Source organism: Spongiibacter sp. IMCC21906 (assembly GCF_001010805.1).
In the GTDB taxonomy this organism is placed as follows: Bacteria; Pseudomonadota; Gammaproteobacteria; order Pseudomonadales; family Spongiibacteraceae; genus Spongiibacter.
Window position 1 is genome coordinate 2,953,185 of the sequence record NZ_CP011477.1, and the last position, 115,343, is coordinate 3,068,527.

At 50.9% G+C, this 115,343-nt stretch carries 107 protein-coding genes (2 of these 107 cut by a window edge); 40 read left to right on the forward strand and 67 right to left on the reverse strand.

What is annotated here, in order from left to right:
* The 9 genes from ruvB to IMCC21906_RS13620 all read right to left on the reverse strand — a co-directional run.
* On the reverse strand, positions 1–72 hold the 5' end (the start) of the coding sequence (ruvB, locus tag IMCC21906_RS13580; protein ID WP_047012614.1) for a Holliday junction branch migration DNA helicase RuvB. 993 nt of this gene lie to the left of the window's left edge; the window shows 72 of its 1,065 coding nt (coding positions 1–72); it begins with the start codon at positions 70–72; its stop codon lies off the left edge, out of view.
* Positions 73–88: 16 nt separating this feature from the next.
* Positions 89–685: a Holliday junction branch migration protein RuvA gene (gene ruvA / locus IMCC21906_RS13585; protein WP_047012615.1), complete on the reverse strand. Its 597-nt coding sequence runs from the start codon at positions 683–685 to the stop codon at positions 89–91.
* Positions 686–703: 18 nt separating this feature from the next.
* The gene (ruvC, locus tag IMCC21906_RS13590) at positions 704–1,231 is read right to left on the reverse strand and encodes a crossover junction endodeoxyribonuclease RuvC (RefSeq protein WP_047012616.1); all 528 of its coding nucleotides are present in this window, start codon (positions 1,229–1,231) and stop codon (positions 704–706) included.
* 275 nt (positions 1,232–1,506) lie between these two features.
* Positions 1,507–2,259 (reverse strand): YebC/PmpR family DNA-binding transcriptional regulator, encoded by a 753-nt coding sequence (locus IMCC21906_RS13595; protein ID WP_047012617.1) that lies wholly within the window; start codon positions 2,257–2,259, stop codon positions 1,507–1,509.
* Positions 2,260–2,313: 54 nt separating this feature from the next.
* A complete protein-coding gene (aspS, locus tag IMCC21906_RS13600) occupies positions 2,314–4,083 on the reverse strand; it encodes an aspartate--tRNA ligase (protein ID WP_047012618.1) in 1,770 nt (589 codons plus the stop codon).
* Positions 4,084–4,117: 34 nt separating this feature from the next.
* Positions 4,118–4,402: an FmdB family zinc ribbon protein gene (locus IMCC21906_RS13605; protein WP_047012619.1), complete on the reverse strand. Its 285-nt coding sequence runs from the start codon at positions 4,400–4,402 to the stop codon at positions 4,118–4,120.
* 181 nt (positions 4,403–4,583) lie between these two features.
* Positions 4,584–5,012 (reverse strand): HU family DNA-binding protein, encoded by a 429-nt coding sequence (locus tag IMCC21906_RS13610; RefSeq protein ID WP_047012620.1) that lies wholly within the window; start codon positions 5,010–5,012, stop codon positions 4,584–4,586.
* A gap of 205 nt (positions 5,013–5,217) precedes the next feature.
* Entirely contained in the window at positions 5,218–6,414 is a 1,197-nt protein-coding gene (lhgO, locus tag IMCC21906_RS13615) for an L-2-hydroxyglutarate oxidase (RefSeq protein WP_047012621.1), read from the reverse strand.
* A 27-nt stretch (positions 6,415–6,441) separates the two neighbouring features.
* Entirely contained in the window at positions 6,442–6,876 is a 435-nt protein-coding gene (locus tag IMCC21906_RS13620) for an HIT domain-containing protein (protein ID WP_047012622.1), read from the reverse strand.
* A 101-nt stretch (positions 6,877–6,977) separates the two neighbouring features.
* Here IMCC21906_RS13620 and IMCC21906_RS13625 point away from each other — a divergent pair, with 101 nt between their 5' ends.
* Positions 6,978–8,702: a proline--tRNA ligase gene (locus IMCC21906_RS13625; protein WP_047012623.1), complete on the forward strand. Its 1,725-nt coding sequence runs from the start codon at positions 6,978–6,980 to the stop codon at positions 8,700–8,702.
* A complete protein-coding gene (locus tag IMCC21906_RS13630; protein ID WP_047013440.1) occupies positions 8,683–9,294 on the forward strand; it encodes a lytic transglycosylase domain-containing protein in 612 nt (203 codons plus the stop codon). The genes IMCC21906_RS13625 and IMCC21906_RS13630 overlap by 20 nt, the downstream gene beginning before the upstream one ends.
* 78 nt (positions 9,295–9,372) lie before the next feature.
* On the opposite strand, the gene IMCC21906_RS13635 is transcribed toward IMCC21906_RS13630, so the two are convergent.
* From IMCC21906_RS13635 to IMCC21906_RS13660, 6 genes are all read right to left on the reverse strand, one after another.
* Positions 9,373–9,663 carry a hypothetical protein gene (locus IMCC21906_RS13635; RefSeq protein ID WP_047012624.1) on the reverse strand — a complete coding sequence of 97 codons (291 nt, stop codon included), beginning with the start codon at positions 9,661–9,663 and terminating at the stop codon, positions 9,373–9,375.
* Between the two features lie 77 nt (positions 9,664–9,740).
* Complete coding sequence (locus IMCC21906_RS13640) at positions 9,741–10,214, reverse strand: periplasmic heavy metal sensor (RefSeq protein WP_047012625.1); 474 nt, start codon at positions 10,212–10,214, stop codon at positions 9,741–9,743.
* Positions 10,211–10,645, reverse strand: coding sequence for a hypothetical protein (locus IMCC21906_RS13645; RefSeq protein ID WP_047012626.1), 435 nt, complete (start codon positions 10,643–10,645; stop codon positions 10,211–10,213). Before IMCC21906_RS13645 ends, IMCC21906_RS13640 begins: the two co-directional genes overlap by 4 nt.
* Positions 10,635–11,201, reverse strand: coding sequence for an RNA polymerase sigma factor (locus IMCC21906_RS13650; protein WP_047012627.1), 567 nt, complete (start codon positions 11,199–11,201; stop codon positions 10,635–10,637). The genes IMCC21906_RS13645 and IMCC21906_RS13650 overlap by 11 nt, the downstream gene beginning before the upstream one ends.
* An 18-nt stretch (positions 11,202–11,219) precedes the next feature.
* Positions 11,220–11,672, reverse strand: a complete 453-nt coding sequence (locus tag IMCC21906_RS13655; protein ID WP_047012628.1) for an EF-hand domain-containing protein — start codon at positions 11,670–11,672, stop codon at positions 11,220–11,222.
* 94 nt (positions 11,673–11,766) lie between these two features.
* Complete coding sequence (locus IMCC21906_RS13660) at positions 11,767–12,435, reverse strand: NUDIX domain-containing protein (RefSeq protein WP_047012629.1); 669 nt, start codon at positions 12,433–12,435, stop codon at positions 11,767–11,769.
* Positions 12,436–12,725: 290 nt separating this feature from the next.
* Between IMCC21906_RS13660 and IMCC21906_RS13665 the strand changes: the two genes are divergently transcribed.
* The 4 genes from IMCC21906_RS13665 (at position 12,726) to IMCC21906_RS13680 (ending at position 18,543) form a co-directional block, all read left to right on the forward strand.
* Positions 12,726–14,138 carry a wax ester/triacylglycerol synthase family O-acyltransferase gene (locus tag IMCC21906_RS13665; RefSeq protein WP_047013441.1) on the forward strand — a complete coding sequence of 471 codons (1,413 nt, stop codon included), beginning with the start codon at positions 12,726–12,728 and terminating at the stop codon, positions 14,136–14,138.
* Positions 14,139–14,191: 53 nt separating this feature from the next.
* Positions 14,192–16,183 carry an SDR family oxidoreductase gene (locus IMCC21906_RS13670; protein ID WP_047012630.1) on the forward strand — a complete coding sequence of 664 codons (1,992 nt, stop codon included), beginning with the start codon at positions 14,192–14,194 and terminating at the stop codon, positions 16,181–16,183.
* 210 nt (positions 16,184–16,393) lie between these two features.
* Positions 16,394–17,695 carry a GntP family permease gene (locus tag IMCC21906_RS13675; protein WP_047012631.1) on the forward strand — a complete coding sequence of 434 codons (1,302 nt, stop codon included), beginning with the start codon at positions 16,394–16,396 and terminating at the stop codon, positions 17,693–17,695.
* Positions 17,696–17,748: 53 nt separating this feature from the next.
* Positions 17,749–18,543 carry a DUF2889 domain-containing protein gene (locus IMCC21906_RS13680; RefSeq protein ID WP_047012632.1) on the forward strand — a complete coding sequence of 265 codons (795 nt, stop codon included), beginning with the start codon at positions 17,749–17,751 and terminating at the stop codon, positions 18,541–18,543.
* 4 nt (positions 18,544–18,547) lie between these two features.
* Here IMCC21906_RS13680 and IMCC21906_RS13685 read toward each other — a convergent pair whose 3' ends face one another.
* Positions 18,548–18,799, reverse strand: a complete 252-nt coding sequence (locus IMCC21906_RS13685; RefSeq protein WP_047012633.1) for a hypothetical protein — start codon at positions 18,797–18,799, stop codon at positions 18,548–18,550.
* Between the two features lie 206 nt (positions 18,800–19,005).
* Here IMCC21906_RS13685 and IMCC21906_RS13690 point away from each other — a divergent pair, with 206 nt between their 5' ends.
* Entirely contained in the window at positions 19,006–20,073 is a 1,068-nt protein-coding gene (locus IMCC21906_RS13690) for a PA0069 family radical SAM protein (protein ID WP_047013442.1), read from the forward strand.
* A gap of 4 nt (positions 20,074–20,077) precedes the next feature.
* On the opposite strand, the gene IMCC21906_RS13695 is transcribed toward IMCC21906_RS13690, so the two are convergent.
* The 6 genes from IMCC21906_RS13695 to IMCC21906_RS13720 all read right to left on the reverse strand — a co-directional run bounded on the left by IMCC21906_RS13695 (position 20,078) and on the right by IMCC21906_RS13720 (position 25,875).
* A complete protein-coding gene (locus tag IMCC21906_RS13695) occupies positions 20,078–21,193 on the reverse strand; it encodes an alkaline phosphatase D family protein (protein WP_052763545.1) in 1,116 nt (371 codons plus the stop codon).
* A gap of 60 nt (positions 21,194–21,253) precedes the next feature.
* The gene (chrA, locus tag IMCC21906_RS13700; RefSeq protein ID WP_047012634.1) at positions 21,254–22,372 is read right to left on the reverse strand and encodes a chromate efflux transporter; all 1,119 of its coding nucleotides are present in this window, start codon (positions 22,370–22,372) and stop codon (positions 21,254–21,256) included.
* 71 nt (positions 22,373–22,443) lie between these two features.
* The gene (locus tag IMCC21906_RS13705; RefSeq protein WP_047012635.1) at positions 22,444–24,210 is read right to left on the reverse strand and encodes a DEAD/DEAH box helicase; all 1,767 of its coding nucleotides are present in this window, start codon (positions 24,208–24,210) and stop codon (positions 22,444–22,446) included.
* A gap of 269 nt (positions 24,211–24,479) precedes the next feature.
* Complete coding sequence (locus tag IMCC21906_RS13710) at positions 24,480–24,761, reverse strand: hypothetical protein (protein ID WP_047012636.1); 282 nt, start codon at positions 24,759–24,761, stop codon at positions 24,480–24,482.
* Positions 24,762–24,848: 87 nt separating this feature from the next.
* On the reverse strand, positions 24,849–25,466 hold the full coding sequence (locus tag IMCC21906_RS13715; RefSeq protein ID WP_047012637.1) for a hemolysin III family protein: 618 nt from the start codon (positions 25,464–25,466) through the stop codon (positions 24,849–24,851).
* A gap of 94 nt (positions 25,467–25,560) precedes the next feature.
* Positions 25,561–25,875, reverse strand: a complete 315-nt coding sequence (locus IMCC21906_RS13720) for a hypothetical protein (RefSeq protein WP_047012638.1) — start codon at positions 25,873–25,875, stop codon at positions 25,561–25,563.
* Between the two features lie 534 nt (positions 25,876–26,409).
* On the opposite strand from IMCC21906_RS13720, the gene cls reads away from it, so the two are divergent.
* The 6 genes from cls to IMCC21906_RS13750 all read left to right on the forward strand — a co-directional run bounded on the left by cls (position 26,410) and on the right by IMCC21906_RS13750 (position 35,964).
* Positions 26,410–27,864 carry a cardiolipin synthase gene (gene cls, locus IMCC21906_RS13725; RefSeq protein WP_047012639.1) on the forward strand — a complete coding sequence of 485 codons (1,455 nt, stop codon included), beginning with the start codon at positions 26,410–26,412 and terminating at the stop codon, positions 27,862–27,864.
* Positions 27,861–28,481, forward strand: coding sequence for a paraquat-inducible protein A (locus IMCC21906_RS13730; RefSeq protein WP_047012640.1), 621 nt, complete (start codon positions 27,861–27,863; stop codon positions 28,479–28,481). The genes cls and IMCC21906_RS13730 overlap by 4 nt, the downstream gene beginning before the upstream one ends.
* The gene (locus IMCC21906_RS13735) at positions 28,478–29,095 is read left to right on the forward strand and encodes a paraquat-inducible protein A (protein WP_047012641.1); all 618 of its coding nucleotides are present in this window, start codon (positions 28,478–28,480) and stop codon (positions 29,093–29,095) included. Before IMCC21906_RS13730 ends, IMCC21906_RS13735 begins: the two co-directional genes overlap by 4 nt.
* Positions 29,088–31,397 carry a PqiB family protein gene (locus IMCC21906_RS13740; protein ID WP_047012642.1) on the forward strand — a complete coding sequence of 770 codons (2,310 nt, stop codon included), beginning with the start codon at positions 29,088–29,090 and terminating at the stop codon, positions 31,395–31,397. The genes IMCC21906_RS13735 and IMCC21906_RS13740 overlap by 8 nt, the downstream gene beginning before the upstream one ends.
* Before the next feature lie 119 nt (positions 31,398–31,516).
* On the forward strand, positions 31,517–32,818 hold the full coding sequence (locus tag IMCC21906_RS13745; protein WP_047012643.1) for an efflux RND transporter periplasmic adaptor subunit: 1,302 nt from the start codon (positions 31,517–31,519) through the stop codon (positions 32,816–32,818).
* Entirely contained in the window at positions 32,815–35,964 is a 3,150-nt protein-coding gene (locus tag IMCC21906_RS13750) for an efflux RND transporter permease subunit (RefSeq protein WP_047012644.1), read from the forward strand. Before IMCC21906_RS13745 ends, IMCC21906_RS13750 begins: the two co-directional genes overlap by 4 nt.
* A 29-nt stretch (positions 35,965–35,993) precedes the next feature.
* On the opposite strand, the gene IMCC21906_RS13755 is transcribed toward IMCC21906_RS13750, so the two are convergent.
* Positions 35,994–36,314, reverse strand: coding sequence for a diacylglycerol kinase (locus IMCC21906_RS13755; RefSeq protein ID WP_197085904.1), 321 nt, complete (start codon positions 36,312–36,314; stop codon positions 35,994–35,996).
* Positions 36,315–36,407: 93 nt separating this feature from the next.
* Between IMCC21906_RS13755 and glpE the strand changes: the two genes are divergently transcribed.
* On the forward strand, positions 36,408–36,728 hold the full coding sequence (glpE, locus tag IMCC21906_RS13760; protein WP_047012646.1) for a thiosulfate sulfurtransferase GlpE: 321 nt from the start codon (positions 36,408–36,410) through the stop codon (positions 36,726–36,728).
* 185 nt (positions 36,729–36,913) lie between these two features.
* Here glpE and IMCC21906_RS13765 read toward each other — a convergent pair whose 3' ends face one another.
* Positions 36,914–37,240: a DUF6482 family protein gene (locus tag IMCC21906_RS13765; protein ID WP_047012647.1), complete on the reverse strand. Its 327-nt coding sequence runs from the start codon at positions 37,238–37,240 to the stop codon at positions 36,914–36,916.
* A gap of 250 nt (positions 37,241–37,490) precedes the next feature.
* On the opposite strand from IMCC21906_RS13765, the gene IMCC21906_RS13770 reads away from it, so the two are divergent.
* Positions 37,491–38,306, forward strand: coding sequence for an enoyl-CoA hydratase-related protein (locus tag IMCC21906_RS13770; RefSeq protein ID WP_047012648.1), 816 nt, complete (start codon positions 37,491–37,493; stop codon positions 38,304–38,306).
* Here the strand turns inward: IMCC21906_RS13770 and IMCC21906_RS13775 are convergent.
* The 12 genes from IMCC21906_RS13775 to IMCC21906_RS13830 form a co-directional block, all read right to left on the reverse strand.
* Complete coding sequence (locus tag IMCC21906_RS13775; protein WP_082117486.1) at positions 38,303–39,820, reverse strand: SpoVR family protein; 1,518 nt, start codon at positions 39,818–39,820, stop codon at positions 38,303–38,305. The genes IMCC21906_RS13770 and IMCC21906_RS13775 overlap by 4 nt on opposite strands.
* Entirely contained in the window at positions 39,817–41,040 is a 1,224-nt protein-coding gene (locus IMCC21906_RS13780) for a YeaH/YhbH family protein (RefSeq protein WP_047012650.1), read from the reverse strand. The genes IMCC21906_RS13775 and IMCC21906_RS13780 overlap by 4 nt, the downstream gene beginning before the upstream one ends.
* 27 nt (positions 41,041–41,067) lie before the next feature.
* Entirely contained in the window at positions 41,068–42,990 is a 1,923-nt protein-coding gene (locus IMCC21906_RS13785) for a PrkA family serine protein kinase (protein ID WP_047012651.1), read from the reverse strand.
* A 438-nt stretch (positions 42,991–43,428) separates the two neighbouring features.
* Positions 43,429–44,043, reverse strand: a complete 615-nt coding sequence (locus tag IMCC21906_RS13790; RefSeq protein ID WP_047012652.1) for an NADPH-dependent FMN reductase — start codon at positions 44,041–44,043, stop codon at positions 43,429–43,431.
* Entirely contained in the window at positions 44,043–44,747 is a 705-nt protein-coding gene (locus IMCC21906_RS13795) for an SDR family NAD(P)-dependent oxidoreductase (RefSeq protein ID WP_047012653.1), read from the reverse strand. The genes IMCC21906_RS13790 and IMCC21906_RS13795 overlap by 1 nt, the downstream gene beginning before the upstream one ends.
* Positions 44,744–45,256 carry a 6-carboxytetrahydropterin synthase gene (locus IMCC21906_RS13800; RefSeq protein WP_047012654.1) on the reverse strand — a complete coding sequence of 171 codons (513 nt, stop codon included), beginning with the start codon at positions 45,254–45,256 and terminating at the stop codon, positions 44,744–44,746. The genes IMCC21906_RS13795 and IMCC21906_RS13800 overlap by 4 nt, the downstream gene beginning before the upstream one ends.
* Before the next feature lie 105 nt (positions 45,257–45,361).
* Positions 45,362–45,895: a shikimate kinase gene (locus tag IMCC21906_RS13805; RefSeq protein WP_047012655.1), complete on the reverse strand. Its 534-nt coding sequence runs from the start codon at positions 45,893–45,895 to the stop codon at positions 45,362–45,364.
* Between the two features lie 114 nt (positions 45,896–46,009).
* Positions 46,010–46,897 carry a 3-hydroxyisobutyrate dehydrogenase gene (gene mmsB / locus IMCC21906_RS13810; protein ID WP_047012656.1) on the reverse strand — a complete coding sequence of 296 codons (888 nt, stop codon included), beginning with the start codon at positions 46,895–46,897 and terminating at the stop codon, positions 46,010–46,012.
* Positions 46,898–46,984: 87 nt separating this feature from the next.
* Entirely contained in the window at positions 46,985–48,109 is a 1,125-nt protein-coding gene (locus IMCC21906_RS13815; protein ID WP_047012657.1) for an enoyl-CoA hydratase/isomerase family protein, read from the reverse strand.
* Entirely contained in the window at positions 48,109–48,900 is a 792-nt protein-coding gene (locus IMCC21906_RS13820) for an enoyl-CoA hydratase (protein ID WP_047012658.1), read from the reverse strand. Before IMCC21906_RS13820 ends, IMCC21906_RS13815 begins: the two co-directional genes overlap by 1 nt.
* On the reverse strand, positions 48,897–50,063 hold the full coding sequence (locus IMCC21906_RS13825) for an acyl-CoA dehydrogenase family protein (RefSeq protein WP_047012659.1): 1,167 nt from the start codon (positions 50,061–50,063) through the stop codon (positions 48,897–48,899). Before IMCC21906_RS13825 ends, IMCC21906_RS13820 begins: the two co-directional genes overlap by 4 nt.
* 91 nt (positions 50,064–50,154) lie before the next feature.
* Complete coding sequence (locus tag IMCC21906_RS13830; RefSeq protein ID WP_047012660.1) at positions 50,155–51,573, reverse strand: aldehyde dehydrogenase family protein; 1,419 nt, start codon at positions 51,571–51,573, stop codon at positions 50,155–50,157.
* A gap of 207 nt (positions 51,574–51,780) precedes the next feature.
* Between IMCC21906_RS13830 and IMCC21906_RS13835 the strand changes: the two genes are divergently transcribed.
* Positions 51,781–52,656 (forward strand): AraC family transcriptional regulator, encoded by an 876-nt coding sequence (locus IMCC21906_RS13835; RefSeq protein ID WP_047012661.1) that lies wholly within the window; start codon positions 51,781–51,783, stop codon positions 52,654–52,656.
* Positions 52,657–52,765: 109 nt separating this feature from the next.
* Positions 52,766–53,392 carry a YbhB/YbcL family Raf kinase inhibitor-like protein gene (locus tag IMCC21906_RS13840; protein ID WP_047012662.1) on the forward strand — a complete coding sequence of 209 codons (627 nt, stop codon included), beginning with the start codon at positions 52,766–52,768 and terminating at the stop codon, positions 53,390–53,392.
* Between the two features lie 115 nt (positions 53,393–53,507).
* Here the strand turns inward: IMCC21906_RS13840 and IMCC21906_RS13845 are convergent, their stop codons facing one another.
* From IMCC21906_RS13845 to IMCC21906_RS13860, 4 genes are all read right to left on the reverse strand, one after another.
* Positions 53,508–54,353, reverse strand: a complete 846-nt coding sequence (locus IMCC21906_RS13845; protein ID WP_047012663.1) for a MaoC/PaaZ C-terminal domain-containing protein — start codon at positions 54,351–54,353, stop codon at positions 53,508–53,510.
* Positions 54,354–54,520: 167 nt separating this feature from the next.
* On the reverse strand, positions 54,521–55,240 hold the full coding sequence (gene cobB, locus IMCC21906_RS13850) for a Sir2 family NAD+-dependent deacetylase (protein ID WP_047012664.1): 720 nt from the start codon (positions 55,238–55,240) through the stop codon (positions 54,521–54,523).
* 20 nt (positions 55,241–55,260) lie between these two features.
* Positions 55,261–55,704, reverse strand: coding sequence for a TM2 domain-containing protein (locus tag IMCC21906_RS13855; RefSeq protein WP_047012665.1), 444 nt, complete (start codon positions 55,702–55,704; stop codon positions 55,261–55,263).
* A gap of 70 nt (positions 55,705–55,774) precedes the next feature.
* The gene (locus IMCC21906_RS13860) at positions 55,775–56,272 is read right to left on the reverse strand and encodes an N-acetyltransferase (protein ID WP_231580274.1); all 498 of its coding nucleotides are present in this window, start codon (positions 56,270–56,272) and stop codon (positions 55,775–55,777) included.
* Between the two features lie 217 nt (positions 56,273–56,489).
* Between IMCC21906_RS13860 and IMCC21906_RS13865 the strand changes: the two genes are divergently transcribed.
* On the forward strand, positions 56,490–58,292 hold the full coding sequence (locus IMCC21906_RS13865) for an alpha/beta hydrolase (protein ID WP_047012666.1): 1,803 nt from the start codon (positions 56,490–56,492) through the stop codon (positions 58,290–58,292).
* A gap of 43 nt (positions 58,293–58,335) precedes the next feature.
* Here the strand turns inward: IMCC21906_RS13865 and IMCC21906_RS13870 are convergent, their stop codons facing one another.
* The 3 genes from IMCC21906_RS13870 to IMCC21906_RS13880 all read right to left on the reverse strand — a co-directional run bounded on the left by IMCC21906_RS13870 (position 58,336) and on the right by IMCC21906_RS13880 (position 62,355).
* The gene (locus IMCC21906_RS13870; protein WP_047012667.1) at positions 58,336–58,524 is read right to left on the reverse strand and encodes a DUF3094 family protein; all 189 of its coding nucleotides are present in this window, start codon (positions 58,522–58,524) and stop codon (positions 58,336–58,338) included.
* A gap of 166 nt (positions 58,525–58,690) precedes the next feature.
* Complete coding sequence (locus IMCC21906_RS13875) at positions 58,691–60,487, reverse strand: acyl-CoA dehydrogenase C-terminal domain-containing protein (RefSeq protein ID WP_047012668.1); 1,797 nt, start codon at positions 60,485–60,487, stop codon at positions 58,691–58,693.
* An 80-nt stretch (positions 60,488–60,567) separates the two neighbouring features.
* Positions 60,568–62,355: an acyl-CoA dehydrogenase C-terminal domain-containing protein gene (locus IMCC21906_RS13880; protein WP_047012669.1), complete on the reverse strand. Its 1,788-nt coding sequence runs from the start codon at positions 62,353–62,355 to the stop codon at positions 60,568–60,570.
* Between the two features lie 223 nt (positions 62,356–62,578).
* On the opposite strand from IMCC21906_RS13880, the gene IMCC21906_RS13885 reads away from it, so the two are divergent.
* Positions 62,579–63,613 carry a DUF748 domain-containing protein gene (locus IMCC21906_RS13885; RefSeq protein WP_047012670.1) on the forward strand — a complete coding sequence of 345 codons (1,035 nt, stop codon included), beginning with the start codon at positions 62,579–62,581 and terminating at the stop codon, positions 63,611–63,613.
* Positions 63,614–63,617: 4 nt separating this feature from the next.
* Here the strand turns inward: IMCC21906_RS13885 and bioD are convergent, their stop codons facing one another.
* From bioD to bioB, 4 genes are read right to left on the reverse strand one after another with little or no spacing between them, the layout of a single operon-like run.
* Entirely contained in the window at positions 63,618–64,310 is a 693-nt protein-coding gene (gene bioD / locus IMCC21906_RS13890) for a dethiobiotin synthase (RefSeq protein WP_047012671.1), read from the reverse strand.
* Positions 64,311–64,333: 23 nt separating this feature from the next.
* Positions 64,334–65,950 (reverse strand): malonyl-ACP O-methyltransferase BioC, encoded by a 1,617-nt coding sequence (gene bioC / locus IMCC21906_RS16995; protein ID WP_197085905.1) that lies wholly within the window; start codon positions 65,948–65,950, stop codon positions 64,334–64,336.
* The gene (gene bioF / locus IMCC21906_RS13900; RefSeq protein ID WP_047012672.1) at positions 65,950–67,125 is read right to left on the reverse strand and encodes an 8-amino-7-oxononanoate synthase; all 1,176 of its coding nucleotides are present in this window, start codon (positions 67,123–67,125) and stop codon (positions 65,950–65,952) included. The genes bioC and bioF overlap by 1 nt, the downstream gene beginning before the upstream one ends.
* A gap of 6 nt (positions 67,126–67,131) precedes the next feature.
* Positions 67,132–68,190 (reverse strand): biotin synthase BioB, encoded by a 1,059-nt coding sequence (bioB, locus tag IMCC21906_RS13905; protein ID WP_047012673.1) that lies wholly within the window; start codon positions 68,188–68,190, stop codon positions 67,132–67,134.
* A gap of 93 nt (positions 68,191–68,283) precedes the next feature.
* Between bioB and IMCC21906_RS13910 the strand changes: the two genes are divergently transcribed.
* The 8 genes from IMCC21906_RS13910 to IMCC21906_RS13945 all read left to right on the forward strand — a co-directional run bounded on the left by IMCC21906_RS13910 (position 68,284) and on the right by IMCC21906_RS13945 (position 76,219).
* The gene (locus tag IMCC21906_RS13910; protein ID WP_047012674.1) at positions 68,284–69,000 is read left to right on the forward strand and encodes a ComF family protein; all 717 of its coding nucleotides are present in this window, start codon (positions 68,284–68,286) and stop codon (positions 68,998–69,000) included.
* 19 nt (positions 69,001–69,019) lie between these two features.
* Positions 69,020–70,057 carry an alpha/beta fold hydrolase gene (locus IMCC21906_RS13915; protein ID WP_052763546.1) on the forward strand — a complete coding sequence of 346 codons (1,038 nt, stop codon included), beginning with the start codon at positions 69,020–69,022 and terminating at the stop codon, positions 70,055–70,057.
* The gene (gene modB / locus IMCC21906_RS13920; RefSeq protein WP_047012675.1) at positions 70,054–70,734 is read left to right on the forward strand and encodes a molybdate ABC transporter permease subunit; all 681 of its coding nucleotides are present in this window, start codon (positions 70,054–70,056) and stop codon (positions 70,732–70,734) included. The genes IMCC21906_RS13915 and modB overlap by 4 nt, the downstream gene beginning before the upstream one ends.
* Positions 70,731–71,828 carry a molybdenum ABC transporter ATP-binding protein gene (gene modC, locus IMCC21906_RS13925; protein WP_047012676.1) on the forward strand — a complete coding sequence of 366 codons (1,098 nt, stop codon included), beginning with the start codon at positions 70,731–70,733 and terminating at the stop codon, positions 71,826–71,828. Before modB ends, modC begins: the two co-directional genes overlap by 4 nt.
* Positions 71,825–72,817, forward strand: coding sequence for a serine/threonine protein kinase (locus tag IMCC21906_RS13930; RefSeq protein WP_047012677.1), 993 nt, complete (start codon positions 71,825–71,827; stop codon positions 72,815–72,817). Before modC ends, IMCC21906_RS13930 begins: the two co-directional genes overlap by 4 nt.
* A 153-nt stretch (positions 72,818–72,970) precedes the next feature.
* The gene (locus IMCC21906_RS13935) at positions 72,971–73,429 is read left to right on the forward strand and encodes a (2Fe-2S)-binding protein (RefSeq protein ID WP_047012678.1); all 459 of its coding nucleotides are present in this window, start codon (positions 72,971–72,973) and stop codon (positions 73,427–73,429) included.
* A 9-nt stretch (positions 73,430–73,438) separates the two neighbouring features.
* Positions 73,439–75,667: a molybdopterin cofactor-binding domain-containing protein gene (locus IMCC21906_RS13940; RefSeq protein WP_047012679.1), complete on the forward strand. Its 2,229-nt coding sequence runs from the start codon at positions 73,439–73,441 to the stop codon at positions 75,665–75,667.
* Positions 75,668–75,679: 12 nt separating this feature from the next.
* Positions 75,680–76,219, forward strand: a complete 540-nt coding sequence (locus IMCC21906_RS13945) for a hypothetical protein (protein ID WP_156166054.1) — start codon at positions 75,680–75,682, stop codon at positions 76,217–76,219.
* 16 nt (positions 76,220–76,235) lie between these two features.
* On the opposite strand, the gene IMCC21906_RS16425 is transcribed toward IMCC21906_RS13945, so the two are convergent.
* A complete protein-coding gene (locus IMCC21906_RS16425) occupies positions 76,236–76,829 on the reverse strand; it encodes a TetR/AcrR family transcriptional regulator (RefSeq protein ID WP_052763547.1) in 594 nt (197 codons plus the stop codon).
* Positions 76,830–76,949: 120 nt separating this feature from the next.
* Here IMCC21906_RS16425 and IMCC21906_RS13955 point away from each other — a divergent pair, with 120 nt between their 5' ends.
* Entirely contained in the window at positions 76,950–78,353 is a 1,404-nt protein-coding gene (locus tag IMCC21906_RS13955; protein WP_047012680.1) for an OmpP1/FadL family transporter, read from the forward strand.
* Between the two features lie 78 nt (positions 78,354–78,431).
* Here IMCC21906_RS13955 and IMCC21906_RS13960 read toward each other — a convergent pair whose 3' ends face one another.
* The 3 genes from IMCC21906_RS13960 to IMCC21906_RS13975 all read right to left on the reverse strand — a co-directional run bounded on the left by IMCC21906_RS13960 (position 78,432) and on the right by IMCC21906_RS13975 (position 81,584).
* Positions 78,432–79,145: a transposase gene (locus IMCC21906_RS13960; protein WP_047012681.1), complete on the reverse strand. Its 714-nt coding sequence runs from the start codon at positions 79,143–79,145 to the stop codon at positions 78,432–78,434.
* Positions 79,146–79,174: 29 nt separating this feature from the next.
* Positions 79,175–79,408, reverse strand: a complete 234-nt coding sequence (locus IMCC21906_RS13965; RefSeq protein WP_047012682.1) for a hypothetical protein — start codon at positions 79,406–79,408, stop codon at positions 79,175–79,177.
* A gap of 1,282 nt (positions 79,409–80,690) precedes the next feature.
* Positions 80,691–81,584 carry an acyl-CoA thioesterase II gene (locus IMCC21906_RS13975; protein ID WP_047012684.1) on the reverse strand — a complete coding sequence of 298 codons (894 nt, stop codon included), beginning with the start codon at positions 81,582–81,584 and terminating at the stop codon, positions 80,691–80,693.
* A 131-nt stretch (positions 81,585–81,715) separates the two neighbouring features.
* Here IMCC21906_RS13975 and IMCC21906_RS13980 point away from each other — a divergent pair, with 131 nt between their 5' ends.
* Positions 81,716–83,344: a long-chain fatty acid--CoA ligase gene (locus tag IMCC21906_RS13980; protein WP_047012685.1), complete on the forward strand. Its 1,629-nt coding sequence runs from the start codon at positions 81,716–81,718 to the stop codon at positions 83,342–83,344.
* A 66-nt stretch (positions 83,345–83,410) separates the two neighbouring features.
* Here the strand turns inward: IMCC21906_RS13980 and IMCC21906_RS13985 are convergent, their stop codons facing one another.
* The 3 genes from IMCC21906_RS13985 to IMCC21906_RS13995 form a co-directional block, all read right to left on the reverse strand.
* Positions 83,411–84,172, reverse strand: coding sequence for an ABC transporter permease (locus tag IMCC21906_RS13985; RefSeq protein ID WP_047012686.1), 762 nt, complete (start codon positions 84,170–84,172; stop codon positions 83,411–83,413).
* Positions 84,169–85,125 (reverse strand): ABC transporter ATP-binding protein, encoded by a 957-nt coding sequence (locus tag IMCC21906_RS13990; RefSeq protein WP_047012687.1) that lies wholly within the window; start codon positions 85,123–85,125, stop codon positions 84,169–84,171. Before IMCC21906_RS13990 ends, IMCC21906_RS13985 begins: the two co-directional genes overlap by 4 nt.
* Before the next feature lie 114 nt (positions 85,126–85,239).
* A complete protein-coding gene (locus tag IMCC21906_RS13995) occupies positions 85,240–85,887 on the reverse strand; it encodes a TetR/AcrR family transcriptional regulator (RefSeq protein WP_231580275.1) in 648 nt (215 codons plus the stop codon).
* 139 nt (positions 85,888–86,026) lie between these two features.
* On the opposite strand from IMCC21906_RS13995, the gene IMCC21906_RS14000 reads away from it, so the two are divergent.
* The 5 genes from IMCC21906_RS14000 to cysE all read left to right on the forward strand — a co-directional run bounded on the left by IMCC21906_RS14000 (position 86,027) and on the right by cysE (position 91,816).
* Complete coding sequence (locus tag IMCC21906_RS14000; RefSeq protein WP_047012689.1) at positions 86,027–88,042, forward strand: NADPH-dependent 2,4-dienoyl-CoA reductase; 2,016 nt, start codon at positions 86,027–86,029, stop codon at positions 88,040–88,042.
* A 50-nt stretch (positions 88,043–88,092) separates the two neighbouring features.
* Positions 88,093–89,154 carry an MBL fold metallo-hydrolase gene (locus tag IMCC21906_RS14005; RefSeq protein WP_047012690.1) on the forward strand — a complete coding sequence of 354 codons (1,062 nt, stop codon included), beginning with the start codon at positions 88,093–88,095 and terminating at the stop codon, positions 89,152–89,154.
* Positions 89,155–89,232: 78 nt separating this feature from the next.
* Positions 89,233–90,129, forward strand: coding sequence for a hypothetical protein (locus tag IMCC21906_RS16430; RefSeq protein WP_052763548.1), 897 nt, complete (start codon positions 89,233–89,235; stop codon positions 90,127–90,129).
* Between the two features lie 91 nt (positions 90,130–90,220).
* On the forward strand, positions 90,221–90,904 hold the full coding sequence (locus IMCC21906_RS14015) for a tRNA (guanosine(46)-N(7))-methyltransferase TrmB (RefSeq protein WP_047012691.1): 684 nt from the start codon (positions 90,221–90,223) through the stop codon (positions 90,902–90,904).
* Between the two features lie 90 nt (positions 90,905–90,994).
* Positions 90,995–91,816, forward strand: coding sequence for a serine O-acetyltransferase (gene cysE, locus IMCC21906_RS14020; RefSeq protein ID WP_047012692.1), 822 nt, complete (start codon positions 90,995–90,997; stop codon positions 91,814–91,816).
* A 42-nt stretch (positions 91,817–91,858) separates the two neighbouring features.
* Here cysE and IMCC21906_RS14025 read toward each other — a convergent pair whose 3' ends face one another.
* Positions 91,859–92,653: a M48 family metallopeptidase gene (locus IMCC21906_RS14025; protein WP_047012693.1), complete on the reverse strand. Its 795-nt coding sequence runs from the start codon at positions 92,651–92,653 to the stop codon at positions 91,859–91,861.
* Between the two features lie 117 nt (positions 92,654–92,770).
* Here IMCC21906_RS14025 and IMCC21906_RS14030 point away from each other — a divergent pair, with 117 nt between their 5' ends.
* Positions 92,771–93,373 (forward strand): DNA-3-methyladenine glycosylase I, encoded by a 603-nt coding sequence (locus tag IMCC21906_RS14030; protein ID WP_047012694.1) that lies wholly within the window; start codon positions 92,771–92,773, stop codon positions 93,371–93,373.
* Between the two features lie 114 nt (positions 93,374–93,487).
* A complete protein-coding gene (locus IMCC21906_RS14035; protein WP_082117487.1) occupies positions 93,488–94,039 on the forward strand; it encodes a DUF4136 domain-containing protein in 552 nt (183 codons plus the stop codon).
* A 40-nt stretch (positions 94,040–94,079) separates the two neighbouring features.
* Here the strand turns inward: IMCC21906_RS14035 and IMCC21906_RS14040 are convergent, their stop codons facing one another.
* Positions 94,080–94,640: a DUF1415 domain-containing protein gene (locus tag IMCC21906_RS14040; RefSeq protein ID WP_197085906.1), complete on the reverse strand. Its 561-nt coding sequence runs from the start codon at positions 94,638–94,640 to the stop codon at positions 94,080–94,082.
* A gap of 308 nt (positions 94,641–94,948) precedes the next feature.
* Between IMCC21906_RS14040 and IMCC21906_RS14045 the strand changes: the two genes are divergently transcribed.
* On the forward strand, positions 94,949–95,503 hold the full coding sequence (locus IMCC21906_RS14045) for a hypothetical protein (RefSeq protein ID WP_047012696.1): 555 nt from the start codon (positions 94,949–94,951) through the stop codon (positions 95,501–95,503).
* Positions 95,504–95,569: 66 nt separating this feature from the next.
* On the opposite strand, the gene hemE is transcribed toward IMCC21906_RS14045, so the two are convergent.
* The 10 genes from hemE to IMCC21906_RS14095 all read right to left on the reverse strand — a co-directional run bounded on the left by hemE (position 95,570) and on the right by IMCC21906_RS14095 (position 109,462).
* Entirely contained in the window at positions 95,570–96,634 is a 1,065-nt protein-coding gene (gene hemE / locus IMCC21906_RS14050) for a uroporphyrinogen decarboxylase (RefSeq protein ID WP_047012697.1), read from the reverse strand.
* Between the two features lie 78 nt (positions 96,635–96,712).
* Complete coding sequence (locus IMCC21906_RS14055; RefSeq protein ID WP_047012698.1) at positions 96,713–98,131, reverse strand: FAD-dependent oxidoreductase; 1,419 nt, start codon at positions 98,129–98,131, stop codon at positions 96,713–96,715.
* Between the two features lie 26 nt (positions 98,132–98,157).
* Entirely contained in the window at positions 98,158–102,606 is a 4,449-nt protein-coding gene (gltB, locus tag IMCC21906_RS14060) for a glutamate synthase large subunit (RefSeq protein WP_047012699.1), read from the reverse strand.
* A 170-nt stretch (positions 102,607–102,776) separates the two neighbouring features.
* On the reverse strand, positions 102,777–103,862 hold the full coding sequence (gene aroB / locus IMCC21906_RS14065) for a 3-dehydroquinate synthase (protein ID WP_047012700.1): 1,086 nt from the start codon (positions 103,860–103,862) through the stop codon (positions 102,777–102,779).
* A gap of 57 nt (positions 103,863–103,919) precedes the next feature.
* Positions 103,920–104,456, reverse strand: coding sequence for a shikimate kinase AroK (gene aroK, locus IMCC21906_RS14070; RefSeq protein ID WP_082117488.1), 537 nt, complete (start codon positions 104,454–104,456; stop codon positions 103,920–103,922).
* 7 nt (positions 104,457–104,463) lie between these two features.
* Positions 104,464–106,650: a type IV pilus secretin PilQ family protein gene (gene pilQ, locus IMCC21906_RS14075; protein WP_231580276.1), complete on the reverse strand. Its 2,187-nt coding sequence runs from the start codon at positions 106,648–106,650 to the stop codon at positions 104,464–104,466.
* Between the two features lie 16 nt (positions 106,651–106,666).
* Positions 106,667–107,203 (reverse strand): pilus assembly protein PilP, encoded by a 537-nt coding sequence (locus IMCC21906_RS14080; protein WP_047012702.1) that lies wholly within the window; start codon positions 107,201–107,203, stop codon positions 106,667–106,669.
* Positions 107,200–107,817, reverse strand: a complete 618-nt coding sequence (locus IMCC21906_RS14085) for a type 4a pilus biogenesis protein PilO (RefSeq protein ID WP_047012703.1) — start codon at positions 107,815–107,817, stop codon at positions 107,200–107,202. The genes IMCC21906_RS14080 and IMCC21906_RS14085 overlap by 4 nt, the downstream gene beginning before the upstream one ends.
* 11 nt (positions 107,818–107,828) lie before the next feature.
* Complete coding sequence (locus IMCC21906_RS14090; protein ID WP_047012704.1) at positions 107,829–108,395, reverse strand: PilN domain-containing protein; 567 nt, start codon at positions 108,393–108,395, stop codon at positions 107,829–107,831.
* Positions 108,395–109,462 (reverse strand): pilus assembly protein PilM, encoded by a 1,068-nt coding sequence (locus IMCC21906_RS14095; RefSeq protein ID WP_047012705.1) that lies wholly within the window; start codon positions 109,460–109,462, stop codon positions 108,395–108,397. Before IMCC21906_RS14095 ends, IMCC21906_RS14090 begins: the two co-directional genes overlap by 1 nt.
* 169 nt (positions 109,463–109,631) lie before the next feature.
* Between IMCC21906_RS14095 and IMCC21906_RS14100 the strand changes: the two genes are divergently transcribed.
* The gene (locus tag IMCC21906_RS14100) at positions 109,632–112,088 is read left to right on the forward strand and encodes a penicillin-binding protein 1A (RefSeq protein ID WP_052763549.1); all 2,457 of its coding nucleotides are present in this window, start codon (positions 109,632–109,634) and stop codon (positions 112,086–112,088) included.
* A 55-nt stretch (positions 112,089–112,143) separates the two neighbouring features.
* On the opposite strand, the gene radA is transcribed toward IMCC21906_RS14100, so the two are convergent.
* The gene (gene radA, locus IMCC21906_RS14105) at positions 112,144–113,508 is read right to left on the reverse strand and encodes a DNA repair protein RadA (protein ID WP_047012706.1); all 1,365 of its coding nucleotides are present in this window, start codon (positions 113,506–113,508) and stop codon (positions 112,144–112,146) included.
* Positions 113,509–113,613: 105 nt separating this feature from the next.
* Here radA and IMCC21906_RS14110 point away from each other — a divergent pair, with 105 nt between their 5' ends.
* Together IMCC21906_RS14110 and IMCC21906_RS14115 are read left to right on the forward strand one after the other, a co-directional pair.
* Positions 113,614–114,780: a DnaT-like ssDNA-binding domain-containing protein gene (locus IMCC21906_RS14110; RefSeq protein WP_047012707.1), complete on the forward strand. Its 1,167-nt coding sequence runs from the start codon at positions 113,614–113,616 to the stop codon at positions 114,778–114,780.
* A 22-nt stretch (positions 114,781–114,802) separates the two neighbouring features.
* Positions 114,803–115,343, forward strand: the 5' portion of a protein-coding gene (locus IMCC21906_RS14115; RefSeq protein ID WP_231580277.1) for a replication protein P. 11 nt of this gene lie beyond the right edge of the window; the window shows 541 of its 552 coding nt (coding positions 1–541); it begins with the start codon at positions 114,803–114,805; its stop codon lies off the right edge, out of view.

The window sequence follows — 115,343 nt, forward strand, 5'->3', positions numbered from 1 at the left end:
AATCGCCCTGTCGTAGCGCTCCTCACCAGTTTCAGTGACATCTGCAGCCACCAGGCGATCAACTTCTATCATTTTCTTTATCCGGAAATTAGCGGATCATATTTTTTAGGGCGGCGCGAATCAGCTCTTCACTGTTCAAGCCGTCAGTCGCAAGCGCATTGATTGCCTTGCTGGCTTCTTGGGGCTTGTAGCCCAAGGCAACCAGCGCGGCTTCCGCTTCGGCAATATAATTGTTCACCGTGGGCACTGGACTGCCACCGTCGCTCAATGCTGAAGGCTCCCACGCTTTTAGCTTGTCGCGCATTTCCATCACCAGACGCTCGGCGGTTTTTTTGCCCACCCCCGGCAGTTTTACCAGTGCGGCGGTATCACCACTGCGCACACAGCGTACAAAATCATCGCTATCAATACCGGACATCACGGTTAGCGCCAACTTGGGGCCAACGCCATTGACCTTGATCAGGTCTCGAAATAAAGCTCGAGACGCCGTATCAGCAAAGCCGAACAATATTTGTGCATCTTCCCGAACTATAAACTGGGTGTAAAGGCTCACCTCTTGCCCCACTGGCGGCAGACTATAAAGGGTGGTCATTGGCACCAGCACTTCGTAACCCAGCCCGTTGACATCAATAAGTATTTCGGGAGCCTGCTTCTCCAGCAGTATTCCCCGCAATCGTCCAATCATAATTATCCTGAGTTACTGTTATTTCAATCTGCCCCGGCGCATTCGACCTTCCGTGGGCAGCATCGTCATTTTCGCTAAACCGCTTTGGGCATTAGCATGACAAATAGCTGCGGCGAGTGCATCCGCCGCATCTTCTTGTGGCACGGCGGGTAACGCCAATAAAATACGCACCATTTCTTGCACTTGTTCTTTGGTGGCCGCACCACTGCCGACAACCGCTTTTTTTATTTGCCGAGCCGTATATTCCGCCACAGCCAAATCACGACTCACACAGGCGACCACTGCCGCACCTCTGGCCTGTCCCAGCTTTAACGCCGAGCCCGCGCTCTTGGCCATAAACACTTCTTCCACCACCGCCTGATCCGGGGCAAATTCATCAATAATCGTATTCAGGCTTTTGAAGATAATATCCAGGCGCGGGGGCAAGGCCCCTTGAGGTAAGCGAATAACGCCGCTACTTAAATAACGGTGACGAGTCCCGTCGCTCTCAATAAGCCCAAAGCCTGTTTTCTGTGAACCTGGGTCGACGCCCAAGATGATGGTCATAGTCTGCCTCTAGGGCTTACGCATTTACGTTGCAATCCGCTTTCGCACCGTCGATCGCACAACTATATCAGCGCTCAACAACAAAATGATGAGCCTTTAGGGCAAACACCCTACCTGCTACAACGCGACATAATACTCAGGGACACAGCCCATTTTACGGGGCTATTATGCACAGAATGACAGCGATAAAGACACGACTAGACAGGGGACTGAGAAAATAATTTATTAACACAGGGCTCGCCAATCGACCCCGCCCCGCCGGCTGGAAAAGCGGCCTAATTTTGATTTAGCGCGTCAAAAATGTCTTCCGGGATATCGGCATTGGTATAGACGTTTTGCACGTCATCTAAATCCTCAAGCATATCAATAAGGCCGAGGATATTTTCAGCGCCAGCCAGGTCCAGTTCCACCGTGGTAGCGGGCAGCATCGCGACCGCGGCACTTTCATGCTCGAAACCTGCCGAGACCATTGTTTCTTTTATTTCCAGAAAATCTTCCCAAGGCGTTAATAGTTCAAGGCTGCCATCCGCATGATTAATCAGGTCTTCGCCGCCCGCCTCCAGGGCTACCTCCATAATCTGCTCTTCGTCGCTGCCAACGGGGTAAAATATCTGCCCCCGCCGACTAAACAAATACGCGACCGAACCATCTGTGCCAAGGTTGCCGCCACGTTTACTAAACGCATGACGAACTTCGGCAACGGTGCGATTGCGGTTATCGGTCATGCACTCAAGCAACACCGCCACGCCGCCATTGCCATAGCCTTCATAGGTGACTTCTTCGTAATTATCGCCATCCGCATTACCCACGCCTCGAGCAATAGCTTTATCGATGGTATCGCGTTTCATATTGGCGCCCAGCGCCTTATCCATCACCGCCCGTAAACGCGGGTTATCTTCAGGCGCGGGGCCGCCCTCTCGGGCAGCAACCACGATTTCGCGGATAATTTTAGTGAAGATTTTGCCGCGCTTGGCGTCTTGTGCGGCTTTACGGTGTTTGATGTTGGCCCATTTACTGTGTCCGGCCATAAATCGCTCCCGTTACAGGCAAGCAGCGCCCGACAGAGCGGGCGCTGTATTCATTTACTCTTCTATTTTACGAACACGAATATTCAGCTCAGTCAGCTGCTTACTCTCTACTGACGCTGGCGCGTCGGTCATCACACAAGCGGCACTTTGAGTTTTAGGAAAGGCAATAACATCCCGGATGGACTTCGCACCCGTCATCAACATGACCAAGCGATCCAAACCAAAGGCCAAGCCACCGTGCGGCGGTGCGCCATATTTCAAGGCATCCAGCAAGAAGCCAAACTTCTCGTCGGCTTCCTCTTGACCAATACCTAACAGGCGAAATACCGCTTGCTGCATATCTTGACGGTGGATACGAACCGAGCCACCGCCTAATTCAGTGCCATTGAGCACCATATCGTAGGCGATAGACAGAGCCTCACCTGGTGAAGATTCTAATTCTTCGCTTGTACACGCCGGTGCGGTAAAGGGATGGTGCAGCGCCGTCCAGCCGCCTTTGTCATCCTCTTCAAACATCGGGAAGTCCACCACCCATAATGGTGCCCACTGGGAGGTGTAAAGATTGAGGTCTTCACCCAACTTGCAACGCAGTGCACCCAAGGCTTCATTCACCACTTTCGTGCTATCGGCACCAAAGAAAATCAGATCGCCATCTGCGGCAGCCACCCGCTCAAGAATCGCAGCACGAACCGGCTCCGGCAAAAACTTAACAATTGGCGACTGCAGGCCATTTTCCAAATCAGCTTTATCGTTAACCTTGATATAGGCCAGCCCTTTGGCGCCATAAATGCTGACAAACTTGGTGTAGGCGTCAATCTGCTTGCGGGTGAGGGCCGCATTACCACCGGGGACTTTTAACGCCGCAACACGACCTTTGGGGTCTTTCGCCGGACCGGAGAACACCTTGAACTCCACTTCTGTCATCAAATCGCCCACGTCCACGATCTCTAGCGGAATACGCAAATCAGGCTTGTCACTGCCAAACCGAGACATCGCTTCGGCGTAAGCCATACGAGGAAACTCGCCCAAGTCCAGATCCATCACTTCAGCAAAGAGTTTGCGGATCATGTTCTCGGTCACCGCCATAATCTCCTTGTCGTCCATAAAGGAGGTTTCAATATCGATCTGGGTGAACTCTGGCTGGCGGTCTGCCCGCAGGTCTTCGTCCCGGAAACATTTGGCAATTTGATAGTAGCGGTCAAACCCCGAGACCATGAGCAACTGCTTAAACAGCTGGGGCGACTGGGGCAGCGCAAAAAACTTACCCGCATGGGTACGGCTGGGAACCAAATAGTCCCGGGCACCTTCTGGGGTAGTTTTGGTCAAGATCGGCGTTTCAATATCCAAAAACCCCTGCTCGTCCAAATAGCGGCGCAACACGGAAGTAATGCGAGCACGCAAGCGCAGCTTGTCAGCAATTTGCGGGCGACGTAGATCCAAGTAGCGGTAGCGCAAACGAACGTCTTCACCGACTTCAGTATGATCATCCAACTGGAATGGCGGCGTAGCAGCTTCGTTCAAAATCTCTAATTCTTTGCCCAAGACTTCAATTTCGCCAGTGGGCATATTCGAGTTCACGGTAGCCGCATCACGGGCCCGCACTCGACCACGAATTTTCAGTACAAACTCGCTACGAACCTTATCTGCCAGCGCAAACGAGGCTTCGGTATCAGGATCAAACACCACCTGCACAATCCCTTCGCGGTCTCTCATATCCAAAAAGATCACGCCCCCGTGATCCCGGCGACGGTCAACCCATCCACACAGGGTGACTTCTTGGTCGATAAACGCCGTGGTTAGGCTACCGCAATAATGGCTGCGCATTTATTTAATTCTCGCTGTATCAAGTTTGCTTTAATTAATCTGCTGTCGAAGGCGCACTTTTCGCGGCCCCACCAGCACTATCAGAAGAAGCACCGCCAGAAGACTTACCATCCCCTGCCAGATTTTTCTTTTTATCACCGGTCTTAAAATCGGTTTCGTACCAACCACCGCCCTTTAAACGAAAGGCCGCCGCTGAAATTTTCTTCACCAACGTCGGCTTCTGGCATGCCGGACAATCGATCAGGGCAGGATCGCTCATTTTTTGCAGCGCTTCCATATCATGACCACAAGACTCACAACCGTACTCATAAATAGGCATTGGAACATCCTCCCAATACAAAAAGCCAAGGCAAAGTGGCCACAGGGCCGGGAAAAAGGAGCGCGATTATAACGCAAAGCGGCGGAGTCGAAAAACGTCTACGAAAAAAAGAAGGGGCAAAACGATGGAGAGAGCGGATTACCGGGCGCTAAGCGGCCCGATAATCCGATTTAAGACTCGCTTAGACAGCGAAATCTTTTAGCTTTTTCAACGGACGGACTTTAACCGCAACGCTGGCAGGCTTAGCCTTGAACGTAGTTTCTTCACCCGTAAAGGGGTTAACACCTTTACGGGCTTTAGTTGCAGGCTTTTTAACCGTGGTGATTTTCATCAAGCCAGGTATTGTGAATTCGCCCAACGCACGTTTTTTGATACTGCGCTGAATCAGCACTTCCAGCTCATCCAGCACCGCCGTAACCTGCTTGCGGCTCAATTCAGTGTTTTCTGCAATTTCAGTAAGAATTTGAGTTTTGGTCATTTTCTCATTGATTGCAGTGGTTTTACGCTTAGGTGCTGCGGCAGCCGCTTTTGCTTTGGGTGCAGCTTTAGCCTTTGCAGCGGCCTTTTTAGGTGCAGCCTTCTTTTTAGCCGTAGCTTTCTTAATCGCCATATTCGTTATTCCTATTTATTTACGCTGAGTGTAAGAATTAGCCCGAAAAAGTAACAGCACTCAGGGCAACCCGTTCTGCAAGAATCACCCAGCAACTAGTGCTAGCGTGTACATATAGTCCATCAACTACGGCAATACAAGGGTCGGCGCACTAAAACACTACAAAAACCCCTATAAAATGGCAGTATTGTGCAATATTAGCCCATTAATTTTGTAACAACTGGGCCACAATATGTCGACCTATCGGCAGCGCAGAAGTAGCTGCGGGTGACGGGGCATTACACACATGCAAGCTGTTTACCGTACGTATAAAGTGAAAATCCTGCATTAGCTCACCATTAACGCCGACGGCTTGTGCTCTGACGCCTGAGGGGTGAGCAGAGAGATCATCGGCCATAATATCTGGGCAATAACGCTGCAACAACGCAAGGTAAAGCCCCTTACTATAAGAGTGTGACATCTCTTTCAAGCCTGGTCGCCAGTGCCTTTTCAGCAGCTTCCAAAAGCCGGCAAAACGCAGCATTTCAACACTATCCGCAAGGCTGACATCGCCGCGATGATAGCCCTCCCTCCGCCAAGCCAAGGCGGCATTGGGTCCAGCTGTTACTCCACCCTTCACAGCTAAGGTTAAATGCACACCCAAAAATGGAAGACTGGGGTTCGGCACCGGGTAAACGAGATGACTCAGCCAGTTATCACAGCGCGCAGCCAAGCGATAAAACTCACCTCTAAAAGGAATAATCTGAAAATCGCAGGGCAAACCCATTAGCCGCACCATGCGGTCGGCCATCAACCCTGCACAACAAACTAAGTGTCGACAAAAAAGTGAGCGGCTTGCAGTTTCTACTGTGACACCGCCGGCCTCTTCATGTAACGCCTGTACCTCACTTCCCAACTCCAACTCGCCGCCATCGTTCTGAAACAAAGTTAACAGCATATGGGTAATTTGCCGGTAATCCACCACCGCACTTGCAGGTATTTCTATGGCCCCGGCACCACGCAAATACGGCTCCCGCTCACGGAGCTCTGTTGCGCTCAGTCTTGATACCTGCAAGCCATTTTGGCTGGCCCGTTGACGCAAAGCATCCAGGCCCGGCAATTCGCTTTGGTCTCTGGCGACAATTAATTTGCCGCATTGACGATATTGAATATTGTGACGATCACAGAATGCCAAGGTCTGCTGCCAGCCTTCCTTACAAAACTGCGCTTTCATGCTGCCCGGCGGGTAATACACTCCCGCATGTACCACGCCGCTATTATGCCCACTCTGATGTTGAGCGGGCTCGGCTTCCTTGTCGAGAATAAGAATTCGCCAATCAGGCCGCTGCTGCTGAAGCTGCCACGCGGTCGACGCGCCAACAATGCCAGCGCCGATAACAATGGCGTCATAGCTTGCTAGCATCGACACATAACCCCTCCTGGCAAAGCATCAACCCGACGCGGCTTGAAAACTGCCATCCATCGCAAGCAGTGCGCCCCGGAGTAACTCTAGTCTCTGGGCTAATTGAGATTCGGAATAAGGCGTCGCTGGCAACGCTCCCCATACCGGCTTAGGCCATGCCGGGTCTGCCGCAAAGCGAGCAATGTGATGAATATGCAACTGGGGCACCATATTTCCCAAGGCAGCAATATTAAGTTTTTCAGCATGAAAATGCTCTTGCAAAACCTGACTGACGATATTGGACTCCTGCCAAAACTGCGCTAACTGAGCCTCATCCAATTCACATATTTCCCGCAATCCCTGTTGGCGAGGCACCAAAATCAACCAAGGGTATTGGCTATCGTTCATCAATAAAATCTGGCACAAGGGCAACTGCCCTACTGCCAAGCAATCTCTTGCCAAGGTTTTGTCCAAATTAAACATCGTCTCTCCCTTGCCCTGTACCGCGCTGCAGATCAATCGTAAAATGCCCGCTGACGCAACATCCCAAAAGTCGTTCTTCAAAAATAGGCATAAACAATACCATGCGCGCCAGCCAGTTCCTTATCGCCACATTAAAAGAAACCCCCGCCGATGCGGAGGTCATTAGTCACCAGCTCATGCTTAGGGCGGGAATGATACGCAAGCTCGCATCTGGCCTCTATACTTGGATGCCTATGGGCCTGAGAGTACTGCGCAAGGTTGAGCGTATCATCCGCGAAGAAATGGACCGCAGTGCCGCCCAAGAGGTCATGATGCCAGTGGTGCAGCCCGCCGAGCTATGGCAGGAGTCGGGGCGCTGGGAGCAATATGGCGCGGAATTACTGCGGATTTCTGATCGCCATGACCGGGCCTTTTGCCTCGGCCCAACTCACGAAGAAGTCATCACCGATCTCATTCGCAACGAAATCAAAAGCTACAAGCAGCTTCCCGCAAATTTTTATCAGATTCAAACCAAATTCAGAGACGAGATTCGTCCACGCTTTGGGGTTATGCGCTCCAGAGAATTTATAATGAAAGACGCCTACTCTTTCCACAATGACCAAGCGTCGCTGCAACAAACCTACGAGGTCATGCACGGCGCCTACACCCGCATATTCACCCGGCTGGGCTTGGACTTCCGCCCTGTCATTGCCGACACCGGCTCCATTGGCGGCAGCGGCTCCCATGAATTTCATGTCCTCGCCTCTTCAGGTGAAGACGACATTGCCTTTTCTGACAGCTCAGACTATGCCGCCAATACCGAAATGGCAGAAGCCCTCGCCCCTGCGGGCGAGCGCCCCACGGCGACGGCAGAATTAGAAAAAGTAGCCACCCCCGGCGCTCACAGCATTGACGAAGTAGCAAGCCAGCTCAACTGCCCAAGCAATACCATTCTAAAAACCTTAGTGGTTTACAGTGAAGCTGACGAAGACGGCAAGCAGGATTTGATTGCCCTGGTATTAAGAGGTGATCATCAGCTTAATGAAATTAAAGCTGAAAAAATCAACGGCGTCGCCAACCCCTTAACCTTTGCCAGCGAAGAAGACATTGATAAAACCCTGTCTTGCAAACCCGGCTCACTGGGGCCAGTAGGCCTGGATATTCGCTGTATTATTGACCGCAGCGCTGCGCACTGCAGCGACTTTGTCTGTGGCGCCAATGAAGATGGCTACCACCTGACCGGCGTCAATTGGGAGCGGGATGTGGCCGCAGCTGAAATCGCCGATATCCGCAATGTTGTCGAAGGCGACCCCAGCCCTGACGGCAACGGTAGACTACTCATTAAGCGCGGCATTGAAGTGGGCCACATTTTCCAATTAGGCACAAAATATTCAGAGGCCATGAACGCCACTGTGCTCAACGAAAACGGCAAACAGCAAACCATGACTATGGGCTGTTACGGCATTGGTGTGACCCGCGTGGTCGCCTCCGCCATCGAGCAAAATCACGATGACAAAGGCATTATCTGGTCCAATAGCATTGCGCCATTCCAAATAGCCATTGTGCCCCTTAACTACCAAAAATCAGATGCCGTTAAAGTCCAGTCAGACAAACTCTACGCCCAGCTTTTAGCCAAAGGCTATGACGTGATTCTTGATGACCGCAACGAGCGTCCCGGCGTTAAGTTTGCCGACATGGAACTGCTGGGAATTCCCCACCGGATTGTGGTCGGTGACCGAGGCTTAGAGAAAGGACTGCTGGAATATAAATTTCGCCGAGCAAACGACAATCAAGATGTGGCTATTGACGAGGTTGTGGACTTCATTGATACGCAATTTTCAGCTTAAGCAAGGCCTAGGCCTTGTTACCCTGACGCTGCTCCTCAGCTTCAGTCTTTCCACTGCCGGCAGTACCTTTGTCGCAGAAAAAGACCGCGCGGAGCTGCGTCAGCACCTTAAGCTGGCCATCGCCCAAGCCGATAGCTTCGACGACCGATTCGACGCGGAAGTCTGGTTGCTGGACATGTCCGGACGCTTAACTCGGTTTATGCCAGAGCCCCAGCAACGCTTGGAGTTTTTACGCTTAGTACATCGCGAAGCCCGAGCCGCCAAACTAGATCCAGAACTGGTGCTGGCACTCATTGAAGTAGAAAGTAACTTTGACCGCTTTGCCGTGTCCAGCGCCGGTGCGCAAGGGCTTATGCAGGTCATGCCATTTTGGAAGGCGGAAATCGGCCGAAGTGATGACAACCTAAGCAAAGTCGAAACCAACCTCCGCTACGGCTGCCAGATTCTCCAGTTTTACATCAACAAGGAAAAAGGCGGCCTATTTCGGGCATTAGCAAGATATAACGGCAGTTTAGGAAAAAGCTGGTACCCAGAAAGAGTACTCAGCCGATGGCGCAAACGATGGTATGCAGGGGAGATAGAGGGGCTTTAAGAATAGAGGAATTTTTCAATAGAGGGACTGATCAAAAGCTGGGCAGGCGGCAAATAACAGCAGCGGCCATCTCATCTGCTATATCTTGTCTGCTGCATACACCGTATTCAAATACAGCGCACCTCGTTTAATGGAAACAATCACCTCATCACCCGAACTACAATTGCTCAGACTGGCAATAACATAACGGCCATGCTCGGTTTTAATGGTGGCATGGGATAAGGGTTCTACTTCGCCACCGCCAAGCACCTCACACTTTTGCACCTTGCCACTCATCGTGCTGATTGTTTCACCGTTTTTATAGAACGATAAAGCGGCAAAAATACACAGCAACACGAATGCCCCTAGCAATGCCCCAGTTAGCTTCATTTCAATGTGCCATGCCTCTAATAATCTTCAACCATTGTATTCCTTTGAGCCTACATCCCGTTCGGTAGCAGTCAGTCCTATTCAGGGCCATGTTTTGGCGGTGGCTGCTTACCTTTATGTGGCCGCCGCATTTTTTTGTCCTCCCACTTAGCCAACTCCAAGCGATGCTCCACAGGCACACCGGGCAGAACCTCGGCTAACACGTTGTGTATTTCACTTTTTAGTTTGTCGTCTGCAGCCCGAACCCGACCAAAGCCAGCTTGCAGTTCAGCTTGAGTGACCGACTCCTGCTTTAAAATACCCACCATCTCCCGGCGGGCCTGACGCAGCTCACGAAAAGAGCTACGCATTTCGCCTTTATGCTCGTGCATGGCCTTTTTAAGCACATCAGCAAACTCTGACGGTGAATCTTTAAGCAGTTTATGGCTCATTTCCCGCATGGCCCAGCGGTCTTTACCAGAATACTGCTGGCCAAAATAAAGCCCCAGCAGTATGCCGTTGCCGACCAGAGACACCAACAACGCAATGACCAAACCTTTATTTCGCTTCATTCCTCAGCCTCCGCCAACCACTCGCTTACTTCATAATTTGCCGTGCTATCCAGCTCAAAATCGGCGGCTGCATCCGGTGGTGCCAGCAAACCACCCGCTCCCAACAAAAAACCCAACATCACCGATGCCAGCGCCGTAGACATACCTAGCCGCCATACCGGTAAAGTCGGAGTGGGGCCCAAGGACGCCTGAGGACGCGACGAGATCGAGGCAAGTCGAGCTTGCATTTGGGGGCTAAGTGTCAATTGAGGCAGCTGAGTCAACATGCGCTCCATTCGCCGCTCGTCCTCTAGGGCGGCATGCCATTGCTTTGCCAGCTTGGGCTGCAATTTTAACAACAACGGCAAAACCACCCGCCACCACAATGGCCACACCTTTATATCGGAGCCATATGCAGTCAGTTGTTTGTCAAAATAACGCTCAAAGTTCATGGTATAAATCTCCCAATAGAGATTTCAGCTGGGGCTTAGCCCGGCTCAGCAACGATTCTATGGCCTTAGGACTACTGTCCATAATGTGTGCAATCTCCTTTACGGCCAATCCTTGATAGTAGCGAAATACCATCGCCATACGCTGGGCCTCAGGTAAGCTCGCCAAAGCGATTGAGATCCGGTGTTGACGATCTGCGCCATCAATACTGTCGCTGCTGCTGTTATGACTATCATTCCCTTGTTCATCGTTTAGACGAACGGCTTCATCACTATCGATGACATGACGGTTTTGAAAGCGCTGGCGGTGGTTTATGGCGAGGTTGGATGCAACCCGGTATAACCAAGTTGAGACTTGGGCCTTATCCTCCCAAGTCCCTGCCTGATACCAAAGTTTTTCAAATACCTCCTGACAGAGGTCCTCCGCTTCATCCCGAGATAGCACAATGCGATAAAGCACGTTGAGCACTTGGCCAGCATGACGTTCCATCAAAATAGCCAAGGCCTGTTGATCACCCGAGCTCAACCGTCGCATTAACGCTGTATCAGATACCTGCATCAATGCGACAGCTCCTGACTACTCGCCCGTATCCTTGCCCTTGCGATCGTAACCGCGATCATGCTCACAGCCACCCTTACGGTGTTTGCCGCCGCGCATTTCTTCACGACTGATCGTGCCATCACCATCCTTATCGAGTTTCTTCTGCATTTTCTCAGACTGCGCTGCAAACTCATCGGCAGAGACTTTACCGTCTTCGTTGCTATCAGCGCGGCTGAAGCGATCATGCTTTTTACGCATTTTTTCTTTAAAGGCTTCGTTCTCTTCCCGAGTCAAAAAGCCATCGCCATTGCTGTCAATTTCACTGAACATTTTTTGACGGTGCTGGCTAAGCTCCTCAGCACTGACCACACCATCTTTATCCAGATCAAGCAGGTTGGCATGTTTGCCTTTAAACGCTCCAGCATCTGCTTGCACTGACATAGATGCCAGAAGAATCATGGCGATAGAAACAGTTTTTACGTTCATCATAGGATTTACTCCAAATTTAGGGTTTTGAACGGCCGTTACTGATTAAACACCCCGGAGAAAAAAATCCTTCGCAAAAAATTCCTCGACCAACGTCTTATTCGGGGCCGCACACATAGCGCCAGACATCATTGTCTAAATAACAGCGATTTTTGGGTCCCGGCAAACTATCGTCTGCGCTTTCAAAACCCGCATCACCCGGATACATCATGCATGTTAATGCGGGGTTATTCGCTTTAACCGGCTCAATAAATGGCGCCTCGCGGTTGGCATAAAACGCCCTCACTGCAGCAACATTCTCGCAAGCGGCAAGCTCACAGAGTGTCACAACAGTAGGCGGCAACATCAACATTTGCCGAGCCTCATGGCAACGCAGGAAATGTGCAGGGCTAGCCCACAGAAAATCGTCCATTTCCTCGCCATCCACCTTAACGGGAGCATCGCTACCCTCAGTCACAAAAAACCAGGTGGCGAAGCGAAATGGATAACCGCTCGGTGTCGTCCAATGAGAGAGAAATTGCAAACCCGCTAACGGCACATCCAGGCCCGCCTCTTCTTGCGTTTCCCGCAGCGCCGCTACCATCGCGGTATGCTGCTCTTGCTCGCCAAGCAGGCCGTCTTCAGGGTCAATAGCACCACCGGGAAACACCCAACTCCCACTCCCGACTTTCAACTGTTTGTGACGACGCAGCAACAAGGTTTGCAAGCCTTCGTCACTATCTTTTACCAATACCAGCGTTGCCGCACGCTTCGCTTCTTTTTTCATATTTACTTCCACTGATCCTTACCCCATGCCGTCATATCCCCAGGGGGCGCTGGTCGTAAACCCCTGTTCAGATACCGGTTGCGAATTCTTTATATAAGTTGGCCTAAAAAACGGCTATTGCTGCAAGTTCGGCAATAGCGGAGTGGCCAATATGTGCCTAGACTACGATAGAGTCACGCAATCAGGCATATGCAAATTTGCCATTGCGAAGCTTACACAAATTCAGCCGTGCCCGCAGTGCGGCAGCTTATCGGTTTATAACGGCAAGTCCGTTTGGGGATGAAGAGCACATGGCAACGCTTTCAGTGATGGACTTGGCTTTCTTGCTAACCGAGTCAGATGCCAGCCCAAAACATGTGGGTGGGGTAATGATTTTTAAAAAGCCTGCTTCAGCCGGACCCGATTTTGTGCATCGGGCTGCGGAACAATATTTGGGTGGTAACGACGACCTACAGCCGCCTTTTAACCAAATTATTAAGTTTAACCTTTTCCGTGGTCTGCACTGGCAAACCGCCGCTAATTTCAATATTGCCGACCACATTCATTTCCACCAGCTTAAGGGTAGCGATTTTCGCGACAGCCTCTACAAACTGGCTGGAGCGCTACATAGCGAGCGTCTGGGAAGAGACGCTCCCATGTGGGAATTCCACATTATTGAAGGCATTGATCCGACCCGCTTCGCATTGTACGTCAAAATCCATCACGCCTATGCCGATGGCATGACAATGGCGGCGTGGCTGGCCAAGTCTTTATCCACCACGGCTCGCACGAAAGCAATTAGCCCAATATGGCATCACCTCAAACGGTCCGGCGCATCCACTCGTATAGCAGAAGAAAAGTCGCTGTTAAAATCCCTGACCGGCGTTGCCGGACAATCAACGAGCTACCTACGCTCAGCGATAGGCCTGAGTAAACTCAGCACGCAGTTGGCACTGGAAATGGCTAACCTCACCAAAAATGCCGTTGCGGTTCCGTTTAAAGCTAACCCCAATACGCCGTTAAATGGGCAGGTGGTTCAAGGCCGTCAAATCGCTACCGCCGCCGTACCCATGGCCCGGGTCAATAAATTACGCCACCAAACCCGATCCACACTGAATCATATTGCCTTAACCTGCATCGATGGGGCATTGCACCGTTATTTAGAAAGCTGTTCGGCAGACATTGACCAGCCCATCACCATTCAAATGCCCGTGAATTTACGCCAAGAAGGCGACGACAGTTTGGGCAATAAAATCGGCATCGTCTTGGTCGAGCTTGCCAGCAAAACCACCGACCCCTATGAGCGACTGCGAGAAATTGGTTTTACCCTGCGCAACGTTCGCTATCAGGTAGACGGCGTACCTGCAGGCTCTATTGTTGCCTACACTGTGCTGTTGGGCAGCCTGGCCATGGTTACCGAGGCCTTAAAGCTGGGGGACGCCGCACCACCGCTGGGTCACACTTTGGTCTCGAATGTGCCCGGCCCGGCAAAGACGCTGTATCTTGGCGGTGCCCAGCTCGAAGAGATGTACCCCATCAGTACTCTCACACCCAACAATCATCTCAATATCACCTTGTTCAGTTACGACGGTCGCCTACAGTTTGGGCTGGTAGCCAGTTCAGCCATGCCTGAGCTACAGCGTTTAGGAGACTATATTCACGAGGCCTTTACCGAACTCGAAGAGGCGGTGGGGTTAACAACACAGCAGTCAACAAAACTTTAAAGAAATAATAATCGCTCTATCAAGAGCCGTTTTCACCAGCAGGAGAGTCAACCATGAGCTACTTTGTTACCGGCGGTACCGGATTTATTGGCAGATTTCTAATTGAGCGGCTGGCCAAGCACCGGGGCACCATCTATGTACTGGTGCGCAAGGGATCTAAGCAAAAATATAAAAACCTGCTGGAGCAAACCGGCTTAAACAGCGACCGTTTAGTGGCGATTAATGGCGACTTGTCCAAGAAAAATCTCGGCATTAGCCGCAAGGATTTGGACCTGCTCAGCGGCAACATAAAACACTTTTACCACTTGGCTGCCATTTACGATCTAAAAGCGGATGCCGCCAGCCAGGAAGTCAGTAATATTGCCGGCACTCAAAATGCCATTGCGGCTGCCGAAACCATGTCCGCGGGCTGCTTTCACTTAGCCAGCTCCATCGCTGTCGCGGGCTTATACCGGGGCGTGTTTAACGAGGATATGTTTGAAGAGGCAAAAGGCCTGTCCCACCCCTATTTTAGAACCAAACACGACTCGGAGCGGCTGGTAAGACAGCAGTGCAGCATCCCTTACCAAATCTACCGTCCAGCCATGGTGGTAGGCGATTCCAAAACCGGAGAAATGGACAAAATTGATGGCCCATATTATTTCTTCAAACTTATTCAACAAATTCGCAGCCGCATTCCCCAATGGATTCCGTTAATCGGTATTGAAGGTGGGCAAATGAATATTGTTCCGGTGGACTACGTCGTCGATGCAATGGACTACCTGTCTCATAAATCGGGTTTAAATGGCCGCTGCTTTCATCTGACCAATCCCAGCGGCCAACAAGTGGGACAAGTACTCAATATTTTTGCCAAAGCCGCCCACGCCCCTAAATTTGCACTGCGCATCGACAGTAGAATGCTCGCGTTTATTCCCCCCGGTGTGCTCGGCATTGTTAAAAGCCTGCCTCCGGTAAAACGGATTATCAATGCCATGCTGGCCGACTACGGCATCCCCAAAGCGGCTATGGGATTTATTAATATGCCCACCCGTTTTGATAGCCGCGACACGGAAAAAGCCCTAAAAGGTAGCGGTATCAGCCTGCCCCCCTTAGAAGATTACGCCGCTAAAATTTGGGATTACTGGGAACGCAACCTCGATCCGGAGTTGTTTAAAGACCGCTCGCTGCGAGGCAATGTTAAAGACAAAGTGATTGTCATTACCGGCGCCTCTTCTGGTATTGGCAAGGCTGCAGCCGTGAAGCTGGCCGATGCTGGCGCGCAGCTTGTTCTGGTTGCCCGAAGCTTAGACAAACTGGAAGAAACCCAAAAAGAAATTGCCAGGCGTGGCGGCAAAAGTGTGGCTTACAGTTGCGATGTTTCCGATATGGAATCCTGCGACAAGCTAGTCAGCACCGTGCTAGAAAACCACGATCACGTCGATGTATTGGTTAACAATGCCGGGCGCTCTATTCGGCGTTCGCTGGAACTCACCTTTGATCGCTTCCACGACTTTGAGCGCACCATGCAGCTCAACTACTTTGGCGCCATTCGACTGATTATGGGTTTATCTCCCTCCATGCTGGCCCGTCGCCAAGGCCATGTCATTAATATCTCGTCTATCGCAGTGATTGTTGGCACCTCGCCACGTTTTTCTGCTTATGCCGCATCTAAGTCGGCATTGGATGCCTTCTCTCGCAGCGCGGCGGCAGAATTCTCTGACCGTAATATCGCCTTCACTACCATTAATATGCCGCTGGTAAGAACGCCAATGATTGGACCCACCTCAATTTATAGCGCGGTGCCCACCCTGTCTCCCGACGAGGCGGCAGATATGATCTGCGAGGCGATTGTTCAACGCCCCAAACGGATTGCAACCGCGCTGGGGATTACCATGCAGGTCCTGAATGCAATTATGCCTAAAGCCACCGAAATTATTATGAACACGGTATTCAGAACCTTCCCCGACTCTGCCGCCGCGAAAGGTGAAGATGAAGGCGGTCAAAAAACCGAACCCTCAAACGAGCAAGTCGCATTGGCAGCCGTACTAAAAGGCATTCACGTCTAATCTCAACTGGTTTACCCCACTCCAAGCCGGCAGCCCACTGCCGGCTTCTCTCAACAGCGATATTTACGCCCATCCTTTATTTGCCCTAAAGCCACTCAGCGGGCAAAATTCTCTGCGCTGAATAAACGAGCCGAGCGATCGCCGCGCTCAAGGCTTAATTGCGGTAGGATAAGCCCCGCGCAAATCAGAGAATAAAGAGGAAAACGCGACATGATCAGCATGATCGGCTTGATAGGTGGCTTGATACTACTGACCGTTCTGGCACTGCGGGGCTGGAATTTGTTTATAGCGGCGCCGCTTTGTGCGCTAGTTGTCGCATTTACTGGCGGTATACCTCTCTTTCCCGGTGAAACTGAACACGCGTTTGTCACCACCTACATGCAAGGTTTTTCTGGCTTTGTTGCCGCCTGGTTTTTGATGTTTTTACTGGGCAGCCTGTTCGGAAAATTCATGGAAGACACTGGCGCCGCCGATAGCCTGGCCCGTTGGATTATCAATAAAATTGGCATTAAGCACGCTGTTGCCGCTGTCGTGCTTGCCTGCGCGGTGCTGACCTACGGCGGAGTAAGTGTGTTTGTTGTAGCGTTCTCGGTTTACCCTATGGCACTGGGCTTGTTTAAAGATGCCAACCTACCCAGACGTTTTATCCCCGGCGCACTGGCGTTTGGCTCCATCACTTTTACCATGACCTCGGCAGGCTCCCCCGAAATTCAAAACTGGATTCCCGTAAAACATCTGGGTACCAGCCCTTATGCCGAATGGGAAGTTAGCTTGATTGTTGCCACCTTTATGGCCTGCATGGGCTTTTGGTGGATAAACCGAATGATCAAAAAAGCCGTGGCCAATGGCGAAGTGTTTGAGCATCGAGACACCGACCCGGCTATTAAAGAAAGGGACTTTCCTCACCCCATCACCGGTTTACTGCCTCTACTGGTGGTGCTGTTAACCTCTTTTATTTTCCACGACAGCCTGGCCCAATATGCATTAATTCTAGCCCTGCTCGGCGGCTGTTTAAGCATTATGCTTATTAACCACAAGTATTTTCACGACCGTTCCAAAGCCATTAACGAAGGTACTACCGGTGCCCTGATTGCCATTGGCAACACGGCCGCCGTTGTCGGTTTTGGTACCATTGCCAAAGCCTCCCCTGCCTTTGCTGTTGCTGTCGACGCCATGACCGGCATTCCCGGCAACGAGTTGATTGGTGCCGCCATTGCCGTGACCACCATCGCGGGCCTAACCGGCTCAGCATCCGGCGGTCTATCCATCGCCCTGCCCGTCCTCGGTCCGTATTACATAGACCAAGGCGTCGACCCAGAGCAGTTGCACCGCATCTCGTCCATCTCCTCTGGCGCCCTGGATTCCCTACCCCATAACGGTTATATCGTGACCACCGTCCGAGCAATTTGTGGAGAAACCCATAAAAGTGCCTATTGGCCAATTGCCGCCTTAACCATGGCGGTCCCCGTGATAGGTTTAGTATTAGCTGTCGTACTTATGCAGTGGTTATAGGCAATATATGTACTGTTTACATTGATGTAAAAACTGAAAAAGGCGCCTAGCAAATGCAGCTGACCCACATGCCGCTAAATCCTCACTACGGACAGGGGCAATTCACCAGAGCAATATTAATTCGTAATCTAAGCGCTCAAAAAGTGGAATTGGGCATGGAGGACCACGAACACGCCCTGCGTATTTATCTCAAGCACGACGGTGAGAATATTCTGACAGTCTCAGGGCAGTGGATTCGCCACCCTATGGATATTTGTGCGGGTGCAGCCCAGGCGCTATCGAGTTGGAACGGGAGCCCGCTGTTAAAAGACTTACGCCAATCACGACGCACCCAAGACACGGCTCATCACTGCACGCATTTTATAGACATGCTGGACCTGGCATCGGTACACGCTTATCAACAGCGGCCAGAGGTGCATTATGCAGTAGTGGTAGATGACTCACCCGAGGGCAATGAAGCACCACAACTATGGCGCAACAAACAAAAAATACTCTCACTACAACTTGAGCAACATGAAGTATTTGTAGAACCCCGCCACTGGCGGGGTCGATCAGTTTACAAAGGCTTTCTCAAATGGGCTGCGGCCTCCCTGGAGGAAGCCGAATTTGAACTGGCTTACATCGTTCAAAAAGCCATGTTTGTTGCCAGAAGTCAGCGCATTGATATCCCCACGGTTACCGGCAAAGCTGCTCGATTGTCGGGCCCCCCAGATAGCGTCTGTTATGCGTCCCAACCCGAGCGCTATGACACTGGCTTGCGGTTAAACAACAACCGGGACATATCATCCACCCCCAGCCAAATCCTCAAATTTATGGATTCGCCGCTAGCTGCGCAAAGTGATAACTAAAGAATCAGACCGACTGATTCTTTAGCGGCACCCAATGTACAACGCCAAACAACACACACAGCACAATACTTGTCAGCAAACCGCCCTGATAGCGTTTCAAATATTTGAAGCTTAAGGGTACTTCCATCAAATGAATAAGAAAAATAATAGCGAGCGCCTGTAAGATATAGCTTTGCACTGAAGCAAAGGCAGGAATAAAAGCCACCGTTAGCGCAATAACATAAGAGATGGCCATGATACTTTTCAGGCTTTTCATTTTTTTTATTTTCCATTCATAAGTCAAAAGTGACGAGCAGCATAACGCTAAACAACGGAATAATGAAAGTACCCGCCGCAATTCCCACCTTGAGACAAAAACCCCATTTATTACAAGCATGCCCCCTGTCTCGATACCCAAAACAACAACATAAACCCCACTCAAAATACTGTACAAAAACACAGCATCATATTATTCTCGCCACCATGGAAAAGCATCAAGCAAGCAAAGTACTAAAAGGTCGAGGTAGCGCCTCGACAATGGAGGGGCGTTTCGCCATTCGCCGCATAGAGCTGGATGACAGCGGCGAGCCTCTACACCACCCCCGTACCGAGCTTAGAGCAGAAACAGCCAAAAGCATTATTAGTCGCAACCAATCACCGGATATTCCGTTTAATCTTTCTGTAAACCCCTATAGAGGCTGTGAGCAGGGTTGTGTTTATTGCTTTGCCAGGCCCAGCCACGCCTACCTGGACTTGTCTCCGGGACTGGATTTTGAAACCAAAATCAGCGCTAAACTCAATGCTCCAGAATGCTTTGAAGCAGAGCTGCGCAAAAAGAGTTATCGCTGCGAGAGTATCGCACTGGGCATCAACACCGACGCTTATCAGCCCGCCGAAAAACAGCTTGAAATTAGCCGTCAGCTGCTGGAAATAGCCCTTGCATTTCGGCAGCCTATTTCTATTGTCACTAAAAGCGCGTTGATCTTAAGAGACAAGGATTTGCTGGAAGAAATGGCCAAACACAGGCTGATTCATGTCGCTGTGAGTGTTACCACCCTCGACAATAACTTAAAGCGGATAATGGAGCCTCGCACCGCATCTGCGGCCAGTCGGCTGCGGGTTATTTCTGAACTGAGGGATATTGGCGTACCGGTGAGTGTCTTAATTGCACCGGTGATTCCGCATATTAATGACAGCGAAATGGAAGCCATTATTGAGGCCGTTGCTGATGCAGGCGCGGGGTCCGTTGCTTATATTTTATTGCGCCTGCCCCACGAACTTACTGAGATTTTTGTAGAGTGGCTGCATCAGCATTTTCCCCAGCGGGCAAACCACGTTATAAAACGCATTGAAGATATGCGAGGTGGCCGTTTATATCAAAGCCAGTTTGGCGAACGTATGCGTGGCACGGGTATCTTTGCCGAACTCCTTCAACAGCGCTTTAAAATCGCCAGCCGCAAAGCAGGATTTACTGACAAAACCCTGCCTGCACTCGACTGCAGTCAATTTCAGGTGCCGTCTAAAGCAGGTGATCAACTGTCATTATTTTAAAGCTTTATTTCTTCAGTAGCTTGAGTGGAACCCGCTCTTCACGGCGAATATTGCCCTCGCTGTCGCGTAACTGTAAAGCAAGCAAGGTATCTCCATTGTCTACGCGAATTTCCACTACGCCAAAATTATCAAGCAGCAAATTATTGCCACCTACCCGCAGCGCATTTGGCTCTTTGCTGGCGGGACTGTTCGAGGGCAAGGCCGAGTTCAATCCGCTGGAAGTCACCTCATATAACGGATAGTTTAAAGTCGAAGCCTGATAGCGAGAAATTTCCCCCAAGTGTCGGTCACCACTTAACAGCACCACAGCTTCTGCGCCGGTGTCTTTAATCAACTGAAAAAACCGCCGCCGTTCTTGCGGGAAATTAGCCCATTTTTCAAAACAGTGTTCACTCGCAAGCAGTTGAATACTGGAGGCAATTAATCGTAAGTCTGCCGGTTTTTCCAACTCACTTTTAAGCCACTGCCACTGGGTCTCCCCCAGTACCGTTGCATCATCAGCGTTATTAGCAACAATCCCGGTAGGAGCACAAGCTCCGGCAGACCGCTTTAAGGGACTGCGAAAACTGCGGGTATCCAGCAGAATCAACTGCACCGACAAGCCCGCACTGTTTACATATTGGCTGTGATACACACCGGGACCAAAGGCCTCACCCAAGCGGGACTCATCCAAGCCAAAAAACGCCGCAAAATACCCTTTTGATGCTTGCTTAAAAGGGTATTCAGCACCGCCATCATTCACGCCGTAATCGTGATCATCCCAAGTGGCGGCCAGATGTATATTTTGCTGCCGAACTGCAGCAGAAAACTGCTTAAAATCCGGATTGAACGCTAAATCACTGTACGCAGAGCCAATACGCTGTGGCTCAGCTTGCTGACGATATGGGCCCACATCACTATAAACATTGTCACCCATAAATATAAACGCGTCCGGCTGGGCTTTAACGATACTCTTCAGTACCGGCTGCGGTGCCCACTGACGCAGGCAAGAACCGAAAGCAATTCTACCAATATCACCCTTCAACACAGGGTTTGAGGCAGTGCTTACCTTGCCAGAGTTACTTGAGCAGCCAACAATGGTTAGCAATACAGCGAGAGAAAACAGAAAAATTCGAAACATAAGCGCCCCCACATACGAGTTTCTCAGTGATAACAGCTAGCTATGACAAGGCGAAGACAGCTACCAAAGTAACTGTCCTATTCCAGTAAAACTGGCAATTAAGACTAAAACCGGGCAGCGACCAGATCGCAGCGCCCAAAAACCCAACACGGCCAACAGTGTGGCCAACCACCCTTCCGGGGCATGGCTGAGAACGGGGTTAATCCACGCCGCTATTAGCATTCCCACTGCCACTGCATTGACGCCAGCGATAGCCGCTTTAGGCTTAGATAGCTGACTCAGGGCATGCCAGCCAGGCTCAATCATTAAAAGCAATAAAAAACCGGGCAGAAAAATAGCCACACACGCCAAGCCTGCCCCTGCCAAGGACGATTCTGGCCACATCTCCGCCCCCAAAAAACTGGCAAAGGAGAACATAGGGCCGGGCACGGCTTGGGCAGCGGCGTAACCGGATAAAAAATAATCTTGCTCGACCGCACCGGACAACAACGTTTCCAGTAAGGGCAACACCACGTGGCCGCCGCCAAACACTGCAGCGCCAACCTGATAAAATTGACTGAATAAGTGACCGGAAAAAACCAACGACGCCACCAGCAAGACCAAGAAAAGTCCACCACTGACTACCGAGCTAAACGGGAACTGAAAGCGATATGCCCCACTATTTGCCGGCGCTCGCCAAGCCATGACAACTGCCGCCAACAGCAATAGGGAAAACTGGGTTAGCGGTGTCATTTGAACCAGTAACAATATCGCGCTCATCAGTGCCAGTACGCGGGTAGCGGCACTGCTACAAAACTGCTTGGCCATCGTGAAAATAGCATCCACCACAACCACCACCGCCAGTAATTTAAGCCCCTGCACAGCGCCGCTTTCAAATAACGATAGATTCTGCCCGACCGTTGCAAACAGATACATCAGAAAAAAAGAAGGGAGGGTAAAACCGAGAAAGGCGAGCACACCACCCAAAGGGCCAGCGCGGTGACAGGCGATCGCAAAGCCTAATTGACTTGAACTGGGACCAGGTAAGAATTGGCAAAGAGCAAGTTTGGCAGCAAATTCATCGGCGCTGAGCCAGGCTTTCTGCTCGACAAATACCCGCCGAAAATAACCGATATGGGCAGCTGGGCCGCCAAAACTGATGCAACCCAAGCACAAAAATTGAACAAAAACCGCCAGCAATTGTTTGCTCCCCGCGCTGCGTAATCAGTCAGCGCAAAGTATAGCGGTTTCTTATGACAGCAAAAACAGCCCTATTTAGTAGGGCGCTTCGCCTTACTGATAAAGCTACGACCATCGTTGGCCTTAGATCTCGCCTTCGCTTTTTTGTTTTTGGGATTGCCCCCAGGTTTTTTAGTCCGCGGCTTTTGGGGACGATCTGCCACATCGCTACCCTGATATACCGACGCCCGCAATTGTTGACCGGCGACCCATACGTCTTGCAACGCAGACAACACGTTATCAGACACATTGCCTGGCATTTCGACAGTGCTGAAATCCTTAAACAACTGGATACGACCAATTTCCTGGCCCGACAAGCCGGTTTCATTGGCGATGGCGCCAAGGATATTACCCGCACTTACACCGTGCTCACGGCCTACTTCAATACGGTAGCGATTCATATCGGCAGACATGCCACGCTTTTTCTCTGCCGATTTCTCGGTTCTAGGCGCCTCAGGGGCCATAAACAGCGGTTTGTCATCCTGAGCAAGAATAGCCAAGGCTGCGGCCATATCCAAAGGATCGGCGTCTTGCTGGGCGGCGTAATCGGTTAGCAATGATCGATACGCTTGCAAATGTGGCGACTGCATGGATTCTTGAATCTGCTGAAGAAAACGATCTTGACGCAGAGCATTGATGTTATCGGCGCTGGGCAGGGCCATTTCCTGAATGCTTTGACGCGTCGCTTTTTCAATGCTGTAAAGCATGCGCTTTTCTCTGGGCGCGACAAACAGAATCGCATCACCCTGACGGCCAGCACGACCCGTTCGGCCTACCCGGTGCACATAGGCTTCAGTGTCATTGGGAATATCGTAGTTAATAACGTGGCTGATACGCTCAACATCCAGCCCCCGAGCAACCACATCGGTGGCTACCAGAATATCCAGCTTGCCAGATCGCAACTGCTCAACCGTGCGCTCGCGCTGGGTCTGGGCAACATCACCATTGAGGGGCGCCGCTGCAAACCCGCGGGCTTGTAGTTTTTCAGCCAACTCCGTGGTTTGCACTTTGGTGCGCACAAAAATGATCATGCCGTCGAAAGCTTCCGCCTCAAGAATACGGGTCAGCGCGTCGAGCTTATTCGTGCCCCGAGCTAACCAGTACCGCTGGCGAATCGTCACCGCTGTGGTTGTTTTCGTTTTAATGGTGACCTGTTGGGGATCCGTCAAATAGGTATTGGCAATACGACGAATAGCCGGCGGCATGGTTGCCGAAAACAAGGCGATTTGACGCTGCTCAGGCACTGCAGACAGAATCCACTCCACATCATCAATAAAACCCATGCGCAGCATTTCATCTGCCTCGTCCAAAACGAGGTGATTGAGTTCAGCTAGCGACAGCGTGCCCCGGCGCATATGGTCCATAACTCGGCCTGGTGTACCCACAACAACTTGGACACCACGTTTTAATGCTTGCAGCTGGCCACGATAATCGGCGCCGCCGTAAATAGGTAAAATTTGAAAGCCTGGCATATTCGTGGCGTATGTCTGAATGGCTTCAGCCACCTGAATCGCCAATTCACGGGTTGGAGTCAACACCAGCGCTTGTACAGATTTACGACGAGACAAGTCCAAACGAGACAACAACGGCAAGGCAAAGGCCGCGGTTTTGCCCGTACCGGTTTGAGCCTGACCCAAAACGTCTTTGCCCTCTAACAACAATGGGATAGTAGCGGCTTGGATGGGTGACGGGCTTTCGTAGCCCACCGCCTTCACCGCTGCCAGAACCTCAGGCCGTAGGTTCAGGTCGTCAAAAGTAAGATCGTCGCGAGCGTCCGCGGATTGGGATGGTGAAGACATTAGCATTACCGTGGTATATCTGGAGCGCTGCCGCATTAGGCGATGGGCGGGCCAGGGAGTGTCGAAAAAGCAGATCGCGCATTATACGCGCTACTCCGGGCAATTACCCTAAAAACCTGTGCGGTTTACGGTACTATTACCTAGCAGCACCTAGAGCGAATACCTAGCAGCACAATAAATCTGCCGTCTACTGTGGTCCCGTACCCAAAAAACACCGACTGTAATCCATAAATTGCTTTGTGTTTAATGACGTGCATTAACCCTGGGCATCAACCACTGACCCAGCGAAACATCATGCAAGACCAAAGTAAATAGCTTACCAATGCCGCCGGATACGCTTTTTGCCCAATATCACTGCGGGCTAACTGCTGATGACCCGCATACACCAATGCCGCCGAAACCAATAGATGCAACAGCATTTGACTGGCCGCAGCCGGCCAAGCGTAAATCACGGTTTGAAAATGCAATGGACTTATTAGAGCCAACAACAAGAGCCCTAAATTGAGGTAGCCAAAACCAACAACAAATTTATAGTGCCAGATGCGTGTCACCCCAAAGTTATCTGCGTTAAGTTATCTGCGGTAAGAGGTATAAACGGGTTAATACACGTTGTTCGGCCGCGTCGCTATACCATTTCGTTATGCCACATAAAGATACACCGTAAAAAAGTGACAAACACTGCCACCTAGCACCATCAAATGCCAAATACCGTGAAAATGCGGCACTTTTTTATCAAACACATAAAAAATAATGCCCAGAGTATAAGCCACACCGCCGGACAGTAGCAGCGTGAAGCCCCCCTCTGGCAATGCGGCTATCAACGGTTTCATCAGTGCCAGCGACAACCAGCCCATTAAGAGGTAGATAATAATCGCCCACAGCCGCCGCTTTTCTTTTGGAAAAGACTCAACCACCATCCCCAGAGCAGCCAAGCCCCAAATAATCCCAAACATCCACCAGCCAGACTCTCCTCTTAAAGTAACGAGCAAGAAGGGCGTGTAGGTACCGGCGATCAGCAAGTAAATTGCCAAGTGGTCTAGCTGGCGGTATAGGGCTTTATGGGGCCCGCGAGTGGCGTGATATAGAGTAGAAAACAAGTAGAGCATTAACAGGCTAATGCTATAAACAGTGAAGCTAACGGTCTTCCAAATTTCACCCTCTTGGAAAGCCGGAACCACCAACAATAAACCACCGCACAGCGCAGCAACAGCGCCGAGCAAGTGAGTAATACTATTCAGTCGCTCACCTTTATACACGAGTTACTCGCAGAGTTATTAATGGATAGGGGATGAGTTCAGCATAAAGGCACTTTTTATGCAAAAACAAAAACGGGCTGCAACCGCTTGCGCACTAGGCTTTCTCGCGAAGTGGACTGGCACCTTCAAATAAAATTTCAACATGATTGGCGCCATTGGTGCAAACCACTTTGCGGATACGAATATTGCCAAGACGGCCATCTCTAAGCTTGATGCTGTATTCACTGTGCACAGCCTCAGCATCACTCAAACCCAGATCGCGGTTTTTAGTTAAGTGAAGACAACCTCCCCAACTGGCAAACTTACGATCAGCGGTGACGTCATCACTGCTTGCACTGCTGATATACATGGGTACATCAGTCAATAGCTCTTCGTCATTTCTTAACACGCTGCCATGTGTCAAATCCATTGACTCACCTCCACAATAACAATTGGATTTGTAATAACCATCCTGGTTACCACCTGCCGATTCTGGCATTGCTTGCAGTATCTTCACGGTTACTGAGAACCCAAGGCTCTAGGCTCTAGACAACCGTCTGTCTACAAAGAGACTGCGCTAAGAAAAGCAGCCGCTCCGACTCAACAAGCTATAAATGCGACAAAGTTAGCGCTTATCAGTTCCTAAGCAAGTTCCGGCACCCATCCAAATAGCTGATTACCGGCCCGGAGAACGCGCTTTTGTGAACCCCATCACAACTAACCATTATCGTTATAGTGTGTATTTTCTGCCAACTTCAGAGAATTAGCAAGAAAAACTCAAAAATAGCTATCCGTAAAAACCGCAGTCTTCGCTACTGTTTATTGCAACACCATCAATATTTACAAAAAGCGTAATACTGGTGCGGCTTTAGCGGCACTTTATAATCCCGTATGCTGTCTACCAGCGCAGCCCACCATTGTTTAAGGACGGATACATTTGGCCGGAGAAGGTTCGTTGTCGACGATGCTAAATTGGTTTAATGCCGATCTCGCCACCTTTGCGGCAGCGTTATATGCTCTGTTTTCAGTGCTGGGCATCTTATCCGCACTGGAGGCGATCCTAAAAACCCGTACCGCTCAGGGCGCGGCAGCATGGGCGATTGTATTGGTGGGTATGCCCATTGTGTTCGTGCCCCTCTATTGGGTGTTTGGCCGTCGCAAGTTTCGCGGCTACGCCATGGCCAAGCGCAGCGCCAATGCAGAAATCGCCCGCATTGCCCATAGCTTAGGCAATGATTTTGACGACTTTCGTCCAGAGGGTAGCGCCACCTACCAAATGCGGGGATTAGAGCAGCTCACTGCCCTGCCCTTTAGCTGTGGCAATAGCGCTGAACTGCTCATTGACGGCGACCGGGCCTTCAATAATATGTTTGCCCATATCCGTAACGCTCAAGACTATATACTGCTTGAATATTATATTATTCGTGACGACAGTATCGGCCAGGAGCTCGCCGACTTACTCATAGAAAAGGCCGCTAGCGGCGTGGCGATATACTGCATTTACGACGAAATTGGCAGCTTTCAACTATCCCGACGCTACCTGCAAAAACTCCGCAAAGGCGGGATAAAGGTCACTGCTTTTAACAGCACCAAAGGTCTGGGAAACCGCCTGCAGCTGAATTTCAGAAACCACCGCAAAATTCTCATAGTCGACGGTAAATACTGCAGTATTGGCGGCATGAATATTGGCGATGAATACCGCCACCGTCATCCAAAGCTAAGCCCGTGGCGAGACACCAGTCTCAGCATTAGCGGCCCAGCCATACAGGCCGTACAACTGGCCTTTGCAGAAGACTGGTATTGGGCCTGCGAAGAGTTGCCAACACTGAACTGGCAAGTCAAAGCCTGCGATGCCAGTCATCACGGCAGCAATTACGATAGTTTGATTCTCGCCTCTGGACCCGCCGATACGGTTGATAGCTGCGCGCTGATGTTTCTTGATCTCATCCACCAAGCAAGAGACCGGCTCTGGATTGTCAGCCCTTACTTTGTTCCTGATGCACCGGTAATTCTCGCCTTGCAACTTGCCGCCATGCGGGGGGTGGATGTTCGGATTATGTTGCCCAAAAATCCTGATAAATTACTCATACAGCTCTCTTCTTATTCGGCAATAAAAGAGACAATGGCAAAAGGCGTACAGTTTTATTACTACCAAAAAGGCTTTCTTCACCAAAAAGTCATGTTGGTAGATGAAGAATTGGCCATGGTCGGCACCGCCAATTTAGACAACCGCTCATTCAGGCTAAACTTTGAAATCTGTGCATTAATCCATAACCGAGATTTTGCCATTAAAATGGAAACCATGCTGCAACACGACTTAGATGCCTGCCGTCAGCTACTGCCCAGAGAAGTCGCCAACTGGAGCTTTTTTCGACGACTGGTAAGTCGCTGCGCCTATCTATTTGCGCCGCTGCAATGACCCCCATCCGCCCAGACAAACTCTGCGCCTGCCCCGATTGCGACCTGTTGCTAGATGCCCTCGACGACAAGAGCAGAAATCAGCAACGCTGCCCCCGTTGCAACGCCCTGCTGCTAGCCGAACATAGAGGCCCCAGCAACCTCGCTTTAGCTGCGGCGGTCAGTGGTTTGATTCTGTTTGTGCCCGCAATAACCCTGCCCATCATGGAAGTAAATATGGTGGGCCGATATGGCAGTCACTCGCTGTTGAGTGGTATCGAGCGTCTGCTTATTGAAGGCGAAACGGCACTTTCTGTACTGGTTTTACTGTGCTCGATCGCCGCCCCTTTTTTACAGCTTTTTCTGACGGCGTTAATTTGCCTCTGTATCAACCGCCGTCGCTACCCCAATCATTTCCCCACCTTGCTTAAAGTCAGCCATTGGATGCAGGAATGGAGCATGCTGGAAGTCTTTGCCATGGGCGCATTGGTGGCGTATATCAAAATGATGGACCCCGGCGAAGTAAACCTGGCTAACGGCGCATGGTGCGTGGCCGGGCTGTTAATCTGTCTCATTGTTACCAGCCAACACTTCCATCAACATAGTGCCTGGCGATATTGGTCGGAGCGCAACTCATGACAACGGCCAAAGAAATGGGGCTAGCCCGCTGCCATCACTGCGGCCAGCTTAGCGAATTAATAGATACCGCCCCCGACCAACAAGCTCTTTGTCCTTGCTGCCATGGCGAACTGCATTTTCGCCAACCCCGAAGTCTCCAGCGTACTTGGGCATTCTCTTTAGCCGCCGTGGTAATGTTAATTCCGGCTAATGTGTTGCCTATTTTAACGGTGATTCATTTTGGCAAAGGCGAACCCGACACCATCATGTCGGGCATTATTGACCTCTGGCAATCAGGGCTATGGGTGATTTCCGCTATCGTTTTTATTGCCAGTATCCTCGTCCCCGTTATTAAGCTACTGGCCATTGTTTTACTTCTATTGGTGGTGCATTGGCGACTGCCCCTCAACAAGGCTCAATGTATTTTGCTGTATCGTTTTGTTCATTTTATTGGTCGCTGGTCCATGCTGGATTTATTCATGATTTCAATTCTGGTGACCTTGGTTCATCTCGGCAATATTGCCAATGTAGAGAGTGGCCCCGGAGCAACCGCCTTTGGCGCCGTGGTAGTGTTAACGATTTTTGCCGCCAACAGCTTTGACCCGCGATTGATTTGGGATTTAGAACATGAGTGAAAACAACAGACACACTGCGGTAGTGAAACCCAAACGTGGTATTTCTGCGGTATGGCTACTACCCATTATCGCGCTGGGGATTGCGCTGTGGCTGCTCTATAAAGACATCACCAGTGCTGGTTTAGAAATCACCGTTTCGTTTGAAAACGGCAGCGGCATCTCTGCTGGCAAAACCCCGGTGATATATCAAGGCATTAATGTCGGCAAGGTCAGTCGTCTCAACCTTGATGACGACCTCAGCGGCGTAACCGCAACCATTGAGCTGGACACTCAGATCACTCCGCTTATTAAAAAAAATACTGAGTTCTGGCTGGTCAAACCGCAAATTTCCCTGTCCGGCGTTTCGGGGCTAGACACTTTGGTCGCGGGCAACTACATCAGCTTCAAGCCCGGCGACGGTAAAGAGGCCGACCGCTTTACGGCTTTGCCAGAACCCCCGCCCTTTGCCAACAATGCCCCCGGTTTAAAGCTCATTCTTGAGGCAGAACAGCTAGGGTCCATTAGCATCGGCGCGCCGGTGCTCTTTCAGCAGATTGATGTGGGCGATGTAGAAGGCTATCAACTCAGTGAAAACGGCGTAGAAATCAATCTGCGTTTAGATCCTCAATACACCCATTTGGTAAACGAAAGCTCTCGGTTCTGGAATCATTCCGGCGTTAAAATTGAGGCTGGACTGCAGGGTATTAACCTTAATGCAGGCTCTATGGCCAGTATCATTGCCGGAGGTATCGCCTTCGACACCCCCAACAAACAAGCCGAAAAAACCAAAGACGGCCGTCGCTTTACCCTCTACGCCAACCAAGCCTTGGCCAGAGGAAGCCAATATATCGATATCCATTTTTACAAACCCGATGGCGTAAAAGCAGGCACCAAGGTCAGAATGGAAGGCATAGAAGTCGGTGAGGTAGAGTCCGTCAGTTTTACAGAAGATGACCCCACCCGTGGCGCCGATGCAAAAGTCCGTATCACCGCCCCAAACCAGCGCTACCTCAACGGCGAAACCCAGTTCTGGCTAGTCACACCAGAGGTTTCGGCAAGTGGCATCAGTGGCCTGGATACCCTCATTGGCGGCCCCTATATCGCGATGAAAGTGAATGGCCAAAAAGGCGAGCCCTTAGTTGCCTACACCGCACTGAACAAACCACCACAAAGCCGCATACAAGCACCAGGCTTACGCTTACGGCTCCACGCCGAAGAACTACACTCGGCCCGAGAAGGCACTAAAATATACTTCCGTAAAATCCCTGTGGGCCAGGTAGAAACCGTCGAGTTGACTCGCAAGGGTGTTGAACTGGAAATTTTTATACACCAGCGTTACCAACATCTGGTGCACCGAGAATCGCAGTTTTGGAACGCCAGCGGTATTTCTATCAGCGGTGGCCTAAGCGGTTTGGATATTCAAGCAGAGTCTTTAAGCAGCATTGTCGCCGGGGGCATTGCTTTTCATACCCCTGAAACAAAAACACCCCAAGCTGCGTGGGAAGGGCTGAAATACACCCTCTACCCCAATTACCAAAGCACCTACGCTGAAGAAGGCGAGGATATTAGTATCCGTTTTGACACTGGCAATAGCGTTAACAAAGGTACCGAGCTGAAATATCAAGGGATCAAAGTTGGCGAGGTCAGTGCAGTTGAACTTAGCAGCGATATGGCTGGCGTTGTTGTGCGTGCACACTTGGTGCCCTCGGCCACAGCATTGGCTAAAGAAGGCAGTCAATTTTGGGTCGTCAAACCACAACTGGGGCTGGTGGGCACCAGCAACCTAGAAACATTGGTCACCGGCAGTTACATCAGTGTTCGTCCCGGCAGTGGCATGCCCAAGGACTACTTTACGGGTTTAAATAAACCCCCGGCCATGAAACAACCCAAAGACGGCTTAAACCTGGTGCTCAGTGCGGACCAGCGCGGCTCTATTAAAGAAGGGGTCAAAGTATTTTACCGAGACATTCCCGTGGGCGAAGTATTTGCCTACGAGCTGTCGGCAGATGCCAAAAAGACGCTTATCCATATCAATATTCAACCTCGCTTTGCAGGCCTGGTTAGAAGCAATAGCGAATTCTGGAATTCCAGTGGCGTTGCCGTTAAGTTTGGTCTTTTTAGTGGCACGACCATTCGCAGCAAATCATTAGAATCCTTATTGGAAGGCGGCATCGCCTTTGCCACCCCTAACGAAGACAGCATGGGCGGCATTGCCGCACAAGGCAGTCAATTTAAACTCCACGGCTCAGTTGAGCCCGAATGGTTGCAATGGTCACCAAGTATTCACATCCCCAGCACAGAGGACACCGAGAACCGACGATAACGTTGATACTCGTACTAACGCACAGCAACAACACACACCGGTATATCTGTCCGGCCAAACTCAGTATTATGGCCGACTGCATATAAGCTGTTGCCCCTTCTGCGCAAAGAGATTGCAATTTGAGTACAAAAACCAAGCAAATATTCGGCGTTCTGCTAATTATCGCTATTGGCATCGTTATCGCAGCGGCATTGTATTGGTTGCGTCCTGCACCTGAGCAGGTCCACATTCAACAAGCCCCCTTGCTAGTGGATGTGGCCGTAGCAACCGAGCAATCGCTACGCATTCACGTTCGTTCCCAAGGTAGCGTCCAAGCCCGCACGGCGACTAATTTAGTGTCAGAAGTCGCGGGGAAAGTCGTGTCTCTTGCAGACGGTTTTGAAGCCGGCGCACTGGTACAAAAAGGCGATGTTCTGCTACAGATAGATAACCGTAATTACCAAGCTCAACTAAAGCGCGCCGAAGCCGCCGTAGCCACCGCTGAAAGCAATCTTTCTCAAGAACAGGGCCGGAGCGCCGTTGCCAAGAACGATTATGAAAAGTATCCCCGCAGTAAAGTAACTAGCAGTGCCAAAGCGTTAGCACTGCGCCACCCCCAGCTCGCAGAAGCACAGGCGAATCTCGATGCAGCACAAGCCGACTTATACAGCGCCCAAACCGATTTAGCCCGCACCACAATTCGAGCCCCCTATCGCGCCATTATCCGCAGCCGCAATGTGGATCTTGGGCAATACCTCACCGTTGGCGGCCAAGTGGGCGAACTGTTCTCGGTAGATCGCGCCGAAGTACGCTTACCGATAGCGGACTCCAAACTCGACTACCTAAACCTGCCTGCATTAAGTGATGGCAGCGCCCAAAACAATGTTAACGATGATCCCGACAAAAATACCGACAACACCGTAAACAAGAATCAGAGCACAGCGACACTGAGCGACGAACAAGGTCGGCAATGGCGTGCAACCATAGTCCGCAGCGAAGCCGTGTTAGATGAACGCAGTCGGGTGCTTTTTTTAGTGGCTAGAGTAGAAGACCCATACAGTTTGAATAGCGACACGCCCCTGCTTCGGGTCGGCAGCTTTGTCAACGCCAGTATTGAAGGTCGACTGTTTGAGAATTTAATCGTCGTTCCTCGGCATATTTTGCGCACCGGCAATAAACTCTGGGTGGTCGACTCACAAGACCAATTGCAAAACCGCAGCGTGTCCATGCTGAAAACAGACGGCGACTTTGTTTACATTACCGATGGCGTTCAAGCCGGTGAGCGTATTGCTCTTGCCGCACTTCCCAGCGCCATTGCGGGCAGCAAGGTCCGCATCCACTCAGAGACTCCTAGCACCGAACTGATCGCCAATAACAAACGGAAAGCAAAAAATCAGCAGGACCCGAGGAATAATGACCACAGGGATACGCCATCCCGATGAGTGAGGAGCGACTCAACACGCGTAAAGGTGTGATTCCTTGGTTTGCCCGCAACTCCGTTGCCGCCAACTTGTTGATGTTTGCCATTTTGCTGATTGGTCTGGGCTCAGCGTTTACTATTCAAAAAACCATTCAACCTGAATTCGAAATCAACGTTGTTCAAATCACCGTTATTTACCCCGGTGCCACACCAGAAGAAGTTGAGCGCGGCGTTATTCTTAAAATTGAAGAAGCTCTGGCCGACATCGATGCCATCAAAACCCTCGACGCCACCGCTGACGAATCACTGGCAACCCTGAAAGCAGAAATTTACGAAGACAATGATATTAATGTCGTGGTCGATGAAATTAAAAGTGCCATCGACGCTATCGTTAGCTTTCCCGCTGAAATAGAACGCCCCGTGGTCAAGCAGCTTGAGTTTAATAATCACACCATTGTGCTACAGCTCTACGGCAATCTGGACGAACGGGGCATGAAGGAGCTAGCCGAACAGCTAAAACAAGAGCTACTGCAAAAAGACGATGTTGCTTTTGTCCAAATAAATGGCGCTAGAGACTTTGAGATTTCCATAGAAATTTCTGAGCATCGCCTGATGAAATACCACCTCACCTTAGGCGAGGTGGCCGATGCCATCAGCAGAAGTTCACTGGATGTGCCCGCAGGCTCCTTGAGAACCGAAAATGGCAACATCATGCTCCGCACCCGGGCTCAAGCCCGGCAACAGCAGGAGTTTGAAAACCTCATACTCATCAGCTACCCCGATGGCACCCGGCTAACCTTGGGCGATGTCGCGACGATTCGAGATGAGTTTGTCGAAGAAGATAGCTTCTCGTATTTCAACAGCCAGCCCAGCATTGGTATGCAGGTATTCAGCATTGGCAAGCAAGACTTGATTGACGTCTCCACCGCTGCCAAGGAGTTTGTCGCAGAGCAGCAAGGCCGTCTGCCGGAAGGGGTCAAGCTAGATCACTGGGCCGACATCAGCTATTACCTTGAAGGCCGTATGGACATGATGCTGAAAAACCTCAGCATGGGTGCGCTGCTGGTTTTTATCGTGCTGGGTATGTTCCTCAATATCAAACTGGCCTTTTGGGTGATGGTCGGGCTGCCCATCTGCTTTCTGGGCACCTTTGCACTGATGCCTACCGTCGGCATTACCCTCAATATGCTCAGCCTGTTTGGCTTTATTCTGGTGCTGGGGATTGTCGTCGACGACGCCATTATTATTGGCGAAAGCGCCTATTCTGAAGCGGAAAAATACGGCCATTCCAAAGACAGTGTTATTCGTGGTGCTTTGCGAGTCGCCACGCCGGCTACCTTTGGCGTGCTAACCACCATCATGGCCTTCTCGCCTACACTATTTTCAGACGGTGCCTTTTCACCGTTTCCAGAATCTGTAGGCTGGGTCGTCATACTCTGTCTTGGGTTTTCGCTATTGGAATCCAAATGGATCCTACCCGCTCACCTTGCCCACAGCCGTCCTGCCACCGGCGCAATCTGGCAAAAACTCGACCGCTTACCCAAGGCTTGTAATGGCTGGCTGAATAATTTTGTTGAGCGCCGTTATCGACCCTTTATCCACCGCGCCATCAAACAACGTTATATCACCGGTGCCATCTTTACCGCCATGTTGATCATCACTACGGGCTTGATTGCTGGAGGCATTGTGCGTTTTGTTTTTATCCCGGAAGTCCCCAGCGACTTCCTGCAAGCAAAACTGGAGATGGTGGAAGGCAGTGCCGACGCCCAAACCCGCCAGGCCTTTGAACAGATAGACAATGCATTGCGGGACATTGATCAAGCCTACCAATCAGAGCATGCCAATAACGAAGAAAAGCACCTGTTCAAACACGTGGCGGCCTACGGTAGCCAAGGTCGCTTAGTGAACTTTATGGTAGAACTGAGCAAGAATGAAAACCGGGATATTGATGGCAACGAAATCGCCAGGCGCTGGCGTGAAGCCATCGGCGAAATTCCCGGTGCCCGAGTGTTATCCGTTAGCGCCGCCGATCAGACGACGGGGCCAGCCATTTCGATCAAGCTCGCCAGCAATAATCCCCGCGAACTGGAACTGGCTGGCAGACGCTTTGAAGAAGCACTGACTCATTACAAAGGCGTCTACGATATTCGCAACAGTGCCAGCGCCGTGCGAGACGAAATTGTCTTAGAGTTAAAACCCAGTGCAGAAAACCTCGGGCTCTCAGCGGCGGTGCTGGGACGACAGGTTCGCAATGCCTTTTATGGCGCCGAAGCCCAACGCGTGCAGCGCGGCAACAACGAAGTAAAAGTGATGGTGCGCTATCCTCGCGATGAACGCAAAGCCATTTCTGACCTGCAAAATATGTATATACGCGGCAGCGAAGGCGATTTCATTCCCCTCAGTGCCGTCGCCAATGTGCACATCGAGCCTGGCTACAGTAAAACCACCCGGGTTGACGGTGAGCGCGCGCTGACCATTACCGCCGAAGTCGATAAAGAAACAACCCAGCCCACTAGCGTCACCAGTTCCGTTATTGCAGACGTTTCTGAGCAACTAAAAGCCGATGCCCCCAGCGTATCGGTCTCACTTAGCGGTGAAAGCGAAGAAACGGGCAAATTATTTAGCAGCTTAATGCAGGGCTTCGCTATTGCCCTATTGGGTATTTTTGGTCTGCTGGCAGTCCCCCTGCGCTCGTATCTGCAACCGCTGATTATTATGGGCGTTATCCCTTTTGGCATTATTGGCGCGGTATGCGGCCATCTGTTCTTAGATATGGCATTCAGCATGATGTCATTTTTCGGCATCATCGCCTTATCCGGTGTCGTGGTGAATGACAGCTTGATTATGGTGGACTTTATCAACGCCGCCATCGCCAGAGGCGAACCTTTGCATAAAGCCGTGGTGGACGCGGGGTGTAGCCGCTTCAGGGCTATCTTGCTAACCTCCCTCACCACCTTTTTTGGCTTGCTACCCATGCTGCTGGAAGATAGCCTTCAAGCCCAGTTTGTCATTCCCATGGCGGTGTCTTTAGGCTTTGGTATTGTCTTCGCCACCGTGATCACACTGATCCTGATTCCCTGTTTGTATATTGTACTTGACGATTTTAAATCCCTAGCAGGGAAAGGCGTCGAAGAAAATCAAGCAAACCAAGCAGAAACGTCCCCCTAAAAAAGTCAGCGCACTGTATTGACGCCCTATTAAGGCCAAAAAATAATTGCGATGAGTAGCGCTGCCACAAACCGAGAAATCAACAACATCGCCGCGCTATAGTCTGCTATATCCTTAGGCCTTGTGAACGCCAACTCTGCGCTGCCCAGCAATACCTCAGCAACGCCATTGACAAGCTGAGCAAGCCAACAAAGCCCAAGGGCAATCACAAGCAAAGCCCACTCCACTCCATCAAGCCCCACTAACACCGCCAAGCCCAGCGCGGCCAAACTCAACAACCCGAGCAGCTTCCCCGCGAGTCCTTGCATTAGCAATAGACTTATCCCATTTAAACCACTGTTTACGCTCATCTGCACACCTTGCCCAAAACTTCCATATTTAGAGCGTTTTGTTTGCTTAGCCATCGCGATACCATGTCCTTTTAATTATTGGAATATCACCCCATGCCTGCTTTTAAACGAATTTCCCCACAACAGGCTCAAGAACTGATCAGTACCGGCGGCCAATTGGTAGACATCCGCGATGAACAGTCTTACCAAATGGCTCATATCCCAAATTCAGTTCATCTCGGCAATCATAACCTGCAAGCCTTCGTCGACAGCACAGACCCTGAAAAAGCCTTGATCGTGGTGTGCTACCACGGCAACAGCAGCCAAAGCGCCGCGCAATATTTTGCCGATCAAAATTTTAGTGAAGTGTATAGCATGGACGGCGGCTTTGAACTCTGGCGGCAAATTTATCCCGACCAAAATGAAAGCACATAGCACTGTTAGCAAAAGCGACTCAACACGATAATGATGAATGCGCCGACTGTCATCGCTCCCGATTCAAATCTAAGAACGCGTTATAAGACAGACGCATTTTACGTAATAGCGCCATCAAGCTCATTACAGGCAGCACTCCGGTGAACAAGACCAAAAGAAATGCGCCAAGCCTTTTGACGCGCGCGCTAAGCGACGTTCTCTTCGTAGGCCGCTAGAGGAATCCGCATTGAATTCGATGCAATACCAGGGTTACTGATCATTTCACCGTGGCTGCTGTCATCAAGTAAATAGACATTGCGGCAACCTGCCGGGGCCAACAATCGACGCATTTCACTCATTTTGGCTCGACAAAGAGGTGTATTGGGCAGTTCGTAGACGCGCAATACATGAGCACCAAGTACCACCGAGGCAACATATAAGCCGCCTTCGAGAGAATGGATAATGACCTCGTCGACAGGCAATGCTGCCAATTGATCTAGAAAGACTAGCGATTTATTTTTTTTGTTTAACATAATTTTCCTCCAGCTACCTGTATAGAGGACAACATTTAGGTGTTATGAGTTTCCTAAAACACCGACTTCTGAAAGATGCCGACTTGCGCTCAGCACCTGCTACGCGACCTTTCGCGCCTTACCGGGGTTATATATACAATTAGTGTGCCGACAAGAGACAGTGCAGGTAGACTTACTTAACTTTGTAAGTATCCTTTGACATAAATCAGCTAACGCCGAGGCTATTAAAGACGGTTTTCAGGAGATCGCCATGTTAGAGCAGCCCTCTCTGCAAGATGCGACACTAACGCATCGTAATGGCTACGCCATTTGCGAATTTCAACGAGACGATGTTCGTAATGCCCTTACCGGTACTGCACTCATAGAGGACATCTGCGCTGTTTTGGACTGGGCCAACAGCGACATCCGCATTGCCTGTGTCATTTTTACCGGTCAGGGCAGCGCCTTCAGCTCCGGCGGCAATATTAAAGAGATGGCGGAGCAACGCGGTATGTTTGGTGGCTCTCCTGCGGAAATAAGCGAGGCCTATCGCAAGGGTATACAGCGTATGAGCCGAGCGGTATTTAATGCCGAGGTTGTCACTATCGCCGCCGTTAACGGCGCAGCGGTAGGGGCGGGATTTGATATGTGCTGCATGTGCGATTTACGCATTGGCTGTGAGGCCACCCGCTTTGGCGAGACTTTTGTAAATTTAGGCATTATTCCAGGAGATGGCGGCGCGTGGTTTTTACAGCGTTTAGTGGGCTACCAACGGGCTGCTGAACTGACCTTTAGTGGCCGTATTATCGATAGCCAAGAAGCACGGAACCTGGGGCTCTTGCTGGAGTGTGTCGACAAGGATCAATTATTGGCAACGGCAGAAAATTATGCGGCCAGCTATGCCAGTAAGCCGCCGCTGGCACTGAGGCAAAGCAAACGCTTAATGAGGGTCGCCCAGCGCCAAGAACTCGATGACTTTCTGGATCTTTGCGCCGATGTTCAAGCCCAGTGCCATCACACTCAAGATCACCAGCGTGCGCTACACGCCTTTCTTAACAAAGAGCCTGCCCACTTTAAGGGAGACTAGTGACTCACTGGATTGACTTCGATTTTATCGACCAAGCCAGCCTCGTCATCCACAATTTCCATAGTGACTTTAAAGCCCCACAAGTAGCAGAGGTGTTTCATCACCTCTTTGGCCTCATCAGACAGAGGCCGCTCCTTGAGGCGGTTATAACGCAGGACCAGTGAACGGTCCGTCATATGCTCATAGCGTACAATTTGAATATCGGGCACCAACATATCCCGGTTGTACTGTTTGGAAAGCGTGCGGCGCACTTCCCGATATCCATCTTCATTATGAATCGCGTCGATACGCAAATGATCCTCTTTATGCTTGTCCGAAATAGCAAAGAGATGAAATTCGCGAATCAGCTTGGGTGACAAGTATTGATTAATAAAGGACTCATCCTTGTAGTTGCGCATGGCAAAGTCCATCACTTGTCGCCAGTCCTTACCGGCAATATCCGGAAACCACTCCCTATCTTCATCATCGGGCGCTTCACAGATCCGGCGAATATCCTTCATCATCGCAAAACCCAGCGCATAGGGATTAATCCCAGAATAAGCGGGATGATCATAACCGGGCTGCATCACCACATTGGTATGGGACTGCAATACCTCAAACATAAAACCATCGTCCACCAACCCCCGGTCGTACAAGGCATTAAGCAAGGTGTAATGCCAAAAGGTCGCCCACCCTTCGTTCATCACTTTAGTAAGGCCTTGGGGATAAAAGTACTGGGCCAGCTTGCGCACAATGCGAACAATTTCCCGCTGCCACGGCTCTAACGTTGGCGAGTACTTTTCAATAAAGTACAGCATGTTTTCCTGAGGCTCTGGCGGAAAAACCTGCCTGGATGGCATCTTTTCTTTTTTCTGCGCTTTGTTTTCTGGCAACGTCCGCCAAATATCATCAAATTGCTTCCAGGCCTGTTCATCTCGGTTGTGCTGACGCTGTAATTCCTCTGTTGCCGATAATGGTGATGGCCGGTGAAACCGGTCTACGCCGTGGTCCATCAAGGCGTGGCAGGCATCTAGCATTTCCTCAACGCGGGATTCACCATAACGCTGTTCGCAGTCAAAAATATATTTGCGGGCAAAGACCATGTAATCAACAATACCGTCGGCGCTGGTCCACTGCCTAAAAAGATAATTGCCTTTAAAAAAAGAATTGTGGCCATAGCAGGCATGGGCAATCACCAGTGCCTGCATGGGCATGCTGTTATCTTCCATTAAATAAGCAATACAAGGATCGGAATTGATCACAAGCTCATAAGCCAAGCCCCGCATACCTCGACGGTAGGCCTCTTCATTGCGAATAAACTCTTTGCCATAACTCCAATGTGCATAACTGATAGGCAGACCGACCGAAGCATAGGCATCCAGCATTTGCTCTGAGGCGATCACCTCTATTTGGTTGGGATAAGTATCAAGGCCATATTCTTTGGCCAATTTGCTGATCTCGCGATCGTATTCCTGCAACAACTCAAAATTCCAATCCCCACCTCGAGAGAGGATGCGTTCTTTTGCGTCACTCATGCAGTCTCCCTCTGAAACAGCTCTCTTAACACCGGATATACATCACTGCGATGCAAAACAGTGCTCATGGCAAAGCTCTCGTGCTGAATCTGACTATAGGCCGACCCCAATGGCGTAAGGCTGCTCATGCTGTCAGGTATCTCCACATAGGCAAAGTAACGACAGGAGGGCAAAATATCTTTGCTCAAGCGCGCAGCGCTACGCTGAGGATCGCTACCAAAGGCATCGCCATCAGAGACTTGCGCGCCGTAGATATTCCAACTGGCGGGGTCGTAGCGTTCATCCATAATTTCAATCATCAAGTTCAATGCCGACATCACAACGGTGCCGCCAGTTTGAGGGTCGTGAAAAAATGAATGCTCGTCTACTTCTTCTGCATTAGAGGTGTGACGAATAAACACCAGTTCTACCTGCTCATATTTTCGGTTGAGAAACATATACAGCAAGGTGAAAAAGCGTTTGGCGAGATCTTTCTTTTGCTCTGACATGGATGCAGACACATCCATTAAACAAAACATAACGGCGCGACTTATCGGTTTGGGTTCTTTCACTTTGTGACGAAAACGCAGATCGTATTCGTCCAAAAAAGGAATACGTTCAATACGGGACTTGAGGGCAGCAATGTCCTCTTCGCTGCCCTCGTTTTCCTCTAACTCCCGGAGCTGCCGCTTTAATGGCGCCTTTAATGCGATCCGCCGGGCCATGGCGTTCTCTAAAGACCGTTTTACCGACAGGTTGGCGGGCACACCGCTGGGGGTATAACCCGCTCGACGAAATTTAAACTGATTACTGTCGCCCAATACAGTTCGGGCCAGGCGGGGCAATTCCAGGTCGTCAAAGAACAGGTTCATAAACTCTTCTTTAGAGAGTGTGAACATGAAGTTATCTTCACCACCGCCGCCTTCGCCGCCGCCCCCATCTCCAGAGCCGCCGCCACCGCCACCTTGGGGTTTTTCTATTAAGTCACCGGGGGAAAAGCTGTGATTACCGGGATGGACCATATCCCGGTCGCCGCCTTTGCCAACGCGAAACTTGGGTTCAGAAATATCCTTGGTCGGAATACCCACTTCCCCACCCCGCGACATATCGGTGATGGAGCGATCTGAAACAATATCTGCCACAGATCGTCGCAATTGGGATTTATAACGCCTGATAAAACGCTGGCGATTAGTCGCGTTTTTGTTGCGATCATTCAGGCGGCGGTCAATGATCATTGACATAATTCGCCCCTTGATTCAGTGATTGTTTTAGCCTGCTTTCCTAACCCGAAGATACCACTCAGAGAGCAGCCGAACCTGCTTGGGTGTATAGCCTTTCTCAACCATACGGGTCACAAAGTTTTCGTGCTTCTGTTTATCTTCCACAGAGGCTTTGGCATTAAACGAAATCACTGGCAACAGTTCTTCGGTGCTTGAGAACATTTTCTTCTCAATCACTTCTCGCAGCTTCTCGTAGCTGGTCCAGCTGGGATTCCGCCCCTCATTTTGCGCTCTGGCTCGAAGCACAAAATTCACCGTTTCATTACGGAAATCCTTGGGATTGGCGATGCCCGCAGGCTTCTCGATTTTCTCCAGTTCGCTGTTCAAAGTGGAGCGATCAAAAATCGCACCGGTTTCTGGGTCGCGATAATCCTCATCTTGAATCCAGTAATCGGCAAAGGTCACATAGCGATCAAAGATGTTTTGGCCGTATTCTGCATAGGACTCCAGATACGCCGTTTGAATTTCCTTACCCACATATTCGGCATAACGAACCGCCAGCCAGCCTTTGATAAATTCCAAATATTGACGCTGCATATCTTCGGGCAATTGTTCCCGCATAATGCGCTGTTCCAACACATACATCAGATGCACCGGGTTGGCGGCAATCTCAGAATTGTCGTAATTGAATACCGCAGACAACACCTTGAAGGCAAACCGGGTAGACATGCCATTCATGCCTTCATCAATACCGGCATAATCCCGATACTCTTGATAAGACTTGGCGGCGGGATCGGTGTCTTTCAGCGATTCGCCGTCATACACCCGCATTTTGGAATAAATACTGGAATTTTCTGGCTCCTTAAGCCGGGTCAGCACCGAGAACTGAGCCAACATTTCCATGGTACCGGGGGCACAATTGGCATCGGCCAAGGAGCTACCACGTAGCAGTTTCTCGTAGATTTTAACTTCTTCAGAAACCTGCAGACAGTAAGGCACTTTGACGATATAAACTCGGTCAAGAAAGGCCTCATTATGCTTATTGTTTCTAAAGCTCTGCCACTCAGACTCATTGGAGTGGGCCAAAATCACGCCTTGAAAGGGAATCGCAGAAAAGCCTTCAGTGCCCTTATAGTTGCCCTCTTGCGTTGCCGTCAGCAAGGGATGCAGCATTTTAATGGGCGCTTTGAACATCTCGACAAATTCAAGCATGCCCTGATTCGCCAAGCACAAGCCACCGGAGTAAGAGTAGGCATCGGGGTCGTCCTGAGCGTAGGCTTCCAGCTTGCGGATATCGACCTTGCCCACCAAGGTAGATATATCCTGGTTGTTTTCGTCACCGGGCTCCGTTTTGGTAACGGCAATTTGTTTAAGCACGGATGGTTGAATTTTCACCACCCGGAACTGGCTCATATCGCCTTCGTATTCCTGCATGCGTTTAATCGCCCACGGCGAGGAAATGCCGGTGAGGTAGCGAGAAGGAATGCCATACTCTTCTTCAAGCTGGGGGCCGTCGCGCAGCGGATCAAAAAGCCCCAAAGGTGATTCATTGATGGGGGAATCTTTAATCGCGTAGATTGGATAGGCTTCCATCAATTTTTTCAGGCGTTCGGCAATCGACGATTTACCGCCACCGACAGGGCCTAGAAGATAGAGCACCTGTTTCTTTTCTTCCAAACCTTGGGCGGCATGTCGAAAGAAAGCCACAATCTGGGAGATCACGTCTTCCAGACCATAAAATTCAGCAAATGCGGGATAACGGGGAATAACCCGATTTGAAAAAATACGCGACAAGCGTGGGTCGTTGCGCGTATCTATAAGCTCTGGCTCGCCAATGGCAGCCAGCATACGCTCTGCCGGGGTGGCATAAACCATTGGGTCGCTGCGACAAAGGTCGAGATAGTCCTCAAGGGACATTTCCTCTTCTTGGCCCCTGAGGTATTGCTCTCGGATGTTCTCTAAGATGCCCATTCCTGCAATCTCCTTCTGTGCTACTACGCAATAAAGCGATAAGAAAAAAGGTGGAGAGAATGTTCAAAAATCCGTTCGACTTGTCTTTACTCTACTCTGATACGTACACCGCATCCAGTTCGATTGCACCTTTACTTGGCGAATAGTTCTGTGAATACCCCAGTAAAGAGTGACGCGAATAAACGGCGTAAAAGTAAAACTATCTCAGCCCCTTCCTTATGATCATCATTCGCTGGGCAGCAGGAAACTATCTTGGAATATGCCTACATCGTTAGCGCTATTACTTAGCTTCGGTAACGAGAACCCAACGTGATAGAGCGTCACTGTCGACGAACAAGCTCCAAAAATTTGCAAAATTTGCTTCCACAAAACACGTTGCAAAGTTAGTGCCTAAGCGACCATTTTGAAAAGATTTGTAATGTAAGGCTGGGATCAGCCTCACATACCGTGGGGATAATCGCCGATATCCAAAGCGCCAGAACGGCGCGCGGGCGCCAGGGCTGCGGCGTAGGTGCAGAGCATCGCCAAACCAAAATTCATACGCGAACTCAGGTAATTATGGCTGCGTTCATCATTATTTTCGGCGTTGTCGTTAAACACCTTTTCAACCCGGCGCACAATTAAATGCTCCGGTATGTAGCAGATCCGGCTGTTCTTGTAACTGCTACTCCGCAATTCTGCCACCGGATACGTGCCACCCTCGCCAGCCGATACGCCAATAATATAAGCCGGTTTATTAGCCAACTCGCCATTCGCGCAAAGCAAAAACAGGTTCTTCAACCCGGCAGGCACCATGCCGCTCCACTCGGGAGAAATCACCACAAAACCATCGCAACGACTCAGCTCCGACATCAGTGGTGTTAATTCTGCCTGCCAGTCCTCGGTGTTTTCCCAAACACCCTCATCCCACAGCGGCAGCGGATTGCCCGCAAGATCAAAGGTGAATACCGACTGACACTCCGTCATTGCGGTCAGTTTTGCGGCAACGCTTCGGGCCACTTTACTACTTTGGGAATGCTGTCGATGACTGCCAACAATAATACCTATTTTCATTAATTCTCCACCTGTCCCAGATTGGCATGAATCACCGAGCCATTGATCACTGGATTCGTCGCGCAAAACCAAATACTGTCGGCAATTTCCACGGGTGAAATCAGTCGACCCTGGGTCACCATACCGGTGATTGCGGCCAGCACCTCCTGATTGCCGCCAATTTGGCTGCGCAGCATATCAGTGTCAGTAAAACCGGGGCAGACACAGGCGCTGTGAATACCCTTGCCGTTTAAATCCTGGACGGTGGCTTTCATCAAACCAATAACCGCGTGCTTGCTGGCCACATATGACGTGGTGCCAGCAACGGCTTTTTCGCTGAGCGTTGAACCAATATAAATAACCGCAGACCCCCGCTTCATTTCGGGAATCAATAAGCGGTTCAGCTCCTGGGGCGCGACCAGATTAATCTGCAACACATGACGGAAATTGTCTGCCGCCAGATCAGTGACTTTATCAAACTCCTGGCGGGCGGCATTGTGAAGCAGCACCACTTCTGAGGCATTGGCGACAAGCTCTAACAGTTGCTGGCGACAAGCTTGCAACCAGTCCAACTGAGCCATATCTGCGCCAATGTGAAGGGCATTTTGCAGCGGTGTCGGCCGGCGGGAAATATTCACCACCTGATAGCCCTCGGCCTGAAACCGCTCCGCTGCCGCAAGACCAATGCCCTGACTTCCGCCGGTAACAATCAAAAGCTTAGTCATAGCACCTCCCCGGCATTGCGTTGCCAACTGGCCGAACCCCACTGTCCCGGTCCCGAGGAAACTTTCATAATCAACTCGCTAATTTCATTGCCTTCGATAAAAGGTGCATCTTCGAGCAAGCGTTCCAGTAAATAGCGGGCAAATTCCTCAACCGTAGTATTGCGAATAGGCAGTACCAGCGTATCTGAGCAAAGAAAGCGCATCTCTTCGCCATTAAAATCGGCGCGATAGTAGTTGCCCTCTTTGTTGACCTGCAAATACGGCGACTCTCCCGGCAGCAACGTGTATTCATCTATCGACGCACAGAGCGCTCGTAAACGCGTTTTAATTTCCACATAGCTAAAGCACATGCCGTTGTCGCCCACTTCGGCAGTAAGCAGCAGGCTAACTTTAAAATTGTGACCGTGGAGACGCTCCCGATCCGTGGCGGAAAAAATCGTAAAATGCGCCCCTGAAAACTTCAGGTCCTCTTTGCAAATTTCGATACAGGTCTGGCTTTGTAAAGGCATTGTAGAAGGCATGTCCTTTTATCATTCTGGCTGTAAATCTTAAAGCAGAGCCTTACAGCATCACAACCGTAAACGAGCCGCTTTATACCTGCGAGTAAAAACCGGCTACGATTCAAGCGCAGCCAGTACGGCGGCACAGACTGCAGTTTCATCTTTGTCTTTGCAATCTATCGTCACATCCGCCCACTGACGATACAACGGCATTCGCTGGGCAAACACCTCGTTAATCCCCGTCCCCGGCTCGGCGGCAATTCCCCGCAACGCAAAATTGCTCAGGCGCGACGTCAATTCACTCAAGGGCACATTGAGAAACACCAGTGGCCCAAAGCGCCGCAGGTGCGCCATCGCTTTGTCGCTGTATACGGCGCTCCCCCCGGTGGCGACCACCTGCTGAGTAAAATCACCCTTTAAAATCACCGCCTCTTCTATCTGCCGAAGGCGCCGGTAGCCTTGCTGATCAACAATGTCTTGCAGGGAGCAACCGGCATCATTCGCCAGCAAATCATCAGTATCGACTAACGGCCACTGACGTTTTTCAGCCAGCAGGCGGCCAACAGTGCTTTTGCCAGCACCAGGCATACCAATCAGTACAATAGCACTGAGCGATTGAGAGGGGTTTTCTGTACAAGAGGAAGACATTCACTCACCCTGCCACACTTTACGGCGTAGCAATATAAGAGTCGCAACATAAAAAAGGCAGCGCTCCGAAGAAACGCTGCCCCAAAATAATAAAACCGGGTAGGAAATTGCGACTTACTCGCCCTGAAATGATTCCAGAATAGCCGAGAAATCACGCTGACCATTACCTTTAGAGGCAAAAGACGCGTACAGGCTACGGGCCAAAGACCCCATTGGCACGGCACTTTGGGTTGTCAGGCTGTTTTCCATTGCCAAACCCAAGTCCTTTAACATCAACTGCACCATAAAACCGGGCTTGTAATCGTTAGAGGCTGGAGCCGTTTCCATTACACCGGGGTAAGGGTTGTAGACTTCTAGCGACCAGTTGCGACCCGAACTGTTCAGCATGATCTCTGACAGTACTTTGGGGTCCAGGCCATTGTTCGCACCCAGTTGCAGCGCTTCTGCGGTACCCACCATGTGGATCGCCAACAGCATGTTGTTACACATTTTGGCAATCTGGCCAGCACCGTGATCACCCGCATGAAAGATATTTTTACCCATACCTTCCAAAATCTTTTTACCGCGCTCAAAGCCCGCTTCGCTACCACCGCACATAAATGCCAAGGTGCCTGCTTGCGCCGCTTTAACACCACCAGAAACGGGCGTATCCAGCATTTCAAGGCCGCGAGCCGCTGCCGCCTCGCCCACTTTGCGCGCGGTGTCAGCGTCAATGGTGCTGCTATCTAAAAAGATGGTGCCCTCTGCAGCTTTGGCTATCAGACCTTCGTCACCCAAATACAAACCGGCAACATGCTTACCTGCTGGCAGCATAGTAATAACGGTATCCGCAGCTGCGAGTGCTTCAAGAGCAGAACTGGCCTTGCTGGCACCTTCTGCAACGACCGCGTCCATTGCCGCGTCAACCAAATCAAAAACCGTTACCGAGTGGCCGGCTTTTACCAGATTGACGGCCATTGGGCCGCCCATATTGCCCAAGCCGATAAATGCAACATTTGCCATGATATTCACCTGTTTATTGTCTTGCGAAACGCTGCAACAGGCACGGGCCGGTTGCAGTCACTATTTAATGGCGAAAACGCCAAACCCTTACAAATCAGCCAGCGGTGACTCTTCCCACGGTGACTCAAACATTCTGGCCAGTTCCTCAGCAGGAATCTCAGCCGCAGTGGCGTACTTCCACGCTGGATTTCTGTCTTTATCAATCAATAAAGCCCGGACACCCTCGGCAAACTCGGTGCCACGGACAATCTGAGTAGACAGGGCCAGTTCGCCTTTAAACACTTCTTTGAGGCTGGCGCCATGGGTGCGGCGCAGCTGCTCGATAATAATACGGGCACTTAATGGCGAGCCAGCTTTGAGAGCGGCAGCCGCTTTTTGAACCCATGTATTATCACTTTCGGCATTGGCAATCGCCTCAATCACGGCAACATCGTCACCGGCCTGACACAGCGCATCAATTTCCGCTGCCGCGGCTTCAACATTGCCAGCCGGTATATTGGCTGCACAGCGATCGGTAAAGCCTTTGAGCAAATCCAAAACACGCTCGTGATTATCGGCCACGCCAGTCGACCATGCGGTATCAGCCAGTGCATCCAGCACTTCTTCCTGGTACTGATGCTCAATAAAGCCTTCTGCAGACTTCAGATACAGCGCATCCGCAGCATTAAAGTTGGCCCCGGTTAACGCCAGGAACAAGCCTTTGTTTTCTGGCATGCGATTAAGGAAATAACTGCCGCCAACATCCGGGTACAAACCAATAGTGACTTCAGGCATGGCCAGACGGGTTTTTTCCGTCACCACGCGATAGCTGCCAGCGGCGTAAACACCCATGCCGCCACCCATCACGATGCCATGCCCCCAAACGATCACCGGCTTATCAAATTGGTGCAGGGCATAATCAACCCGGTACTCAACCTCAAAAAAGGACTCCGCATATTCGCAAGGACCACCGGGTTGCTCAACAGCAGAGCGGTACAGCGCCTGCACATCGCCCCCGGCACACAACGCCTTCTCACCCGCGCTTTTAATAAAAACACAGGCAATATCACTGCGATCACGCCACTCTTTCAGCTTGGCCTGCATCAACTCAACCATGTTCAAGGTCAGCGAATTGAGCGTTTTGGGAACGTTGAGGGTAATTACCCCCACCGCCGGACCGCTGGCAGAGCGGCGTTCTTCAAATAGAACTTCGTCTTTCAGCTCTTCAGACATTAGGCATTCTTCCATTCCGGGCTGCGTTTCTCGAGAAAGGCATTGACACCTTCTTTTTGATCAGCAGTATCAAACAGTTCAACAAACAATTCCCGCTCCAACATTAAACCTTTGGGGATGGTTTCTTCCCGAGCCTGGTGTACCAGTGTTTTACACATGGTGACCGCTACAGGGCTCTGCTGGGCAACCTGCGCCGCCAACTTCAACGCCACCTCTTTTGCCGTACCAGTGGGCACAACCTCTTCTACTAAGCCAATTTCCAAGGCTTTAGCGGCTTTCAAACGCTCACCACAAAGAATGACACGCTTGGCCCAACCGGTGCCCACCAGCTGGTGTAAGCGCTGGGTACCGCCTGCACAGGGCAGCAATCCCACTTTGGCTTCAGGCAGTGCCATTTGCGCATGTTCTTCTGCAATACGAATATCGCAAGCCAGCGCGCACTCCAGACCACCGCCCATCGCAAAGCCGTTTACTGCAGCAATTGAGACGCCACGGAAATCGGCCAGCGTTTCAAATGCCTGACCAAACTTAACGCCCATGTCGTAGGCCACTTTTTTGTCGCCAGCGGCAAACAATTTCAGGTCTGCGCCCGCTGAAAAGAATTTTTCACCGGCACCGGTAATGACCAGCGCGTAAATATTTTTGTCGGCATTCAGGTTGTTAACCAGTGTTTTTAAACCCGTCAGAGATTCCACATCCCAGGTATTTGCGCCTGGGTTGTCGATGGTGACCAGGGCGGTGTGCTCGATGATCTCAACTTTTAATTTTTCTGTAGGACTATAGCTGCTCATTTAACAACCTCCAGTGAACCTTCCATTAATAGACGGCGGCCAATAATGACCCGCATGATTTCATTGGTGCCTTCCAGAATCTGGTGAACGCGGTTATCGCGAACATGGCGCTCCAATGGGTACTCCTTAATGTAACCATAGCCACCGTGCAATTGCAGGGCGTCGTTACAAATATCAAAGCAGACATCGGTAACAAAGCGCTTGGCCATCGCGCAGTATGTTGTCGCTTCGGGGTCTTTGTTGTCCAGTTTAAAGGCCGCCAGACGCACCATCTGCCGAGACGCCACCAGCTGGGTCGCCATATCTGCCAGTTTGAACTGGGTATTTTGAAAACCAGCAATCGCCTGCCCAAACTGCTTGCGCTCTTTTACGTACTCCACCGCGGTTTCTAAAGCCGCTTGAGCGGTGCCGATGGAGCAGGTCGCAATATTGATACGACCACCATCCAGCCCTTTCATGGCAATTTTAAAACCTTCACCTTCGCTACCCAGCATCGCACTGGCCGGTACAACCACGTCTTCAAAGGTGACGGCACGAGTAGGCTGACTGTTCCAACCCATTTTCTCTTCTTTTTTGCCGTAGCTAATGCCATCGGCATCGGCGGGAATAGCAAAGGCACTGATACCCCGAGCACCCGAGTCGGCATCGCCAGTACGCAGCATGGCTACCAGCACATCCGTATCGCCAGCACCAGAAATAAACATTTTGCTGCCGTTAACAATGTAGTTGTCGCCGTCTTTTTTGGCAGTGCTGCGCAAATTACCCGCATCAGAACCCGCGCCGGGCTCCGTCAGGCAGTAAGACGCCAGCTTCTCACCGGTCACCAGCTCAGGGCACCATTTCTCGATGGTCTCGGTGTTGCCGTAGGCACCGATCATGCTGGTTGCCATATTGTGAATGGTTAAAAAAGCTGCCGTAGAGGTACAGCCTCTGGCCAGCTCTTCAACAATGACGCTGGTATCCAGGCGGCTCATACCAAGGCCACCCGCCTCTTCTGGCGTGTACAGCCCCATAAAGCCCAGTTCGCCAGCAGCTTTCAAGGCGTCTTTAGGGAAAATATGTTCCGCATCCCACTCGGCAGCATTCGGCATAAAAACACCCTCGGCAAAGGAGCGGGCACTTTCAGCGTAGGCCTTCTGATCTTCAGTAAGATTAAAGTCCATAACAGTCTCTTGTGTTATTGGCGTTTTTCATCACGCTTGTAATGACAGGCAGCCGCACCCAAACGGGAAGCGGCTGCTGCGAAAGGCAGGATTACTTCTGTTTAGCAATGGCGCTGGCGAACAGAACCTCATCCGCTGGCAACTCTTTGTTCACTGCCAACGGCTTGGATATCCAAGTGACGTTGATCAGGTCTTCCCAGGTGATGTTGTTGTTGGTGGCGTTACCACCCCAGCTACCACAACCCAACGAGAAGGTTTGACGCATACCATTCCAGACGTTACCGCTGTTTGACGGTGCCTGAGGCTGGTTCACCATCACCCGTGAGGTTTTAGTAGCAAAAGCAAACTTCAGGATATGGTCGTCGTTGTAAGAGTAGATACCACAGCTATGGCCTTGGCCTTGATACGCCTGAATTTCATTGGTCAGCGCAATGGCGCCATCAATGTCTTTCACCGTGTAAAAAGCCATGACCACTGACATTTTCTCACCGGAGAAGGGATGAGCAGGGCCTGCACCCGTTTCAGGTACAATTAAGAAAGTGCGGTCATCAGCCATTTCGATACCCGCCATTTCGGCCAGTACGGTTGCTGGCTGGGCAACAATACGCGAGGCGATGTGGCCGTCTTCCCAGATAATGCCTTGCAGCTTGGCCTTCTCTTCTTCGTTACAAATGTAACCGCCTTGAGCAACCAGCTTTTCCAACAACTCGTCTTTAATAGACTCAAAGGCGATAACCGCGTTGTCAGAAGAACACGATGCAGCCAGATCCAGTGTTTTAGAGATGCGAATCTTCTCAGCAGCCTCGTCCAGATTAGCGCTGTCATCAACGGTGATCACCGCGTTGCCCGCGCCCACGCCCAACGCAGGGGTGCCGCTTGAGTAGGCAGACTTAACCATTGGCGCACCGCCCGTGGCCAGAATACGGTCACACTGCTTCATCAGCTCGCCAGTCAGCTCCATAGACGGGCTGTCGATAGAAATCACCAAATCTTCTGGCGCGCCACAAGCTTTCAGCGCTTCACGCATCAGGTCGCAGATCATTTTGTTGGTCAGCTTAGAGCGTGGGTGCGGCGCAATAATAATGGAGTTGCGGCCTTTTACAGCAGAGATCGACTTGATCACGGGGGTTGCTTCAGGGTTAGTACACGGCGTCAATGCACCGATCACACCCACTGGCTTAGCAATTTTGACGATATTGCGTTCTTTGTCTTCAGCAATCACGCCCACGGATTTGTCGTTGATAATGTCAAACAATGCCGCACGGGTTTTTTTGAAGATCTTCAGGTACTTACCTTCGTAGTTACCCAGTTGCGTTTCTTCAACGGTGAATTGCGCGATCTTTTCTGCCACGTCTTGTTGGGCCACAGCCCATACCATCGCAGTGATCAGCTCGTCGACCTGCTCCTGAGTGTAGTTCTCAATTTGGGCTTGCGCCTTGCGCGAACGCTCAATTAACGCAGCAATGGTTTTTGCTTCTTCAGTAGCGGCAACAGCAGCTTCAGCAGCCATAGTGATTTTCTCCCATTTATGATTTTAGGATCAGTGGCTGTCCGGCCATTCCGGGCGGCCTTTTAAAAAAGGACATTATCTAAGCACATAGTCCACCTGGGGTGGATTGATTATCTTGCCGAGTTGATGGACTATATTGCGATTAGTTTATCGTTATTTCTATATTATTGGGTATAACAACATTTTCCTATATTACAGATACTTATAATGGCCATTACCTCTGACTGGCCCCTCCCTCCAGAGGGTATCCGCTTTCTGACGCCGCAATTTATCGTCACCCAGCTGGCCGAGCATCCTCTCTCGCAAGGTCTCTATCCGGTCGCCATGGGATATTACCCCGCCGCCTACGGCCACCAAATGGCCAGACGCCAAAACAACAACTATCTGCTCATCTACTGTACTGCGGGCAAAGGCACCTTGACCAGTGATGACCGCAAATATCAGATTAGCAGCGGTGATCTGATATTGCTTGAACGGGATCACGCCCACAGCTACCAAGCCGACAAAAATGACCCTTGGACCATTTACTGGCTGCATTACGACGGTAAGCTAGCAGACGACTTCTACCATCACACCCACATTACCACCCCGGTACTCAATATTGGTGTGCAGCCCAGAATTGTGCGGATTTTTGATGGCCTCTCGGAGCTGCGGCGCAGCACCTATCAATTAGCCGAGTTTATTCAAGGCAGCCATCAGTTGCAGGCCATGCTGAGCTATATGGCCTTACTGGTCCGCCAACAACGCCCCCAAAGCGGCAAAGCTTTGGACTGGGAGCGACTCCGCGCCATTATGCAGGAGCATATCCACGGCCAGCTCAACCTGGATGCACTGGCAGCCAGCGCAAAATTATCCAAATATCACTTCACCAAAAAGTTTAAGGCTCTTAGTGGTCAATCGCCTATTCAGTATTTTATTAATATGAAAATCCAACGCGCCTGCTACCTGCTGGACAGCACCGGCCAATCGGTGAAACAAGTTGCGTCCTCGGTGGGCTACGACGACGCCTATTATTTCTCGCGCTTATTTAAAAAGGTAATTGGACTATCGCCAAGCGAATACCGCGTGCATCGCCGGGGTTGAGATTCCAACGGGCATTGGGCAGTATCGCGACAACAAGCATTTAATCTTTTGCAAACCAGCTTTGCACAGCCCTTTCTTTTTACCCACTATTTTATCGAGGTAAACCGCAATGAAGTTGACCAGTACTGCTATTCAAGACCAGCAATTTATGCCCGCCGATTATTGCGCCGGGCTTCCCCACGAAACCGATCACGCCACCCTTGGCCCAAACAAAAACCCACCCTTGGCCTGGAGCGATCTACCTGAAGGCACCAAATCATTAGTTTTGCTTTGCGTAGACCGAAGCGTTCCCTCCGCAGGCGACGATGTAAACCAAGAAGGTAAAGAAGTCCCCGCCGAACTGCCCCGGGTAGATTTTTATCACTGGGTCATGGTCGACCTATCCCCCAGCGTATCCGCCATTGAAGAAGGTCAGTTTTCTGATGGTTTTACCCCCGGCGGCAAACAAGGCCCCGACGGTCCGCTCTCAACGCGCCACGGCATAAACAATTATCGGGAGTGGTTTGGTGACGACCCGGATATGGGCGGCAAGTACTTTGGTTATGACGGTCCCTTCCCACCCTGGAACGACTCCATCATGCATCACTACGATTTTGTATTGTATGCACTGGATGTGGAACGTTGTGCCGTGGAAGGAGAATTTACTGGCGACGAAGTTTTAGAAGCAATTGAGGGACATGTACTGGATTCTGCCAAACTATCAGTGCAGTACACCCTTAATCCTCGCCTGCGATAAACCGCAAGTCGACAAGCGGCTATAAAAACCAACTAACATAGCCCAACCCACATCGCTGTGGTCTGGGCTATGACGGTCTGGGGCAGCGCTAATTCATTTGGTGTTTGGTGAGCGCTTAGGCTTTTAGCGCGACAAAACCATCATTAATCGCCAGTTTTTCACGCTCTTTAACAAAGGCGCGGAAGGCGATACCGCCCTCAACTTTCCAGGCTTCAACTTTCAGTGTTTCACCGGGAAAAACCGGGGAGCTAAACCGCAGATTGAGCGACCCCATTTTTGCAGGATCATAATTCAGGGCTTGGCGGACAATAGAGAGGCCACAAATGCCGTAGGCACAGAGTCCTTGCAGAATCGGCGCCGGGAAACCGGCTTTTTTAGCCAGTTCAGGGTCAGCATGAATCGGGTTACGGTCACCATTTAAACGATAAAACAACGCCGCGCGCTCATCGATCAACACTTCATCGACAAAATCTGCAGCCGTTTCTGGTACCGCGGCCATAGCGACTGGGGTATCACCAAAACTGCCACAACCCCCATCACCCCGTAAAAAATACGTGGACAACACCGAGCAAAGCAGTTCGCCACTACCATTATCGTAGAGGTCTTTGGCAAAATACATCAGCGCGCCTTTATCCGCCCCCTTGTCCAGCACTGCGTCAACGCGATACTCGCCACGAATTTCACCTTCGGCAGGAATATCCTGATAAAAAACAATGCGCTGCTCGCCGTGCAGCAACTTCACCAAATTTATTTCAAACTTCTTATCTGCTAGCCACAAACCGGGGTGCGCTAAGACTGCCGCCATACTGGGCAATGCTTTGAGGTTTTTCTCAAAGACAAAATCCAGCTCTTCAGCATCCTGCCCTGCACCCAAACTCAGGGCATAAAGCATCGTGTCCTTATCGGTGTAATTGACTACAATTGGCTCAAACTTGTGGTCGCGAAGCGCATCTAGATTCATGTCGATTTCCTTAAACCCTGTTGCCTGAGAGCGTCATCAAAGCAAGAAGCGCGTCTCACACAAGGGAAAAACTGTTTTAGAGAATGCAACAGCTTAGGAAATTAGCTAATGGTTCGCAAGCGTAATTTATGCTTAGCTACCAATAGCCAGCAACTTAGATACGAGGGCTACCGAACTGGGTCGGCCAGAATTTCCTGAACAAAGGCGGGTAATTCAACACTGGCCAAACCATAACGTTTTTCCGCAAACAAAGACTCCGTTGCCGAAGGCTCCAAGTTAATTTCAACGGTGTCTGCACCAACGCTCCGGGCAACTTCCACAAAACCTGCTGCTGGGTAGACATTACCGGAGGTTCCCACCGAGATAAAAAGCTCACAACCCTCCAGCGCCGCATAAATTTGGTTCATGTATAAGGGCATTTCGCCAAACCAGACCACATGGGGACGCAAGCTCTGACGCATGCCACAACAGGCGCAGCGGCTCTGCTCGTTAATATCGCCGTCAATTTCATATATGCGATCAGTATAAGCACAGCGCATTTTGAGCAGCTCACCATGCATATGAAGCACATTTCCAGAACCGGCTCGCTCGTGAAGATTATCAATGTTTTGGGTAACCAAAAGCAGATTGCCGTTTAACCGTGCCTCCAGCTCGGCAAGCGCTTTATGAGCAGGGTTAGGCGCCACCTCAAAGCCAAGCAATTGGCGACGACGACTATTATAAAATTGATGCACCAGCTCCGGGTTGGCGGCAAACCCTTCGGGCGTTGCCACATCTTCCACTCGATGCTCTTCCCAAAGGCCATCGCTGGCCCGAAAGGTTTTGATGCCAGACTCTGCAGAAATCCCGGCACCGGTTAACACAACAATATTTTTGTACTGCGACATAAAAGACCCTTTAGGCTTACTTAAAACCAGGGCCGATTCCCGGTCACATACGTCTGTTCAAATTCGGCATCAGACTTAATGAGGTAAAGAATAAATTCCACAAACGCGATAATGCTAATAACAAGCGAGGGCAAACCCAGCAGCACAAACCCCAGCAAAAAAACCACCAACATAATCACGCCTTGCTTGTTGTAGCCCAAATAAAATTTATGGGCTCCAAAGGCACCAAGAAAAAGGGCAAACAGAGCCGCAGCAACTTTTTTGGATGATGCAGTCGCTAGCGACAAATCGGGATATACACCTTGAGCCTTATCGCCTTCAACCACAAAATCCACGGCCACCCCTGCCCGTGCCGGGCTACCACCTTTCCACTCAGAAGCGTCAAAGTTATAGCGACCCCCGTCATTGCCAGAAATGACGCCCTGGGCCGTTTGTTCAGAAAAATCCAGTATCGTCCCTTTCATTTACATTGCATCCTGATGTTATTAACCCAGCACCGAGGGTAGCCCGGTGACAAAACCTTTTAAAGCCTGCTCACAGTTTCTTTTCCCAGAACAGAGCCTTCCCTGCAGCTGGATCAAGGGCATAATCAGTAAAACCAAATCGCCGATAGGCCTGCTGGGCTATGTGGTTTTCTGACAACACCTCTAAGGTGAGCTTGCAATATCCTGTCGCGACAGCCCGCTCTTCCAAGCTGGCCAGTAAGCGTTGAGCCAGACCACGACCACGTAACCCAGGCAACACAATCACATCATGGATATTAAATAACGGCTTACACTGAAAAGTAGAAAAACCAGTAAAGGCTGTAAGCAAAGCCACGCCTCGGTCACCCTCCATTGCCAGTAAAGTGATTGCGCCAGGGATTTTTGCCAACTCGCTGCAGAGCGTATCCCGCACCGCATCGGACAGGGCCTGACCGCCTCCCATTGGGTCTTTCGCGTAGCAGTCCATAAGACCAACTATGGCTTTGCAATGCACCGCATTATGATAGTCAGCACGAATAATTGAAAAAGCATTTATATTACTGATCAAAACTTAATCCTCTACCCCTGTTTCTATCTCTTACACTTCTCGACATATCCATCCCCCTCAATATTTGCGCCCCGCCATCACATGCCTACCCTGTCACATAACAGGGAATTGACCGAGCTGACAGCAGCAAAACCGTCTCAGCTGACATAGGCGGGCAATATTAGAAGCACGTATACTTTGGATGTGAGATATGAATACATAATCCGAGATAATAACAATGCCTAACGCACGCTTTTCCTTATTTGCCACGACTCTTTTTGCAGTCCTGCTCACTGCCTGCGGTGGAAGCTCCAGCTCCGGTGGCAGTAACGCGCCCGACCAAGAGGAAAATACGAGCTTGCAGCACCAAAACGGCAGCGGCACCGCCGAAAACAAAAACCACTTTGATCAAATCATTCCCGCCGCAGATGGCGAGGATATTGCCTTTAGCGTATTTGTGCCAGACAACCCCAGCGGCAAGGCTGTGCCCCTCGTTATTCACAGCCACGGTTTTGGTTTGTCTCGAATCAAAGATTTCGAAAACCAAGACCCGGTACAAGGCTTTACCAGTAGCGATGTCTCTGGCGATGTTGCGGGGCGGTCTTGGTTGGAAGAAGGCTATTACGTCATTAGCTTTGACCAGCGCGGCTTTGGCGACAGCGGGGGTGACATTACGGTGATGGATCCCGACTTAGATTGCGATAACGTTTCCCGTATTATCGACTGGGCCGAGGCCAATTTGAGTAACCTGGGTTATCGCGACAGTGATCCCGCAATTGGCGCCATTGGCCTGTCTTATGGCGGCGGCTTTCAAACGGTATGCTCCAGCGTCGACACGCGCTTTGACGCGCTGGTGCCCATGGCAACCTGGAGTCACCTGCCCTATAGCCTTTATCCAGGCAATACCCCCAAAAATATTTGGCTAGACCTGCTTGCGGTGGCTTCCATGGGCAACCTCGCTCCGTATCTAAACCAAGCGCTGCTTGAAGCAACCACCACTGGCGATATCAATGACGATGCCATTACTAAATTAGCCGGGCATAGCCCACGCTCATTCTGTCAAGGCGAGATGGGGCGCAGCTCATCCAGCGCCGACGCATTATTTATTCAAGGCAGTCACGATGTGTTATTCAATATTAACGAGGCTGTCGAAAACTACGAATGCTGGAAAGCGCAAGGACTGGACACTCACCTATTAATACAGCGCGACGGTCACATTCTGCCGGGATTGCAAACCGCTGGTGATCAAATTTTATTTGGCACCGACGCCACCTTGTACTGCAATGGCGACAGCTTCGATACCCGCGACGTGGCAATGGACTTTTTACGCAGCAAACTCAGTGGCGACGCCGCCACCTTTGCCCTACCCGATATCTGTTTTAGCTTGGCAAGTGAACAAAGCGGCCAGACCTTTAACGAGGTGCCCCGTGGCGGCGAAATCATGACGCTACCGTCATCTCAGGTTATTCCCGGTGGCTTGAACAGCCTCGTCACATTATTACAGAACCTGCCGCTGGATACGCTCCTCACCACCTTGCAAACCCTGCCACCCCAAGTCCTGAGCCTGCTCCAACAGGTATTGGCTGGCTTAGCTGATCCCGCCTCGCTGGCTGACTCCGCCGGGGATATCGTGAACCTGCTGCCCGCTGACTTACTTCGTCAGCTCACCGCCCCACCCCAGTTTATTCCGCTGCAAACCATTGCCACCCCATCAACGTTGGCGGGTATTCCCTTGGCATCACTTGAGCTCAGTGGTGGCAACGGCGATGGCAACACCTTGTATGTCGGTTTAGGCCGCATTGCCGCCAGCGGCAGCGATGCAGTTTTGATTAATGATCAAGTATTGCCAGTAACAGGCACCGGTACAAAATTACTGGAAATGAATGGCGTTTCTCAACAACTGGAAGTGGGTGACGAACTTGGACTCATTGTTTACGGCTTTCACCCTTACTTCATCCACGGCGCCTCGTTGGCTCAACCGCCTTTACCCCTGGAAGTGAATGGTGAAATTGATATTCCGATTGCCCAAGGCAATCAATAAGCAGGGCCTTGCTCCCTGCTATACCAAGACCAACTCAATATCTTTAATAAACGCCAGCAACCCATGCCAATATCAAGCTGGTGCCAGTAAGCGCTGAAACCATAATGGCCAGAATAAAGAGCAGTTTTAACGGCCGAAACGGTTTGCGTTCGGTTTCGTTGTAACCGCTTTTTAAAAACTGATCGACCCGGGCCTGATCTTCTGGATAGAGTTTGTTGTGCTCGTTTTCCATTTAATATCACCTCAATATTCGCCCCGCCATTATAACGCATTGGCAGCGAAGACGGCGTAAATTTCAATTATTGAGGCCTCGGCGAAAGGGAGCAAGCTGCTTGATAAGCGGCTTCAGCAGAACACCCCCACCGCCAAGGACGCCGCGGGGGAGTCTGTATTTGCGATCAGCCTTGAATAAAAGCGTCGGCGGGAATAGCCATCAGACTACCGCTGCCATTGCGAATAGACTCGCTTAACCCCGTGGCTTGTGGCAACAAATGCTGCACAAAGAAACGGGCGGTATGCAGTTTGGATTGATCAAAGGCTTCGCCTTGCTGGCTGTCACCGCTTAAAACCGTTTTGCACTGCAAGGCCCACATATAGGCGTATAACGTTAAGCCCATAACATTCAGATACTCCACCGACGCAGCACCCACCGCATTAGCATCCCCGGCCGAAGCTTGCTCCAGCACATAGTCGGTGACGGATTCCAGATTATCCGCGGCAGCGAGCATAGGCTGTAAAAACTCATCCAACCCCGCCACGCTGTCGTTCTCCGCCGCAAAACCCCGGATGTCGGCCAACAGGGGTGTCAAGTATTTGCCACCATTGCTGGCAATTTTACGACCCATTAAATCCAGCGCCTGAATACCATTGGTGCCTTCGTAAATTTGGCTGATGCGAACATCTCTTACCAGCTGCTCCATGCCCCACTCTTTGACATAGCCATGGCCACCAAAGATTTGTTGACCCAGCACGGTGCCTTCAAAACCTTTATCGGTAAGAAATGCTTTGGCCACTGGCGTTAGCAATTCCACCAACGCCGCCCCCTTGGCCTGCTGTTCGCCACTGGCATATTTCGCGGTATCCAGCTGTTTACCCACATACACAGCAAAGGCACGACCCGCTTCAACATACGCTTTTTGAGTTAACAACATACGCCGCACATCGGGATGAACCACCAAGGGATCGGCAGCCGCATCTGGGTTTTGCACACCACTGGGCGAGCGGCTCTGGGTGCGATCAAGGGCATATTCAGCAGACCACTGATACGCCGTCTGAGCAGCACTCAAACCTTGTATACCCACCGATAAGCGCTCGTAGTTCATCATGGTAAACATGGCCTGAAGGCCCCGGTTCACTTCCCCTACGAGATAGCCCCGGGCGCCATCAAAATTCAGTACGCAGGTGGCCGAGGCATTAATTCCCATTTTGTGTTCAATGCTGCCACAAGTCACCCCGTTGGCATCACCCAGACTGCCGTCGTCGTTCACTTGAATTTTTGGCACCAGAAATAAGGAAATACCTTTTGAGCCCGCGGGAGCATCTGGCAACTTGGCCAACACCAAATGGATAATATTTTCCGTCAGGTCTTGGTCACCACCTGTAATAAAAATTTTGGTCCCACTGACGGCATAACTGCCGTCGGCTTGGGGCTCGGCCTTGGTTCTGATCATGCCTAGATCGGTACCGGCATGGGCCTCGGTTAAACACATCGCCCCCGCCCATTTGCCGCTATACATATTCGGCAAATATTTATCTTTCAGGGCTTGGCTGGCGTGGTTCGCTATCGCCAACGCTGCGCCAGAGGTCAAAGTTAAATACAAACCCATGGCAATATTGGCGGAATAGAGCATCTCCTCAAACAACAGAATCAGCATTTTGGGCATATTCTGAGCGCCGTATTGCTCCTCGCCTGACAGACCGCCCCAACCGCCTTCGGCCAGTTGCTTAAACGCTTCTGGATAACCTGCCGGAGTGGTCACCACGCCATCGTTCCACTTAACCCCTTCGGCATCGCCGCTTTGACTCAGTGGTGCGATTAGCCCTTCGTTGATTTTGGCGCTCTCTTCCAAAATCGCATCCGCTAATTCGCGATTGACATCGCCAAGCGCAGCAAATTCTTGCCAAAATTCTTCCGCCTTGAATACCTCATGCAATACAAACTGCATGTCACGTAACGGTGCTTTGTAATCAGGCATGGTGCCTCCAGATATCCGGGTAAAAATAGTGTAGAAAAAAATCCGGCATTAGCTGCCGGATAAAGTCCCAACTCTTAGCTTTAAAACACAAAGGCTTCTTCAGGTATCGCCATCAAACTATCTGCTCCATTGAGCATAGCTAATTTGTGAGATTCTGTACGCGGCAACAAGCGTTGGAAATAAAACTGCGCCGTTTGTACCTTGGTTTTAAAGAAGGCGTCATCTCTGTTTTCGTCCAGGGCCACCGCCGCCATTCTGGCCCACATAAAGCCCAGCGCGATGTAACCCGAATACATCAGGTAATCTACCGACGCGGCGCCAACTTCATCCGGGTTTTGCATGGCCTTTTCACCTAGCTTTGCAGTGACCTCACCCCATTCCTGGTTCAGCTTCGCCAAGGGAGTCACAAACTCGGCCATCTCTGGACGATGCGCCTGCGACTGACAAAACTTATGAATGATTTTAGTAAATGCCTGTAGCTGCTTACCACCGCTGCCCATTACCTTACGGCCTAACAGGTCCAGTGCCTGAATGCCGGTAGTGCCTTCGTACAACGTCGAGATACGCAAGTCCCGAACAATCTGCTCCATACCCCACTCGGCAATATAACCGTGACCGCCATAGACCTGCATACCGTAATTAGCAGATTCCAAACCCGTTTCAGTCACAAAGGCCTTGGCTATTGGGGTCAGTAATTCAGACAGATTTTCGGCATTGCTTCTGGCATCTTCATCGTCAGAGAAGTACGACACATCAATCAACTGCGCAGCCCAATAAATAAACGCTCGGCTACCTTCGGCCAAGGCTTTTTGAGTAAGCAACATGCGCCGCACATCAGGGTGAACAATCAAAGCATCGGCTGGGCCATCTGGATTTTTCGGGCCGGTCAGCGACCGCATTTGCAAACGCTCGCGGGCATAGGTCAGTGCACCTTGAAATGCCAGCTCACCCGACGCCAAACCCTGCAAGGCAGTACCAAGACGAGCGGAGTTCATCATATGAAACATGGCATTCAGGCCACGGTTTTCTTCGCCCACCAAAAAGCCGGTAGCGCCATCAAAGTTCATTACGCAGGTTGCGGAGGCTTTAATCCCCATCTTGTGTTCGATGCTGCCACAATGCACACCATTGCGTTCGCCCACATCACCCTTGCTGTCCGGCACAAATTTAGGCACCAAAAACAGGGAAATACCTTTGGTCCCCATAGGGGCGCCTTCGACTCGGGCCAACACCAAATGGATAATGTTCTCCATCATGTCGTGTTCACCACCCGAGATAAAAATCTTGGTACCAGTGATGCGATAGCTACCGTCAGCTTGGGTTTCTGCTTTGGTACGCAAAATACCCAAGTCCGAGCCACAATGCGGCTCAGTCAAACACATGGTGCCACCCCAGGTGCCATCCACCATTTTTGGCAAATACGCTTGCTGCAGAGACTCATCCGCATAGTTTTCCAGCAGCCTTGCTGCCGACTGGGACAACCCCGTGTACATACCCCAAGACCAGTTAGCAGAGCTCACCATCTCGCTCATCACCAAGCCTAAAGAGTTTGGCAAGCCTTGACCGCCAAACGCCGTGCTGGCGGTCATAGAAGGCCAGCCACCTTCGGCATATTGTTGGTAGGCTTCTTTAAAGCCTTTGGGCGTAGTCACGCCGTCTTCGCTCCAGGTACAACCTTCTTGATCGCCGGTCTGGTTCAACGGTGACAATACGTTTTCAGAAAACTTGGCGCCTTCATCAATAATGGCGTCGAGTAAGTCTTCACTCACTTCTTCACGCTTGGCCAGGTTTGCATAGTGGTCGTTGCAGTTCAGCACATTTTTAAGAACGAAGTGGATATCGCGTAATGGAGCTTTGTATTGCGGCATGATAAATCCTCTTTCCAAAAGCGGCCGATGTCCTCGACCGTCAATGTTGACGGTGAACACTATAACAGGGAATTTACGCCTGACAAGACTGTATGGATCATTTTTTATGTCACTTGAGTCAATTCAAAGCCGCCAATGATTAGGAAACATCAGCGGCAAAGGCAGGTCCCAATACCACGTACCCTCATCCTCAACCCCACGTTAGCAGCAGAGTAAGGACACGATGAACAAATCACTTAACACCACCCGAACCGTGCTAATTCTGCTGATTGGCGTTTTTATCATTGCCAGGCTGGCCCTGCCCGAGTATGCAAAACATGTTATCAATCAACAGCTTGGAAATTTAAAAGAGTATCGTGGCCACGTAGAAGATGTGAGTTTGGCCATCTGGCGAGGCGCTTATTCAGTGCAGGGTGTGATGATTGAAAAACGGGACGGCCATGCCCAGGCACCGCTTTTTATCAGCAATGAAATCGACTTCTCCCTCGACTGGTCATCACTACTGCATGGCGAAGTCCTTGCCGATATCCGCTTTGTCGGCCCGGAAATTAATTTTGTTGACCAGAAAAAAGACGGCGACCAGACCGGTAAAGATCAGGATTGGCGAGAAGTGGTAAAAAGCCTGGTACCCATCACCATCAACACCTTTCAAATTCAAAGCGGCGCCATTCATTTCCGCAATTTCGCGTCATCACCACCGGTTAATTTACAACTCTCCGAGCTGGATATCGTCGTCAGCAATCTGACCAATGCCGACCGCGGCAAAAAAGCACAACAAGCGCGAATCGATGGCAGCGGCAAAATGCTAGATCACGCGCCGTTTGAGGTTTACGGTATTCTCGACCCCTTGGGAAATCTGGAAAATTTTGATATCAATCTGCGGATCAGTGATATCGATTTGCGCCGCGCCAATACCTTGACCAAAGCCTACGCCAATTTCGATTTTCAATCCGGTCATGGCGATTTTGTTATGGAATTGCGGGCGCGGGACGGCAACCTCAGCGGCTACGCAAAGCCCCTGCTCAACGACGTGGATATTATCGACTGGGAAGAAGCTAAAGAATTAAGCGCACCGTGGGAGGGTTTTGTCGCTGCGGTAAGCTGGCTGCTAAGCAATCACGACAAAGAGCGCATCGCCAGCAAAATTGAAATAAAAGGCGAGCTACAGCAACAAGACGTTAGCACCTGGCAAGCCTTTACATCCATACTGCGAAACGCATTTATCCAAGCCTACGAAGCGCGGTTCGACAATAGCTAAGTGATTAATCAGACAATAGGGATAAATTTAAATACTTTGCTGCTGTTGCAAAATCAGTCGGCTTGTCTAAACGGGGGATAATGCCTAAGCACGGCGCTTTTAGCATCTCAGCAAGACTTTGAATATTCTCTTCAAAACAGCTCATATCCGCATCGACTTGGTTGGCCACCCAACCCACCAAAGGCAAGCCGTCTCGAGCAATGGCCCCAGCAGTTAGCAGGGCATGGTTAAGACAACCCAGTTTCATACCAACAACCAAAATCACGGGTATTTGCAACTCAACCGCCAAGTCCGCCATCGTTTCACGCATATTGATTGGCACTCGCCAGCCTCCGGCGCCTTCAATCAAGCGCAGGTCCGCTGGCTTCATTAAGGCCCCCCGGCAATATCCCGCCAACTGCGACGCGCTCACCCGTCGTCCCTCTTTGGCCGCCGCAATATGTGGTGACACCGGCGCATCAAACAACACCGGATTCACTTGGGCATAAGGCAACGCTTCGGTCATTTCCTGAGAAAGCAGCACTGCATCTCGGTTGACCAGCCCTTCCAGGCCTTGTTCTGATCCTGCGGCAACCGGCTTTAATGCCAAGGTCTTCAAGCCTTGCTGCTTTGCTGCATTTAACAGCGCACAGGTCACCAAGGTTTTACCTGCATCGGTGTCCGTGCCGGTTATAAAGTAATTTTTTTGCTTTGCCATTTAGGCCATCTCTAAAATAACGATCAAATTATGTCTTTATATAAACACAGATACCAAACCTGATAACTCGCAGGAAGTGTGCCCTCTGCTTCTCTAAAACGCTCATAGGCTTGGGTTAAAGCCTGAATACGGCGACGCCCCGTTAAACCATCAGGTCGGCCACCGTTGACATTATGAGCACCCAGTTTTTTTAATTCTCGGGTCAAATCACTGAGTTTAGCGTAGCGTACAATCTCTTGCTGTTCCTGCCAGCTTGCCACCGACAAACCACTTTGTTGCACAGCCTGCTCCAGTACCTCACGCGCGCTAAATTGATTGACATGCACATAGCTGTCAACGCTCTGCCAGGCCTGCCGTAATTCTCTAAGCGTCTCCGGCCCCAAGGTGGCAATATACGCCGAGCCACCGGGTTTAAGAACGCGCTCAATTTCTTGGCAAACCGCAGAGAAATTTTCGCACCACTGCAAAGACAGGCTAGAAAAGATGCCATCGACACTTTCATCTGCCAACGGCAAATCTTCCGCATCGCCACACAGCCAATAATCGGCATGCTCAACATGTTTGGACTTGGCATACCCAAGCATCCCTTCTGCCAAATCTGCCGCAATTAACGGACCCGTCACCCGCTGCCGGAGTGCTGCCAGGCTGTAGCCTGTGCCACACCCTAAATCCATCATGCTTGGGAGGCTATCCGCCACCTTCGTAAAAAGCGTATCTGCCACCCGGCGTTGCAAATCGGCCACGCTGTCATAGCTGGCAGCTGCCCGACTAAAAGACTTGGCGACATCTTTTTTATCAAACTGACGTGGATCTGCAAACGTGATTAAATTTTGTTTTTGCAAGAACGCCAGCACGATTTTAATAAACGCTGCCGGCTGGGATAAAAATAGTAAATGCCCCACCCCGCTCATAAGCTCCACGTGATGCGACGCAAAGTTTTTCTGAAAAGCAGTGGCCGCACTCGCCGGAACCAGCGCATCGTTTTCAGCAAAAATGTGCAGGCAAGGCATATCTAGCTGCGACAAATATTCACTGTTATTCATCTCGCTCAAACACTGCAATGCCCACATTAAATTATCGGCACTGAGCTGATCACTCATATCCAGATAATCAATCTGCTGCTGTAATGGCTTAGCTTGGGGGTCGCCATAACACTGCAAGGTGTTAAACCGCTTTAAACCGCGTGAAGTATTGACAGCCACGGCGGCCGCAAAGCGTTGGTAGGTGGCATCTGCCATAGCCTCGGGCCAAGATGCGGTGGCAGTAAATCGTGCATTGGCCGCCACGCCAACCAGCGCCAACACCCGCTCAGGATAACGACCCGCAATCCGCGCCGCCAACATGCCACCCAACGACCAACCCAGATAAATGGCCTGGGCTGGTAGCACCGGAATGAGCTGATCAATCAACGCATCCGGGTCGGCGTAAGCTGCCATCGATCGGCTTGCACCAAAGCCCGGTAAGTCAATCAAGGTGATATTAAAATAACGACGCAGCTCGGGCAGCAGGCTCCGCCAAATCGACGAATCACTGCCCCAGCCATGGAGCAAAACCAGCTCTACCGCCGCAATATTCGTTGAGCACAAACGCTCACGATATAAGCCAGACAAACGTGGTGTAGACAATAACGGCTCGGACATTAGCGGGAAAGTTCTCCCGGCCACACCGCTGCCAGTGTCGATAACAACTGGTCTACATTGGCGTCACTGTGAGCAGCAGACAGGGTAATGCGTAACCTTGCCGTACCATCTGGCACCGTGGGCGGACGAATTGCCGAGATTAATATGCCCTGCGCTTCGAGCGCTCTACTGATCGCCATTGCCTGGGCATCATCGCCGACCAGCAAAGGCTGAATCGCCGTGGGCGAGGTCATTAACGGTAGCCCCAATTCCGCCGCGCCGGTGCGAAAACGCTGAATCAAACCTTGCAGGTGACTGCGCCGCCAGCTTTCTTCCTGCACCACCTCTAACGACGCCAAGGTGGCGGCCGCAATGGCTGGAGGAATAGCCGTGGTGTAAATATAGGGCCGGGCAAATTGAATCAGACTTTCTATCAGGGTCTCACTGCCGGCAATAAAAGCACCGTAGCTGCCAATGGCTTTGCCCAAGGTGCCCATTAAGACGGGCAACTGTTGTTGATCAAGACCAAAGTGTTCTGCGCTGCCGCCGCCATGCTCACCCAGCACACCAAAGCCGTGGGCGTCGTCGGCCATCAACCAGGCATTATGTTGTTGGGCAATTGCCGCCAACTCGACCAAAGGGGCAGCATCACCGTCCATGCTAAACACCGAATCAACCACAATCAGTCGATTGCCTTCTTCGGGCAGTTTGCGCAAGCGGCGTTGCAAATCATCAAGATCATTATGCTGAAAACGCTGGAAACGCGCACCGCTAAGTAATCCGGCATCAAGGAGAGAGGCGTGGTTCAGGCGATCTTCTATAACATGATCGCCCCGGCCAATTAAGGCGGCGACCGCGCCAAGATTTGCCATGTATCCCGTAGAAAACAACAAGGCTCGATCTCGCCCGGTTATCTCGGCGAGGCGCTCTTCCAAACGGTGGTGTAAAACAGAATGACCGCTGACCAAATGCGAGGCGCCACTGCCAACACCAAAATTTTTGGCGGCAATCGTCATCGCATCAATCAGCTTGGGATGATTAGCCAGACCCAGATAGTCGTTACTGCAAAACTGCAGCATGTTTTTACCGTCTATCTCGATCCGTGAATCTTGAGCAGATTCCAACACCCGACGTTGACGATAGCGACTCTGTTCCCGGCGCGCTGTCAGCCGGCGCTGCAGGGCCCGTTCCAACATGAGGAATTACGCAGTCGCGTCGTAGAAAAATGAGTCGTTGCGCATTTTTTCCACTTCGGCCAACAAAGCCTCGCCCTGCGCTTCATCGTCGTGCTCGACACCGCGCTCTTCGGGCTTGATACCCAAGCGGTCAAACAGTTGCAGATCTTTATTGGCTTCGGGATTGGGGGTGGTCAGCAATTTTTCACCGTAGAAAATGGAGTTTGCACCGGCAAAATACGCCAGCGCATGCATTTCTTGGTTCATTGACTCGCGACCTGCCGACAGACGCACATGGGACTGGGGCATCAATATTCTCGCCACTGCAATGGTGCGGATAAAGTCAAAGGGGTCGAGGTCTTCGACCTGATCCAACGGCGTGCCCTCTACTTTTACCAGCATATTAATGGGCACACTCTCGGGGTGCGCTGGCAAATTAGCTAATTGCAATAACAAGCCCACTCGATCTCGAACAGACTCGCCCATACCGACAATACCGCCGCTGCACACTTTAATACCGGCATCGCGAACATGGCCCAGTGTCGTCAGTCGATCCTGATACGTTCGGGTAGTGATAATTTCGCCGTAGAATTCTGGCGAGGTATCCAGATTGTGGTTGTAGTAATCCAGCCCCGCTTCAGACAGCTCGGCAGCTTGTTCGTCGGTGAGCATTCCCAAGGTCATGCAGGTTTCCAGCCCCATTTCCTTAACGCCTTTAACCATAGCCGTGACATAGGGCATGTCTTTTTTCTTGGGAGAACGCCAAGCAGCACCCATACAAAAACGCGTAGAACCCTGTGCCTTGGCGGCTTTCGCCTCGGCCAGTACTTTTTCTACTTCCATGAGCTTTTCTTTTTCTAGCCCCGTGTCGTAGCGATTACTCTGGGGGCAGTATTTGCAGTCTTCCGGGCAAGCGCCGGTTTTAATCGACAGCAAGGTGCTCACTTGCACACTGTTGGGGTCAAAATTGGCTCGGTGCACCGTCTGCGCCTGAAACAACAGGTCGTTAAATGGCTGCTCAAACAGGGCCTGAACTTCTTCAGGTGTCCAGTCGGTACGAATGGCAGTGGCGGATGACAGACTCATGCGAAATTTCCCTTTGGGTGCTACAGACACTATCTTTAAAGCAAAGCGATATCATATCGCCCCAAATTCCACTGTCAACCTGCAAGGATGCTTATGGTTAACAGCGCCTGTTTTTCTTCATCGTTGCTGCAGCGGTTTTTCCCCAGTCGCTGCCTCATTTGTCAGCTGCCAAGCCGCCGTAGCAGGGAGCTTTGTGTAGATTGCGAAGCCGACTTGCCTTGGCTGGGCGCCCGCTGTCGCCAATGCGCGTTGCCACTCCCCCGGGGCAGCTCCGCGTTACTTTGTGGCAAATGTGTGAGCAAGCCACCCGCGTTTTCACGTTGTCTGTGTCCACTGCGCTACGACTTTCCCGTAGACCGACTGATCACGGGCTTTAAACACCATCGCCAGTTCACCCATGCAGCGCTGCTAGCCCAGTTATGGATAGAGGCCACCGCAGACCTCATTGGCGACCCATCACCCGATATCATTATGCCGGTGCCTCTACATTGGCGGCGACGCTTTCAGCGGGGCTACAACCAATCAGAGTTGCTCGCCAAGTGGTGGTCAGATGCACTGCACATTCCCATATTAAACGCCCTTCGCCGCCACCGCGCCACCCCATCGCAGCAAGGCTTATCGGCCAAACAGCGGCGCAGAAATTTGTATAAGGCTTTTATCCTTTGCAAGCCTGAACAAATACAAGGCAAACATATCGCGCTGGTAGACGATGTGCTCACCACAGGCGCGACAGCCCATAGCCTGGCCGCTATACTGGCCCGCAATGGTGCCCGCCAAATTGATATTTGGTGTCTGGCGCGCACCCCTTAAACCGATTGAAGGAGGCTCAATGGGACGTCTTTTTTTGCTCCTGATGCTGAGCATCATTCCCAGCTTGCCCACACTAGCTGCAGAACAAGTCCTCAAGTTTGATGCTCGCTTACACAATTACGACTACCCTTTTCCGGTGCAGTTTTTTGGTTTTAAGTCCCAAGGACAACAGCTTGAAATGGCCTACGGCTATCTCAAGGGCAAAAACAACATGCCTACCATTACGCTACTCCACGGCAAAAACTTTAATGCCGCCTATTGGCAGCAAACCGCCAGCGCCTTAAACACGCTGGGCTATAACGTGGTGATGCCCGACCAAATTGGTTTTGGCAAATCGTCCAAACCCGTCAATTATCAATATTCCTTTGCCGCCTTGGCGCAAAATACCCGCCAATTGCTGGACTCATTACAGATAGAAAAAAGCATCATCCTCGGCCACTCTATGGGGGGCATGTTAGCCAGCCGTTTTGCCCTGCTCTACCCCCAGCACAGCAGCCAGCTGATTTTGCTCAACCCCATTGGTTTAGAGAATTACCTGCATTATGTGCAGTACAAAGATCCCGCTTTTTTCTACCAAAACGAGCGCCAACTCACTGCTGAAAAAATCCGTCAGTACCAGCAGAAAAACTACTATGACGGCGCTTGGACTGCTAAATACGAGGCCCTAACCACGCCGCTGATAGGCTGGATACAAGGCCCGGATGCCGAGCAAATGGCGCAGGTTAGCGCCCGCAGCTACGATATGATTTTCACCCAACCTGTAATCACCGAATTTAAAGACCTGCAAGTGCCCACTACCCTCATTTTAGGTACCCGCGACCGCACTGGCCCCGGCCGAAATTGGAAAAAACCCGGTGTCACCCATGAGCTTGGCCGCTACGACAAGCTGGGCAAGCGCGTTCAAGAACTGCGCCCGGAAACAACATTAATTGAACTTAGCGATCTGGGGCATTTACCCCATATCGAAGCCTTTCCTCGATTTATAAAGGCCCTTCAACAAGCTCTCTCTGTAAACCAAGAACAAAGCCTGCCAGCCCATGAGCAAGCTGCACCTTGAGCGCCCAAGACTGGCAAGCCGTCATACTTACCCTGCAATTGGCAGGGGTGACTACGCTGATATTACTGATACTGGGCACTCCCTTGGCGTGGTGGCTGGCCAATAGCCGCTGGCGAGGCAAAGCCGTGCTTGAGGCCGTGGTCGCGCTACCCTTGGTGCTACCCCCCACCGTGCTGGGTTTTTACCTGCTGATTGCCTTTGCGCCCGATTCACCGATAGCCCAACTATGGCAAAGTCTGACCGGTCAGCGCTTGTCTTTTAGTTTTAGTGGTTTGGTAATTGCCTCGGTGCTGTATTCATTACCCTTTGTGGTTCAACCTCTGCAAAGTGCGTTTCAGCAACTGCCAAAATCCCTACTGGAAACCGCCGCCACCCTCGGCGCCTCACCCTTGAACCGGTTTTTTAGTCTGGTGTTGCCCATGACCCGCAGCAGCTTTTTAGTTGCCATTACGCTGGGCTTTGCCCACACCGTGGGTGAATTTGGCGTTGTATTAATGATTGGCGGCAATATCCCCGGCGAGACGCAAGTGATCTCTATCGCGCTCTACGACCGGGTGGAATCGCTACAATATGAAGCCGCCCACTATATGGCTGGCGGCCTCATACTCTTCTCACTGCTAGTACTGTCGCTGGTATATAGCCTAAATCGCCATCGCAGCTTGGGGAGAAGTGCATGAGTTTGCTCATCTCCCTCGCGTTACAGCATGGCGACTTCAATTTAGAGGTTGATGCCGCTCTGCCCAGCAGCGGCATCAGCGCCATTTGTGGTCACAGCGGCAGCGGCAAAACCACTTTGCTACGCTGTATTGCCGGGCTGGATAAAGCCCCCCAAGGGCTCATTCAATTTAAGGGCCAAGACTGGCAAAGCGGCAGTCGCTGCCTGCCCGCAGAAAAGCGGGGTGTGGGCATGGTCTTTCAAGATGCTCGACTCTTTTCCCATCTCAATGTGCGGGGCAATTTAAACTATGCCCGTCGTCGGGCCTTTCAAAAATCAGGCCCCAGTCACGATGAGGTTTGCCATTGGCTGGATATTCGCCAGCTGTTAAACCGCCCCATCGACAAACTTTCTGGCGGTGAAAAAAAGCGGGTCGCGATTGCCCGCGCCCTACTCCGTCACCCGCAAATATTGCTGATGGACGAGCCCCTGGCCGGTTTACATGACAGCGCTCGCGACGAGATGCTCAGCCTGCTTGAGGGCCTCCCCCAGCATCTGGACATTCCGATTATTTACGTAAGCCACAGTTTTCAAGAAGTAAGCCGTTTGGCTGAGCAGGTTCTATTACTGGACAATGGCGACGTGCTGGCTCAAGACGATATTATTGCGCTGTGCTCACGCCTGGATTTACCTCTGGCACAACAACAAGATGCTGGCGCGATATTGCAGGCCACGCTGGATAAGCACGACCAACACTTTAACCTCAGCAGGGTAAAGCTAGACCAACAACATTATTTAGACTTGGCCGAAATTCGCGGCGACATCGGCAGCCCCTTGCGGGTGTTTGTGCCGGCTCGAGATGTCAGCATCAGCCTTGAAGCACCCAGCAACAGCTCAATACTCAACCGCCTATCCTGTACCATCGACACCATCAAAGCCGCTGGCGCTGCCCAAGTATTGCTACGGCTACGAATAGACGATGGCGAAAAAACACAGTTTTTGCTGGCCAAAATCACCCGAAAATCCTGCGAGCAACTCGCATTAAAGGAAAATATGAACGTTTTCGCCCAGATCAAAAGTGTCGCCCTCGTGAATCAAATGGGGTGGGGACAATGAGCGACAGTCAGCGAGAAGGCTTTACCAACCTCAACCCAGACCGGGTCATTGATGCCGTAGAAAGCCAAGGATTTCTCAGTGATTTACGGGTGTTTGCCTTAAACAGCTATGAGAATCGCGTCTACCAGTTTGGCCTTGAAGAAGCCGAACCCGTAGTGGTGAAATTTTACCGGCCCGCGCGCTGGAGCAATGAACAAATACTGGAAGAACACCGCTTTACTCAACAGTTATTTGATACCGAAATTCCTGTTATTCCCCCTTGGCAAAATGACGATGGCGACACCCTGTTCCATTTTGAGGGCTACCGCTTTGCCGTTTACCCCCGCCGTGGCGGCCACGCGCCAGCACTCGATGACATGGACAACCTTTTTCAGCTGGGCAGATTATTTGGCCGACTGCATCTGATGAGTAGCAGTGAAGACTTTGTGCACCGCCCAACATTGGATGCCAATAGCTTTGGCCACCAAAGCCGCCAATACCTTTTAGAAAACGATTTTCTGCCAGACTCCCTAAAAGAAGCCTACTCCGGTCTTAGCCGAGATGTATTAGCATTGGTCGATCAGCGTTTTGATCAGTCGCCAGCTCGACAGTTGCGGGCCCATGGCGACGGCCACGTTGGCAATATCCTCTGGCGAGGCGAAGAAACCTGGTTGGTTGATTTTGACGACAGCCGCACCGCCCCCGCCATTCAAGACCTGTGGATGTTTCTGTCTGGCGACGGCGATGCCCAGCAAAGGGCATTATTAGAACTGGTAGAGGGCTACGAAGAGTTTTTTGAGTTTAATCCACGGGAGCTGACCTTAATCGAGCCCCTTAGAAGCCTGCGTATTATGCACCACGCCGCGTGGCTGGCTAAACGCTGGCAAGACCCTGCTTTTCCTAAAGCCTTCCCCTGGTTTAATACCGAGCGCTATTGGGGTGAACATATTCTGCAACTTCGCGAGCAGCTTTCTGCCCTGCAAGAACCGCCATTGCGACTGCCCTTTTAGTGGTCGCCATCACAATTCTCACCTTTGCCACATCCACCCAGGTTACAACCCCGTAACAAGCTCTTGTACAAAGTATCACTTCGGCGCAAAATGTAGTCATTGAATACATTTGTTCGAAATATCAATAATAGCAATAACAGCTGAGAAGAATTTATGTTCACCATCCAAGTTAACGGTGTCGATCACACCGTGGATGTGCCCGAAGACAAACCACTGCTATGGGTACTGCGGGAAAACATCAAGCTCACCGGCACTAAATTTGGTTGCGGCCAAGCACTATGCGGCGCCTGTACCGTACATCTCGATGGCCAGCCCACCCGCTCCTGCGTACTGCCTATTTCTGCAGTAGGTCAAAAACGGGTGGACACCATAGAGATCATCGGCAGCGACCGGGTTGGTGAATTAGTACAAAGCGCTTGGCGAGATATGAATATCCCCCAATGTGGTTACTGTCAGTCTGGGCAAATTATGGCCGCAACTGCGCTACTCCAAAACAATTCAGCTCCCAACGACCAAGATATCAACGAAGCCATGTCAGGCAACATTTGCCGTTGCGGCACCTACAAGCGCATCCGTCGCGCCATTCATAAAATTGCTGACGAGCAGCTTTAAGGGGTCGTTATGAAAATAAATACAGAATTAAATCGCCGCGAATTTTTACGTATAACGGCCCTGGCGGGCGGCGGTTTGCTCGTAGCCTGTGGCGGAGGCGGTAGTGGTGGCAGCCAAACCGCAGACGACAATGGCGGCCCTGGTGTGGGAAACGGCGGCGAAGCTAGTACCCCGGCAGAAGAGTATGACGTTGGCGCGTTTATGCGTATCGATACCGACAATCAGGTCACCATATTAGTTGGCGCTGCCGAAATTGGCCAAGGCGCCTTAACCTCCTTACCGATGATTGTGGCAGAAGAACTCGATGCTGACTGGAGCAAAGTTAGATCAGAACTTTCGCCAGTAGCCCCCCGGTTCAACAACCCCTACTACGTTGGCGCCCTGCAATTTACCGTCGCCAGCTCAGTGGTAAGAGGCTATTTTGAACCCCAACGAAAAGTCGGCGCGGCCGTTAGACAGATGATGGTGAATGCCGCCGCCAAACGCTGGAATGTCAACGCCGACAGTCTTCGAACTGAATCTGGCATGGTCATCGACGAAGCTAATGGTCGCAGCACCAGCTACGGCGAACTGGCCAGCGCCGCTGCCCAAGAACCTATCCCCTTTAATCCTCGTTTAAAATCCCCTGACGACTACCGCATTATTGGCAAATCCAAGCAACGCTTGGATGTTAATGGCAAAGTTGATGGCAGCTTTCAATACGGCATCGATGTCGACATTCCTGACATGCTCACTGCGATCATCGTCAGACCACCACGTTTTGGTGGCCAAGCTCTCAACTATGACCGCAATACCGTGATGGCCGTCCCCGGCGTGGTAGATGTGATAACCATTTTAGGCGGTGTTGCCATTGTCGCAGAAGATTACTGGTCGGCAACAAAAGGCCGCCAAGCATTACAAGTCAACTGGGCCGAATTACTAGCAGGTCGCACGGACTCACAAGCCCAGCGCAACGAATACGGATTTAAGCTTAATCTTCCCGGTGTGCCGCTTAGAATCGACGGCTCCACACTGTTAGCCAATACCTTTGCCAAAGAAGTTATCAGCGAAGATTATTACTTCCCCTATCAAGCCCATGCTGCCATGGAGCCTCTTAACGTCGTTATAGACTACCGAGGCAACAGCGCCGATATTTGGACCGGCACCCAGTCCCCCACTGTCGACAAAATTATTGCCTCCACTATTCTCGGTCTTCTTCCTGGCCAGCTTAATTTTCATGTCATGCCCGCGGGTGGTGGCTTTGGTCGCCGAGGCAACTTGCTCGCCGATTTTGTACGAGACGCCGCCTTGGTCGCCAAAGTCATCCAGCGGCCACTAAAACTCATCTGGAGCCGTGAAGACGATATGAAAGGCGGTTTTTATCGTCCCGCCGCCATGGTCAGAGTATCTGCCGGTCTTAACGATGCCGGTGAAATCATCTCTTGGAGCCACAGGGCCATTACCCAAGACGTAACCGCAGCACTGTACACAGAAGAACTCACCGACTTATTACTAGACTTTAAGCTGCCCGCACTCACAGACCTCACCGACTTAGAAAACGGCATGCCCTACGATATCGACAATGTGCTGGTCGATTTTCACCTTACCGTCAAACCCAACATGCCTGCACTGTGGATGCGCTCGGTAAATAAGTACACCGACGTTTTCGCCCAAGAAACCCTCATTGACAAAGTGGCCCAGCAAGCCGCACAAGACCCTTACCAATTTCGCCGCGGCATGCTCACCAACAAGCCCCGCCATCGGGCCGTACTCGACGCCGTCGCCCAAGCCGCCAACTGGGGCTCGCCACCCTCCGGCCAATTCCAAGGTATTGCGATCATGGGTCACTGGGGCAGCTTTGTCGCTCAAGTGGTCGAGGTTTCCGTCGACAGCCAACGCCGTTTAACGGTTCATCGTGTTGTCACCGCCGCCGACTGCGGCACGGCAATCAACCCAGATTTGGTAATTGCCCAATTGGAGTCCGCCGTTATTTTCGCTTTATCCAGCGTGTTATTTGGTGAAATTGAACTAGTAGACGGTGTTGTTCAACAAAATAATTTTGACGACTACCCGGTGGTGAGAATGTACCAAGCACCCGAGATGGAAACCGTATTGGTTAATAGCGGCGACAACCCAGGCGGCGTTGGCGAGCTGGGTGTGCCCTGTGTCGGCCCGGCATTATGTAACGCGATTTTTGCCGCCACCGGCGAGCTGATTACCGAGCTGCCACTAAAAAACCTCAATTTTGATATCGCCTAGGAGGCAGTCGTTATGAAAACAGTCTCAGCGCCTTTTTGTACGGTGATATCTGGCATAATTTTATGCTTAGCCTCCTTCGCCACCCAAGCGCAATCGCCGCTTTTTCAACCTTTATATGACGTGCTCACCCACCCCCGCTGTTTAAACTGCCATACCAATACTGAGTTTCCTCGTCAGGGTGACGAAAGAAAACGTCACGCTCAACTTGTTGTAAGAGGTCCCGATAATCACGGCGCAGAAACCCTGCAATGCAGTGCTTGCCATCAAGACAAAAACGTCGCAGACGACGCTGTACCCGGCGCACCCCACTGGGCATTGGCACCGTTAAGCATGGGCTGGGAAGGACTTAATGCAGTTGAGTTATGTCAGGCCGTTAAAGATCGGCGTAAAAATGGTGACCGCAGCCTGGACGATCTCTTCCATCACATGTCAGAAGACGCGCTTGTGTTGTGGGGGTGGTCTCCCGGCAAGGGCCGCACACTGCCACCCCTTAGCCAGCCCGAATTCGTCCAAGCACTGCAAACATGGGTAGACGCGGGTGGCCCCTGCTGAAATACAACACCGGGTCTTAAGAAAGGCTCTCTTTAAAATGCGCCATAAGCCCTTCTACCGTATTGATAGTTTTGACTTCAGGGGTCAAAAATTCCGCAAAACGGCGCATGTCATCGCCTAAAATGGCACTGCAATAAAAACTGTAGGCGTATTTTTGCGCATTCAATTTAGGACGATACTCAGCTATTAAATTTAGCAGGGTATTAAAAGAGTCAATAATCCGTTGCTGAATTAGCGTTTCAGTATCAAAGGCGGCGGCATCCGTCAGCCATCGTAATATCAAGCGCCGAATCACCGGATCACGATCCAGCACAATGAGAAAAGATTCTGCATAACTAAATAATCGCCGCTGGGCAGATAAGCTGACGTCCGTCTCCGCCTGTTCATCTACCCACGCCAGCGCTGTATCCACACGATTCGACACACTCTGCAAATAAACATCTTCTTTGCCATTAAAATGATCGTACAACGCGCCCTTAGTTAGCTTACAAGCCTTGGCCAACTGATCCATGCTGGTTGCCGCATAACCCTTATCAGAAAATAGCTGTGCAGCCACGTTCATAATGTGTGCTTTGGTTTTTAACCGTTTACTGCCTAAACCCTCTGTCATGTTGACAATACCGCTCCACACTATGCTGTTTGACTATGCAATTTCATTATGCAATTTCACTGCGCCATCCCAATGTTTACCGGCCACAGTATGCCGTGACGAGCTTGCAAAGCAAAAGTATTGCATAAATATACCGATCGGTATATTGTTCAAAAACCTACCGATCGGTATATAGACATGCACACCAATAATCAAATAAAAAATAATACCCTTCCACCCTTACGGAAGAGCTTCGGCTCTGCCTTTTTTTACATTTTCTGTGTGCTGGCGCTGCTACTCCCCGGCACCAGCTTTGCCGGTGTCGGCATACTGCCCATTGGTTTTGGCAGTCAATCTTACGCCCGCAGCGGCACCGACATCGCCTACTCTTCTGACCCAATGAGTTTGAATAACAACCCAGCAGGTATCGCGCAAATTGATCGCCCAGAGTTAAACCTCATCATCGAGCCCAATATTATCTATGGCGTCAGGCATCAAGACTCCCTGGGCAATAATAAAAACTCAGACAATGACCTTGTGGTTTTAGTGAGTGGCGGTTGGGCAACGCCCTTGGCATCAAACCCCAACATTGTGGTGGGTTTAGGCTTGTTCACCCAAGGTGGGGTTGGCTACGACTACCCAGACCTGAAAACTGATTTTGACAACCGAGACGACTTACTCGCCCTTTTTGGTGTTTTTCGCCTCGCCCCCGCCATTGCATGGAATATAAACGAGCGACTGCGAGTTGGCCTGTCGGCGTCAATCAATTACTCCCAAGCCGAGCAAGAAGTCTTCCCTGACACCTCAGTACTGGCAGCCGAACCCTTTTTTGGACTAAAACTCAACGACCTCAGCGGCACCAGCTTGTCGTGGCGAATCGGATTGCAATATGACCTCAGTGATCAGCTGACCGTAGGATTCAACTACAGCGAACAAACCGACCTCAAGCTGGACGGCGGCAATGCCGAAGTGAACTACAGCGCCTTGGGCATTGGTAAAATCGACTACCAAAACGCCCGGATTACCGGGCTTTCCTTACCCCGAGAAATCGGCATTGGCTTCGCGTGGCAGGCAACCCCAAAGCTCTCAATTGGCGCCGACCTGAACTGGTATGAATGGAGTGAGTCGCTAGGTAATATCCGCAGTGAACTCACCAACCCAAACTACACTGCAGCCGAAGATGGCCCGCCTATTCCCGACCAAATAACGGTAATAACAGACTTTGGTGGGCAGGATAATTTCTCCAAGTCAGTCTCTGCCGACTACTTAATAAACGAGCGCAACCAGCTGTTTTTAGGCCTCCAACACACCAACAACGTTATCACCAAAGCAGCCACCAGCCCATTAACTAACTTGTTAGGAAAATGGCATTTAAGCATCGGCCTAGAGCACCAATTCACCTCAAACTGGCATGCCACCGTAGTTTACGCCCATGCCCTGCAAGAACAGAGAGACTACCAAAATACCCAGTTTCCACTCGGTAACGAATCCCGAGAAAGTTACAGCGCCTATAACCTGGTTTTTGAAGTTGGTTACCGTTGGTAGTGGTGTATATAGAGAGCGAAACCAATGGGGTCAGAAACCAATGGGGGCAGGAAACCAATGGAACCAATGGGGTCAGAGTCATTGATTTTGGTTTTCTCGGAATACTGCTGACTTCCTATCCCCGCCTCTCCCCAAAGGCGCTGACCGTCGCCCGGTTTTAGCTTCAATCTGCGCCCTAAAACGATCACTACCCAAAACCCACGCTTTGTTTGTGGCTTCACGTATCGCCGTCAAGTCACGCTCAGGCATCCTGCCCCGAAACAACGCGCGGTAGGCGCTCTGCCGCTCCTCATCTGCTTTACCCAACTGGATATATAACTCATGTGGCGTCAACAGCTGAATGGACTTGCCCAAAGCATTACCTTGATAACTAGACCAAGGGTACTCCGATGCATGCACCACCATGCCAGCCCGCACGGGATTCAATTCAATATAGCGATACACAGTCAACAAGTAATTTTCAGCATCCACCAAGGTCGATTTATAACGGCCCTCCCACAGCGTACCGGTGCGAGCATAGGTGTAATTGAAATACTGAACATACTTGCGCCCCTGCGCCTGCATCATACGGCTGACCCCATGCTCATCGCTGGGCGTAACCAGAAGATGAACATGATTCGTCATCAATACAAAAGCGTGAACGGCAACGCGATATTTTTCTGCAGCATCCTTGAGAAAGGACAAATAGGCCTTGTAATCAGCCTCATTAAAAAAGCAGGGTTCTCGGTTATTACCACGTTGAATAATATGCTGGGAACAGCCGGGTAAATAAAGTCTTGGTAAGCGGGCCATAGCACTTCTCCATACAACTTAAACCAAGACTATAGTGCTGAGATAGAAAAATCAATGACTCTGACCCCATTGATTGCTTCTGAACCATCAAGTCTATGTTCATCGCTGTGCTTTGAAAACTCGGCAAAGGAACTCAACCTCAATGCTCCAGTTTCAAAGAACGCGTCTACATACTGCTTCTCAAGGTAGCGGTACAGATATGGGCGCCTGATCCTCCACTCACTACCAAACTGTACAGAAATTGCAGGTTGCGGCTTGCTCATTATAGATTCCTAAAGCCCCACGCCAGGGGCAGACAAAATGGAGCGAATTTTTGTGCGACACTGAGCGCAGCGAATGCACAAAAAGGCGCGGAGTTTTGGCTGTCCCGCCGCGCTTTTTAGCGGCAACTGCGCGTACTTGTTATGAGCTTTACTAAATTTGACTTCACCCGGCCTTAATCCACTTGCCCCTTATAGGCGCCGTAAATGCAACTGATAGCGCTTACCGAAACGCCTACAGCAAGGGCAACCAAAATACTGGATAAATCCACGTTGTTACTTTCGTAGCCTATACGAGACACTACGAATTCATTGATAAAATATAAGACCGCCACGAAAGACAAGCCGAAGACTGCACCTAACGAACCCGCCTTACCAAAGCCAACTTTGTGATTCCTGCAATATCCCGACAAAATTTGCAGGGAAACTACGAATGTAATTACAACCGCGTAGCGCATTATATGGTCAGCCTCCATTGGTTACGCTTTTCCTCGCTCTTCACTCGCAAACTCATAACAGCTAATTCAACATCAAAATGACGTGTTTAAACACGTCAATCTGACATCTATCCACGAAAGGTTTTTTAAATTCATTGGCTATCCCTTTGTTTATTCATCGAATTCCTTTCTTAAGCTGTGCCACTCACCCGGCCAAAGGCATCAATTTGACACCTATCCTTGCAGACACTGCAGAACCGGCTAACACTGTATAAAACCACCACAGCACAAGGAGTGTGCCATAGTTTCTGCTTTTATCGGGGAGATTACCCGGTGCAACCGCTTTGCCGTTAATACTGTTTCACCTACGCACAAACTGACGTCATTTCTATTGATACTGCTGCTGATACCTGCGCTGATGAAACAACAGCGCCCACGCTATACGAACTAGTTTATTCGCTAACGCAACGACCACAATATTCCGATGTCGCCCTCCCGGCAACGAATCTAACCACAACGTAACACTTCGCTTTGGATTCATGTGCCGCAAAACCGCTCGAGCATCATGGATTAACATTCGTCCCGGTAGGCATCACCGTGCTTACTTATCCCTAACAGCCCTTGTGTACCACCGTTAGAATGTTGTCTTGTCGTGGTCAACTCAAGCTTACAAACTGAGCTTAATGCTTAATCACAAAAAAACACAGCCCTTGTTTAGCCATCATTTCCAAGGGTATTACACAGCCAAATAGCTCTCATGTACTTGACTGTGCAGTATGCAGGTAGAGGCAGCCCGCTGGATGCACTTAAGTATTAGGGGCTTGCGGCGGTCTTATTCAAAGCGATAACTATACGGTGTTACTAAACGGCACAACCTCATCTGCTGTTAAGGCTTTGAGTAAGCCTTCCTGTATAGCGGTTGCCACCATTTCGCCAGACTCATTATAAAAATGTCCCATTACCTGGGACCGCTGTCCGTAGGCATTGGGGCTGGTCACATCAAACAGGTGCCAGTGATTCAGATTAATGGGGCGATGAATCCACATGGCGTGGTTAAGGCTGGCAAACTGAAAAGGCTTGATCTCAATTTGAGAGCGGTAGGGAAGCGTGGCGGTACGCAAAAAATTGTGGTCGCTGATATACGCCAGCAATATCCGTTGCAAATTTTGGTCTGTTGCCAGGGGATATTTGGCTCGTACCCACATTTTTTGGGCCGCAGGGCGATCACGGCTTTCGATGTAGGACGGCATTTCCTGACAGCGAAACTCAAGAATATTATTGGTGACCAAAAAATCGTACAGCCCCATTTGGTTTCGGGCGGCAAAATCGGCCTTATAGGACGCAAGGTCTCTAAGGTTTTCTGGTCCCACGGTATTATCACAATGCTGCTGCCGTTCTAAGCCATCAGCCTCAATATGAAAAGAGCCTTCTAGACTTAGCAGCTTTTTGCCGCCCTGCTCCGCCAGCACCCGCCTTACACTAAAGTTTCTACCGTCTTTAACTCTCTCCACCCAAAAATCAATGGGCGCATCGGTACGGCCACCTCGCAAAAATTGCACCGCATAATTATGACAGTAGCGCCCTTCAGCAACAGTTTGTGACGCCGCCGACAAGGCTTGCGACATCACCTGTCCCCCATAAATATGATTAGCCGCAATCATATAACGGGTTTCACCCTGAAAATGATCGGCAGCCACGCTATCCAGCCGCAAATGATCTAAAAAGTCGTCAAGAAAAGCCATAGCAATGGGGTTCCGAAAAGAGGGGCGAAAACAAGCGGCGTATGGTATCGAAAACCTTTTACCGGCTCCACTCGCGACTTTGTCACGTACACGCTAGTATCAACAGACAATAATACGTTTTGGAGTTTTTCATGTTCACCCCAATGATGAATAGCGAGCTGACCATCACCGCGCTGATGCGCCATGCCGAACGGGTCAATGGTTTGGTTGAAGTGGTCTCAGTGACCGCAGACAACCCTCGACATCGCTACACTTACCGCGACGCCTTTAAACGCGTGCGTAAACTGGCCAATGCGCTCAGCAAGCTGGGCCTGAAACAGGGCGACACCATCGGCACCTTTGCCTGGAATGATTACCGGCATTTAGAAATTTACTATGCGGTGTCGTGTAGCGGCATGGTTTGCCACACGGTTAACCCCCGCTTATTTCCGGAGCAGCTGGAATATATCGTCAACCATGGCAAGGACAAGTGGATTTTTGTCGATGCCACCATGGTGCCGCTGCTTGAGTCTCTGCAAGACAAGCTCCCAGATATTCAGGGCTATATCGTAATGACCGATGAAGCCCATATGCCAGACACCCGCCTTAATAACGCTTTATGCTACGAAACCCTGCTGGCCCCAGAAAGCGAGGCATTTGACTGGCCTGAGCTGAACGAAAACACGCCTTCTGCGCTGTGCTATACCTCAGGCACCACCGGCAACCCCAAAGGCGTGATGTATACCCACCGTTCAACCCTTCTGCATTGTTTTGGCAGCATTGCTGCCGATGTCTTTGCTCTTTCGATAAAAGATGTGGCTCTGCCTATTGTGCCCATGTTCCATGTGAACGGTTGGGGGCTGGTGTACTCCGCTCCCATGGTCGGCAGCAAGTTGGTTATGCCTGGCCCTAAAATGGCGGATGGCGAAACCCTTTGCGCCTTGATTAACGAAGAAAAAATTACTGTGTCAGCCGGTGTTCCCACCGTATGGCTGGCGTTGATGAATTATCTTGATGAGCACAAAAAATCCATTCCCACCTTAAACCGCTTAACCGTGGGCGGCGCTGCCTGCCCCTTTGTGGTGTACGACGGCTTGCGCAACCGCTACGGTGTTGACGTGCAGATGGGCTGGGGCATGACCGAGATGAATCCACTGGGCACCTTCAATGGCAACTGTCCTCCCGCCCTGGAGTCACTCTCTGAAGAAGAATATGACCACTTACGCTTAAAAGCCGGACGCCCGGTGTTTGGGGTAGATATTAAAATCACCGATGCCGACGGCAACGATCAGCCTTGGGACGGTGTAAGCAGCGGCGCGATTAAAGTGCGTGGACCCTGGATTATTAACGACTACTTTAATTACGACGGCGAAACGCTAGACGATAACGGCTGGTTTGAAACCGGCGATGTGGGGTGTATGGATCAATGGGGGTATCTACAGATTACCGACAGGCTCAAAGATGTCATCAAATCTGGCGGCGAGTGGATTAGCTCCATTGAGCTGGAAAACTGTGCCATGAATCATCCCGATGTCGCCGAAGCTGCGGTAGTCGGTATGCCCCACCCAAAATGGACCGAGCGGCCATTGTTGCTGGCCGTACTCAAAGACGGAAAAACCCTGGACAAACAAACCTTATTGGCTTGGCTGGAAGACAAAGTCGCCAAGTGGTGGATTCCAGAAGACTGTTTATTTGTCGACGAGCTGCCCCATACCGCCACAGGCAAAGTGAGCAAAAAGGATATTCGCGCCCAGTTAAAAGACTATCAGTGGCCTGAATAAACCCACTCTTGGGATAAAGGCTAAGGGGAGCCGCTGCATACGCTTGCGGCTCCCATGCCCTACTCGCTAGCTCTTAATTTTATAACCAGTACGCAACATCCAGCTCACCAGTGCCAAACACAGCACTAAAAACAATGCCGTCATGCCAATACTCACGCCGACATTCACGTCGGCAACGCCATAAAAGCTCCAGCGAAAACCACTGATTAAATACACGACGGGATTGATCAACGTAATTTTTTGCCACAGCGGCGGCAGCATGCTGATGGAATAAAAGCTGCCGCCCAAAAAGGCCAGCGGCGTCACAATCAGCATCGGCACAATTTGCAGCTTCTCAAAACCATCGGCCCAAACGCCGATAATAAAGCCAAATAAACTGAAGCTCACCGCCGTCATCACCAAAAAACTCATCATCCAGAAAGGATGCATAATTTGATAGTCCACAAACAATCTGGCAGTGACGAGAATAATCAATCCCAGCACAATCGATTTACTCGCGGCGGCGCCGACATAACCCAGCAAAATTTCTGTTGTCGCTACCGGCGCAGACAGTAGCTCATAAATTGTGCCGTTGTATTTAGGAAAATAAATCCCAAAAGAGGCATTAGAGATACTCTCGGTTAACAGCGCCAGCATCAGCAAGCCGGGAATGATAAAAGCGCCGTAGCTCACCCCGTCTATCTCCACCATTTTGGAGCCGATGGCCGAGCCAAACACGACAAAATACAGGGAGGTGGAAATGACCGGCGAGGCAATACTCTGCATCAGGGTGCGCCAAGTGCGATGCATCTCAAATAAATAAATCGCCCGAATAGCATAAAAATTCACGCAACACCCTCCCCTGTGGTTTCACTTGTACGCTGCTCAGAAACCAGACTGACAAAAATTTCTTCCAGCGAACGCTGCTTAGACTGCAGGTCTTTGTAATCAATGCCATGGGCATCCAAGCGCCTGAGCATCTCGGCAATGCCGGTGTGTTCGCTCTGACTGTCAAAATGAAAAATCAGTTGATGACCGTTATCCGCAAGAGAGATGGGCAATGACTGCAAATCGGCAGGAATGGCTGCAAGGGGCTGCTGTAACTGCAATCGTAATTGTTTCTGGCCCAGCTTTTCCATCAAGGTGTGTTTGTCTTCCACCAGGATAATTTCACCCCGGTTGATGACCCCAATGCGGTCGGCCATTTCCTCGGCTTCTTCAATATAGTGGGTGGTCAAAATAATGGTGACGCCCTGCAGCCGCAATTCTCTGACCATCTCCCACATATCCCGGCGCAGCTCTACATCCACCCCGGCAGTAGGTTCATCTAAAAACAAAATTTGCGGTTCATGGGACAAGGCTTTGGCAATCATGACCCGACGTTTCATGCCGCCGGATAATTCCATAATGCGGTTATTGCGTTTTTCCCAAAGCGAAAGCTGGCGAAGGATTTTTTCCAGGTATTGGGGATTAGGTGGTTTGCCAAACAACCCGCGACTGAATTTAACAGTAGAGATAACGCTTTCAAAACCATCTGTGCTCAGCTCTTGGGGCACCAAGCCTATCATGCTCCGCACTTTGCGAAAGTCGCCGCGAATATCCATGCCGTTAGCGGTCACCGTACCCGTGCTGCCATTGACGATACCGCAGATAATACTGATCAAGGTGGTTTTACCTGCACCATTGGGGCCGAGCAGCGCAAAAATTTCACCGGTTCGAATATCGAGATCAATGTGCTTTAGCGCCTGAAAGCCGCCGTCGTAAACCTTGCTTAGACCTTTTACGCTGATAATGCTGGACACTTGGCCTCCAGGTTAGTCGAATAAAGGGAAGGGAGTTTCGCTGTAAAAAAGAGCCGAAAGTGTCGGCCACTTGGCGGCATTTGGCAAGTTTAATGCAGAATGGGCGAGCTAAGTTCAGGCTTGTTTAAACGCCCGCCACATCATTTCAGTCGCGGTATCACACATGGCATTCACCGCATCGGATTCAAAATAAATACCGTCAATCAGCACGCGGCTCATGCCATGCAAGGTAGACCAACTCACCTGCGCGTAACGCAAGGCATCGTCTTGTACTGTTTCGCTTAAGGGTAATTGGCGCAGGCGTTCGACATATTGTTTAAACGACGCTCTGGACAGTGTTCGTAAACTGTCTGTTGGCACTTGGTTTTTCCATAAGCGTTCACCAAACATCAAATCGTAATACTCACGATTATCCAGCGCGAAGGTGATATACCGTCCCAGAAAGCGTCGCAACCCCTCTTTCTCCGTGTTTCGGCCGTTGAGAAAGTCGTCACTTTCAATCAACGCCAGCAGGCGCTGAAACCCCTCTTCTGCCACGGCACATAGTAGCGCGTGCTTGTCGGCAAAATGATGATAAGGCGCCATCCGCGACACTTGTAACTCTTGGGCCAAGCGACGCATGGACAAAGCCGAATCCCCTTCTTCGCGCAGCAGGCGCGCAGCGGCCTCTACCAATTGGCGATGTAAATCACCGTGATGATAGCTGCGAGAAGAGGACTTTTTCGATTTGGTAACAGGCATGGACTGCAATGTATCAGTCAATCTTGACACTGTCCATATTGAGCACTAAGCTGGCTTCAACTTGACGGCGTCAAGTTAAGAGCAGCCACATTCATTATTCATAGATTTGCTGGCGATAGCTCGACGTCATAACAATACTTTGCACAAAACGGAGAACGCGATGACTGCCTACCCAAAACTGATGGAACCCTTAGATTTAGGGTTTACCGTGTTAAAAAATCGTTCACTGATGGGCTCTATGCACACCGGCCTTGAAGAAGCTGAAAACGGCTTTGAGCGAATGGCAGCCTATTTTGCCGAACGGGCCAAGGGCGGCGTTGCCTTGATCGTCACCGGCGGCTTTGGCCCCAACCGCCGGGCCTCCCCCCACGAGCACACCAAACAACTAGAAACCGAGCAGGATTGCGCCAACCACAAACTCGTCACCGATGCCGTCCATGCCGAAGATGGAAAAATCTGTCTACAAATTTTACACACGGGCCGCTACGCCTTTAACCACAACCCTATTGCACCCTCTGCCGTAGCCTCACCCATCAACCCTTTTAAGCCTTCGGCTGCCACCGCCGACGAAATCGAACAAGAAATTGAAGACTTTGTCCGCGTTGCAAAACTCGCTCAACAATCGGGTTACGACGGCGTCGAAATCATGGGTTCTGAGGGGTATTTTCTTAACCAGTTTCTGGCTAAACGCACCAACCAACGTGACGACGAATGGGGTGGCAGCTACGAAAACCGCATGCGTCTGCCGGTTGAAATTGTTCGGCGAGTACGCGAGGCCGTTGGCCCGGAATTTATTATTATTTACCGTTTATCCATGCTGGACCTGGTTGAGGGCGGCAGCAGCTTTGAGGAAATATTAGCGCTGGGTAAAGCCGTAGAAACCGCCGGTGCGACACTCATCAACACAGGTATCGGCTGGCACGAAGCCCGTATTCCGACCATCGTCACCAAAGTGCCTAGAGCGGCTTTTACCTGGGTAACTGCCAAATTTCGCGCCCATTTGACCGTACCGGTGATTACCTCAAACCGCATTAATACTCCCGAAGTAGCAGAAGAAGTATTGCAACGGGGCGATGCAGATATGGTCTCCATGGCCAGACCCTTTTTGGCCGACCCTGACTTTATTGTCAAAGCCAGAGCGGGCCGGGCCGATGAAATCAACACCTGCATTGGTTGTAATCAAGCTTGTCTAGACCATGTATTTTCTGGCCAGCTCACCAGCTGCCTGGTTAACCCCAGAGCCTGTCACGAAACCGAGCTCAGCATTACTGACGCAGCCCAAAGCAAGCATTATGCAGTCGTCGGCGCGGGCCCTGCTGGACTCGCCTTTGCCGTAACAGCCGCCCAGCGGGGACATAAAGTCAGTCTTTATGATGCCGCCAAGGAGATCGGCGGTCAGTTTAATATTGCCAAGCAAATCCCCGGCAAAGAAGAGTTTAATGAAACCCTACGCTACTTCCATCGGCAGTTAGAGTTGCACAATGTCGATGTTCACCTGAACACCAGGGTAGATGCCGATACCCTCAACGCCCTCAAGGCCGACGAGATTGTTATTGCGACCGGAGTGACTCCCCGAGCGGTAGACATTCCCGGCATCGATAGTAAAAAAGTTCTCAGCTACCTGGACGTGCTCAGCGGCAACGCCGACGTCGGTAAGCGGGTGGCCATTATCGGTGCTGGCGGCATTGGCTTTGATGTGGCGGAATACCTCTCTCACAACAGCGATGCCAGCCAAAACATCACCACTTTTATGAAGGAATGGGGCGTAGACATGAGCTTGCAGGCTCGAGGTGGCGTCGAAGGAGTGCAAGGCGATGTGACACCCTCGCCCCGGCAAATTTTCTTACTGCAACGCAAATCCAGCAAGGTTGGCAAAGGCTTAGGTAAAACCAGCGGCTGGGTTCACCGACTTGGCCTTGAGCAACGAGGCATCACCATGCTCCCCGGCTGCCAGTATTTAGCAGTGGACAATAGCGGTTTGCATATCGCCCAAGGAGAAGAGCAAAAGGTGCTGGAGGTCGACAATATTATTCTCTGCGCCGGTCAGGAGCCAAACCGACAATTAACAGACGGCTTAAACAAGCCTTACCACTTAATTGGCGGGGCCGACGTGGCCGCAGAGCTGGATGCCAAGCGCGCCATCAATCAAGGTACCCGGCTCGCAGCCAGCCTTTAAAATGCACAGGCGATAAGACATCCACCCGAGCAGCGACGGCGTATATCAGCATGACAAAATGCTTTATAAAAAACCGCCTCGCTGCTTTATTTCTGCCGTTGTTTTATTGTTTGCTACTCAGCGATTGCGCATCACCACCCCCAGCAGCGCTGTCAGATCATTTCGATGGCGAGCATTTTTACAACCCCCACCTTAAAGACTTTAAAAAAAGTATTTGGCAGCTCATTCGGCTGCGTTATTTCTCGGACCTTGAAATTGCCGACCACCAAGCCACTGCGTATTTAGTGCCCACAACCACCCCCGGCAACATCCAATCACCCGCTCTCGAAAAAGCCCAGATTACCTGGCTGGGGCATGCCAGTTTTCTCATTCAATATCAGGGCGTCACCATTCTCACCGATCCTATTTTTTCGGATCGCGCCTCTCCCCTCTCTTTTTGGGGACCCAAACGACTGCAATCGTTACCTGTCGCATTGGCTGATTTGCCGCCCATAGATTATGTGCTGATTTCCCATAACCATTACGATCATCTCGATGCAAAAACGATAGCAACACTGGGAAATCAGCCCAAATATTTGGTTCCTTTGGGCTTGAGGGCGTGGTTCACTGCCAGGGGGATTGCGCCAGAGCAAGTAAGCGAATTTGACTGGTGGCAACAGCAGACTTTTGCCGCCATTACCGTTACGGCAACACCCAGTCAACACTGGTCCGGTCGCACTCTGACGGATCGCTTCGACAGCCTCTGGGCCGCATGGCATATCGACATTGCCGGGTTGAGTGTTTGGTTTGCTGGCGATACGGGTTATAACCCCGTGCAATTTAAGGCCGTGGGTGAAAAATGGCGGGGAGTTGATGTGGCCTTAATTCCCATTGGCGCCTATCATCCGCGCAGCTTTCTAAAAGAGCAGCACGTCGATCCCAAACACGCCATTCAAATACACCAAGACGTTCGAGCAAAGCGCAGTATTGGTATGCACTGGGGAACCTTTCAGCTCTCTGCGGAACCTATTGATGAGCCGCCACAAAAGTTAAGCGATGCAACCGCCGAAGGGCAATTACGCCCCGGTGAGTTCACTACCATGGCCATTGGCGAAACCCGATCACTTAATTAAGCTGCACTTGTCACGACCGCGTCAATTTTTGCTGATAGTCTGGCTGTCGCTTATTGTCTTGCCCTCTTAAGGATATTCATGCCCCCTGTCATAATCGCCGTTGTTTTGATGTTATGGGTGCTCGCGCCCATCTCCGGACAAGCCGCACCCGCCGACAATGGCAGCATCCTTAAATACAGCCACCCTGAACTTTCTGAACTAAGCGGATTAGCGACTAGCTTTAATAATCCCGAGATTATCTGGGGTCACAATGATTCAGGAGACGGCGCTCGGCTGTTTAAGCTCAACACCGACGGCCAAGTCGTCGGCCAGCTGGAAATCAGCAACGCCAACGCCTTTGATTGGGAAGACATGGCCAGCTTTCAAGACGTGGCGGGCAACAATTTTTTAGTTGTTGCCGACACCGGCGACAACTCGTCCATTCGCCCCTTTGTGGATGTATATTTGCTTCCCGAACCCGCCAGCGATGTTAAGCGCATCAAGGCAAGTCGGCGCTTTACCCTTGTATTCCCCGACGGACCCCGAGACGTCGAGTCGATTGCAGTAGACGGCCAAGAGCGATTTATCTACCTGCTAAGCAAACGCGACCCCCACCCCCGCTTATATCGCTTTTCGATCGATGCCTTAAAGCACCTGTTTATCCCGCTTAATTACTTGGGCGAAATTAAAAGCCTACCCAGCCAAGCAAAGCATGCGGCGTTATCACCCAAGTATCGCTGGCAATTTGGGCCAACAGCCATGGCCTTTAGCCCGGCAATGGATGCGGCGATTATTGTTACCCCTCGCAATACTTATTACTTTGCCCGCAACAAAAACGAAAACTGGCTAGATGCGCTAAACCGCGACCCCAAGATCATCAAACCCGACAGGCTTCCCCAAATAGAATCCGGCACCTTCAGCGCTGATGGCAAGCAGATATTTATCGGCTCCGAGGGCAAGCCTGCTCAAGTACCGGTTTTGCCTCGGCCTGAATAAACGTCTGGCTCCACAAAGGCCGTTGCCCTCGACTACCCCCAAAGCCTAAAATCCCCCCCTCGCTATTTCACTGTGGTCACCGCGCTCAGCAATGAAAAAAACCAGCAACAACAGTCACTCCAGATCAGTTAACAGCACTCAGCTGGCAGCTCATGAAAAATTAGCGGCAACGGTCTTAAAACACCTTCGCCATCCCTTTCGTAAACCTTACGCCCCCCATAACTTGTCAGCATTTGCCGAAGCCGATACATGGCTGAGCCAGCAACAGCATCCACTCATCCTGGACTCGTTTTGTGGCGTCGGCGAAAGCAGTAGAGAGCTGGCCCGCTTATACCCGGACTGCGCGGTGATCGGCGTGGATAAATCGGCCCACCGCATCGCCAAACACAGCCGCGAAGACAATCTCGATAACTATTTACTGATCCGTGCAGATGTAGAAGACTTTTGGCGGCTGGCGGTTGATGCTGGCTGGCAACCCCTGCACCATTATTTGCTCTATCCCAACCCTTGGCCTAAACCCAGCCAACTAAAATACCGAGTCCAAGGCTCGGCGGTCTTTCCCGCACTGTTGTCTCTTGGAGGCACACTGGACTTGCGAAGCAATTGGCAAATTTATGTCGCGGAGTTTCAACAAGCATTGGTGCTAGCAGGGCAACATGCTGTGTTTGAAGCGTACAAAGCCGATCCTCCCATTACCCCCTTTGAACGCAAATACAGCATCTCTGGGCAAGCGCTATGGCGCTGTACCTGCAGCATTAACAGCTCAACGCCATAAACACTCACAAAACCTTACTGCCAATGGCGTTTTTCATCGCTTCGCTTAGGGTTATACTCATTTATCATTTTTACGAATTAACCGTGCATTATGAATAAGCAAGCCGCCGCCCAGTCCATTAGCCGCGACCCCGTATGGGAGCGCATTCGCGAGGAAACCGCCTGCGAAGTAAAACGCGAACCGGTATTGGCCAGCTTTCTTCACGCCACCATTCTCAACCACCACAGCCTGGAAACCGCGCTGAGCTTTCACCTGGCCCATGCACTGAACAGCCCGGCCGCGTCCGCTCTGCTGGTTAGAGAGGTCATAGAAGAGGCCTTTGCCAGCGACCCCGGCATTAGTGCAGCCATTCGTGCCGATATCTGCGCCGTACAAGAGCGAGACTCTGCCTGCGACAGCCTGTCGGTGCCCTTTTTATACTTTAAAGGTTTCCACGCCCTGCAAAGCTATCGTATTGCCCACTGGCTATGGAAAAACAACCGCAGCTCTCTGGCCCTGTACTTCCAAAACCGGATTTCTTGCGAGTTTGGCGTGGATATTCACCCTGCAGCAAAGATAGGACATGGCATTTTAATGGATCACGCCACGGGCGTTGTTATTGGTGAAACCGCCGTAGTGGGCAATAACGTGTCGCTAATGCAATCCGTCACTCTTGGCGGCACCGGCAAAGCCGATGGCGACCGCCACCCCAAAGTCGCCGACGGCGTATTAATTGGCGCGGGGGCGAAAATTTTAGGCAATATCCACATTGGCGAAGGCGCCCACGTGGGGGCCGGTAGTGTGGTTCTTAAGGATGTGCCTGCTCACACCATGGTGAGGGGCGTACCCGCAAAAGTGGTGGGAAAACCCGATTGCGACAACCCGGCACTGTCCATGAATCATCAGGCATGCAGCGAAGAGGCAAAAGATTAAAAAAGGGGGGAAACGGGGCGAAGAATATCGCCCCGGACAGTATTACTTACAGTTAGGGCGGCGACCCTGCGCTTTAGCCTGTTGATATAGACCATTGGCTTTGGCCATACCGTCTTCCAAGTCGCTGATACGTGTTTGATGAGAGGGGTGAGTCGACAAAAACTCCGGTGGCTGGCCGGAATTTGCCGCGCTCATATTCTTCCAAAGCTCAACACTTTCCTGCGGATTAAAGCCCGCCTCTGCCATCAGGTCCAGACCAACCACATCTGCTTCCGATTCCTGCGCTCGGCCATAGGGCAGTACCACGCCGTATTGAGTGCCTAAACCCATCAATCCCATCACCGTCTCTTTGCCGGCACCCTCGCCCAGCATGACGCCGACCAGCTGAGTGGTCGTGCTCGCAACACTCTGCAAGGACAACCTCTCTGCACTGTGTTGAGCTAACACGTGACCGACTTCATGCCCTAAGACGGTACCGAGCTGGTCCTGGTTTTTAGCCACTTTGAGAATGCCTGTATGAACGCCAATCTTCTTACCCGGCAGGGCAAAGGCGTTGGCAGAATCTTCTTCAAAGACCACCACTTCCCAGCTTCCACGCCACTCAGCAGGCAGCATTGTCGTAATCGCATCGGCGACACAGGTCACATAGCGGTTGGTGTTGCTATTGCTGCTGACCGTCATTTTCTGTTTCATCTCATCAAATGCGGTGGTGCCCATTTGCGACATCTCGGCATTACCAAACAACAATACTTGGCGACGCCCGGTGGGCGACTCAGCGCAGGATGCCAACAGGGCAGCCAGCACAATTGGCACAATGGATATCTTTAAGGTTTTCATAACACTCCCTGCTAAACTCTAAGTCGAATTTCTGTGGGCATTATGGCACAGCCGGATATTCCTTGTAGCCATAACAAGTCGCCCCAACGACAAGCACTCAATTTAAGGACTTGGCATATGAATAATCGCTGCGGCTGGTGCGGAACAGACCCAGAATACCAGCAATACCACGACACCGAATGGGGGGTTCCCTGCGACAATGACCACAAACATTTTGAATTTCTCATTTTAGAATCAGCCCAAGCCGGATTGAGCTGGCTGACTATTTTGCGAAAACGTGACGGTTATCGCAAAGCCTTTGCCAATTTTGATCCTGTGAAGGTCGCCAAGTTTGATCAAGCTAAAATTGAGTCTCTGGTTGAGAATCCAGCTATCGTCCGCAACCGTAAAAAAATTGAAAGTGCGATAAGTAATGCTCAGCGGTATTTCGAGGTGAAAAAAGAGTTTGGCAGTTTTTCCGCCTACCTTTGGTCTTTTTATAATGGTAAACCCAAGCAAAACCGCTGGAAAACACTGGCAGATGTACCGGCAACAACGCCAGAGTCAGATGCCATTAGCAAAGATATGAAAAAACGGGGTTTTAAGTTTTTTGGCAGCACCATTTGCTACGCTTACCTGCAATCGTTAGGGTTTGTGAATGATCACCTGATCAGCTGCCCAAGACACAAAGACTGCGCAGCTATCGCTAAGCAATTCAAACCCGATCACAGTAATAAATAAACGACATGCTTAAACGCCAAGCGGATAACAAACTTGGGGCATAATTACCAAGACGCGGAAATCTGTGCCGGGTAGGATGTCTATATAAGTCGATTTAACAATGGAAATAAGATCATGAAAATGAGACTTCTCATAACAGCACTAACAGTCATGTTTTTAGCCGCGTGCAGCAGCACCAAGGTCATTACCGATTACAACCCCAGAGCAAACTTCTCTGGTTACCAGCAATTTGTGTGGGCTGACACCAGTGGGGGCGACAAACAGGTTTCCCCCATCGCCATAGATAACGTCCAAACCGCCTTCGCCGAGCAGCTGAAAAACGGCTTGTACAAACCGGCAGCCAAACCCGATCAGGCCGATTTTATTGCCCGTTATTATGTCGCCGAAGCCGCTGAAACCATTGATCGCAGCCCTCGCCTCGGTATTGGCCTGGGTAGTTTTACGGGAAATTTCGGTTTAAGCACGTCGGTTGGGGTGCCGCTGGGTAAAGATACCGTGGTACGCAACATCCATATTATTATTGATCTGTTAAACCCAAAAGATATGAAGCTGACTTGGCGCGGCTCGCTGGTCGTTGAACTGAACAACAAAGATCCCAAGGCAAATCAAATCGCAATCAATGAGGCCGTTGCCGAAATCTGGTCGCAATTTCCACCTAAACCTTAAGGCAAAAATCCGCAGCCCGACCCAAAATACAAAGGGTCGGTTACGGTTTAAAAACATGGGGAAACAAGCCACGTAGTTTTCCCCTGCTCATCCCCCGCAGTTTCGCGATATTTCTTTCTGGAATATTTTCTGGATCGGGATACGTCGCCAAAACCCGATCCACACTGTCTTCTCGCAATAAATGAAAGATCGGATAAGGAGCACGATTGCTAAAATTAGCGGCATCGTTTTCAGCCGCATCGGCAAACTGGTACTGCGGATGAAAGCTCGCCAGTTGCAATATTCCTTCTAAGCCTTGCTGCTTTAACACCCTCTCCATAAGCCACAAGCTGTCGTTATAATCGTAAAAATTAGCGTACACATTTGGTGTCACCAGTAATGACGTTTCGACTACGGAAGCGCTCTGTGCACTAAGCGCAGCCACTACTGCTTGAAAATCCGCCAATACCGCCTCATCATCCTCCGCATCGCTGATATGTATCGCAATACGCCCTAACTTTCGCGGTGCTGCCGCAAAAGGACAAAGATTTTCGCCAATAACCACACCATCTAGCCAAGCGTTCACTTCTGCTGTTATCGATGATTCTTCGATCAACGCCACTACACACCCCTAAAAACCATAGTAATCAATAATTTACTTTCAAAAACCACTATTTGCATTATATCGTTTAGCGATTATAAATATTGCTTATTAGAAAAAAATACAATAGCAACGTCCACGTAATCACGATGCACGTAGCGTTTTGTAAGTTACACTAAACAGGCATATGTCAGCAGCTGTGTGGCACCCGACCGTATTCGTATTTTGCTTTTAATCCTGTCGACGCCACATCCCAATATCGGGTTCAACTGGAAATAACAAAACGCTGTCTAGCGAAATGACAAGCCAGAAAAGCAAAGGAGCAAGACATGAAACGCTATTATTTTTTAACTGACGATTTGGATAGACTCCAACAAGTACAAAATGACTTACAGGAAAACGGATTAACCGAGCCGCAAATTCACGTGTTAAGCAATGACGACTCCGGCGTTATGCGCCGAAAACTTAACAATGTTGAAGCCGTGTTGAGAAAGGATGTTGTGCAAGCCATGGAGCGCGGTGCCCTTGTCGGCCTAGGAGCCAGTGCCCTGGTACTGGCAGTAAGTCACTACAGTGGCATCACCGAAACCGTCGGCTTGGTGCCTTTCGTTTTTCTGGCCGTTGTCGTTTTAGGTTTTTTCACATGGGAAGGCGGGTTATTTGGTATTCAAGAACCCCACCACGACTTCAAACGTTTCAAGCAAGCCCTGGCAAGCGGCCGACACTTGTTGTTAATCGATATCGACAAACAAGAAAAAAACGCTCTTGAACGAGTCACTGCCCACTACCCTGAACTGGAATTTTCAGGCACAGGCTCAGCAACACCACACTGGTTCATCAGTCTAAGAAACAAATGGAAAAACTTTGTTGAGGTGATGCCCTAAACACCAAGGAAGTTAACGCAAGAGGCGGATCAAATCATCCGCCTCTTTTTTGGACGCAAGAAATATTTATCGGTGATATTTGGCAGACAATTCTTTCACCGCATTGATAAATGCACCGGCATTTTCAGGATCGACTTCCGGCGTAATGCCATGCCCAAGATTAAAGATATGACCTTCACCTGAACCGTAGCTTTCAAGAATGGCGGCAACTTCTTCTCGAATACGTTTAGGAGAAGTTTTTAACATAGACGGGTCCATATTGCCCTGCAACGCGACTCTATCACCCACTCGCTTGCGAGCAGCACCAATGTCAGTTGTCCAATCCAAACCCAATGCAGTGGCGCCTGTATCAGCCATTTTTTCCAGCCACTGACCACCATTTTTAGTAAACAAAATGACTGGCACAGGACGGCCTTCACTTTCTTTTATCAAGCCGTCTACGATTTGCTTCATGTAACGCAAACTAAACTCTTGATAGCCATTGTGGCTTAGCGCGCCGCCCCAGGTGTCAAAAATTTGCACCGCCTGTGCACCCGCCCGGATTTGATCATTAAGATACGCCGTAACGCTGCGTGCCAATTTATCCAACAAACCATGCATAAGCTCGGGTTGATCATAGGCAAGAGCTTTGCTGCGGGCATGATCTTTAGAACCGCCGCCTTCGACCATATAAGTAGCCAAGGTCCAAGGGCTTCCAGAAAAACCAATCAACGGTATACGACCATTTAATTCGCGACGGATAGTACGCACCGCATCGCAAACATATGTGAGGTGCTTTTCACCATCCACAACCGGCAATGCATCTACATCGGCTTGGGTACGAACCGTCTTTTTAAAACGCGGGCCTTCGCCGGTTTCAAAGTAGAGGCCCAAACCCATTGCATCAGGAATGGTCAAAATATCGGAAAAAAGAATCGCGGCATCTAGCGGATAACGCTCAAGTGGCTGCAAGGTCACTTCGCAAGCCAGCTCAGGATTCATGCACAGCGACATAAAATCGCCAGCCTTGCCACGAGTGGCCCGGTACTCCGGTAAATAGCGTCCAGCTTGGCGCATCATCCACACTGGGGTGTACTCAACAGGCTGACGCTGGAGCGCGCGCAGGAAGGTATCGTTTTTAAGCTCTGTCATCTTGCGCAGGCATATAACCACTGTTCAGCAAACATGAATATATCTCACGCTTGCTGAAACATGGTTTCGCCACTCCTTTTATACGTTTAAATAATCGAGAATACCTTCAGCAGCCTGACGGCCTTCCCATACAGCCGTTACCACCAAATCAGAGCCACGTACCATATCGCCGCCAGCAAAGATTTTGGGGTTACTCGTCTGGAATTTAAACAGCTGCTGCTCGGCAGCAGTTATGCCACCCCAGCTATTAATATCCACACCGGCCTTGCCAATCCAGTCGGCAGGATCAGGCTGAAAACCGAAAGCGACCAACACCATATCTGCGGGAATAACTTCTTCACTACCCGCAATAGGTTCTGGACGACGACGACCATTTTCATCTGGCTCGCCCAGCTGGGTGGTCACAACCTTAACGCCTTCTACTTTGTCGTTACCAACAATGGCGACTGGCTGACGATTAAACAGAAACTGAACACCTTCTTCACCCGCATTTTTTACTTCTTTACGAGAGCCCGGCATATTTTCTTCGTCGCGACGATAAGCGCACACTACGCTCTCTGCGCCTTGGCGAATAGAAGTGCGGTTACAGTCCATTGCGGTATCACCACCGCCAAGCACAACCACCCTTTTACCCTGAACGCTGATGAAATCGCCAGCGTCTTTTTCCCAGCCCATATTACGGTTTACATTTGAGACGAGGAAAGGCAAGGCATCGTGCACACCCGGCAGCTCTTCTCCGGGGAAGCCGCCTTTCATGTATTTGTAAGTCCCCATGCCCATAAAGACGGCATCGTATTCTTCAAGCAGTTCATCAATACTGATATCTGTGCCGATATTGACGTTAAGACGGAATTCAACACCCATCTCTTCCAACACCCCACGGCGGCGTTGAATCACTGATTTTTCCAGCTTGAACTCAGGGATACCAAAGGTCAGCAGGCCGCCAATCTCTGGGTAGCGATCAAAGACAATCGGCTTCACCCCTGCGCGTACCAGCACATCGGCACAGCCGATACCTGCTGGTCCAGCACCAATCACGGCGACTTTTTTATCAGTCCAAACCCGCTTAGACATATCCGGGCGCCAGCCCATAGCCAGCGCCGTATCGGTAATATACTTCTCGGTAGAACCAATGGTCACCGCACCAAAGCCATCGTTAAGCGTACAGGCCCCTTCACAAAGACGGTCTTGAGGACAAACCCGACCACACACTTCTGGCAAGCTGTTCGTTTGATGACTGAGTTCAGCCGCCTCAAACAGGTTGCCATCGCTAACCAGCTTCAACCAGTTAGGAATGTAGTTGTGTACGGGACACTTCCACTCACAATAAGGGTTGCCGCAAGACAGGCAGCGATGAGCTTGGTGTTTAACCTCGTCTTCTTTATACGGCTCATAGATTTCTACGAACTCGGTGCGACGCTCACCAATGTCTTTCTTGCTAGGGTCGATACGGCCCACATCAAGAAATTGAAAACTGTTGCTTAATCGTTCAGCCATGCTGTCACCTCATTACTACTCGGCATTTATTCCGGACGCTTTCTGGTGGAGTCCAGCAGGCGGCTGAGGCTCGCTGCTTTGGGCTTGATCATCCAGAATTTGCCAATGTAGTCATCGAAATTATCGAGGATATGTTGTCCCCACTGGGAGTCAGTTTCTGCAACAAACTCGCTGATATTTCCCCGTAGATGGGCTCGGTAAGCCTCCATCGACTCGGAGTTAATACGACATATCTCTACCAATTCACTGTTGTAGCGGTCAAAAAAGCGATGGGCTTCATCCAAAACATAAGCAAAGCCGCCCGTCATACCCGCGCCAAAGTTCACCCCGGTGGGGCCAAGCACGGTAATGTTACCACCCGTCATATATTCGCAGCAGTGATCACCCGCACCTTCGATAACCGCGTGGGCGCCGGAGTTACGCACACCAAAGCGTTCCCCTGCTGTACCCGCAGCAAATAACTTGCCGCCAGTCGCGCCGTACAAACAAGTATTGCCGATAATCGATGTTTCTTGGCTTTTAAACACGCTGTTGCGGGGCGGGAAAAGCACCAATTTACCACTGGCCATACCTTTACCGACATAGTCGTTGGCATCGCCTTCTAGATACATATGCAAACCGCCAGCATTCCACACGCCAAAACTTTGCCCGGCGGTGCCCTTCATGCGCAGAGTAATCGGCGCCGCTTCCATATCAAGATTGCCATATCGCTTGGCAATCTCACCGGAAATACGGGCACCAATAGAGCGGTCGCAATTGGTGAGTTCAAATTCAAACTCGCCCCCTAATTTACCTTCAATCGCCGGCAACACTGCCTCGATAATGGTCTCAGCCTTTACGCCTTTATCAAAGGGCTCGTTCAACGCAACTTTACAAAATTCTGGCTGAGCCGCAGCAGCAGGGTCTTTATACAGAATTGGAGACAAGTCCAAAGACGCGTGCTTTTCAGTTTGACCCGGGTGCTGCTTCAATAAATCTGTACGGCCAATCAGCTCTTCAATGGTACGTATACCCACGCTGGCCATCCATTCGCGTGTTTCCGTTGCAATAAAGGTGAAGAAATTCACCACCATATCGACGGTGCCAATGAAATGTTCATCACGCAGACGCTCATCTTGGGTTGCCACACCCGTAGCGCAGTTATTGAGGTGGCAGATACGCAAGTATTTACAACCCAAGGCCACCATTGGCGTGGTACCAAAACCAAAGCTTTCCGCACCGAGGATGGCCGCTTTCACAACATCCATACCCGTTTTCAAACCGCCGTCGGTCTGCACCCGCACCATGCCCCGCAAGCCATTGCCGCGCAGCGTTTGCTGGACTTCAGACAATCCCAGCTCCCAAGGTGAACCGGCATAACGAATAGAGGTAATCGGGCTGGCTGCGGTGCCGCCGTCGTAACCAGAAATAGTGATCAAATCAGCATAGGCCTTAGCCACACCTGCCGCGATAGTACCAACACCGGGCTCTGACACCAGTTTTACAGACACCAGTGCGCTGGGATTAACCTGCTTGAGATCATAAATAAGCTGAGCCAAATCCTCGATAGAATAAATATCGTGGTGTGGCGGTGGCGAAATGAGCGTGACGCCTGGAACAGAGTGGCGCAAGCGAGCAATCAAGGCATTAACCTTACCACCGGGCAGCTGACCACCTTCACCGGGCTTGGCGCCCTGAGCCACTTTAATCTGCAACACTTCGGCGTTCACCAAATAATGCGGTGTCACACCAAAACGCCCCGAAGCGATCTGCTTGATTTTGGATACGCGTTCGGTACCAAAGCGCGCGGGGTCTTCACCACCTTCACCTGAGTTTGAGCGCGCACCCATGCGGTTCATTGCCGCAGCCAGTGCTTCGTGAGCTTCAGGGCTTAATGCACCCAATGACATCCCCGCCGAATCAAAACGACGAAGAATGCTTTCGATCGGCTCAACTTCTTCCAGAGGAATCGCCTTGGCATTTTCATCAAAGCTCAACAAATCTCGCAATGTGGCGACGGGGCGATCGTTCACCAACTTGGCGTATTTTTTCCAAACGGCATAATCACCGCTTTTTACCGCATCTTGCAGTGTCATTACCACGTCGGGGTTAAAAGCGTGATATTCCTTGCCGTGGACGTATTTCAGCAGGCCACCTTGATCCAAGGTTTTACGCGGTAACCAGGCCACCGTAGCAAGTGCTTCTTGATCTTTCTGTAAACCGGCAAAATCGACACCGGCGATACGGCTGGCAACGCCTTTGAAACAAACGTCGATGATCTCATCCGCAAGACCAACCGCTTCAAACAACTGGGCACCACGATAAGAGGCGATGGTTGAAATGCCCATTTTGGACATAATTTTCAACAATCCCTTGTTGATACCTTTGTTGTAGTTGGTATGAACCGTTTGCTCATCACCCAGCAGTTCGCCAGAAGACAACATGTCACCCAATACGGCATAAGCCATATAGGGGTAAACCGCCGTGGCTCCAAAACCAAACAAACAAGCCATTTGATGAGAGTCGCGGGCGCTACCTGTTTCAACCACTAAATTGGCATCACAGCGCAAGCCCTGCTTAATCAAATGATGGTGAACAGCACCGGTTGCCAGCAGACTGTGTACAGCCAACAAACCAGGCTCAACAGCCCGATCGCTCAGAATCAAAATAACCTTGCCATCGCGAACCGCCTGCTCAGCAGCATTGGCCACGCGTGCAACGGCATCTTTAAGCGACGTCAGGGCAGGGTCATAACTCAGATCAATTACGGTCTGAGGAAAACGCTCAGAGTTGAGCTGCAGCAAGCGGCCAAATTTCTCGGGAGAGAAGACCGGGCTGGTTAAAATAAGACGATCAGCATGATCTGCGGTCTGTTCAAAGACATTTTGCTCAGCGCCCAGCAACGTCTCCAGGCTCATTACAATCGCTTCACGCAACGGATCGATGGGCGGGTTGGTGACCTGAGCAAACTTTTGCCGGAAAAAGTCATACAGCGACCGCTGCTGGCTAGACAAGACCGCCATGGGCGTATCGTCACCCATCGAACCAACAGCTTCGTTGCCACTGTCGCCCAAGGCGGTCAATACTTGTTCGCGCTCTTCAAAGGTGACTTGGAAATATTTTTGCAAGCTTCGTAGCTGCTCACCTTCCGGCAATTCGGGGCGGCCAACGCTGCTCAGCTGGTCTTGTAAACGCAGGCTGTTTTCCCGCAACCATTGTTTGTAGGGGTGAGCTGACTTCAGACGCTCGTCGACATCTTTGGTGTGCAACACTTCGCCAGTTTCGGTATCCACCACCAAAATTTGACCGGGCCCGATACGGCCCTTAGCCACAACATTTTCTGGCTGGTAGGAGTACGTGCCCACTTCTGATGCAACGGTAATAAAGCCATTGTTGGTGATAACCCAACGCGACGGACGCAAGCCATTACGGTCCAGCATGCACACCGCATAACGGCCATCGGTTAGTACCATTCCGGCAGGGCCATCCCAAGGCTCCATATGCATGGAGTTGTATTCATAAAACGCCTTCAGGTCGGCATCCATATGCTCAATGTTTTGCCACGCGGGGGGCACCAACATCCGCACAGCCCGAAACAAGTCCATGCCACCGGCAACCAGCAATTCCAGCATATTATCCAGACTGGAGGAGTCAGAGCCGACGCGATTAACCAAAGGAGCGAGCGCTTCAATATTAGGAATATGTTCATTGGCAAAACGGCTACTCCGAGCCTCTGCCCAATTGCGGTTACCCTCAATGGTGTTGATCTCACCATTGTGCGCCAACATCCGGAAGGGTTGAGCCAAAGGCCAGCGCGGCGAAGTATTGGTGGAGAAGCGCTGATGGAAAACGCAGATAGCGGTTTCTAAACGAGGATCCGCCAAGTCTTGATAAAACCGGGGTAAATCCACCGGCATGACCAAGCCTTTGTAAGATATAACATCTGCCGACAAGCTACAGATGTAAAAATCACTGTCGTCTTGAAGGGCAATTTCAGCCTGTCGACGCACCACAAACAGGCGCGTTGTTAATTCTTGCTGATTTAAGCCATTTACATTAATAAATAGCTGTTCAATACGCGGCAGGCTGCTAAGGGCAATATCCCCGCACACGCGGTCATCGACGGGCACTTCACGCCAACCTGCTGTCTCCAGACCATTGTCTTTCAGCACCGATTCAACTGCTGCTCGGGCCGCTGAAGCTTGGGCATCGTCTCGGCTCATAAACAGCTGGCCAATACCGTAGACCTCGCTTAACTCAGCACCGCATGCCTCCTTGGCCACTGCCCGCAAGAAAGCATCCGGCTTCTTGAGTAGCAGACCGCAACCATCGCCAGTCTTGCCATCTGCAGCAATACCGCCCCGGTGGGTCATACAGGTAAGTGACTCGATGGCGGTTTGCAGCAGCTCATGACTGGCATCGCCTTCCATATGGGCGATGAGGCCGAAACCGCAGTTGTCACGCACATCTTCAGGTCTGTACAGGCCTGTACTCATATAACGACTCTCGCAAAAATTACTAAGAAAAACAAAAAGATAGTCGACAAGAACTTCCCCAAACCTGTTGATTCAGGGAAAAAAGGAGGGACATTCTACACTTATGCAACAACGTCGACAAATTGCCCCGCACAATTGCTTAATTTTTTAAGCAACACTAGGTGCCCATGTCAGGCCTTGACTCCCGCCTCTTGCAGCACTGTTTTTACCATTGAAACAGGAACATCGCTGGTCACAATCGCATCTCCCAGAGCTTTCAACAAGACCAGACGCAAGCGTCCATCTATTACTTTCTTGTCTCGGCCCATCAACTGCAAAAACTGATCCAGATTCATGCTGGAAGGAGGAAGCAAAGGTAAGTTCGCTTTAGAGAGAAGCGATTTGCTTCTTTCCACAACCTCAGCCGAGACCCAACCCAGTTTTTCTGACAAGGTCACCGCCAACACCATCCCCGCTGCAACTGCCTCACCGTGTAGCCAGCTGCCATAACCTTCCGCGGTCTCAATGGCGTGGCCAAAGGTATGCCCCAAATTCAAGATAGCCCGTCGCCCCTGCTCCGTTTCGTCTTCGGCAACAACCGCTGCTTTATCAACACAAGAGCGATACACAGCTTCGGCTAACAGCGCTGTGTCTCTGGCCATCAAACCGACAATATTGTCTTCCAGCCACTGAAAAAACGTCACGTCACAGATCAAGCCATACTTAATAACTTCAGCCATCCCCGCCGAAAACTCTTTATCGGGCAGGCTGCCAAGCACGCTTAAATCCGCCACCACACACTGGGGCTGATGGAAGGCACCGATCATATTTTTGCCCAACGAATGATTCACGCCGGTCTTACCACCAACAGAGGAGTCCACCATCGATAACAGCGTCGTAGGGAGCTGAATAAAATTCACCCCACGCTGATAACAAGCGGCAGCAAAACCACACATGTCGCCAACAACCCCGCCACCCAAAGCAATCAAGGTCGTGCTGCGATTTTGGTTACGGCTCAAAAGCGCATCAAAAATCGTGTTTAAGGTATTTAGATTTTTATGCTGCTCGCCATCGGGCAACACCACCTCAAGCACATCAAAACCGTCAAGCTGCGCCTTTAAAGCAGGCAGATACAAAGGTGCTACAGTTTCATTACTGACAATACAAAGCTGCTTGCCGCGAATAAACTGCCGCCATAAATCGCTATTGGCCATCACCTCAGAACCAATAAAAATAGGGTAACTGCGATCGCCCAGATCAACATTGAGCTGCTTCATATATGTTCCGGAAACAAAAATAAACAAGCCCGGGAGAAGCCCGGGCGGGGGATTATATCAAGAGACGACGGAAGGGTCTGCAGAACTCAGCAATTGACACAGTTCTTGAACAACCGCTTTGGGGCTGCGCTGATCGGTTAGTACGGTGAGATCGGCAATTTCTTCATACAGCGGTTCACGCTGAGCCATTAATGCTCGCAACGTTTGCTCAGGGTCGCCGTTTTGCAAGAGAGGCCGCTTACGGTCGCGGGCGGTGCGCCGAACCTGCTCATCAACAGAGGTTTTCAGGTAGATCACCGTACCCTTGGCCACCATTAAGCGCCGATTATCTTCACGCAGAACGGCGCCGCCGCCAGTGGAAATGACCGAGCTGATATTTTCTGACAGCTCTGTCAGCATTGCCGCCTCTCTATCCCGAAAACCAGACTCCCCCTCCATATCAAAGATCCAGGGGATATCGACACCACTGCGCTCTTCAATTTCTCGGTCGGCATCGCGAAAATCCATTTGTATGGAATCCGCTAACAAGCGACCAATTGTGCTTTTACCCGCCCCCATGGGGCCTACCAAAAATATTGCGCCTCGCTTCGACATTAGACAATCAATCTACCAAGCTGTCCGCAAGTATGCGGGGGGTTATAAAAATCAGGGTTTCCTGCTTCTCTCTTGTTACTGAGGTGTTTTTAAAGAGTCTACCCAAAAACGGAATATCTCCCAAGAAAGGCACCTTTGTTTCTGACTCGATATCCAGTTGGTCATAAACCCCACCCAGAACAACCGTTTCGCCATTACTGACCAAGACTCGCGTCTTCAGTTCAGTGGTATCAATCGTTGGGACTTGACCGCCTAAGCCAGTGGCGATAACCAATTCACCCACCGTATCCTGGTTTATGGTGAGATCCATAATGATACGGTCATCGGGAGTAATAATGGGTGTGACATCAAGCTTGAGTACCGCTTCTTTAAAGGCAATAGTCGTTTCACCGTTAGCCGAAGACTCGGGATAGGGAATTTCAGTACCCGATTTAATAATCGCAGGCTCTTTGTCGCCAGTCACAATACGCGGTTGCGACACAATCTCGCCACGGCCTTTAGACTCCAAGGCCGACAACTCCAAATTCAACAATACATCAGGACTAATAAAGCCCAACGCAAAGGTTCCCGCTGCGCTATTCACCCCCAAATCAGTCACTAGACCAGGGGTCGCCTGAAAAGTCGGCGAGCCCGCAGCCAGCGCGTTGACAAAATTATTTTGGGTTTGCTGATCGCTTTCAATGTCACCGTTGGCAGAATAAATATTATCACCATCTCTCCGGATATAAGCGCCGCCCCAGCGAACACCTAGAGCGCGATCAAAGTCAGAAGAGGCTCTAACAATCCGAGCTTCAATTTGAACCTGCCGCACTGGCACATCGATCAAGGATACCAAACGGCGAAACTCTTCCAAACGATCCGCTGTTTCAGTGATCAACAGCGAATTAGTTCGCTTATCCACAATTACTTTGCCGCGAGGCGATAAAATGCTGCCCGTAGATGTCTCACTATCGCGATCTTCAGGTTTAAACAAACGGAACAACTCATCCGCATCGGCATAACGGATTCGAATAAACTCCGTTTGCAGCGGCGCCAGCTCTTCTACTTGTTTTTGTGCCTCAATCTGTTGACGCTCTCGCTCGGCTATTTCTGCCGCGGGCGCCACCATCAAAACATTGCCGACTTGACGCTTATCCAAACCCTTGGTTTTAAGCACCAGCTCCAAGGCCTGATCCCAAGGCACGTTCTGAAGGCGCAAAGTAATATTGCCTGTCACCGTGTCACTGGCAACCAGATTCAAGTCGGTAAAATCAGCAATTAACTGCAGCACGGAACGCACTTCAATATCTTGAAAGTTTAGCGAGAGCTTTTCACCCACGTAAGCAAACTCTTTACGGCGCAATTCAACTTCTTGCTTAGTCAAGGGCTTAACACTTACAACATATTCAGCATCAGTTTGGTAGGCAAGGTAATCGTATTCCCCTTTGGCTTCCAGCGAGATCTTAGCGCCCTTCTCGCCCATGCGGGCATCTATCATTTTGACTGGGGTAGCAAAATCTGCAACGTCAAAACGTCGCTGCAGGTTTTGCGGCAAATTCACGCCCTTAAAATCAATCTTGATTTTGCTGCCTTCCACAAAAACATTAATGTCCGCTTTGTCGTCGGCAAGTTGAATAACCAAACGCCCTTCACCAGCATCACCCCGACGAAAATCCAAGTCACGAATCATATTGTCAGTATCGGGTTGGTTGGTGGAAGAAGTAGAAACAATCGGATTGCTATATTTCTCCTTCATATAGCTCTTGCCGCCAGTACCACCCACCTCAACAACCAGCGTATTGCCTTCAACACGGGTTTCGTAACTCGCGAGGCGAATCAGGTTGAGCACCAACCGAGTCCGGTCCCGGCCTTCAAGAACCACTGCACTGCTGGCATTGTCATATGCGAGAGGATATTTTTTCTGGCTTAGGGTGCTTTCAGCACCTGGAAAATCCAAGGCTATCCGGGCAGGCTTTTCAATGGTATAGCCTTTCACCTCTGGCGGCGTCCCATTGAATTGCAAGCGGGCTTCAAAGCTCCCACCCTGCAGAGCGTTAAACTGGATATTAGTCAGCTCCGCCGCAGCAAGCTGTAGTGAAACCAGGCTCAAACCAACCAAGGCCAGTAATGAGCGCGCAACCCCATATCGTCCACCCGAAATCGCCCTTCGGCGAGAGGTGCTGTGTGGCGTCATTTTTCGGGTGATTATGAACATGTTCACTACTCGACTTCTATTTACCGGCTTGTAATTCAAGGGATCGTGGCCGTTCTACCCAGCCATCCCCGCCTGTTGTAACTATTTCCACCACAGAGAGGTAATTGTCTTTTAGCTCGGTGATGCGACCATGATTACGGCCCAGATAATTCCCCGTTCTCACCCGATGAACACCGCCATCAGGGTCTTTAATCAAGGCCCATAACACCCCGGCCAACTTCAATGACCCCACCATTTTCAGCGAGTCGAAGGAGAACTGCTCTAAAAACTCAAGCTCTCTATCAAAGTCAGGCTTTACATTAGAGCTGGCTTCTAAGCGGGCAATCTCTTTAACATCAACGGGCTTGCTGAATGGGCTACGCATTCCTGAAGCACTATAGCTAAAGGCGCGATAAGCTTTCATTGCAGGAATAGGCTCAATCTTGCCTGTAGGCGCAGCTCGTTTCTCAGCCAAAAAGGCATCAATATCCGAATATTTTCCAGCGGGGCTGCACGCCACTAAAACACCACACGAGAACACCAGCGATAAAACGCGGACGACCACCGTTTTCATTTGGCGCCCTCCGTATCTTTATACCGATAAGTCTTTGCGGTAATGGACATACTCTGGGAGGTGAATTCTTTATTGGAGGTAATAGTGAAGTCATGCAGCGTGACGATTCGAGGCAAGCCTGCAATACCACTCACAAAGGCGGCCAAGTCATGATAAGCACCGCTTACTTTTATAGCGATGGGCAACTCAATATAAAATTCCTGCACACGCTCTGCTTGCAACTGAATACTGGCGATATCCAAACCATTGCTCACCGCTTTTTCAGTCATATCTTCGAGCAAACCAGGAACCTCTGTATCAGCGGGAAGCTGGCTTAGCAGCACGGCAAAAGACGATTCCATTTCCTTCATCTGTTGCTTAAGAGGTTCAAGCTTGGCGGCTTTAAATGCTTTTTTCTCAAATTCCTTCTGCAGTTGCTGCTCTTTAAGCTCAACCGCGCTTAAATCTTTACGCAAATCAGAAATAATATAAAAATAACCACCCACTAGGCACAGGGCAAATACCAACACCCACACCAACGCCCTGACCAATACTGGCCAAGCGCCGATGTTTTCCAGGTTTAGGTCATTGACATCAAAGCCTTTTAGCTCGTCGACCCACTCTTGCCAAGCCACTATGATGCTCCCTACTTCCGCTCTTCTTCATCAGCCGCAGGCGCACTGATCAAGAAAGACAATTTAAAACTGCTGGCCTGTTCGCCATAGGCTGGCGCAGCACTGACCGCGGTTAAATTCGGCTCCGCAAACCACGGCGAAGCATCTAATTTACGCATAAGGCTGGAAACCCGGTTATTGGATTCCGCCACGCCCTGCACCTCAATTCGTTTATCGCGACGAGACAAGGATGTATAAAACAAACCGTCGGGAAGGGTACGAACCAGCTCGTCAAACACCCTTACAATCAATGGCCGAGTCCCTTGAAGGTCTTGAATAATCGTCATGCGGTCAATGAGCTGCTGACGACGTTTTTCAAGATCCTGAATCTCGGCGACTTCTTTGTTTAACTTATTAATATGCTGTTGAATATAAGCATTGCGATCTTTTTGATTACTGATAGCACCGTTAACAATACTCATAGCCAGCACGACTAACAGCACCCCCAGCACGGCTACCCCACCTAGCACCATCAAAAACTGCTGTTTAATCAGTTCGCGACGCTCTTCCCGCCAAGGGAGGAGATTGATATTAGCCATTAATCAAAACTCCTCAATGCCAATCCACAGGAAATAAGCATTGCCGGTGCATCATTGCTTAAGCTCATTGCATCGACACCAGGAGCCACTGCCATAGACCCAAAAGGATTTGCCACTACCGTGCTGACCCCCAGCTCCGACTCAACAATATCGGCCAAACCTTGCATGGCAGCCACACCGCCCGCCAACAAAATCATATCCACGGAGTTGTATTGGCTTGATGAGTAAAAAAACTGCAAAGACCTGGCCACCTGCTGAATAACCGCTTCTTTGAACGGAGCCAAGACTTCGCTGTCATAGTCGTCGGATAGGCCACCTTGCTTTTTGGCCAAGCCCGCTTCTTCAACCGTCATGCCATAACGGCGCTGAATCTCTTCGATCAACTGGCGGCCACCAAAGAGCTGATCTCGGGTATACAGGGTTTCACCGTCTACAATCACACTGAGCGACGTCATGCTGGCACCGATATCGACAATCGCCACCACGGTGTTTTCATCACATCCCAAGGAGCTGGCGATCAACTCAAAGCTTCGTTCAACGGCAAAGGCTTCGACATCCACTAGCTTGGCTTCCAAGCCTGCAATTTCCAGCGCTTCAGTCCGCAAATCAACATTGTCACGTCGACAAGCTACCAGTAGCACATCCATTTGCTCAGGGTTGTCATCCGCCTGCCCCATAATTTCAAAATCTAGCGCAACTTCATCCAAGGGATAGGGGATATATTGATCAGCTTCGAGAGAAATTTGCGTTTCCAGCGTGTTTTCATTCATGTCTGCGGGCATCCGCAAGACTTTGGTAATCACCGCCGACCCGGGAACCGCCACTGCGGCCCGCTTCAATTTACTGCGAGATCGAGACACAACAGCCCGCAGCACCTCGGCTACCACCTCGACTTCGGCAATGTTCTTCTCCACCACCGATTGAGGTGGCAAAGACATTACCGCGTAGCTCTCAACGCGATAGGTATTTCCACTGCGACTCAACTCCAGCAGTTTCACCGCACTGGAACTGATGTCGACACCGAGAAGACTTCGGGACGAATTACCGCCAATCAGGCCTTTTAGCACATCATTTTCCTATCTATATCTTAGGCTTAGGGCGCACTCTTATATGCAAGATTAAATACCACACTTTGCCAATGCGCAAATAGTTATGAAAAAAACACACGGATAAATAGCCAGTTTTCGTTATGCTAGGCCACTATCAAGATAGACACAGCCGTTTTACAGGATTTATATGTCTCGTAGCTTTTCGTTGATCAGCTTATTGGTCAGCTTCATTCTACTCTCTGCCGCCGGTGCCGTTATGGTATTTGCAGCGGCCTTCCTTTATATCAGCCCGAAGTTACCTTCGGTTGACGCTCTCCGGGATATCCAGCTCCAAACCCCGCTGCGCATATACAGTCGCGACGGCCAGCTCATGGGGGAGTTTGGCGAAAAACGCCGCTCACCGGTTAGCTTTCAAGAAATACCCGACACCTTTATCAAGGCCTTTCTCGCCGCTGAAGATGATCATTTCTTCAGCCACCACGGCGTCGATGTTAGCAGCCTATTGCGTGCTGCGTCACAACTCATTACCACCGGCAGCATTCAATCTGGTGGTTCCACTATCACCATGCAGGTCGCAAAAAACTACTTTTTAACCCAAGAGCGTACCTTCACGCGCAAATTCACCGAAATTTTTCTCGCCATCGAAATAGAGCGGGCATTAAGCAAGGAAGACATCCTTGAGCTGTATATCAACAAAATATTCCTCGGCAATCATGCCTATGGTATCGAAGCCGCCGCCCAAGTGTATTATGGCAAACCCTTACGCGAGCTAAGCCTGGCTCAAATGGCAATGATCGCGGGCCTTCCCAAAGCTCCCTCTGCCTACAACCCCGTTGCCAACCCAGAACGGGCCCGCATTCGCCGCAACTGGATTCTCTCCAGAATGCGCAGCTTGGGGTATATTGCCGAACAGGATTATAAAACCGCCATTAGCACTCCCATTTCTGCCACCGCCCACGGCACGCCACTGGATGTCGACGCGGCCTATTTATCTGAAATGGTCAGACTGGAAATGCTGGATAGATTTGGCCGCAATGCCTACGAAGACGGCTACTCTGTCATCACCACTGTCGACAGCCAGCTTCAGCATGTCGCCAACCAAGCCATTATTAATGGCGTAATTGAATACGACACTCGCCACGGCTACCGGGGGCCCGAACAACACTGGTCACTCCCCGCACAAATCGACGACGACAAGAGGGACGAACTTGCCAAAAAGCTGGTCGACATTGGTGCCGTCGGCAACTGGCACCCCGCAGTGGTTCTCAACACGGAAGACAAAAGCTTAGTCGCGCTATTGGCATCGGGTGAGCAAACTACCCTCAACTGGGATCAAGGCCTGAAAGACACCGCTCGCTATATCAGCGAAGACCGAATGAGCTATAAAATTGAAAAAGTTGAAGACATTTTAAAGCCCGGCGATGTCATTCGGCTGCGCATGGTAAAAGACAAAGATCAGCAGCAGTGGCAGCTATCACAACTGCCCAAAGTGCAAGCTGCCCTGGTATCACTGGATGCCGATACCGGCGCCATTATCAGTCTCGTCGGTGGTTATAACTACCAAAAAAGCTCGTTTAACCGGGTCACACAAGCAACCCGCCAACCCGGCTCCAACTTCAAACCCTTTATTTACACTGCCGCACTGGATAACGGCTTTACCCCGGCGACCATCATCAATGACGCCCCTATTGTTTTCAACGACTCCTCGTTGGGCGGCACCTGGCGCCCCAGTAACGACAACGGCACGTTTAACGGCCCCATGCGATTAAGGCAAGCGCTGTATCTTTCTAGAAACCTCGTCTCCATCCGGATATTGCGCGACTTGGGCATTGATAAAGCCATCGACTACGTTGGTCGCTTCGGTTTTGATACCAAGGCCCTGCCCCGAGACCTATCGCTGGCACTGGGCAGCCACTCGCTAACCCCCATGCAGATCGTTACCGGCTATGCGGCATTTGCCAACGGCGGTTACAAGATTTCGCCGTATCTGATTGAGAAAATCATCGACCGCGATGGCAATACTATTTTCCGAGCCAACCCAGAGGTGGTCTGTCGGCACTGCGGCAAAAAAGGGCGTGATGCCATAGCCGGCATTGACGAAGAGTACTCCCTGGACGAGATCCTCTCCCAAGATACCGAAGCCCGCAAATACGCGCCCCAGGTACTCGATGATGAAGTCGTTTTTCTTATCGACAATATTCTGAAAGACGTCATTACCCGAGGCACCGGACGCAAAGCCAGAGTATTGGAACGCAGCGATGCTGCAGGCAAAACCGGCACCACTAACGGCCCAACTGATGCCTGGTTTTCTGGCTACAGTGGCGGCGTAGTGACCTCTACGTGGGCAGGCTTTGATCAAAACCAAAAACTAGGCCGCCGAGAATACGGTGGCTCTGTCGCGCTACCCATCTGGATAGATTTTATGAAGGTGGCCCTTAAGGATCGCCCCGAGCGCCAGCTTAAACAACCCGACTCCATCGTCACCGTAAGGATTGATCCCGATACAGGCGCCCTTGCCCACCCCGGCCAAGCCAATGCGATTTTCGAATACTTCCGCAGCGAAAACGCCCCACAGGAATCGGATTACAATTCACCGGGAAGCTACGGCAATGGCGGCGGCCAAGAACCAATAGAAATATTCTGATAGTTAAGGCGTAAAGCGCGCTTTACGCCTTAACTCCCAATTTAATCCCCGTCTATTAAATGGCTTCCAAAGCTTCTGCCAGCGTATTGACGGCAATCACTTCAATATTGCCCGCACTGCCAGCTCGGGGAGCATTGGCTTTAGGTACAATAGCTCTAGCAAAACCATGCTTTCTCGCTTCTTGAAGCCGTTCTTGGCCACTGGGCACCGGGCGAATTTCACCAGACAAGCCCACCTCGCCAAACACCACTAAATCTTCTGGTAACGGCCGGTCCCGAAAGCTGGAGACAATCGCAAACAACAGCGCCAAATCGGCCCCTGTCTCCAACACTTTAACGCCGCCAACAACGTTCACAAACACATCTTGATCGCCAAGCTGCAATCCACCATGACGATGCAAGACCGCCAGCAACATGGCCATACGGTTTTGCTCCAGGCCCACCGCCACCCGGCGAGGGCTACCAAAGCCAGAGGTATCGACCAAGGCTTGAATCTCTACCAGCAGCGGTCGGGTACCTTCCCAAACCACCATCACGGCACTACCGGAAGCCACCACATCGCCACGATTCAAGAATATCGCCGACGGGTTTTTAACCTCCTTCATTCCCAGCTCTGTCATCGCAAACACGCCTAACTCATTGACGGCACCAAAGCGATTTTTGTGACCTCGCAAAGTGCGATAGCGGCTATCACTGCTGCCTTCCAACATAATAGAGCAGTCAATAATATGCTCCAGCACCTTAGGCCCGGCCAAACTACCATCCTTGGTGACATGTCCCACCAGCAACAGCACCGTACCGCTTTGCTTAGCAAAACGCGTCAACGCGGCCGCGCACTCTCGCACCTGGGACACGCTCCCCGGCGCCGAGGTGACTTGCTCGCTGTGCAGTACCTGCACCGAATCCAACACCAGCACCCGAGGTTTTAAACGCGCTGCTTGGGCCAAGATCGTCTCCAGTTGAGTTTCTGCCAGCAGCTTTAGCTCATCGGCTTTTAAGCCCAAGCGTTTCGCCCGCATGGCAATCTGCTGAAGTGACTCCTCACCGGTCACATACAAACAATCGCAGCTTCCTGCCAAACGGCAAAGCACCTGCAATAACAGCGTACTTTTGCCCGCGCCGGGATGCCCCCCCAACAACACCGCCGAGCCCGGCACCAAACCACCGCCCAATACCCGATCTAATTCATCAAAGCCGCTGGGTAGCCGTGGCAACGCCTCAATACTGACACTCGACAGTGACATCACCTCACCATCTGCTGCCCCTGCGTAGCCCTGCTTGGTGCTGGCTCGGCTGGGGGATGCGGCAATACGAAACTCCACAAGAGTGTTCCAAACCCCGCAGTCTTGGCACTGCCCCTGCCATTTATTGTGCTCTGAGCCACAGTCACTACAGACATAGGCGATTTTTGATTTAGCCATGTTCCTCTCTCAATCTTTCTGGGTCAGCATCCATCTGTAATCGGGGCTGACATCCGCGCCAGGGAGCCCGTACAATAACGTAGCTTAACCCAAGGTAATCTTTGCATGACGTCTCTTGTCGAGCGCCCATTAATGGTCTCCCCTTCTCTGGCCGCCACCATCGGTCTAGATGCCGCACTGCTCTATCAGCTGTTAGCTGAATGGCAACTCCTGCTGGACGCCCATGTTAAACAGGGCCAGCATTGGCATCTAATCGAACTGGCCAAACTAGAAGCCCAGCTACCGTTCTGGGAAACCGAAAAAATTCTGGATGTCCTGCGCACCCTCAACGATCAGGGGCTCATTATTGTCGGCGGCGCACTGATGAGCAATCTCCAAAATATCCGCTTTGCGCTACCCCAACGCGGCACCCCGGCCCCAGAAGTGCACCCCACCCACAGACAGACCAGCACCCCCAGCCGTACGCCGGAACAGCGGCAACCCCAAGCCCATATTGGCACCCGTCGACCCAGTCAACCGGTGCCAGGCCACACGGTCATTCCCGGCGACTGGTGCCCCGATCAAGCCAGCATCGACTATTTAATCCGTTTTAACCAAGTTGATCCCAGCTTTATCGAGTCTTCACTGCCCGAGTTTATTGCCCATTACCGAGAGACCGGTGAAACCCGAGCCTCGTGGACCAGCACCTTCAGCCAATACGTTAGCCGACGCTGGAAAAAAGCCCAGTATCAAAAAATTGAACAGGCCAGAAACCAACCGATTGACGATGAGTGGCAACCGAGCTTAGATGCCTTGGAAATTCTGGACCGGGACGGTATCACACGACCGTTCATCGAGGACGCCATTCCCGAGTTTATTCTGTATTGGCGCGAACGTGGCACCGTCGATAACAACTGGAACTCCCGGTTTATCCAGCATATTCGCCTGCAGTGGGCACGGTACACTCGCACTGTCAGCAATGAACAGGAAATCACGCCAATCCCGTCAAACTGGCAGCCCAGCGAGGCGGTATTTGATATCCTGCACATGGCCAGAATTGATCCGGATTTTGCCCAACAACAAATCCCGGAGTTCCTGTTATTCTGGCAAGACAGCGGCCAAGCTCACCGCTCGTGGAACACCAAGTTTCTGCAACATGTAAAATACCGCTGGGCACACAGCCACCAACTGGGGCAAGACCATGCAAGACAGCAACAAGCTTCTGGAAAAAACCCGCCAGCAAATAGCTTCATCGAAAAACACACCGACCGCAGCTGGCGAGAAGGGCTCTAAACAGCCCGATAAAGAAGCCGTCATGGACGCGCTGGACCGGATGTTTGCCGAGTTCGAATTGGTTTATCACAACCAATATAACAAAGCCTTTGCCACACCAGAAAAACTGATTTATGCCAAAAAGCTCTGGTTCAGCAACCTCTGCCACATGAGCCCCGAGCGTATTACCGCCGCCAGTCACCGAGCGATTCGCGAATCAGAATTTTTGCCCACCATTAAAGGCATTCTTAAATTTTGCGACCCCGCACCAGAGGAGCTGGGCCTGCCAGACAACCATAGCGCCTATATGGAAGCCTGTAACGCCCCCAACCCGAAAGCGTCCCACCGCTGGTCGCATCCTGCGGTTTACCATGCCGGCCGTGCCAGCGACTGGTTCTTTCTAGCCGGCACCGCCGAGAATCAGGCCTTTCCTGTTTTCAAACGTCACTATGAGCGACTTTGCGACCAGGTGCGCCGGGGCGAAGAGCTACCCGAGCCAGAGCAAAAAGCCTTGCCTGAACATATTAGCCAACCATTAGACCCCGAAGAGCAACGCAAACGCATGCGCAAGCTGCGCAAAGAAC

Excerpts from the sequence above, each read along its gene's own strand:
- ruvA (WP_047012615.1), bottom strand. The coding sequence starts at position 685 with ATGATTGGACGATTGCGGGGAATACTGCTGGAGAAGCAGGCTCCCGAA.
- ruvC (WP_047012616.1), bottom strand. The coding sequence starts at position 1,231 with ATGACCATCATCTTGGGCGTCGACCCAGGTTCACAGAAAACAGGCTTT.
- IMCC21906_RS13595 (WP_047012617.1), bottom strand. The coding sequence starts at position 2,259 with ATGGCCGGACACAGTAAATGGGCCAACATCAAACACCGTAAAGCCGCA.
- aspS (WP_047012618.1), bottom strand. The coding sequence starts at position 4,083 with ATGCGCAGCCATTATTGCGGTAGCCTAACCACGGCGTTTATCGACCAA.
- IMCC21906_RS13605 (WP_047012619.1), bottom strand. The coding sequence starts at position 4,402 with ATGCCTATTTATGAGTACGGTTGTGAGTCTTGTGGTCATGATATGGAA.
- IMCC21906_RS13610 (WP_047012620.1), bottom strand. The coding sequence starts at position 5,012 with ATGGCGATTAAGAAAGCTACGGCTAAAAAGAAGGCTGCACCTAAAAAG.
- lhgO (WP_047012621.1), bottom strand. The coding sequence starts at position 6,414 with ATGCTAGCAAGCTATGACGCCATTGTTATCGGCGCTGGCATTGTTGGC.
- IMCC21906_RS13620 (WP_047012622.1), bottom strand. The coding sequence starts at position 6,876 with ATGTTTAATTTGGACAAAACCTTGGCAAGAGATTGCTTGGCAGTAGGG.
- IMCC21906_RS13625 (WP_047012623.1), top strand. The coding sequence starts at position 6,978 with ATGCGCGCCAGCCAGTTCCTTATCGCCACATTAAAAGAAACCCCCGCC.
- IMCC21906_RS13635 (WP_047012624.1), bottom strand. The coding sequence starts at position 9,663 with ATGAAGCTAACTGGGGCATTGCTAGGGGCATTCGTGTTGCTGTGTATT.
- IMCC21906_RS13640 (WP_047012625.1), bottom strand. The coding sequence starts at position 10,214 with ATGAAGCGAAATAAAGGTTTGGTCATTGCGTTGTTGGTGTCTCTGGTC.
- IMCC21906_RS13645 (WP_047012626.1), bottom strand. The coding sequence starts at position 10,645 with ATGAACTTTGAGCGTTATTTTGACAAACAACTGACTGCATATGGCTCC.
- IMCC21906_RS13650 (WP_047012627.1), bottom strand. The coding sequence starts at position 11,201 with ATGCAGGTATCTGATACAGCGTTAATGCGACGGTTGAGCTCGGGTGAT.
- IMCC21906_RS13655 (WP_047012628.1), bottom strand. The coding sequence starts at position 11,672 with ATGATGAACGTAAAAACTGTTTCTATCGCCATGATTCTTCTGGCATCT.
- IMCC21906_RS13660 (WP_047012629.1), bottom strand. The coding sequence starts at position 12,435 with ATGAAAAAAGAAGCGAAGCGTGCGGCAACGCTGGTATTGGTAAAAGAT.
- IMCC21906_RS13665 (WP_047013441.1), top strand. The coding sequence starts at position 12,726 with ATGGCAACGCTTTCAGTGATGGACTTGGCTTTCTTGCTAACCGAGTCA.
- IMCC21906_RS13670 (WP_047012630.1), top strand. The coding sequence starts at position 14,192 with ATGAGCTACTTTGTTACCGGCGGTACCGGATTTATTGGCAGATTTCTA.
- IMCC21906_RS13675 (WP_047012631.1), top strand. The coding sequence starts at position 16,394 with ATGATCAGCATGATCGGCTTGATAGGTGGCTTGATACTACTGACCGTT.
- IMCC21906_RS13680 (WP_047012632.1), top strand. The coding sequence starts at position 17,749 with ATGCAGCTGACCCACATGCCGCTAAATCCTCACTACGGACAGGGGCAA.
- IMCC21906_RS13685 (WP_047012633.1), bottom strand. The coding sequence starts at position 18,799 with ATGAAAAGCCTGAAAAGTATCATGGCCATCTCTTATGTTATTGCGCTA.
- IMCC21906_RS13690 (WP_047013442.1), top strand. The coding sequence starts at position 19,006 with ATGGAAAAGCATCAAGCAAGCAAAGTACTAAAAGGTCGAGGTAGCGCC.
- IMCC21906_RS13695 (WP_052763545.1), bottom strand. The coding sequence starts at position 21,193 with ATGTTTCGAATTTTTCTGTTTTCTCTCGCTGTATTGCTAACCATTGTT.
- IMCC21906_RS13705 (WP_047012635.1), bottom strand. The coding sequence starts at position 24,210 with ATGTCTTCACCATCCCAATCCGCGGACGCTCGCGACGATCTTACTTTT.
- IMCC21906_RS13720 (WP_047012638.1), bottom strand. The coding sequence starts at position 25,875 with ATGGATTTGACACATGGCAGCGTGTTAAGAAATGACGAAGAGCTATTG.
- cls (WP_047012639.1), top strand. The coding sequence starts at position 26,410 with ATGCTAAATTGGTTTAATGCCGATCTCGCCACCTTTGCGGCAGCGTTA.
- IMCC21906_RS13730 (WP_047012640.1), top strand. The coding sequence starts at position 27,861 with ATGACCCCCATCCGCCCAGACAAACTCTGCGCCTGCCCCGATTGCGAC.
- IMCC21906_RS13735 (WP_047012641.1), top strand. The coding sequence starts at position 28,478 with ATGACAACGGCCAAAGAAATGGGGCTAGCCCGCTGCCATCACTGCGGC.
- IMCC21906_RS13740 (WP_047012642.1), top strand. The coding sequence starts at position 29,088 with ATGAGTGAAAACAACAGACACACTGCGGTAGTGAAACCCAAACGTGGT.
- IMCC21906_RS13750 (WP_047012644.1), top strand. The coding sequence starts at position 32,815 with ATGAGTGAGGAGCGACTCAACACGCGTAAAGGTGTGATTCCTTGGTTT.
- IMCC21906_RS13755 (WP_197085904.1), bottom strand. The coding sequence starts at position 36,314 with ATGAGCGTAAACAGTGGTTTAAATGGGATAAGTCTATTGCTAATGCAA.
- glpE (WP_047012646.1), top strand. The coding sequence starts at position 36,408 with ATGCCTGCTTTTAAACGAATTTCCCCACAACAGGCTCAAGAACTGATC.
- IMCC21906_RS13765 (WP_047012647.1), bottom strand. The coding sequence starts at position 37,240 with ATGTTAAACAAAAAAAATAAATCGCTAGTCTTTCTAGATCAATTGGCA.
- IMCC21906_RS13770 (WP_047012648.1), top strand. The coding sequence starts at position 37,491 with ATGTTAGAGCAGCCCTCTCTGCAAGATGCGACACTAACGCATCGTAAT.
- IMCC21906_RS13775 (WP_082117486.1), bottom strand. The coding sequence starts at position 39,820 with ATGAGTGACGCAAAAGAACGCATCCTCTCTCGAGGTGGGGATTGGAAT.
- IMCC21906_RS13780 (WP_047012650.1), bottom strand. The coding sequence starts at position 41,040 with ATGTCAATGATCATTGACCGCCGCCTGAATGATCGCAACAAAAACGCG.
- IMCC21906_RS13785 (WP_047012651.1), bottom strand. The coding sequence starts at position 42,990 with ATGGGCATCTTAGAGAACATCCGAGAGCAATACCTCAGGGGCCAAGAA.
- IMCC21906_RS13790 (WP_047012652.1), bottom strand. The coding sequence starts at position 44,043 with ATGAAAATAGGTATTATTGTTGGCAGTCATCGACAGCATTCCCAAAGT.
- IMCC21906_RS13795 (WP_047012653.1), bottom strand. The coding sequence starts at position 44,747 with ATGACTAAGCTTTTGATTGTTACCGGCGGAAGTCAGGGCATTGGTCTT.
- IMCC21906_RS13800 (WP_047012654.1), bottom strand. The coding sequence starts at position 45,256 with ATGCCTTTACAAAGCCAGACCTGTATCGAAATTTGCAAAGAGGACCTG.
- IMCC21906_RS13805 (WP_047012655.1), bottom strand. The coding sequence starts at position 45,895 with ATGTCTTCCTCTTGTACAGAAAACCCCTCTCAATCGCTCAGTGCTATT.
- mmsB (WP_047012656.1), bottom strand. The coding sequence starts at position 46,897 with ATGGCAAATGTTGCATTTATCGGCTTGGGCAATATGGGCGGCCCAATG.
- IMCC21906_RS13815 (WP_047012657.1), bottom strand. The coding sequence starts at position 48,109 with ATGTCTGAAGAGCTGAAAGACGAAGTTCTATTTGAAGAACGCCGCTCT.
- IMCC21906_RS13820 (WP_047012658.1), bottom strand. The coding sequence starts at position 48,900 with ATGAGCAGCTATAGTCCTACAGAAAAATTAAAAGTTGAGATCATCGAG.
- IMCC21906_RS13825 (WP_047012659.1), bottom strand. The coding sequence starts at position 50,063 with ATGGACTTTAATCTTACTGAAGATCAGAAGGCCTACGCTGAAAGTGCC.
- IMCC21906_RS13830 (WP_047012660.1), bottom strand. The coding sequence starts at position 51,573 with ATGGCTGCTGAAGCTGCTGTTGCCGCTACTGAAGAAGCAAAAACCATT.
- IMCC21906_RS13835 (WP_047012661.1), top strand. The coding sequence starts at position 51,781 with ATGGCCATTACCTCTGACTGGCCCCTCCCTCCAGAGGGTATCCGCTTT.
- IMCC21906_RS13840 (WP_047012662.1), top strand. The coding sequence starts at position 52,766 with ATGAAGTTGACCAGTACTGCTATTCAAGACCAGCAATTTATGCCCGCC.
- IMCC21906_RS13845 (WP_047012663.1), bottom strand. The coding sequence starts at position 54,353 with ATGAATCTAGATGCGCTTCGCGACCACAAGTTTGAGCCAATTGTAGTC.
- cobB (WP_047012664.1), bottom strand. The coding sequence starts at position 55,240 with ATGTCGCAGTACAAAAATATTGTTGTGTTAACCGGTGCCGGGATTTCT.
- IMCC21906_RS13855 (WP_047012665.1), bottom strand. The coding sequence starts at position 55,704 with ATGAAAGGGACGATACTGGATTTTTCTGAACAAACGGCCCAGGGCGTC.
- IMCC21906_RS13865 (WP_047012666.1), top strand. The coding sequence starts at position 56,490 with ATGCCTAACGCACGCTTTTCCTTATTTGCCACGACTCTTTTTGCAGTC.
- IMCC21906_RS13870 (WP_047012667.1), bottom strand. The coding sequence starts at position 58,524 with ATGGAAAACGAGCACAACAAACTCTATCCAGAAGATCAGGCCCGGGTC.
- IMCC21906_RS13875 (WP_047012668.1), bottom strand. The coding sequence starts at position 60,487 with ATGCCTGATTACAAAGCACCGTTACGTGACATGCAGTTTGTATTGCAT.
- IMCC21906_RS13880 (WP_047012669.1), bottom strand. The coding sequence starts at position 62,355 with ATGCCGCAATACAAAGCTCCATTACGCGATATCCACTTCGTTCTTAAA.
- IMCC21906_RS13885 (WP_047012670.1), top strand. The coding sequence starts at position 62,579 with ATGAACAAATCACTTAACACCACCCGAACCGTGCTAATTCTGCTGATT.
- bioD (WP_047012671.1), bottom strand. The coding sequence starts at position 64,310 with ATGGCAAAGCAAAAAAATTACTTTATAACCGGCACGGACACCGATGCA.
- bioC (WP_197085905.1), bottom strand. The coding sequence starts at position 65,950 with ATGTCCGAGCCGTTATTGTCTACACCACGTTTGTCTGGCTTATATCGT.
- bioF (WP_047012672.1), bottom strand. The coding sequence starts at position 67,125 with ATGTTGGAACGGGCCCTGCAGCGCCGGCTGACAGCGCGCCGGGAACAG.
- bioB (WP_047012673.1), bottom strand. The coding sequence starts at position 68,190 with ATGAGTCTGTCATCCGCCACTGCCATTCGTACCGACTGGACACCTGAA.
- IMCC21906_RS13910 (WP_047012674.1), top strand. The coding sequence starts at position 68,284 with ATGGTTAACAGCGCCTGTTTTTCTTCATCGTTGCTGCAGCGGTTTTTC.
- IMCC21906_RS13915 (WP_052763546.1), top strand. The coding sequence starts at position 69,020 with ATGGGACGTCTTTTTTTGCTCCTGATGCTGAGCATCATTCCCAGCTTG.
- modC (WP_047012676.1), top strand. The coding sequence starts at position 70,731 with ATGAGTTTGCTCATCTCCCTCGCGTTACAGCATGGCGACTTCAATTTA.
- IMCC21906_RS13930 (WP_047012677.1), top strand. The coding sequence starts at position 71,825 with ATGAGCGACAGTCAGCGAGAAGGCTTTACCAACCTCAACCCAGACCGG.
- IMCC21906_RS13935 (WP_047012678.1), top strand. The coding sequence starts at position 72,971 with ATGTTCACCATCCAAGTTAACGGTGTCGATCACACCGTGGATGTGCCC.
- IMCC21906_RS13940 (WP_047012679.1), top strand. The coding sequence starts at position 73,439 with ATGAAAATAAATACAGAATTAAATCGCCGCGAATTTTTACGTATAACG.
- IMCC21906_RS13945 (WP_156166054.1), top strand. The coding sequence starts at position 75,680 with ATGAAAACAGTCTCAGCGCCTTTTTGTACGGTGATATCTGGCATAATT.
- IMCC21906_RS16425 (WP_052763547.1), bottom strand. The coding sequence starts at position 76,829 with ATGACAGAGGGTTTAGGCAGTAAACGGTTAAAAACCAAAGCACACATT.
- IMCC21906_RS13960 (WP_047012681.1), bottom strand. The coding sequence starts at position 79,145 with ATGGCCCGCTTACCAAGACTTTATTTACCCGGCTGTTCCCAGCATATT.
- IMCC21906_RS13965 (WP_047012682.1), bottom strand. The coding sequence starts at position 79,408 with ATGAGCAAGCCGCAACCTGCAATTTCTGTACAGTTTGGTAGTGAGTGG.
- IMCC21906_RS13975 (WP_047012684.1), bottom strand. The coding sequence starts at position 81,584 with ATGGCTTTTCTTGACGACTTTTTAGATCATTTGCGGCTGGATAGCGTG.
- IMCC21906_RS13980 (WP_047012685.1), top strand. The coding sequence starts at position 81,716 with ATGTTCACCCCAATGATGAATAGCGAGCTGACCATCACCGCGCTGATG.
- IMCC21906_RS14000 (WP_047012689.1), top strand. The coding sequence starts at position 86,027 with ATGACTGCCTACCCAAAACTGATGGAACCCTTAGATTTAGGGTTTACC.
- IMCC21906_RS14005 (WP_047012690.1), top strand. The coding sequence starts at position 88,093 with ATGACAAAATGCTTTATAAAAAACCGCCTCGCTGCTTTATTTCTGCCG.
- IMCC21906_RS16430 (WP_052763548.1), top strand. The coding sequence starts at position 89,233 with ATGCCCCCTGTCATAATCGCCGTTGTTTTGATGTTATGGGTGCTCGCG.
- IMCC21906_RS14015 (WP_047012691.1), top strand. The coding sequence starts at position 90,221 with ATGAAAAAAACCAGCAACAACAGTCACTCCAGATCAGTTAACAGCACT.
- cysE (WP_047012692.1), top strand. The coding sequence starts at position 90,995 with ATGAATAAGCAAGCCGCCGCCCAGTCCATTAGCCGCGACCCCGTATGG.
- IMCC21906_RS14025 (WP_047012693.1), bottom strand. The coding sequence starts at position 92,653 with ATGAAAACCTTAAAGATATCCATTGTGCCAATTGTGCTGGCTGCCCTG.
- IMCC21906_RS14030 (WP_047012694.1), top strand. The coding sequence starts at position 92,771 with ATGAATAATCGCTGCGGCTGGTGCGGAACAGACCCAGAATACCAGCAA.
- IMCC21906_RS14035 (WP_082117487.1), top strand. The coding sequence starts at position 93,488 with ATGAAAATGAGACTTCTCATAACAGCACTAACAGTCATGTTTTTAGCC.
- IMCC21906_RS14045 (WP_047012696.1), top strand. The coding sequence starts at position 94,949 with ATGAAACGCTATTATTTTTTAACTGACGATTTGGATAGACTCCAACAA.
- hemE (WP_047012697.1), bottom strand. The coding sequence starts at position 96,634 with ATGACAGAGCTTAAAAACGATACCTTCCTGCGCGCGCTCCAGCGTCAG.
- IMCC21906_RS14055 (WP_047012698.1), bottom strand. The coding sequence starts at position 98,131 with ATGGCTGAACGATTAAGCAACAGTTTTCAATTTCTTGATGTGGGCCGT.
- gltB (WP_047012699.1), bottom strand. The coding sequence starts at position 102,606 with ATGAGTACAGGCCTGTACAGACCTGAAGATGTGCGTGACAACTGCGGT.
- aroB (WP_047012700.1), bottom strand. The coding sequence starts at position 103,862 with ATGAAGCAGCTCAATGTTGATCTGGGCGATCGCAGTTACCCTATTTTT.
- aroK (WP_082117488.1), bottom strand. The coding sequence starts at position 104,456 with ATGTCGAAGCGAGGCGCAATATTTTTGGTAGGCCCCATGGGGGCGGGT.
- pilQ (WP_231580276.1), bottom strand. The coding sequence starts at position 106,650 with ATGTTCATAATCACCCGAAAAATGACGCCACACAGCACCTCTCGCCGA.
- IMCC21906_RS14080 (WP_047012702.1), bottom strand. The coding sequence starts at position 107,203 with ATGAAAACGGTGGTCGTCCGCGTTTTATCGCTGGTGTTCTCGTGTGGT.
- IMCC21906_RS14090 (WP_047012704.1), bottom strand. The coding sequence starts at position 108,395 with ATGGCTAATATCAATCTCCTCCCTTGGCGGGAAGAGCGTCGCGAACTG.
- IMCC21906_RS14100 (WP_052763549.1), top strand. The coding sequence starts at position 109,632 with ATGTCTCGTAGCTTTTCGTTGATCAGCTTATTGGTCAGCTTCATTCTA.
- radA (WP_047012706.1), bottom strand. The coding sequence starts at position 113,508 with ATGGCTAAATCAAAAATCGCCTATGTCTGTAGTGACTGTGGCTCAGAG.
- IMCC21906_RS14110 (WP_047012707.1), top strand. The coding sequence starts at position 113,614 with ATGACGTCTCTTGTCGAGCGCCCATTAATGGTCTCCCCTTCTCTGGCC.